This window comes from Cupriavidus sp. KK10, assembly GCF_018223725.1.
In the GTDB taxonomy this organism is placed as follows: domain Bacteria; phylum Pseudomonadota; class Gammaproteobacteria; order Burkholderiales; family Burkholderiaceae; genus Cupriavidus; species Cupriavidus necator.
Genome location: NZ_CP073678.1, coordinates 1,378,485 through 1,490,770 on the forward strand (window position 1 = coordinate 1,378,485; position 112,286 = coordinate 1,490,770).

General features: G+C 63.3%; 101 protein-coding genes and 13 pseudogenes (1 of these 114 only partly in view). 54 read left to right on the forward strand and 60 right to left on the reverse strand.

The annotated features are described in order from the left end of the window. The 7 genes from KB879_RS37800 to ppsA form a co-directional block, all read right to left on the reverse strand. Positions 1-1,279, reverse strand: partial view of an AMP-binding protein gene (locus KB879_RS37800; RefSeq protein WP_338084280.1) — the 5' portion only. 401 nt of this gene lie to the left of the window's left edge; the window shows 1,279 of its 1,680 coding nt (coding positions 1-1,279); the start codon lies at positions 1,277-1,279; its stop codon lies beyond the left edge, outside the window. Between the two features lie 180 nt (positions 1,280-1,459). Next, positions 1,460-1,708 (reverse strand): acyl carrier protein, encoded by a 249-nt coding sequence (locus tag KB879_RS37805; protein WP_153954483.1) that lies wholly within the window; start codon positions 1,706-1,708, stop codon positions 1,460-1,462. Further along, the gene (locus KB879_RS37810) at positions 1,705-2,820 is read right to left on the reverse strand and encodes a dihydrolipoamide acetyltransferase family protein (protein ID WP_211982981.1); all 1,116 of its coding nucleotides are present in this window, start codon (positions 2,818-2,820) and stop codon (positions 1,705-1,707) included. Before KB879_RS37810 ends, KB879_RS37805 begins: the two co-directional genes overlap by 4 nt. 61 nt (positions 2,821-2,881) lie before the next feature. Next, positions 2,882-3,856, reverse strand: a complete 975-nt coding sequence (locus KB879_RS37815) for an alpha-ketoacid dehydrogenase subunit beta (protein ID WP_211982983.1) — start codon at positions 3,854-3,856, stop codon at positions 2,882-2,884. After that, entirely contained in the window at positions 3,853-4,875 is a 1,023-nt protein-coding gene (pdhA, locus tag KB879_RS37820; RefSeq protein WP_153954485.1) for a pyruvate dehydrogenase (acetyl-transferring) E1 component subunit alpha, read from the reverse strand. The genes KB879_RS37815 and pdhA overlap by 4 nt, the downstream gene beginning before the upstream one ends. Next, positions 4,872-6,641: an acetate--CoA ligase gene (gene acsA, locus KB879_RS37825; RefSeq protein WP_211982986.1), complete on the reverse strand. Its 1,770-nt coding sequence runs from the start codon at positions 6,639-6,641 to the stop codon at positions 4,872-4,874. Before acsA ends, pdhA begins: the two co-directional genes overlap by 4 nt. 217 nt (positions 6,642-6,858) lie before the next feature. Then, positions 6,859-9,264: a phosphoenolpyruvate synthase gene (ppsA, locus tag KB879_RS37830; RefSeq protein WP_211982988.1), complete on the reverse strand. Its 2,406-nt coding sequence runs from the start codon at positions 9,262-9,264 to the stop codon at positions 6,859-6,861. 446 nt (positions 9,265-9,710) lie between these two features. Here ppsA and KB879_RS37835 point away from each other — a divergent pair, with 446 nt between their 5' ends. The 3 genes from KB879_RS37835 to KB879_RS37845 all read left to right on the forward strand — a co-directional run bounded on the left by KB879_RS37835 (position 9,711) and on the right by KB879_RS37845 (position 11,750). Then, the gene (locus tag KB879_RS37835; RefSeq protein WP_153954488.1) at positions 9,711-10,547 is read left to right on the forward strand and encodes a universal stress protein; all 837 of its coding nucleotides are present in this window, start codon (positions 9,711-9,713) and stop codon (positions 10,545-10,547) included. Between the two features lie 200 nt (positions 10,548-10,747). Next, entirely contained in the window at positions 10,748-11,212 is a 465-nt protein-coding gene (locus tag KB879_RS37840; protein WP_211982990.1) for a universal stress protein, read from the forward strand. 52 nt (positions 11,213-11,264) lie between these two features. Then, the gene (locus KB879_RS37845; RefSeq protein ID WP_153954490.1) at positions 11,265-11,750 is read left to right on the forward strand and encodes a carboxypeptidase-like regulatory domain-containing protein; all 486 of its coding nucleotides are present in this window, start codon (positions 11,265-11,267) and stop codon (positions 11,748-11,750) included. Positions 11,751-11,853: 103 nt separating this feature from the next. Here the strand turns inward: KB879_RS37845 and KB879_RS37850 are convergent, their stop codons facing one another. Beyond that, the gene (locus KB879_RS37850; protein ID WP_211982992.1) at positions 11,854-12,393 is read right to left on the reverse strand and encodes a flavodoxin family protein; all 540 of its coding nucleotides are present in this window, start codon (positions 12,391-12,393) and stop codon (positions 11,854-11,856) included. A 231-nt stretch (positions 12,394-12,624) separates the two neighbouring features. Between KB879_RS37850 and KB879_RS37855 the strand changes: the two genes are divergently transcribed. After that, complete coding sequence (locus tag KB879_RS37855) at positions 12,625-13,077, forward strand: universal stress protein (RefSeq protein ID WP_153954492.1); 453 nt, start codon at positions 12,625-12,627, stop codon at positions 13,075-13,077. Between the two features lie 40 nt (positions 13,078-13,117). Then, complete coding sequence (locus tag KB879_RS37860) at positions 13,118-13,396, forward strand: DUF1488 domain-containing protein (protein ID WP_153954493.1); 279 nt, start codon at positions 13,118-13,120, stop codon at positions 13,394-13,396. 280 nt (positions 13,397-13,676) lie between these two features. Here KB879_RS37860 and KB879_RS37865 read toward each other — a convergent pair whose 3' ends face one another. Next, the gene (locus KB879_RS37865) at positions 13,677-13,931 is read right to left on the reverse strand and encodes a hypothetical protein (RefSeq protein ID WP_211982994.1); all 255 of its coding nucleotides are present in this window, start codon (positions 13,929-13,931) and stop codon (positions 13,677-13,679) included. A 216-nt stretch (positions 13,932-14,147) separates the two neighbouring features. Between KB879_RS37865 and KB879_RS37870 the strand changes: the two genes are divergently transcribed. Further along, the gene (locus tag KB879_RS37870; RefSeq protein WP_153954495.1) at positions 14,148-14,987 is read left to right on the forward strand and encodes a universal stress protein; all 840 of its coding nucleotides are present in this window, start codon (positions 14,148-14,150) and stop codon (positions 14,985-14,987) included. A gap of 547 nt (positions 14,988-15,534) precedes the next feature. Here KB879_RS37870 and KB879_RS37875 read toward each other — a convergent pair. Genes KB879_RS37875 through KB879_RS37885 form a run of 3 tightly spaced genes read right to left on the reverse strand, consistent with a single transcriptional unit; the run spans position 15,535 to position 18,537 of the window. After that, positions 15,535-17,310 (reverse strand): alpha/beta hydrolase, encoded by a 1,776-nt coding sequence (locus KB879_RS37875; protein WP_211982996.1) that lies wholly within the window; start codon positions 17,308-17,310, stop codon positions 15,535-15,537. Continuing rightward, a complete protein-coding gene (gene phbB, locus KB879_RS37880) occupies positions 17,307-18,053 on the reverse strand; it encodes an acetoacetyl-CoA reductase (RefSeq protein ID WP_211982999.1) in 747 nt (248 codons plus the stop codon). Before phbB ends, KB879_RS37875 begins: the two co-directional genes overlap by 4 nt. Before the next feature lie 4 nt (positions 18,054-18,057). Next, on the reverse strand, positions 18,058-18,537 hold the full coding sequence (locus tag KB879_RS37885; protein ID WP_211983001.1) for a hypothetical protein: 480 nt from the start codon (positions 18,535-18,537) through the stop codon (positions 18,058-18,060). Positions 18,538-18,897: 360 nt separating this feature from the next. Here KB879_RS37885 and KB879_RS37890 point away from each other — a divergent pair, with 360 nt between their 5' ends. From KB879_RS37890 to KB879_RS37900, 3 genes are read left to right on the forward strand one after another with little or no spacing between them, the layout of a single operon-like run. Beyond that, positions 18,898-19,503 carry a nitroreductase family protein gene (locus KB879_RS37890; RefSeq protein ID WP_211983003.1) on the forward strand — a complete coding sequence of 202 codons (606 nt, stop codon included), beginning with the start codon at positions 18,898-18,900 and terminating at the stop codon, positions 19,501-19,503. A gap of 31 nt (positions 19,504-19,534) precedes the next feature. Next, complete coding sequence (locus tag KB879_RS37895; protein ID WP_211983005.1) at positions 19,535-20,161, forward strand: phosphoribosyltransferase; 627 nt, start codon at positions 19,535-19,537, stop codon at positions 20,159-20,161. Between the two features lie 26 nt (positions 20,162-20,187). Next, positions 20,188-20,844: a BON domain-containing protein gene (locus KB879_RS37900; RefSeq protein ID WP_153954501.1), complete on the forward strand. Its 657-nt coding sequence runs from the start codon at positions 20,188-20,190 to the stop codon at positions 20,842-20,844. Between the two features lie 23 nt (positions 20,845-20,867). Here the strand turns inward: KB879_RS37900 and KB879_RS37905 are convergent, their stop codons facing one another. The 4 genes and pseudogenes from KB879_RS37905 to ftsH all read right to left on the reverse strand — a co-directional run. After that, the gene (locus KB879_RS37905; protein WP_211983007.1) at positions 20,868-22,238 is read right to left on the reverse strand and encodes a nicotinate phosphoribosyltransferase; all 1,371 of its coding nucleotides are present in this window, start codon (positions 22,236-22,238) and stop codon (positions 20,868-20,870) included. 24 nt (positions 22,239-22,262) lie between these two features. Then, complete coding sequence (gene groL / locus KB879_RS37910) at positions 22,263-23,900, reverse strand: chaperonin GroEL (RefSeq protein ID WP_211983009.1); 1,638 nt, start codon at positions 23,898-23,900, stop codon at positions 22,263-22,265. Between the two features lie 113 nt (positions 23,901-24,013). Then, positions 24,014-25,327 (reverse strand): erythromycin esterase family protein, encoded by a 1,314-nt coding sequence (locus tag KB879_RS37915; protein ID WP_211983011.1) that lies wholly within the window; start codon positions 25,325-25,327, stop codon positions 24,014-24,016. 18 nt (positions 25,328-25,345) lie between these two features. After that, positions 25,346-26,799, reverse strand: a pseudogene (gene ftsH / locus KB879_RS37920) (ATP-dependent zinc metalloprotease FtsH); the annotation flags it as partial. Positions 26,800-26,815: 16 nt separating this feature from the next. Here ftsH and KB879_RS37925 point away from each other — a divergent pair. From KB879_RS37925 to KB879_RS37945, 5 genes are all read left to right on the forward strand, one after another. Then, on the forward strand, positions 26,816-28,105 hold the full coding sequence (locus KB879_RS37925) for a helix-hairpin-helix domain-containing protein (protein WP_249221421.1): 1,290 nt from the start codon (positions 26,816-26,818) through the stop codon (positions 28,103-28,105). Between the two features lie 207 nt (positions 28,106-28,312). Beyond that, on the forward strand, positions 28,313-29,386 hold the full coding sequence (locus KB879_RS40000; protein ID WP_249221422.1) for a hypothetical protein: 1,074 nt from the start codon (positions 28,313-28,315) through the stop codon (positions 29,384-29,386). Between the two features lie 75 nt (positions 29,387-29,461). After that, the gene (locus KB879_RS37935; protein ID WP_153954506.1) at positions 29,462-29,794 is read left to right on the forward strand and encodes a YqjD family protein; all 333 of its coding nucleotides are present in this window, start codon (positions 29,462-29,464) and stop codon (positions 29,792-29,794) included. Positions 29,795-29,838: 44 nt separating this feature from the next. Next, complete coding sequence (locus tag KB879_RS37940; RefSeq protein ID WP_211983013.1) at positions 29,839-30,750, forward strand: ribose-phosphate pyrophosphokinase; 912 nt, start codon at positions 29,839-29,841, stop codon at positions 30,748-30,750. Then, positions 30,747-31,109 carry a TraR/DksA C4-type zinc finger protein gene (locus KB879_RS37945; RefSeq protein WP_153954508.1) on the forward strand — a complete coding sequence of 121 codons (363 nt, stop codon included), beginning with the start codon at positions 30,747-30,749 and terminating at the stop codon, positions 31,107-31,109. The genes KB879_RS37940 and KB879_RS37945 overlap by 4 nt, the downstream gene beginning before the upstream one ends. A 113-nt stretch (positions 31,110-31,222) precedes the next feature. Here the strand turns inward: KB879_RS37945 and KB879_RS37950 are convergent, their stop codons facing one another. The 4 genes and pseudogenes from KB879_RS37950 to KB879_RS37965 form a co-directional block, all read right to left on the reverse strand. Continuing rightward, positions 31,223-31,465, reverse strand: a complete 243-nt coding sequence (locus tag KB879_RS37950) for a hypothetical protein (protein ID WP_153954509.1) — start codon at positions 31,463-31,465, stop codon at positions 31,223-31,225. Between the two features lie 40 nt (positions 31,466-31,505). Then, positions 31,506-32,152, reverse strand: a pseudogene (locus KB879_RS37955) (nitroreductase family protein). 187 nt (positions 32,153-32,339) lie between these two features. Continuing rightward, positions 32,340-33,869: a bifunctional aminoglycoside phosphotransferase/ATP-binding protein gene (locus KB879_RS37960; RefSeq protein ID WP_211983015.1), complete on the reverse strand. Its 1,530-nt coding sequence runs from the start codon at positions 33,867-33,869 to the stop codon at positions 32,340-32,342. 97 nt (positions 33,870-33,966) lie between these two features. After that, positions 33,967-34,452 carry a lecithin retinol acyltransferase family protein gene (locus KB879_RS37965; RefSeq protein WP_211983017.1) on the reverse strand — a complete coding sequence of 162 codons (486 nt, stop codon included), beginning with the start codon at positions 34,450-34,452 and terminating at the stop codon, positions 33,967-33,969. An 826-nt stretch (positions 34,453-35,278) separates the two neighbouring features. Here KB879_RS37965 and KB879_RS37970 point away from each other — a divergent pair. Further along, complete coding sequence (locus tag KB879_RS37970) at positions 35,279-35,620, forward strand: hypothetical protein (RefSeq protein WP_249221423.1); 342 nt, start codon at positions 35,279-35,281, stop codon at positions 35,618-35,620. A 197-nt stretch (positions 35,621-35,817) separates the two neighbouring features. On the opposite strand, the gene KB879_RS37975 is transcribed toward KB879_RS37970, so the two are convergent. Beyond that, positions 35,818-38,118 (reverse strand): heavy metal translocating P-type ATPase, encoded by a 2,301-nt coding sequence (locus KB879_RS37975; RefSeq protein ID WP_211983019.1) that lies wholly within the window; start codon positions 38,116-38,118, stop codon positions 35,818-35,820. Between the two features lie 256 nt (positions 38,119-38,374). On the opposite strand from KB879_RS37975, the gene KB879_RS37980 reads away from it, so the two are divergent. Continuing rightward, positions 38,375-38,533, forward strand: coding sequence for a hypothetical protein (locus tag KB879_RS37980; RefSeq protein WP_211984617.1), 159 nt, complete (start codon positions 38,375-38,377; stop codon positions 38,531-38,533). Positions 38,534-38,636: 103 nt separating this feature from the next. On the opposite strand, the pseudogene KB879_RS40005 reads toward KB879_RS37980, so the two are convergent. The 4 genes and pseudogenes from KB879_RS40005 to KB879_RS38000 all read right to left on the reverse strand — a co-directional run. Continuing rightward, a pseudogene (locus KB879_RS40005) lies at positions 38,637-39,044 on the reverse strand (exo-beta-N-acetylmuramidase NamZ domain-containing protein); the annotation flags it as partial. 261 nt (positions 39,045-39,305) lie between these two features. After that, positions 39,306-39,566, reverse strand: a complete 261-nt coding sequence (locus KB879_RS37990) for a transcriptional regulator (RefSeq protein ID WP_153954514.1) — start codon at positions 39,564-39,566, stop codon at positions 39,306-39,308. Positions 39,567-39,688: 122 nt separating this feature from the next. Beyond that, a complete protein-coding gene (locus KB879_RS37995; RefSeq protein WP_153954515.1) occupies positions 39,689-40,069 on the reverse strand; it encodes an Hsp20/alpha crystallin family protein in 381 nt (126 codons plus the stop codon). 17 nt (positions 40,070-40,086) lie between these two features. Next, positions 40,087-40,521: an Hsp20/alpha crystallin family protein gene (locus KB879_RS38000; protein ID WP_013958692.1), complete on the reverse strand. Its 435-nt coding sequence runs from the start codon at positions 40,519-40,521 to the stop codon at positions 40,087-40,089. 160 nt (positions 40,522-40,681) lie between these two features. On the opposite strand from KB879_RS38000, the gene KB879_RS38005 reads away from it, so the two are divergent. The 4 genes and pseudogenes from KB879_RS38005 to KB879_RS38020 all read left to right on the forward strand — a co-directional run. Next, positions 40,682-41,635, forward strand: coding sequence for a DnaJ C-terminal domain-containing protein (locus tag KB879_RS38005; protein WP_153954516.1), 954 nt, complete (start codon positions 40,682-40,684; stop codon positions 41,633-41,635). A 3-nt stretch (positions 41,636-41,638) separates the two neighbouring features. After that, the gene (locus tag KB879_RS38010; protein WP_035823653.1) at positions 41,639-41,947 is read left to right on the forward strand and encodes a chaperone modulator CbpM; all 309 of its coding nucleotides are present in this window, start codon (positions 41,639-41,641) and stop codon (positions 41,945-41,947) included. A 445-nt stretch (positions 41,948-42,392) separates the two neighbouring features. Next, positions 42,393-42,941, forward strand: a complete 549-nt coding sequence (locus tag KB879_RS38015; RefSeq protein ID WP_211983021.1) for a DUF1003 domain-containing protein — start codon at positions 42,393-42,395, stop codon at positions 42,939-42,941. Between the two features lie 164 nt (positions 42,942-43,105). Continuing rightward, positions 43,106-43,638: pseudogene (locus KB879_RS38020) on the forward strand (IS6 family transposase); the annotation flags it as partial. 45 nt (positions 43,639-43,683) lie between these two features. Here the strand turns inward: KB879_RS38020 and KB879_RS40675 are convergent. Next, the gene (locus KB879_RS40675) at positions 43,684-44,034 is read right to left on the reverse strand and encodes a hypothetical protein (RefSeq protein ID WP_371827440.1); all 351 of its coding nucleotides are present in this window, start codon (positions 44,032-44,034) and stop codon (positions 43,684-43,686) included. A gap of 109 nt (positions 44,035-44,143) precedes the next feature. Here KB879_RS40675 and KB879_RS38030 point away from each other — a divergent pair, with 109 nt between their 5' ends. The 3 genes from KB879_RS38030 to KB879_RS40680 all read left to right on the forward strand — a co-directional run bounded on the left by KB879_RS38030 (position 44,144) and on the right by KB879_RS40680 (position 45,163). After that, positions 44,144-44,515, forward strand: coding sequence for a helix-turn-helix domain-containing protein (locus KB879_RS38030; RefSeq protein WP_235205870.1), 372 nt, complete (start codon positions 44,144-44,146; stop codon positions 44,513-44,515). 143 nt (positions 44,516-44,658) lie between these two features. Beyond that, complete coding sequence (locus KB879_RS38035) at positions 44,659-44,901, forward strand: type II toxin-antitoxin system CcdA family antitoxin (RefSeq protein ID WP_211983025.1); 243 nt, start codon at positions 44,659-44,661, stop codon at positions 44,899-44,901. Further along, positions 44,867-45,163 carry a CcdB family protein gene (locus KB879_RS40680; protein ID WP_371827441.1) on the forward strand — a complete coding sequence of 99 codons (297 nt, stop codon included), beginning with the start codon at positions 44,867-44,869 and terminating at the stop codon, positions 45,161-45,163. Before KB879_RS38035 ends, KB879_RS40680 begins: the two co-directional genes overlap by 35 nt. Before the next feature lie 49 nt (positions 45,164-45,212). Here the strand turns inward: KB879_RS40680 and KB879_RS38045 are convergent. Then, positions 45,213-45,878: pseudogene (locus KB879_RS38045) on the reverse strand (IS630 family transposase); the annotation flags it as partial. 2 nt (positions 45,879-45,880) lie between these two features. On the opposite strand from KB879_RS38045, the pseudogene KB879_RS38050 reads away from it, so the two are divergent. The 11 genes and pseudogenes from KB879_RS38050 to KB879_RS40685 all read left to right on the forward strand — a co-directional run. Beyond that, positions 45,881-46,344, forward strand: a pseudogene (locus KB879_RS38050) (ISKra4 family transposase); the annotation flags it as partial. Next, positions 46,344-46,604, forward strand: a pseudogene (locus tag KB879_RS38055) (cupin domain-containing protein); the annotation flags it as partial. The pseudogenes KB879_RS38050 and KB879_RS38055, both read left to right, overlap by 1 nt. A 164-nt stretch (positions 46,605-46,768) precedes the next feature. Then, positions 46,769-47,833 carry a 3-keto-5-aminohexanoate cleavage protein gene (locus tag KB879_RS38060; RefSeq protein ID WP_211983034.1) on the forward strand — a complete coding sequence of 355 codons (1,065 nt, stop codon included), beginning with the start codon at positions 46,769-46,771 and terminating at the stop codon, positions 47,831-47,833. Beyond that, positions 47,830-48,420 carry an alpha/beta hydrolase gene (locus KB879_RS38065; RefSeq protein ID WP_211983036.1) on the forward strand — a complete coding sequence of 197 codons (591 nt, stop codon included), beginning with the start codon at positions 47,830-47,832 and terminating at the stop codon, positions 48,418-48,420. Before KB879_RS38060 ends, KB879_RS38065 begins: the two co-directional genes overlap by 4 nt. Next, complete coding sequence (locus KB879_RS38070) at positions 48,417-48,896, forward strand: carboxymuconolactone decarboxylase family protein (protein ID WP_211983039.1); 480 nt, start codon at positions 48,417-48,419, stop codon at positions 48,894-48,896. Before KB879_RS38065 ends, KB879_RS38070 begins: the two co-directional genes overlap by 4 nt. Positions 48,897-49,182: 286 nt before the next feature. After that, complete coding sequence (locus tag KB879_RS38075) at positions 49,183-50,193, forward strand: tripartite tricarboxylate transporter substrate binding protein (RefSeq protein ID WP_211983040.1); 1,011 nt, start codon at positions 49,183-49,185, stop codon at positions 50,191-50,193. A gap of 623 nt (positions 50,194-50,816) precedes the next feature. Next, positions 50,817-51,980 carry a porin gene (locus KB879_RS38080; protein WP_211984578.1) on the forward strand — a complete coding sequence of 388 codons (1,164 nt, stop codon included), beginning with the start codon at positions 50,817-50,819 and terminating at the stop codon, positions 51,978-51,980. A gap of 633 nt (positions 51,981-52,613) precedes the next feature. Then, on the forward strand, positions 52,614-53,594 hold the full coding sequence (locus KB879_RS38085) for a quinone oxidoreductase (protein ID WP_211983043.1): 981 nt from the start codon (positions 52,614-52,616) through the stop codon (positions 53,592-53,594). A gap of 77 nt (positions 53,595-53,671) precedes the next feature. Continuing rightward, positions 53,672-54,739: a 3-keto-5-aminohexanoate cleavage protein gene (locus KB879_RS38090; protein WP_211983045.1), complete on the forward strand. Its 1,068-nt coding sequence runs from the start codon at positions 53,672-53,674 to the stop codon at positions 54,737-54,739. Positions 54,740-54,962: 223 nt separating this feature from the next. Further along, complete coding sequence (locus KB879_RS38095) at positions 54,963-55,955, forward strand: tripartite tricarboxylate transporter substrate binding protein (RefSeq protein ID WP_211983047.1); 993 nt, start codon at positions 54,963-54,965, stop codon at positions 55,953-55,955. A 630-nt stretch (positions 55,956-56,585) separates the two neighbouring features. Continuing rightward, a pseudogene (locus KB879_RS40685) lies at positions 56,586-56,786 on the forward strand (NADPH:quinone reductase); the annotation flags it as partial. Between the two features lie 73 nt (positions 56,787-56,859). Here KB879_RS40685 and KB879_RS38105 read toward each other — a convergent pair. Continuing rightward, positions 56,860-57,390 carry a carboxymuconolactone decarboxylase family protein gene (locus tag KB879_RS38105; protein ID WP_211983051.1) on the reverse strand — a complete coding sequence of 177 codons (531 nt, stop codon included), beginning with the start codon at positions 57,388-57,390 and terminating at the stop codon, positions 56,860-56,862. Positions 57,391-57,457: 67 nt separating this feature from the next. Continuing rightward, entirely contained in the window at positions 57,458-58,510 is a 1,053-nt protein-coding gene (locus tag KB879_RS38110) for an AraC family transcriptional regulator (RefSeq protein WP_211983053.1), read from the reverse strand. A 141-nt stretch (positions 58,511-58,651) separates the two neighbouring features. On the opposite strand from KB879_RS38110, the gene KB879_RS38115 reads away from it, so the two are divergent. The 4 genes from KB879_RS38115 (at position 58,652) to KB879_RS38130 (ending at position 62,744) form a co-directional block, all read left to right on the forward strand. Next, on the forward strand, positions 58,652-59,713 hold the full coding sequence (locus KB879_RS38115; protein WP_211983055.1) for a 3-keto-5-aminohexanoate cleavage protein: 1,062 nt from the start codon (positions 58,652-58,654) through the stop codon (positions 59,711-59,713). Between the two features lie 184 nt (positions 59,714-59,897). Next, entirely contained in the window at positions 59,898-60,872 is a 975-nt protein-coding gene (locus tag KB879_RS38120) for a tripartite tricarboxylate transporter substrate binding protein (protein ID WP_211983057.1), read from the forward strand. Positions 60,873-60,906: 34 nt separating this feature from the next. After that, a complete protein-coding gene (locus tag KB879_RS38125) occupies positions 60,907-61,944 on the forward strand; it encodes a zinc-binding dehydrogenase (protein WP_211983060.1) in 1,038 nt (345 codons plus the stop codon). Beyond that, the gene (locus tag KB879_RS38130; RefSeq protein ID WP_211983062.1) at positions 61,941-62,744 is read left to right on the forward strand and encodes a TauD/TfdA family dioxygenase; all 804 of its coding nucleotides are present in this window, start codon (positions 61,941-61,943) and stop codon (positions 62,742-62,744) included. Before KB879_RS38125 ends, KB879_RS38130 begins: the two co-directional genes overlap by 4 nt. A 651-nt stretch (positions 62,745-63,395) precedes the next feature. On the opposite strand, the gene KB879_RS38135 is transcribed toward KB879_RS38130, so the two are convergent. After that, positions 63,396-64,352 (reverse strand): LysR family transcriptional regulator, encoded by a 957-nt coding sequence (locus KB879_RS38135; RefSeq protein WP_249221424.1) that lies wholly within the window; start codon positions 64,350-64,352, stop codon positions 63,396-63,398. Positions 64,353-64,403: 51 nt separating this feature from the next. Between KB879_RS38135 and glaH the strand changes: the two genes are divergently transcribed. Together glaH and KB879_RS38145 are read left to right on the forward strand one after the other, a co-directional pair. Beyond that, positions 64,404-65,333, forward strand: coding sequence for a glutarate dioxygenase GlaH (glaH, locus tag KB879_RS38140; protein WP_211983064.1), 930 nt, complete (start codon positions 64,404-64,406; stop codon positions 65,331-65,333). 63 nt (positions 65,334-65,396) lie between these two features. After that, positions 65,397-66,671, forward strand: coding sequence for an alpha-hydroxy acid oxidase (locus KB879_RS38145; protein ID WP_211983066.1), 1,275 nt, complete (start codon positions 65,397-65,399; stop codon positions 66,669-66,671). 349 nt (positions 66,672-67,020) lie between these two features. Here the strand turns inward: KB879_RS38145 and KB879_RS38150 are convergent. The 11 genes and pseudogenes from KB879_RS38150 to KB879_RS38200 form a co-directional block, all read right to left on the reverse strand. Beyond that, a pseudogene (locus KB879_RS38150) lies at positions 67,021-67,929 on the reverse strand (quinone oxidoreductase); the annotation flags it as partial. Positions 67,930-68,349: 420 nt separating this feature from the next. Continuing rightward, the gene (locus tag KB879_RS38155) at positions 68,350-69,150 is read right to left on the reverse strand and encodes an SDR family NAD(P)-dependent oxidoreductase (RefSeq protein ID WP_049800696.1); all 801 of its coding nucleotides are present in this window, start codon (positions 69,148-69,150) and stop codon (positions 68,350-68,352) included. Positions 69,151-69,197: 47 nt separating this feature from the next. Then, positions 69,198-69,527 (reverse strand): Rieske (2Fe-2S) protein, encoded by a 330-nt coding sequence (locus KB879_RS38160; protein WP_080569622.1) that lies wholly within the window; start codon positions 69,525-69,527, stop codon positions 69,198-69,200. Next, positions 69,520-70,221, reverse strand: a complete 702-nt coding sequence (locus tag KB879_RS38165; protein ID WP_249221425.1) for a DsbA family protein — start codon at positions 70,219-70,221, stop codon at positions 69,520-69,522. Before KB879_RS38165 ends, KB879_RS38160 begins: the two co-directional genes overlap by 8 nt. Positions 70,222-70,225: 4 nt before the next feature. Beyond that, the gene (locus tag KB879_RS40690; RefSeq protein WP_211983070.1) at positions 70,226-70,441 is read right to left on the reverse strand and encodes an alpha/beta hydrolase; all 216 of its coding nucleotides are present in this window, start codon (positions 70,439-70,441) and stop codon (positions 70,226-70,228) included. Next, the gene (locus KB879_RS38175; protein WP_211983073.1) at positions 70,434-70,640 is read right to left on the reverse strand and encodes a hypothetical protein; all 207 of its coding nucleotides are present in this window, start codon (positions 70,638-70,640) and stop codon (positions 70,434-70,436) included. Before KB879_RS38175 ends, KB879_RS40690 begins: the two co-directional genes overlap by 8 nt. 68 nt (positions 70,641-70,708) lie before the next feature. Continuing rightward, positions 70,709-71,719, reverse strand: a complete 1,011-nt coding sequence (locus KB879_RS38180; protein ID WP_211983075.1) for an NAD(P)-dependent alcohol dehydrogenase — start codon at positions 71,717-71,719, stop codon at positions 70,709-70,711. A 193-nt stretch (positions 71,720-71,912) separates the two neighbouring features. Then, positions 71,913-73,184 (reverse strand): MFS transporter, encoded by a 1,272-nt coding sequence (locus tag KB879_RS38185; protein ID WP_371827482.1) that lies wholly within the window; start codon positions 73,182-73,184, stop codon positions 71,913-71,915. Between the two features lie 875 nt (positions 73,185-74,059). Beyond that, the gene (locus KB879_RS38190; protein WP_211983079.1) at positions 74,060-74,620 is read right to left on the reverse strand and encodes an alpha/beta hydrolase; all 561 of its coding nucleotides are present in this window, start codon (positions 74,618-74,620) and stop codon (positions 74,060-74,062) included. 9 nt (positions 74,621-74,629) lie between these two features. Then, positions 74,630-75,541, reverse strand: a complete 912-nt coding sequence (locus tag KB879_RS38195) for a TauD/TfdA family dioxygenase (protein WP_211983081.1) — start codon at positions 75,539-75,541, stop codon at positions 74,630-74,632. Between the two features lie 393 nt (positions 75,542-75,934). Beyond that, positions 75,935-76,708, reverse strand: a complete 774-nt coding sequence (locus KB879_RS38200; protein WP_211983083.1) for an integrase/recombinase — start codon at positions 76,706-76,708, stop codon at positions 75,935-75,937. A gap of 53 nt (positions 76,709-76,761) precedes the next feature. On the opposite strand from KB879_RS38200, the gene KB879_RS38205 reads away from it, so the two are divergent. From KB879_RS38205 to KB879_RS38235, 8 genes and pseudogenes are all read left to right on the forward strand, one after another. Continuing rightward, positions 76,762-77,556, forward strand: coding sequence for a hypothetical protein (locus KB879_RS38205; protein ID WP_249221554.1), 795 nt, complete (start codon positions 76,762-76,764; stop codon positions 77,554-77,556). Further along, positions 77,540-77,790, forward strand: a pseudogene (locus KB879_RS40020) (H-NS histone family protein). The gene KB879_RS38205 and the pseudogene KB879_RS40020 overlap by 17 nt, the downstream one beginning before the upstream one ends. A gap of 264 nt (positions 77,791-78,054) precedes the next feature. Further along, positions 78,055-79,206 carry an ATP-binding protein gene (locus KB879_RS38210; RefSeq protein WP_211983085.1) on the forward strand — a complete coding sequence of 384 codons (1,152 nt, stop codon included), beginning with the start codon at positions 78,055-78,057 and terminating at the stop codon, positions 79,204-79,206. 200 nt (positions 79,207-79,406) lie between these two features. Further along, the gene (locus KB879_RS38215) at positions 79,407-79,625 is read left to right on the forward strand and encodes a helix-turn-helix transcriptional regulator (protein WP_051591465.1); all 219 of its coding nucleotides are present in this window, start codon (positions 79,407-79,409) and stop codon (positions 79,623-79,625) included. Between the two features lie 145 nt (positions 79,626-79,770). Continuing rightward, positions 79,771-80,796: a sigma-54-dependent Fis family transcriptional regulator gene (locus KB879_RS38220; protein WP_211983087.1), complete on the forward strand. Its 1,026-nt coding sequence runs from the start codon at positions 79,771-79,773 to the stop codon at positions 80,794-80,796. Between the two features lie 204 nt (positions 80,797-81,000). Then, positions 81,001-82,362 (forward strand): acyclic terpene utilization AtuA family protein, encoded by a 1,362-nt coding sequence (locus KB879_RS38225; RefSeq protein WP_211983089.1) that lies wholly within the window; start codon positions 81,001-81,003, stop codon positions 82,360-82,362. 28 nt (positions 82,363-82,390) lie between these two features. After that, entirely contained in the window at positions 82,391-82,744 is a 354-nt protein-coding gene (locus tag KB879_RS38230) for a DUF4387 domain-containing protein (protein WP_013958725.1), read from the forward strand. A gap of 137 nt (positions 82,745-82,881) precedes the next feature. Then, a complete protein-coding gene (locus tag KB879_RS38235) occupies positions 82,882-83,910 on the forward strand; it encodes a tripartite tricarboxylate transporter substrate-binding protein (protein ID WP_049800698.1) in 1,029 nt (342 codons plus the stop codon). A 674-nt stretch (positions 83,911-84,584) separates the two neighbouring features. Here the strand turns inward: KB879_RS38235 and KB879_RS38240 are convergent. Next, positions 84,585-86,561: an aconitase family protein gene (locus KB879_RS38240; protein ID WP_211983092.1), complete on the reverse strand. Its 1,977-nt coding sequence runs from the start codon at positions 86,559-86,561 to the stop codon at positions 84,585-84,587. Positions 86,562-86,711: 150 nt separating this feature from the next. On the opposite strand from KB879_RS38240, the gene KB879_RS38245 reads away from it, so the two are divergent. Next, positions 86,712-87,602 carry a LysR family transcriptional regulator gene (locus KB879_RS38245; protein ID WP_041228985.1) on the forward strand — a complete coding sequence of 297 codons (891 nt, stop codon included), beginning with the start codon at positions 86,712-86,714 and terminating at the stop codon, positions 87,600-87,602. Positions 87,603-87,730: 128 nt separating this feature from the next. Then, complete coding sequence (locus KB879_RS38250; RefSeq protein ID WP_153954524.1) at positions 87,731-88,711, forward strand: tripartite tricarboxylate transporter substrate binding protein; 981 nt, start codon at positions 87,731-87,733, stop codon at positions 88,709-88,711. Between the two features lie 260 nt (positions 88,712-88,971). Here KB879_RS38250 and KB879_RS38255 read toward each other — a convergent pair whose 3' ends face one another. The 6 genes and pseudogenes from KB879_RS38255 to KB879_RS38280 form a co-directional block, all read right to left on the reverse strand. Further along, positions 88,972-90,276 (reverse strand): lipase family protein, encoded by a 1,305-nt coding sequence (locus tag KB879_RS38255; RefSeq protein ID WP_153954525.1) that lies wholly within the window; start codon positions 90,274-90,276, stop codon positions 88,972-88,974. 10 nt (positions 90,277-90,286) lie between these two features. Next, the gene (locus KB879_RS40695; RefSeq protein ID WP_371827442.1) at positions 90,287-90,697 is read right to left on the reverse strand and encodes an NAD(P)-binding domain-containing protein; all 411 of its coding nucleotides are present in this window, start codon (positions 90,695-90,697) and stop codon (positions 90,287-90,289) included. Between the two features lie 47 nt (positions 90,698-90,744). Then, a pseudogene (locus KB879_RS38265) lies at positions 90,745-91,101 on the reverse strand (PaaI family thioesterase); the annotation flags it as partial. Then, positions 91,091-92,298: pseudogene (locus KB879_RS38270) on the reverse strand (MFS transporter); the annotation flags it as partial. The pseudogenes KB879_RS38265 and KB879_RS38270, both read right to left, overlap by 11 nt. A gap of 80 nt (positions 92,299-92,378) precedes the next feature. Continuing rightward, positions 92,379-93,185 carry an oxidoreductase gene (locus tag KB879_RS38275; RefSeq protein WP_211984583.1) on the reverse strand — a complete coding sequence of 269 codons (807 nt, stop codon included), beginning with the start codon at positions 93,183-93,185 and terminating at the stop codon, positions 92,379-92,381. Positions 93,186-93,295: 110 nt separating this feature from the next. After that, positions 93,296-94,774 carry an efflux transporter outer membrane subunit gene (locus KB879_RS38280; RefSeq protein ID WP_211984585.1) on the reverse strand — a complete coding sequence of 493 codons (1,479 nt, stop codon included), beginning with the start codon at positions 94,772-94,774 and terminating at the stop codon, positions 93,296-93,298. Positions 94,775-94,860: 86 nt separating this feature from the next. Between KB879_RS38280 and KB879_RS38285 the strand changes: the two genes are divergently transcribed. The 3 genes from KB879_RS38285 to KB879_RS38295 all read left to right on the forward strand — a co-directional run bounded on the left by KB879_RS38285 (position 94,861) and on the right by KB879_RS38295 (position 99,796). Continuing rightward, the gene (locus KB879_RS38285) at positions 94,861-95,475 is read left to right on the forward strand and encodes a TetR/AcrR family transcriptional regulator (protein WP_153954527.1); all 615 of its coding nucleotides are present in this window, start codon (positions 94,861-94,863) and stop codon (positions 95,473-95,475) included. A gap of 86 nt (positions 95,476-95,561) precedes the next feature. Further along, entirely contained in the window at positions 95,562-96,677 is a 1,116-nt protein-coding gene (locus KB879_RS38290; protein WP_211983096.1) for an efflux RND transporter periplasmic adaptor subunit, read from the forward strand. Beyond that, complete coding sequence (locus tag KB879_RS38295) at positions 96,674-99,796, forward strand: efflux RND transporter permease subunit (RefSeq protein WP_211983098.1); 3,123 nt, start codon at positions 96,674-96,676, stop codon at positions 99,794-99,796. The genes KB879_RS38290 and KB879_RS38295 overlap by 4 nt, the downstream gene beginning before the upstream one ends. A gap of 465 nt (positions 99,797-100,261) precedes the next feature. On the opposite strand, the pseudogene KB879_RS40030 reads toward KB879_RS38295, so the two are convergent. The 12 genes and pseudogenes from KB879_RS40030 to KB879_RS38350 form a co-directional block, all read right to left on the reverse strand. Further along, positions 100,262-100,493 (reverse strand): annotated as a pseudogene (locus KB879_RS40030) (AMP-binding protein); the annotation flags it as partial. Between the two features lie 10 nt (positions 100,494-100,503). Beyond that, on the reverse strand, positions 100,504-100,779 hold the full coding sequence (gene catC / locus KB879_RS38300) for a muconolactone Delta-isomerase (protein ID WP_013958751.1): 276 nt from the start codon (positions 100,777-100,779) through the stop codon (positions 100,504-100,506). An 88-nt stretch (positions 100,780-100,867) separates the two neighbouring features. Beyond that, positions 100,868-101,212, reverse strand: coding sequence for a 4-methylmuconolactone methylisomerase (locus KB879_RS38305; RefSeq protein WP_013958752.1), 345 nt, complete (start codon positions 101,210-101,212; stop codon positions 100,868-100,870). Between the two features lie 69 nt (positions 101,213-101,281). Continuing rightward, positions 101,282-102,568 (reverse strand): MFS transporter, encoded by a 1,287-nt coding sequence (locus KB879_RS38310; RefSeq protein WP_153957098.1) that lies wholly within the window; start codon positions 102,566-102,568, stop codon positions 101,282-101,284. Positions 102,569-102,654: 86 nt separating this feature from the next. Next, the gene (locus tag KB879_RS38315; RefSeq protein ID WP_013958754.1) at positions 102,655-103,317 is read right to left on the reverse strand and encodes a 3-oxoacid CoA-transferase subunit B; all 663 of its coding nucleotides are present in this window, start codon (positions 103,315-103,317) and stop codon (positions 102,655-102,657) included. A 5-nt stretch (positions 103,318-103,322) separates the two neighbouring features. Beyond that, positions 103,323-104,018 (reverse strand): 3-oxoacid CoA-transferase subunit A, encoded by a 696-nt coding sequence (locus KB879_RS38320; protein ID WP_013958755.1) that lies wholly within the window; start codon positions 104,016-104,018, stop codon positions 103,323-103,325. A gap of 227 nt (positions 104,019-104,245) precedes the next feature. Further along, positions 104,246-105,160 carry a LysR substrate-binding domain-containing protein gene (locus KB879_RS38325; RefSeq protein WP_013958756.1) on the reverse strand — a complete coding sequence of 305 codons (915 nt, stop codon included), beginning with the start codon at positions 105,158-105,160 and terminating at the stop codon, positions 104,246-104,248. A gap of 119 nt (positions 105,161-105,279) precedes the next feature. Further along, positions 105,280-106,170, reverse strand: a complete 891-nt coding sequence (locus tag KB879_RS38330) for an MBL fold metallo-hydrolase (RefSeq protein WP_211983101.1) — start codon at positions 106,168-106,170, stop codon at positions 105,280-105,282. 851 nt (positions 106,171-107,021) lie between these two features. Further along, positions 107,022-107,942, reverse strand: coding sequence for a LysR family transcriptional regulator (locus KB879_RS38335; RefSeq protein WP_211983103.1), 921 nt, complete (start codon positions 107,940-107,942; stop codon positions 107,022-107,024). Between the two features lie 33 nt (positions 107,943-107,975). After that, positions 107,976-109,160 (reverse strand): iron-containing alcohol dehydrogenase, encoded by a 1,185-nt coding sequence (locus KB879_RS38340; RefSeq protein ID WP_013958759.1) that lies wholly within the window; start codon positions 109,158-109,160, stop codon positions 107,976-107,978. A 249-nt stretch (positions 109,161-109,409) separates the two neighbouring features. Then, positions 109,410-109,616: a UTRA domain-containing protein gene (locus KB879_RS38345; RefSeq protein WP_249221427.1), complete on the reverse strand. Its 207-nt coding sequence runs from the start codon at positions 109,614-109,616 to the stop codon at positions 109,410-109,412. A gap of 447 nt (positions 109,617-110,063) precedes the next feature. Continuing rightward, positions 110,064-110,927, reverse strand: a complete 864-nt coding sequence (locus tag KB879_RS38350) for a LysR family transcriptional regulator (protein WP_013958761.1) — start codon at positions 110,925-110,927, stop codon at positions 110,064-110,066. A 194-nt stretch (positions 110,928-111,121) separates the two neighbouring features. Here KB879_RS38350 and KB879_RS38355 point away from each other — a divergent pair, with 194 nt between their 5' ends. Continuing rightward, a complete protein-coding gene (locus KB879_RS38355; RefSeq protein ID WP_211983105.1) occupies positions 111,122-112,042 on the forward strand; it encodes a DMT family transporter in 921 nt (306 codons plus the stop codon). Positions 112,043-112,286: the final 244 nt, after the last annotated feature.

Below are 112,286 nucleotides of genomic sequence, written 5' to 3' on the forward strand. Positions count from 1 at the left end.
CGAGAACGCGTGCCGTTTCCTCCGGCATATTCCAGTAGCCCCGCATGACCTGCGGGCCTTGCACACAAATCTCGCCCGCCTGGCCCGGAGGGAGGTCCTGACCCGTCTCGTCCCGGATGGCTACCCGTGTGGAGGGCAGCGGCATGCCGACAGCCCCGCTGAACGCCACGCCACCCACAGGATTGATACAGACAACCGGTGCCGCTTCGGTCAGGCCATACCCCTCGATCAACGGAACTCCGGTGGCCTGCTGCCAGTGCAGCGCTACCTCGCGCTGCACTGCCATGCCGCCGGCAACTGCCACCTTGAGGCTGCCGGCGTTTGCCCGGCAGATCTCCGCAAAACCCGGTGCGTCGAGCAATAGCCTGAACAAGGTATTCACCCCGCTGATCGCGCTGAAGCGCGTGGTCCGCAGCGTACGCAGCAGCGTGCGGAGATCGCGCGGGTCGGTGATGAGCACGTTGTTGCCGCCCCATCGCACGAACGTCAACAGGTTCGCCGTCAGCGCAAAGATGTGATGCAGGGGCAGCGGCGTTACCACAACCTCCTTGCCAGCCTGAAGCGTCGCGCCAAGCCAGGCGGAAATCTGCTCGACATTGGCCACCAGGTTGCCGTGCGTGAGGATGGCACCCTTTGGTATCCCGGTCGTGCCACCCGTGTATTGCAGCAGGGCAATATCCTCCGGCGTAAGCGGAGGTTCGTCTGGCGGCTGACGACGGCCACGTCGCAGCGCGGCATGGAAGCTGACCGAACCCGGCAGACGCCAGGGCGGCACGCGACGCTGGATCCACTTGACGAGAAGGTTGACCAGGCGTGCCCGCAACGGAGGGAGAAGATCGCCCACCTTCGTGGTCACGACCTGACGAACGGCAGTGGAGCCGAGAACCGCCTGCAAGGTGTGGGCAAAGTTCTCCAACACGACGATCGCGGTCGCGCCTGAATCTGCAAGCTGATGCCGCAACTCGGGCGCCGTGTAGAGGGGGTTGACGTTGACCACCACCATGCCGGCACGAAGGATCCCGAAGAGCACCACGGGGTATTGCAGCAGGTTTGGCAGCATGATCGCCACGCGAGCACCCCGGCTTAGCCCCTGCTGCTGGAGATACGAGGCAAAGTCGCGCGTCAGGCAATCGAGTTCCGCGTACGTGAGAACAGCTTTCATGCTGGTGAAGGCCTCACGCGTGGCGTATCGCCGGCAACTGTGCGCGAGCATGTCGGCAAGCGAAGCAAAGCGATGGACGTCGACCTCCGCAGGCACGCCTGGGGGATAGTGTTCCACCCAGGTGGGTCTCGGTTCGGGAGACGGGGTTTTCACGTACTCTGGCATATTGCCCCCGATGCTTTTGGCTTGCCCGCCGGCGACACGGACCACCACTGTTCGGCGAAGGGCTTCCATCCGGTGCCATGTGTGCCGGGTGTGCAGGACACGACGTTCTCTAGCCTTCGGGCCGAAGCAAGCTCAACGTGTTGCTGCGGCTTCCAGGTAGGACACGACATCGTCAAGCGTGACGAGCCGGCCGTAGTCTGACTCCGGAATCTCCACCTTCAATTTCTCATGCAGGGCAAGCAGGAAGCGGAGCCAGTCCATGGAATCAAGGTCGACCTCCCTGCGCAGCGGACGATCTGGGCGCAGGGCCTGCGGCTCGATCTCAGGGGCGATCTCGCGTAACGTGGACACGACGATGGCGCGGATACTGGCGTTGTTCATCGATCAAGCTCCTCAGGATGTTGCAGCAGTTCCCGTAGTTCGGTGAGAAAGAGCGCGCCACGATGACCGTCGGAGACACGATGGTCGGCCGAGAGGCTGGCTGTCATGGCTGGCATCACTGTCACTGCACCGTCTTCCGCCCATGGCTGCTCGATGATGCGACCGAAACCCACCAGCGCCACCTGGGGAGGGTAGATGACCCCGAACACCTGTTCCGCGCCCTGATCCCCGAGATTGGTAATGGTGACGGTAGGCTCGGACAACTCGGCACGCCTGAGGGAACCAGCGCGACAGCGTTTGACCAGGTCGGCCAGTTCTTGCATCAGTTGTGCAACTGGCTTGCTGTCGGCATGCAGCAGCGCTGGCGCCACCAGGCCGCCCTGGCGGAGGGATATCGCGACCCCGACGTGCACGGCCGTTGCGGCGCTGAACGCACCGTTGCGGAAGAATCCATTTAACTCGGGGAAGCGCTTGAGAGCGACTGCGACGGCTTTGATCAGCAAGACTGCCAGGAGGGCGCGCTCGGTCATGGGCCGGCCAGCATTTTCCCGTGCGAGCCAGGCGAGCGCAGTGCGCAACGGAATCGTCTCTGCGACGTAGTAATGGGGAATCTCGCGCTTGGCTCGCGCCATCGCCGCGCCAATTGTCTTCCGGATTTCGGCCGATCGGTCGCCTGGCGTGGCGGCGGGCTTGCGCGCTGCTTGCTCGACATCGGCCAGTGTCACCGCGCCACCCGGCCCGGTGCCGGTCAGGGCTTCGACGTCGATCCCCTGTTCCCGAGCGAGCTTGCGCGCTGCCGGGGACACCATGCGTCGACCCTGAGTGCCGCCCGCCGGCTCTGGTCTAGGCGCGTGCCGTATGGCGACCGGTGTTTCGCCAGGCTCAAGGAAGGTCGCCATCAGCGTGCCGACGGGAATCTTGTCTCCCCGCGAAACCAGGAGTTCAGCGACGACACCGTCGTGCCACGTCTCCACCTCGATCGCAGCCTTGCTGGTGTCGACCACGGCGATGATCTGCCCCTTCTTCACGGTGTCGCCGGGCTTCACGGCCCATTCGAGCAGCGTACCCTCATCCATGTCTGCGCCCAGCGAGGGCAGGCGGAATTCGATCACGTTGTCCTCGCCGGAACGATGCGTCGATTGCGGGCACGGGAGGTGAGGGGTGCCGGCTTGCTCATGCGATCAGCTGGCTGGCGGCGGCTGCAATCTTGTCGGCCTGGGGCAGGGCGGCCTCTTCCATATGCCTGGCATAGGGAATCGGTACCTCCGCAGAACAGACTCGTGCGACCGGTGCGTCGAGTTCATAGAAGACCTGTTCGACGATGCGCGCCATCACCTCCGCGGCGAGGCTGACGCTGCGCCAGCCCTCGTCGACGATCACCGCACGACGGCATTTCGCGACGGATGCCATGATGGTCGCATCGTCCAGCGGGCGCAGGACGCGCAAATCGACCACTTCTGCATCGATTCCCTGGGCCGAAAGCAAATCGGCGGCTTGCATCGCCTTGGGCAGGCCGCCACCATACGCGATCAGGGCCACGTCCTTGCCTGTCCGCCTGACCAGTGCCGAATGGATATCCACGACGGACGCTTCCGGGATTTCGCTTTCCACGTTGTACAGGCCTGCATGCTCGAAGATCAGCACTGGGTCGGGGTCGGCTAATGCCGGCGCCAGCATGCGGCGTGCATCCTCGACGGTGGCGGGCGCCAGGACCCTGAGGCCCGGTATACTGGCATACCAGCCCTCGAAGCTGTGGGAATGCTGGGCCGCGACCTGGCGGCCCGCCCCGGTGGCCATCCGGATCACCAGCGGTACGGAGAACTGCCCACCAGACATATGGCGGTACAGGGCTGCGGTATTGACGATCTGGTCGAGTGCGAGCAGGCTGAAATTGACGGTCATCAATTCGACGATGGGGCGCATGCCGCCCAGGGCCGCGCCGATGCCGGCGCCGGTGAAGCCGAGTTCCGAAAGGGGGGTATCGCGGATGCGTTCCGGGCCGAACTCGGCTAGCAGTCCCTTGGAGACCGCATAACTGCCACCGTAGCGGCCAACGTCCTCGCCCATCAGGAAGACGCGACGGTCCTTGGCAAGCGCCTCGCGCAGGGCTTCGCGCACGGCCTCGCGGTAGCTGAGGCGCACGCTCATGGGGTGCCTCCCGCCGGTGAGCACACATCCTTCAGCAGATCCTCGACAGGCTCCAGGGTACCCGCCTCGGCAAAGGCCTCGGCCCTCGCAACCTCCACCCCAACGTCGGCGTCCAGCGAGAGAAATTCGTCTTCCGTCAGCTTGCCTTCCGCCTTCAGCCGCGCGGTGAACGTATGAATGGGACCGCGTGCCTTCCACGCCTCGACTTCGGCCGCCTGGCGATACAGATCCGGGTCGTACATGGAGTGAGCGCGGAAACGATAGGTGCGCAGCTCAAGGAACACCGGCCCCGTGCCGCCCCTGACGCTGGCCACGGCATTCCTGGCAGCTTCGCAGACGGCGACCACGTCCATTCCATCTGCCGCAAAAGCCGGCATCTTGTAGGATGCTGCCTTGACGCAAAGGTCTGTCTGTGACTCATGGCGCTCCAGAGCCGTCCCCATCGCGTAGAGATTGTTTTCGCAGCAGAACAAAAGCGGCAGCTTCCACAATGCGGCCAGGTTCATCGATTCATGGAACGCGCCTTCGGCGACCGCCCCGTCGCCGAAGAAGCAGGCGGTAACGCGCTGGCGGCCCTGCATTTTCTCGGCGAGCGCAAGGCCCACCGCCAGCGGCAGGCCTGCGCCCACGATGGCGTTGCCCCCAAAGAGGCGGGTAGCGCGGCTAAACAGGTGCATGGAGCCGCCGCGGCCTCGCGCACAGCCTTCCTGCTTGCCGTACATTTCGGCCATCAGCACGCCCATGTCCATGCCGCGAACCAGCGCATGCCCGTGTTCGCGATAGGTGGCGACCACATTGTCGTCAGGGGCGAGCGCGTGGAGGACACCAACGCATACGGCTTCCTCGCCGATGTACAGGTGCAGGAAGCCGCGTATCTTGCCCTCGCCGTAGCGCTGCGCGCATGCCTCCTCAAGACGGCGAATACGCACCATGTCGCGCAGCAGCAAAAGCGAGAAAGCCTTGTCATAGGGAACCGGTCCGGCAGGTGGCGGGGGGGCGGGATGCTCGATGTCCATCATGATCCGGTCTCAAGCGTGGAGGTGTCGCCCTCCGGCAGGCCAAGTTCCCGGGCCTTCAGCAATCGGCGCATGATCTTGCCACTGCGTGTTCGTGGCAATTCCGCGAGGAAGGCGATGTCCTTGGGGGCCACCGCCGCGCCGAGGCGGCTCCTGCCATGGCCAAGAAGCTCCAGGCGCAGCGCTTCAGAAGGTTCAAAGCCTTTGTTGAGCGATACGAATGCCTTCACCACTTCCCCTGCCACCGGATCCGGCTTGCCGATGACGCCGGCTTCGGCGACGGCCGGGTGTTCCATCAGCGCACTCTCGACCTCGAAGGGGCCGATCAGGTGTCCCGAAGACTTGATGACGTCATCAGTGCGGCCGACGAACCAGTAGTAGCCGTCGGCATCGCGCCGTGCGAGGTCGCCGGTCAGGTACCATTCGCCGGCGAAGCACTTGCGGTAGCGCGCTTCGTCGTTCAGATAGGCGCGGAACATCGACGGCCAGCCGCTTCTGAGTGCAAGCTCTCCCTCGGTTCCGGGGGTATCGATCAGCTCGGCGCGTCCGTCTTCCTTGCGCAGCACGATGGCCGCGTCCACCCCGGGAAGCGGCCTGCCCATCGACCCAGGCTTGATATCAAAGGCTGGCGTGTTGGCGATCATGATGCCGCCTGTTTCCGTCTGCCACCAGTTGTCGTGAATCGGCAGGCCCAGCACGTTCTTGCCCCACCAGACAGCCTCGGGGTTCAGGGGCTCGCCGACACTGGCGATAAACCGCAGTTTCGGGAAAGCATGCGCTCTGGCCGCATCGGCCCCCGCCTTCATTAGCATGCGGATCGCGGTCGGCGCCGTATACCAGACCGTAACGCCTTCGTCGCGAAGGATTCCATACCAGCGCGCCGCGTCGAATTCTTCGGGGTCCACAATAGACGTTATGCCATGCAGCAATGGGGCGATGGCACCGTAGGATGTGCCGGTCACCCAGCCCGGATCGGCCGTGCACCAAAAGATGTCTTCCGGATGAAGATCGAGCGCATACCTGCCGGTTGCCCAATGGGTGAGCGCCGCGCCATGGACGTGCACCGCCCCCTTTGGCGTGCCGGTCGTGCCACTGGTGAAATGCAACAGCGCCATGTCTTCGGATGTGGTGGGCGTGATCTCGCACGCGTCCGTCGCGCTGCGCATCATTGCAGCCAGGTCAAGCGTGCCCGGTATTGCGGTGGGGCCGCCGTCTTCGGCGACCAGCAGAACGTGCTTGAGGCTAGGTATGCGGTCGCGCCATGCGGCGACCTTGCGCATGAAGAGTTCATCGGTGGTGACCAGCACCGAGCCCTTGCCAAGGTTCAGTCGCGTGGCGATCGGCTCGGGGCCGAATGCCGAGAACAGCGGCGAGACCACGCAGCCGTTCTTCAGGGCGCCGAGCAGGGCCGTATATAGCTCCGGGATGCGCCCAGCGAGAATGAAGAGCCGGTCTCCCTTGCCCACGCCGAGTTCGCGCAGGACGTTACAGAAGCGATTAGTGAGACCGGCCAGCTCTGCGTAGGTAACGGCGTGCGCTGCCGGTCCGCCGCGGGAAAGAAAGCGGAATGCGACCTTGTCACCCGCACCACTTTCCACATGGCGGTCCACCGCCTGCCAGGCGATATTGAGTCCGCCATCGGGCTGGATGCCGAGGGTCCCGCGGGTGGGGTCCCAGGAAAAGCCACGACGCTCCGCCTCATAGTCGGCAAAATTTGGCGCAACACGCAGGTCCGCTGCCGTCTTGTGGATGATTGTTGACAGATCCATTCTGGCGCTTGGTCTCCTTGGGACCACTATAGGAGCCGGGGCAGGCAGCGAAAAGCGGTGCGGCCAGCGCTGCCCGGCCGTCCTCTACCCACGCGGGCAAGGGCGCGCCCGGACCGCTTTAGGGAAGGCATCGGGGCTAACGGTCAGGGTCAGGCTGCCGTAGGGAGCGTTCTCGGTACTTCCGGCATGTCTCTTCCATCTTTCGCCTGTCTGATGCTCATACAGACGAGATCCTTGTCCTTGCTTGCTCGGCGGCAGCAACATGATGCTTGACCGCGATAAAGCTATCGGGACTCACCGACATCGAATCGATGCCGCTTTCGACGAGGTACCCAGCGAACTCCGGGTGATCGCTAGGCGCCTGGCCGCACAAGCCGACATCGGCCCCGGCCTTGTGCGCCTCTGCGATGACGCTGTGGATCATCCATTTGACAGCGTCGTCCTGCTCGTCGAACAACTCCGCGAGTTCTGCCGAATCGCGGTCTACGCCAAGCGTGAGCTGAGTCAGGTCATTGCTGCCGATTGAAAACCCATCGAAGCGCCTGGCGAACTCGCCTGCCAGGATCACGTTCGACGGAATCTCGCACATGACATATACGTTCAGGCCGGCTTCGCCGCGCACGAGGCCGTTCTCCGCCATGACCTCAAGTACGCGGTCCGCCTCTTTTGCGGAGCGGCAGAATGGGATCATGACGATCACATTGGTGAATCCCATCTCCCTGCGCAGGCGGCAAATCGCCTGGCATTCCAGCGCGAAGCCCTCCCGATAGCGGGGAGAGTAGTATCGCGACGCCCCGCGGAATCCAAGCATCGGGTTCTCCTCCCGGGGCTCGAATTCCGCGCCGCCGATCAGATGGGCGTACTCGTTGGTCTTGAAGTCGCTCATGCGGACCACTACCGGATGTGGATACTGGACAGCGGCAATTCTCCCCAGTCCGCGCGCGAGCCGGTCGACAAAGTACTCCGTCTTGCTTTCGTATCCAGCGGTCAAGCCGGCAATTGTCTGCTTCGCCTCATCGTCCTTTAGCGTGTCGTAGCGGACCAGCGCCATTGGATGGATCTTGATGTGATTGTTGATCACGAACTCCATCCGCGCCAGCCCGACGCCATCGGCCGGGATCCGCCACCAGCGGAACGCTGCTGCGGGGTTGGCAAGGTTCAGCATGACCTTGGTATGGGTTGCCGGGATACTGCCAAAGTCGATTTCCTCGACTTCATAGTCGGCGGTGCCTTCGTAGACAAAGCCCTCGCGACCTTCCGCGCAGGAAACGGTGACCTCTTGCTCGTCGTGCAGCAGATGGGTCGCATTGCCCGTGCCGACGATCGCCGGAAGCCCAAGCTCACGGCTTACGATGGCTGCGTGCGAGGTGCGGCCGCCGTGGTCGGTGACGATGGCAGCTGCACGCCGCATGACGGGCACCCAGTCGGGGTCCGTGGATTGGGTCACGAGGATAGCACCGTCGACGAAGCGTCCCATCTCGCGTGGGCTCTCGATCACGCAAACCACGCCCGCCGCGACGGCATCCCCGATGCTCACGCCCGATGCCAGCTTGCGGCCGGCCTTCTTGATGCGGTAGGTCTTCACCGCGCTCGCCTCGCGTCGCGACTGGACGGTTTCCGGTCTGGCCTGGACGATAAACATCTCTGCGCTCTCGCCGTCCTTCGCCCATTCGATGTCCATGGGCTGGCCATAGTGGTCTTCGATCGTGCGGGCCCAGCGCGACAAGGTAAGAATCTCCTCATCTCCCAACACGAAGGACGCGCGTTCTGCCTTCGATGTCGGGACATACTTGGTCGGACCGCGGCTATCGCTCGTGTAGATCATCTTGCGGCTCTTGTCGCCGAGCTTCTTCCCGATGATCGGCGTGAGTGACGGGTCGGACAGAAGCGGCTTGAACACCTCGTATTCGTCCGGTTCGACGGTGCCCTGCACGACGCTCTCGCCCAGACCCCAGGCGGCGTTGATCAGGGCCACCTTGTCGAAGCCAGTTTCGGTGTCTATCGAGAACATCACACCGGCGCCGCTCAGGTCGGATCGCACCATGCGTTGGACGCCGACCGACAACGCAACCTTCAGATGGTCGAAGCCCTTCGCCTGCCTGTAGCTGATCGCGCGGTCGGTGAAAAGCGAGGCGTAGCAGCGCCGGCAAGCGTCAAGGAGTGCACGATCACCCCGGATATTGAGGAAGGTTTCCTGTTGTCCGGCGAAGCTGGCATCCGGCAAGTCCTCGGCGGTCGCGCTCGAGCGCACGGCGACGTCCATGTTGACCCGTCCGGTCCGGCGGTTCAGCTCTTCATAAGCCAGACGGATCGCCTCAGCCGTTTCTCTGGGCCATTCGCCGCGGAGGATGAGCTGACGAATGGCGGCCCCGGCCTCGGAGAGGGAAACCTTGCCGTCAGCAAGTTCGCTGAGAACCCTGGACACGGTTTCCTGCAGGCCATTCGTGTCGATGAAGCGCCAGTATGCATCCGCCGTCACTGCGAACCCCGGGGGAATCTTGACGCCTGCGGGCGCGAGGTTGGCCACCATCTCCCCCAGCGACGCGTTCTTGCCACCGACGCGAGGAACATCGGCCCGTCTTAGATCTTCGAACCAGACAACCTGCGTATGTTCGTTGGACATGTGCTGCTCCTTCTCGGTGGACTTATACAGACGCCTAAGCAAATCCAGGATTCCCTTTCAACGCCTAACGTCTGGGAAGCTGCCAAGGGGGGTGAACAGCGCTAGCGAGCGACTGACTGATTCACACTAGTGGTGAAATGGCATTGTGGCTTGATACAACGCAAGCCCCCACAAGGCACCCACAAGGCAAGCTTCACCGGCGGCAACTCTGTGCACTGAAGGCGGCACTGGTGCGAAACACGGCGGGATAAGTCGACGCAACGCGATGCAGAGTACGCCGTGTAGGCGCGGGGCGATCATCTCGATGTTGACGTGCATCATGCTTGGCCGCCAGGCGAGCTCCGATAATGAGAAATGGAGACTCAGGCGACAACATTCGCTTTTCGAGCTACGGCACACCAACCCGGTCGCCCGGCGCTTTCGAAGTCCCTGCACAGGAGAGCATCATGGTCTTCAAAACCGTATTGGTCGAACTCGGGCGTGACACAGGCTGCGCCGCTCGTGTAGGCGTTGCAGCGGACCTCGCCAAGCGCTCCGGCGGTCATGTGGTGGGATTGACCGCGACCGGCGTGCCGTTCGAGCGGATTCCGGACGCCGGCAGCGATGCAGAGCGGTACGTGGATGTGGCCAGGGTCGGCCTGGCGGCGCAGGCGGAAGAGATGGGCGTCGCGTTCCGGCGCCTGATGGAGCAGGCAGCGCCTGGGGTGGCACATACCCACCGCGTGGTCGAGGAAGACCCGGGATGGGCGTTGGCGCAGGAAGGCCGAGTATCAGACATCGTCGTGCTGGCACCACCGCCCGACCCGTATTCGGTAGGCAGCCTTGCAGCCGAGACCGCCGAATATGTACTGCTAAATGCCGGCAGGCCCGTGTTGCTGGTGCCGGATACTTACCAGCAGGCGGAGATGGAACATATCGTGATCGCTTGGGATGGCTGGCGAGAGGCCGCTCGCGCCGTGGCGGACGCGATGCCGCTATTGCTGTGCGCAGAGCGGGTCACTATCGTGGCAGTATGGAACCGGGACGACCGGCCTACTCCAAAGTCGGAACCAGTCGCGGGCCTGCGTCAATACCTCGAGCGGCATGGCATCGTCGCGGGGGTGTACAACGAACCGACGAGCGAGGCGGTTGGCCGGGTGCTGCTTGAGGCTTCACGGAGCCTGAACGCGGACCTACTGGTGGCCGGTGGCTACGGACATTCCCGCATGCGCGAGGTGATGCTGGGCGGCACCACGCGGACGCTGATGCACCATGCCGGGATGCCACTGCTGCTGTCGCACTGAATGGCGGCGAAGCGCTGTGTGCCACATGCTCACCGCGATTGCGCGGCACGAAGACCGGTGGGCCTGCGCATGTCGCTGATCAGGTCGCGAATTCGCAACCGGTCGGTCAGGGGGACTTTAGGGCTTCGTTGACTGGCATCAACCCGCATGCCCTTGCGACCGCTACTTTGGAAATAACCATAGCCGAAGCCGAGGTCGCCATGTTCCGCCGAATTCTCCTAGCCATCGATGGCAGCCGTTCATCCTTAAGTGCCCTGGAGCAGGCAGTGTCCATGGCGCTGGCCACCCACGCCGAGGTCAGGGCCATGTTCGTCGTCGACGACAGCGACCTGTTCTTCGAGATCAGCGCGCGTGACCGGCCTGGGCTAATGGCCGACATCATTGCTTATGGCAAGCAGGTGCTGGCTCGCGCCGGCGAGCGCCTGAGTGCCTCCGGCGTGCGCTGGAGCAGCAGGTTGGCCGAGACGCCCGGCACCCCTGCGAGGATTGCCGAGGCGATCGTCGCGGAAGCGGACCACTGGAGCGCGGACCTGATCGTCATGGGCACACACGGCCATCGCGGCGTGCGGCACATGGTGCTGGGCTCGGTCTCGGAGCACGTGGTCAGCAAGACGGTTCGCCCCATACTGCTCGTTCGGCAGCAGTCACGCAGCGATAGCCCCTGACCGTTCCGTCCCGGTCCGCGGATACCCCAATAATCGTCTCGGAGTGACGCAAATGCAGGTTTCAAGAAGGCTTGGCCTCGGGCTGTCGTCGCTGGCGATTGCCGTTGCGGCGGCCGGTTGCGCCACTCGCGCCGCGCCGGCTGGCGCTGGCGTGCAGATTATGGAGCAGCACGGCGTCTCCTACGTATCGGGTGGGGACGATGAGGCGGGCCTGCAAAGCATGTTGACCGTCGCCGCGCGTTTCAATGTACGGCTGACGATGGTGGATGCCGGGCGCGGCAAACCGCTGGGCGGTGCCACGGTGGTCGTGGCCAGCCAGGCTGGCCGCCCCGTGCTGCACACTACCGCCAGCGGACCTCTGTTCTACATGCGACTCAAGCCGGGTGCCTATCGGCTCGCGGTGGGCTACCAGGGACGGGACCAGATGCGCGACATCGTCGTCGCTGGCGAGCCGCTCGACATGACGTTCCGGCTGCCGGTCAATACGCTCGAGGACGACTGGCTGCTCTGCGGCACGACACCCTGTCCGCGTCGCTGAACCCGACGCCTGGACCGGGTCGCCGCGGGCAGGACACCGCGCGGGTTCGCGGCGGGTCAGAGCGGACCGGACCGCGAAAGGGCGACGGAGCCGGAAGAAGCGCTCAGGTCTCGTTCGGGGACAACCAGGCGGGCCGCCCGGCGTGGGCAGGCCTGGAATCCGCCAAGCGCAACGCCTGCACGAAGTCATCGATCTCGGCGGCGGCATCGCCGCTCAGCACGTCACGCTCGAGCAGCACGAGTGCCGGCGCGGGTGTTTTGCCCGTGAGCTTGGCTATCTCCGCCTCTGCCTGGAAGCCCCCGCGCGCTGCCATGACACAGATTGCAGACACGCGCGCGGCCAGCGGCGGCTTGGCGACACTGGCGGCGAGGAGGCTGCGCATCGGGGCCGCCAGCCTGCCCATCCATACCGGTGCCAGGACCACGACGTGCTCGCAGCGATCGAGGGCCGGGCCGGCGTAGCGGTACTCGACTTGGCGGTGAAAGAGGATATCGATAACGCACCGGAGGTCGCCAAGGATCCCGGCGCGGCTTTTGACGTCGGCGACCTCGGCCAGTGGCCATCCCGACCGCGCGGCAACGGCCTCGGCGACCTGGCGTACGGTGCCGGTCCGGGAGTAATAAACAATCACGGCTTGGGTCATCACGGGCTCCGGTCAGATGGCAGCGGACGTCGCTGTTTCTGCAGCGTAGGCCTTGCGTGGCGGCCGCCATTGATGCGCATCAACTGGGACATACGGCCTCGCGCCACGGCGGTTGGAGCGCCGTGCCGCGGCTTTGACACATATCAACAGCAGTTGCGCCGGTTGCCCTACGCTGGATTAAGCTAGTCCAGACCCGAGCCACCACAGGCTCCCATCGCCGGAGAATCCGCTATGTACCAGCGCATCCTTGTCGCCATGGACGGCGGCGCCGCTTCGGAACTTGCCCTGGAACAGGCCATGATCATTGCGCTCGCCGCCAGCGCGGAAGTGGAGGTGGTCCATGTGGTCGATGACCGCAGCCCATTCCTGGATGTCAGCAATCTGGATCCGGTGAGATTGATAGAGGACCTCACGACGGCGGGCGAAAGCGTCCTCGCCGCCGCCGCCAGCAGGCTTGCCGCGGCGGGCATTCGCCACGTAACGCGGCTGCTCGGCAAGCCGATGGCGGAGGACGACGTTGCTACCACGATCGCGGCCGAAGCCAATGGCTGGGGCGCCGATCTGGTTGTGATGGGTACGCACGGCCGACGGGGAGTGCGGCGACTCGTCATGGGCAGCGTCGCGCGGAGCGTGATTACCCTAGCCGTCGCGCCCGTCCTGCTGGTCCGCGCCGAGGAGGCGTAGGCAGGCGAACAGACTTTGGAGGGCGTTACGCCAGACAGCTATGCATAAGATCGACTTTGCCGGCGAGATGCCGGATTACTGCCCGACAGGTCCCAGCCTGCAGTGCACCGCGAAGGTGGACGGGTCGCCCGCGACCTATGAAATCACTGCCGAGGCGCTTGAGGATCATTTCGGCGCACGCTCGTACCGCAGTGAAGATTTGCTGCCGGCATTCATCAGCAACCGCCAGGACATTGAACGCGTCGCGGGAGCCCTGTTCGAGATGACGGGTGCGCGGCACATCGTGCTGCACAGCGGCCATTTTCGCTTCGCGGTGTGAAGCGCACGTCGTGGCCGGCGGCAGCCGCCCTGGGGCGGTGCGCGCCCCACAGGGAGCTACCCATGAAGAATCGCTTGCAGTCATGCACCCCGACAATACCGCCAGGATGGCGCAGGCTTGCCGCCTGCGCGTTGGTGCCGCTATGCGCAGCGTGTACCGCCGTACCGGACCCGCTGCGGCCGCCGAAGCCACGCACGATCGCGCTGGCGTCAGGCGACCTGGGGCAACCCGTACCTGGTGTTCCGGGCAATGGCCTCTCATGCTCGGTTGGCCGCGCCGCTCAGTCGTAGCGCAAGTCAATGCCGAAGCCGCCGACCAGTTCGCAATCGACGACTCCCGCTGCGTAGGCGAAGAACCACTCTTCAGCCTGTTGCACGCTACCCCGCAGGGCGCGCCAATCTGGCGTAAAGCGAACGCCGATGCTTCTGTCCGGGGCTGTGAAAAGGACGCCGCCGCTGGGCTTGCCTGGCGCGGTGGCGTCGGGGACGAACAGCACGATATGGAATCCCTTGTACGACCGCTTCGTTTCATGCATGTGAGTCTCCTGCGAGGTTTGCCACCGGGGCGCATTCCAAACGCACCGGCGCTCGCTCTATGGGAATCATAGTGGCGCGAACCAGAGCGGTAGTGGTGCCACCGGTACCGACTGTGGCGCGGACAGGAAGGCGGCTTGATGCACGACAAATCCTGGGCCAAGTGGCGACATAGGCTTAAGCAAGCCCCGTTCGGGGCTGCCTGATGGAGACAATCCATGGAATACGCAACGATCCTGGTTCATCTCGATTCCAGCCGCCGTGTGTACGACCGGCTGAACCTCGCCACCCAGTTGGCGCTGGAGTTCCAATCCACGCTGGTCGGCCTGCTTGCAGTCGGCAAGCCCGATCCCACCGCCGTGCGCTACCTGGTGGACGGTGACCGCTATCTCGCCTCTTACGACGAATGGCAGCATCAGGTCGGCGAGCGGGCCCGCCATGCCCTGATGGGCGCGACGGACGAGGTCGCCGTCACTACGGAATGGCGTGCGCCGGACTGGGCCACGGCGGCGACGGTCCAGGCAGAGGCACATCGGGCGGATCTTGTCATCCTTGGACAGCACGATCCCACTGATGATGCCGCCTACGCCGAGCGTGGCTTTGTTGAATCCATCGTGCTGCAATGCGGGCGGCCGGTGCTGGTGGTGCCGTATGCAGGCCGGTTCCCGCACGTTGGAAAGAACATCATGGTGGCGTGGAACGGCAGCCGCGAGTCGGCGCGGGCCATCCGCGATGCGCTCCCGCTTCTGCAGCGCGCAGACACCGTGGAAGTGGTCTCGTGGACGCCCTCAGGCGTTCTGAAAGGGCCATGGGTGTCGCCGCCTCAGTATGCGGTGGACTGGCTGGCTCGGCATGGCGTGGCAGTGCAGCTGTGCACTTTTGCGGCGGGGGGCGGCGATGACACCGGCCAGATGTTGCTCTCACACGCCGCGGACCGAAATGCTGACCTGATCGTCATGGGGGCCTACGGCCACAGTCGGGTGCACGAGCTGGTCCTTGGCGGTGTTACCCGCACGCTGCTCGAGTCGATGACAGTGCCGGTACTGATGTCGCACTGATTTTGCCATAGTGCCTCGGCGATGCGATGAAAGGAGGTGCGGTGCGGCGGCTGCGACAGAGCGGGATGCCGAGGGAGGTCGGCCGATTACCTATCAACACTGATAGCGGGGTCGCTTGATGAGATACGATGAATAATGGCAGCCGAACACTCCGCCAGCTTGCGCAGGGTTTCTGGAACGAGTTCCTTAGGCGTCGACCGGTATTTCCCGTGTCAGACGGCATGTTTCCGTTCGAGCCGGCTATCCGTAAGCGGTACATCGAGGTCCAAGGTAGAACTTATGCTGTCTGGCAGGCTCGCGCGATTAGGGCTGGCTTTTCTGCCGAGGATTTTTTCCACGCGAGCATTTGCGTACGGGCGGCGATGCACTGATTGCCGCCCGCGCTGGTGGGTGCGCAGTTCTCGTGCCCTAGGCGTTCAGGTTCCGTCTTCCCGACATACCTTTCGGCCCATTGAGAGTTGACTAGAATCTGTCCGCCGGCATGTCTTTCACCGGTAGTTTGCCTTTTCCCAATGTGTAAGGCACAGCGCTGCGAACAAGCCCCTTTCTAGGGTTCCAGAACGTAGGCACCAGGAGCGTCCGCGAGCCCCTGGGCCGGCGCCTGTCGCGTGCAGGATCCGGTCGAGTGGGCCACTAGCCAGTCATGCCACGCCGGCCACCAGGAACCGTCGCGGTACACAGCCACGCTGAGGAACTGCTCCGGGCTCAGGTAGGGCGCGGCGCGCATTCGCGTATGCACATGGTAGCGCCGGCCCGGGTGGCCCGGCTCCGACACGATACCTGCGTTGTGGCCGCCCGAAGTCAGCAAGAAGGTCAGTTCGGCCCGGGTCAGCAAGTGGAGCTTGTACACGGATCGCCAGGGCGAGACGTGGTCGTGTTCGGTGCCTACCACGAAGAGCGGGAGGTCGAGGTCCGACAGGGCGACAGGCTGTCCGCCAACGCATAGCTTGCCGGTGGCCAGCTCGTTGCCCAGGAACAGCTTGTGCAGGCATTCCGAATGCAGGCGGTAAGGCAGTCGCGTGGTGTCGCGGTTCCAAGAGACCAGATCGTTGGCGCGCAAACGTTGGCCGAGCAGGTACTCGCTCATTACGCGCGACCAGATCAGGTCCTGGGCGTTCAGCATCTGAAAGGCAGACTTCATCTGCGGCCCGTTCAGATATCCCTGACTCCACATGAGGGCGTCGAGCGTGGCGAGCGAGCTCTTGTCGATGAACAGGCCCAGTTCGCCCGGATCATGGAAATCGGTTTCGGCCGCAAAGAGCGTCATGCTGGCCAGTGGCCCGCCGGCCGCGTCGCGGGCCAGCATGGCGGCACCCGTGGCAAGCAGGGTGCCGCCCAGGCAATACCCGGCGGCGTGGATGTGCGCGCCGTCGCAGCGCGCGTGCACGGTGTCGAGCGCAGTCAGAAGCCCGGCCTCCAGGTAGGTGTCAAGCCCGAAGTCGCGGGCCGAGGCGTCCGGGTCCTTCCATGAGATCATGAACACGGTATGGCCGCTCTCGACCAGGTAGCGCACCAGCGAATTCTCGGGCTTCAGGTCGAGGATGTAATACCGCATGATCCAGGACGGCACGATCAGGACCGGCTCGCGCCAAACCGTATCGGTGCCGGGTGCGGGCGCATACTCGATCAGTTCGATCAACGCGTTGCGGAACACCACCTTGCCAGGCGTGCACGCCACGTCGCGCCCGGGTAGAAATTCCAGCGCGGGGCGCCCCGCAGGCAGTCCAGGCACCTTTGACAGCAGCTCACTGGCGTCCTGCAGCCAGTGATGGGCGCCTTGCAGGAAGTTGGCGCCGAAGGTGCTCGAGGCGGTCCTGGCAATCGTCGGACTCATCCACCAAACATTACCGGGTGCGAGCAGGTCAAGCCATTGCCGGGCACAGAAGGCGACGATGTGCTGGTGATGGCGCGACAGGCCGTCGATATCCTGCGTCAGCGACTCCCAGAAGGCCTCGTTGCGCATGAACGCATCGCGCCAGCAACGATAAGGCCAGTCCTGCCAGCCGGCATCGGCAAAGCGCTGATCGCTGACGTCAACGGACGGGGGCTCGGCCGCGGTCGGCGACAGCCGTGGCGAATCTTCGATGCTGTGTTGCAGCCACACTTGCCAGGCCTGCACGATCTTTGCCGGGGAGATGCCGAGCTGCAGCGCCCAGTCGAGCCCGGCCAGGCTTGCCGAGATCACCGACAGGCCCCCGGTGGCGCGGGCCAGGCCGGCGCGGATCTGCTTGTCCAACCAGACTTGCGCCGGTATGGCGGGCTGCGGCGCGCATTCCGGCATGGCCGACAGGCTGGGCGGTGACGTCCTGTCGTCGATCCTCATTGCAGGTGTTGCCCGCCGTTGATGGCAAAATTCGCGCCAGTGACGAAGGCCCCGTCGTCGCTGCACAGGTAAGAGATCAGCGCCGCGACCTCGGCCGGCTTGCCTAGCCGGCCGACCGGGATGGTCGGCAACACGTCCCGCTCGAGGATCTCGGCGGGCATGTCCGTCACCATGTGCGTATCCAGGTAGCCCGGCGAAACGGTGTTGACGGTGATGCCTTTGCGCGCGAGTTCCAGCGCCAGCGCCTTGGTGAAGCCATGTACCCCCGCCTTGGCGGCGGCATAGTTGGTCTGGCCAAAGGCGCCCCGCGAGGCATTGACCGACGAGATATTGACGATGCGGCCCCAACCACGCGCCACCATCGGCTCAACCAGCGGCCGCGTCATATGAAAGAGCGAGTCGAGGTCCGTGCGCAGCACGAAGTCCCAGTCAGCCTTATCCATCTTGCGCAGGGTCCGGTCGCGCGTGACCCCGGCATTGTTGATCAGAATATCGACGTCGCCGAGCTCGCTGCGCACTTGCGACACGCAGTGCTGGCAGGACGCGAAGTCCGTCACGTCGACCGGGAACGCCGTGAATTCGCGGCCGGCGGAGCGTTGTGCGCCAAGCCACTGGGTCACGTGGTCATTGTGTACGGAGTGCGTCACCACGACGCGCACGCCGTCAGCCAGCAGCCGCACGGCAATTGCTTCGCCGAGGCCGCCCATGCCTCCCGTTACCAGGGCAATGCGTTGTCCGGCCATCTCGTCAGCTCCGTGACGCGCCGGCGGGGCGCGCCGGGGCCTTCGCGCCTGGGGTAGGGACGGCCATCAGGCGGCCGACGTTGTCGAACATCTCGCGCGCCGATTCCGCAAAGGGCGAGTAGCCGCCTCCCTCCACCATGACCTTCTGCTGATAGTCGTGCCAGGCTTCGGTCGACTCGCGCAGGTGCTCCATGAAGGCCGAGGCCATTTCTATGTAAAGGCTGCCAAAGTCGCGTGCATGTGCGGCGTTGCGCTCGACCTGCGCGGCCAGAATCTGAGCGGGCAGGCCATTGAAGGCGTTCCAGTCGGGCGCATCGTTGACGCGGGCGAGCGCCTGCCGGGTGCCTTTGATGTCCTCGTCCAGGGCCTTGAGGCGGAGCCTGAGCAGCATCTGGCGCGATTCTTCCCAGCGCAGCCATATGCGCAGGGCGGACTGCTCGGCGCAGCGCGCGAGTTCGAAGGCGGGATCGGTCTGGTCTGGCATGGAGGAACTCCTATAGTCAAGCGGCTGGCCTGCCCCGGGGCGCGCAGGTCTGGATAAGTCTAGGAGGGCAACCTTGGAGGGGCTTGACGTATCGCAAGGAGTGCGCAATGCGTCGGGCGGCGCGGCATGGCCAAGCCGCGCCTGCGTTCGTCAGAGCGCAGGGGTCGCATGGCCGGCGGCCTGCGCATTGTGGCCGGACACCCGGAGAGGCAAGGCTGATCAGGAGCCGGGACCGAGCTGTTCTGCTACACGCCGCGAGCAAACGGGCTTTCCTTTGATCCATCCCAAATGGCAGGGCCGGCTTGCCGCCTACGGTAATCCCAGGGGGGCGTTGCCGACCCCATCGATCTGGAGCACGACGTGACACATCCCATCGTTTTATCCGAAGCCGGCGTGGAATACCTGAAGCTGCCGCCACCGCAGACCGAAGGTGGCATGCCGCTGCTGACGGCGCTGCTGCAGCGCCGCTCGACCCGACACTTTGCCCCGCGGAACCTGGATGACACGCTGCTGTCGTCCCTGCTGTGGGCGGCTTTCGGCGTCAACCGCCCGAGCACCGGCCTGCGCACCGCGCCCTCGACCCGCAACTGGCAGGAAATCGACCTGTACGCGGCGCTGCGCGACGGACTGTACGTGCTTGAACCGGCGGACTGGCGCCTTCGGCTGGTCATCGGCGAAGACCTGCGCGCGGCGACCGGCCTGCAGGACTATGTTGCCGAGGCGCCATTGAACCTCGTCTACGTGAGCCGGCTCTCCAGGCTCGACGAGACCGACAAGCCGCTGCGCCAGTTCTATACCGCGCTGGATACGGGATATATCAGCCAGAACGTCTACCTCTTCTGCGCCGCGTCCGGCCTGGCCACGGTGGCGCGTGGCCTGCTGGACCGCCGCGCGCTGGCCGCCGCCATGCGGCTGGAGCCCGACCAGCGCGTGATCCTGGCCCAGAGCGTGGGCTATCCGGCGTAAGCCGCCACCCAGGCAGCCAAAGGAGGGGACCATGCCATTCATTGACAGGGCCGATGCGGCCGCACAACTGGCGCGTGCGCTTTCCGGCCACGCAGGAAAACGGCCGCTGGTGCTGGCCGTTCCCCGCGGTGCAGTGCCGATGGGCGCCATCATTGCCGATGCGCTCGGCGCGGACCTTGACGTCGTGCTCGTGCGCAAACTCGGCGCACCGGGCAACCCGGAGTTCGCCATCGGCGCCGTAGACGAGAGCGGCTGGACCTATCTCACACCCTATGCCGCCGCGGCAGGCGCCGACAGCGAATACATCGACCGCGAGCGCGCGGCCCAGCTTGCGACGCTGCGGCGGCGCCGCGCCGCCTACACGCCGGGCCGGGAACCGGTCCGCGCCACCGGTCGACAGGTCATCATTGTGGACGACGGCCTGGCGACCGGGGCCTCGATGATCGCCGCGCTGCACGCCATCCGCGAGCAGAAGCCCGCGCGGCTCGTCTGCGCGGTGCCGGTGGCGCCGCCGCGGACGCTGGAACTGTTGCAGCCCTATGCCGACGAGGTGGTGTGCCTGGAGACGCCGGCCGGCTTCCGGGCAGTGGGGGAGTTCTACCGCGACTTCTCGCAGGTCGAGGATGCGGAGGTCGTGGCTTGCCTGAAAGGGCGGTAAAGACACGCACACGCGAGGAGGCACCCATGAAGGGCGACAGGCAGCTGCAGCAAGACGTGACCGAGGCGCTGATCTGGGATCCGGCGGTCCATGGCAACGAGATCGGGGTCCAGGTCCAGGACGGCGTCGTCACGCTGACGGGGCACCTTGGAACCTTTGCCGAGAAGTACTCGGCAGAAGCGGCGGTCAGGCGCATTCCCGGGGTGCGGGCGCTGGCCGTGGAACTGGACGTCCACCTGCCCGACGATGCGCGCCGCACCGATGCCGACATTGCCCGGGCCGCGGCCAACGTGCTGTCCTGGAATTCGATGGTGCCGGCCGACCGTATCCGGATCCTGGTCGAACACGGCGTGGTGACCCTTAGCGGCGATGTCGACTGGTACTACCAGCGCACCGGCGCCGAGCACGCCGTGGCCGGACTGTTCGGCGTGGTCGGGGTCACCAATGCGCTCGCCATCCGGCCTCGTGCCGACAAGCAGGACGTGGCGGCACGGATCCAGGCGGCCATCGCGCGCCAGGCTGCCAGCGACGCCGACCAGGTAACCGTGACGGTGAGGGATAGCGCGGTGACGCTGACCGGCACTCTGCGCACGCTGGCCGAGCGCGAGGCGGCATTCGAAGCGGCCTGGTCTGCACCGGGTGTCAGCGCGGTCGTCAACCAGATCGAAGTCAGGCCCGGCTAGCTCAGGCATTCGCCCTTGCCGCACTACCGGGGCGCCGCTGTCGGGCTGGCCTGCGCGGTCAGCGCATCGGCAGCGCGCGCCAGGTCCTGCAGGGTAGTGCTGACGGTGACCGGATAGGGTGCCGACGGCTCCAGCGCTTGCAGGGCGGCGGGCAGCGCGGCGAGTTGCTGTGCGGCATAGGCCCGGCTGGTGAGCAGCGGCACCTCTGGCGCCACACGCCGGCCACGCGCCATGCTAGGCTGCATCAGCGGCAGCCCGTCACAGGCATCACCCTCGATTGTCAGCGTATCGTCGAGCATGGTGCCGTCGGCGCCGTAACGACGGTAGGACTGCTTGCGGCCAGGCCAGGTGGCCTTGCCTTCCGAGCGCTTGCGCCGCGGCAGGCCTGCATACTCGGTCAGCTTGTACGCGCAGTCTAGATACGGGGCGTCGGCCGAGGTGTTCATGCGCGTGCCGACCCCGAAACCGTCGATGGGCGCGCCCGCTGCGACCAGGTCGCGGACGCGATACTCATCCAGGTTGCCGCTGGCAAAGATGCCGATCGACTGCAGGCCGGCGCCGTCGAGGATGGCGCGCACCCGGCGCGCATGCTCGCCGAGGTCGCCGCTGTCGATGCGCACCGCTTTGACGGCGATCCCACTGGCGCGCAGCATCGCGGCCAGTACTGCCACCTTCTGCGCGGCGGTCTCGGTGTCGTAGGTGTCGATCAGCAGCGTGGCATTTTCCGGCTGTGAGCGCGCGAACGACGCGAAGGCCTCGCCCTCGTCCAAGTGCGCCTGCACATAGGAATGCGCCATGGTGCCGTAGGACGGGATGGCGAAGCGCACGCCGGCCAGCAGTGTCGCGGTGCCAGTGAACCCCGCCAGATAGCTGGCGCGGGCCGACAGCAAGCCGGCTTCGGCGCCGTGCGCGCGGCGCAGGCCAAAGTCGACCAGCATGCGCCCCGCCCCCGCCAGCACCACGCGCGCCGCCTTGCTGGCCACGATGGTCTCGTAGTGCAGCAGGTTCATGACCCGGCTTTCGACCAGCTGGGCCTGCTGGATTGGCGCGGTGATGCGCAGGATGGGCTCGTCTGGGAAGAACACCGTGCCCTCCGGCATGGCCTGGACATCCCCGCTGAAGCGGAAGGGCATGAGCGATTGCAGGAATGCCGGGCTGAAATGCCCGGTCGACGCCAGCTGGTCAACGTCGTCCTCGCTGAAGCGCAGCCGTTCCAGGTAGGCGAGCACCTGTTCCAGCCCTGCCGCCAGCAGGAAGTTCCTGCCCGGCGGCAGTTTTCGGACGAAGAACTCGAAGCTGGCGATAGCGTTCATGCCGCTGTCGAAGTACGCCTGCATCATGGTGAACTCGTACAGGTCGGTCAGCAGCGGGCTTTCGCAATCGAGGGTAGTCATGGCGGGTCACGCAGGCAGCGTTGCTCAGTAGTCTTCGCCGAACATCGACGACCCCGGGCGCGTGCCGGCATCGCCCTGGCCGGCGGGGCTGCGCTGAATCGCGATCATGCAGTCCGTCGTCAGCAGCAGGGAGGCGATCGACACGGCATTTTGCAGGGCGGTGCGCACCACCTTGACGGGGTCGATCACGCCGAGTTCGATCATGTCGCCATAGCGCTCGGTGCCGGCGTCGTAGCCGAGCGTGCCCGAACCGGCGCTCACTTGGTGCACCACCGCGTCGGCATCTGCACCGGCGTTGGCGGCGATCTGCCGCATCGGCGCAGCCAGTGCCGCGTGGACGATGTGGCCGCCGGCGGCCTGCTCGGCGTTCGGCGCCTGCCAGGCTTCGAGGGCGGCGCGGGCGCGCAGCAGCGCCACGCCGCCGCCGGCGACGATGCCTTCGTCCACCGCGGCACGGGTGGCGTGCAAAGCATCCTGGAAGCGGTTCTTGCGCTCGTGCAGCGCGCTCTCCGTGGCCGCACCCACCTTGATCACGGCCACGCCGCCGGCCAGCCGGGCCAGGCGCCGCTGCAGCGCCTCACGCTCATAGTCCGAGCGCACCTCGTCCAGGCGCAGGCGCAGGGCGGCAATGCGCTCGGCCACACGCGGGCGTTCGTCACCGGAGCCGATCAGGGTGGTGGTGTCCTTGTTGACCTCCACGCGGCGGGCTTCGCCAAGCTGTTCCAGCGTCACGTGCTCGAGCGAGATGCCTGCCTGCGGTGAGACCACGGTGGCGCCGGTCAGCGCGGCCAGGTCGCCCAGCTGCTCGGTACGCGAGTCGCCGAAACCCGGCGACTTGACCGCGCAGCTCTTCAGCGCGCCGCGCAGGTTGTTCACCACGAGCGTGGCCAGCGCCTCGCCCTCCACATCGTTGGCGATGACCAGCAAGGGCCGGCCAGCGTGGCTCACGGCCTCCAGGACCGGCAGCAGCTGCGCGATGGCGGCAATGTTCGCGTCGCACAGCAGCACCAGAGGCGATTCCAGCACGACGGCACGGCTCTCGTTGGTCGCGAACAAGGGCGAGAGGTAGCCGCGATCGATCAGCGCGCCGTCGGCGATGTCGAGTGCGTCGTCCAGCTTGGAGCCATCCTCCACGCTGATCGCGCCATCCTTGCCGACCCGCTCGACAGCCTGAGCCACCAGCGTGCCGACGGACTGGTCGCCGCTGGCCGAGATCGTGGCGATCTGGCGCATCTCGTCGGTACTATCGCAGGGCCGGGCGCATTCCAGCAAGGCGCTAGCGACCAGCTTGCCGGCGGCCTCGATGCCGCGCTTGAGTTGCATGGGGTCGTGGCCGGCTTCGACGTATTTCACGCCTTCAGCCACGATCGCGTGGGCCAGCGTAGTCGCGGTCGTGGTGCCGTCGCCGGCGATCTCGCTGGTGCGCACCGCGGCCTCGCAGAGCAGGCGGGCGCCCATGTCGGCGAAGGGATTGGCCAGCGTCACCGACTTCGCCACGACCACGCCGGAATTGGCGACCAGCGGCACCATGTCGGGCCGCTCCACGATCACGTTGCGGCCGCCCGGGCCCAGCGTCACCTTGACCGCGTGGGCCAGTTGTTCCACGCCGCTCAGCATCATGCGGCGCGCGCCCTGGTGGAAGATAAGTGTTCTGGCAGGCATGATGATCTCCGCATTAGTGGGGCTCGCACGCTTTACGGTAGTTGCCATCCCGGCCTGCGCGTTGACGCAACGCAAGCCCCGCGGTGGTGCCCGGCGCCTGTGGCAGGCGCGCTTCAGTCCGGCCGGCCGCTGCCCAGCGCGGGCACGGGATGCCCGGGCTGCAGCGGCTCCAGCGCGGTGGTTTCGTCCAGGTGAAAGAGGGCGTCGAACTGGCCGGCGATCGAGGCATCGAAATAGTGGCTGGCACGCTCCATGCGGGGCAGGTAGAGCACGCCGATGGCGCGTTCCAGCATGACCTCGAAGAGCGGGTGGCTGGCCTGCGGTCCAAGCGGCAGGAAGAAGCGGTCGAGCCCGGTGCTGTGGAACAGTGCCTCCCAGCTGTCGTGCAGTGCCGGCACCACAGCTTTATGTTCGGGGTCGCCGTCCCATTCGGAGGCCGCGCAGACATGGCCGGTGTAGGTGGTAAAGCCGACCAGCAGCGCCTGCGCGCCGGCCTGCTGGCGCACCAGCTGCCCCAGGTTCCACTCGCCGCGCAGCTGTGATTCCGTGGCACGCGCATCGCCCAGGTGGGAGTTGTGGGCCCAGACCACGATGCGCCCGCTGCCGCCGCGACGCAACCGGTAGGTGGCCAGCGAAGACAGCGTTTGCGCCATGTGCGCGTCGCGTAGATTCCAGGTGCTGACGCGGCGGCCGAACATCTCACGATAGTAGGCTTCCGCATTGACGACCACCGTCGCGTTGCGCTCGGCAAAGTAGTGCGAATCCATGGCCGCCAGGCCGTTGCGGGAAATATAGGCGGCCTCGTCGTTGCGCAGCTGCAGCAGCTGGCGGATGGCGCCGTCGCGCGCCGGCGCACGCAGCCCGGTGGCGGCCTGGTAGCCGTAGGCAGCCGGGTCACGCACATGGTCGAGCGCGGCATAGTGCTGCCGGGCAGTCTCGGCCTGCACCGGGTCGGCGCGCTGAAGGTAGCGGATCACGGCCTCGGCCGAGCGGTACAGGCTGTAGAGGTCGAGCCCATAGACACCGACCCGCCGTTCCGGCGGCAGGCCGGCATTGTGGCCGCGCAGCCATTCGATGAACGTCAGGAATTCCCGGTTGCGCCACATCCAGGACGGGAAGCGTTCGAAATCGCTTAGGGCCTGCTCGGCGCTGTCGTCGCCCTCGCCTTGCACGTAGCGGTTGACACGCCAGGCGTCGGGCCAGTCCCCTTCGATGGCGACGGCATCGAAGCCCTGGCCACGGACCAGCGCCTGCGTGATCTGCGCCCGCATCCGGTAGAACTCGGCCGTGCCGTGCGTGGCTTCGCCAAGCAAAACAAAGTCCTTGCCGTGGGCCATGTCGAGCAGCGGATCGTAGTCGGAGGCATTGCCTTGCAGGCGCTGTGCAGCCTCTCGGACTGCCAGGAAGGGGGTAAGCGGAGATGCCATGGGGTACTCCTCGGGTGGCTACTGCATGACGGGTTCGTCTTGCGGCGCTGTCGCGCCCGCCTGCATCAGGGCGTCGAGCGCGGCCCGGTCGACCACTTCTTTCTCAAGCAGCAGTTGCGCCAGCCGGTAGAGGCGGGCGCGCTGCCCGAGCAAGGTCTGGCGTGCCCGCTCGGCGGCCTGGTCCAGCGTGAGCCGGATCTCCTCGTCGATGGCCTGCGCGGTGCGCTCGCTGTACTCGCGTTCCGGCCGCGACAGGGCGGCCGCGGAGGGCAGCAGGGTGCTGCGTGCGCGCTCGTAGCACGGCACGAGCGATTCGCTCATGCCGAACTGGGTGATCATCTGTCGCGCCATGTCGGTGGCACGTTCCAGGTCGTTTTGCGCGCCGGTGGAGACGTCGCCGAAGACAATCTGTCCCGCCGCGCGCCCGCCCAGTAGCACATCCAGCCGGTCCAGCAGCTCGCTGCGGCGTAGCAGGTAGCGGTCTTCGGTCGGGGTCTGCTGCGTAAAGCCGAGCGCCGCAACGCCGCGCGGAATGATGGAGATGCGCGAGTCCCGGTCCGCGAGCCGACAGCATTTGGCGACCAGCGAATGTCCGGCTTCGTGGTGGGCAATTGTCTGCTTTTCCAGCGGGATCATGATCCGGTTGCGTTTTTCCAGCCCGCCAACGATGCGGTCGAGGGCCAGGTTGAAGTCTGCGTTGTCGACCGCCGGCTTGTTGTGGCGGGCGGCCAGCACGGCGGCCTCGTTGACCAGGTTGGCGAGGTCGGCGCCGGCAAAGCCCGGCGTGCGCGCGGCCAGTTCTCGGAGATTGACTTCCGGGGCCAGCTTGACATGACGCACGTGCACACCAAGGATCTGCTCGCGCCCTTTCAGGTCGGGGCGGTCCAGCACGATATGGCGGTCAAAGCGGCCGGGCCGCAGCAGCGCGGCGTCGAGGATTTCCGGGCGGTTGGTGGCGGCCATGATGATCACGCCCTTGTTGGTGTCGAAGCCGCCCATCTGCACCAGCAACTGGTTGAGCGTCTGTTCGCGCTCATCCTGGCCGCCGGCCATGTTGAGGGTACGGGTCTTGCCCAGCGCGTCCAGTTCGTCGATGAAGATGATGCACGCGCCTTCTGTTCGGCCTGCGCGAACAGGTCGCGCACGCGCGCCGCGCCCACGCCGACGAACATTTCCACGAACTCGGCACCGCTCATGCTGAAGAACGGCACCCCGGCCTCGCCGGTGACGGCGCGTGCCAGCAGCGTCTTGCCGGTGCCCGGGGCGCCCAGCAGCAGCACCCCCTTGGGAATCTTGCCGCCCAAGCGCCGGTAGCGCTCCGGGTTCTTGAGAAAGTCCACCACCACCTCCATCAACTCCACCTTGGCTTCGTCGATGCCGGCGACGTCGGCGAAGGTCACCCCAGTCTCCCGCTGAAGATAGCCCCGGGCCTTACTCTTGCCGATCTCCATCAGCCCCCCCGCGGCATTCCCAGCTTCGTAGACACCGGTGTCCCATGCCATCGTTTGGATCCTTGTGAGGGTTGTGCTCGGTTCCACGATAGTGGCGGGTCGGGGCTGGCCTTTGATCGGTATCAACGGACACCGTCACAACGCGATGTCGGCCTTGCAGAAGCCTGCCGTCGGCGGCGAACGGCGCCTTGATGTGCCGCAACCCTCTCGCCGCACGGTCGTCCAGAATTCAGGGGATGCCAACCCGCGCAGGAGGAACGACGTGACGGCCCTATCTCAACACATCGCCGTGGCGGCCGGAAAGGGTGCCCGCCGGCATGGCCGCGCTACGCCAGGGCCGGCCGGCAAGACTACGGGTACCAACGACGCCATCGTCGCGATCTTCAATGAAATCGCTGATCTGCTGGATATCTCGGGCGCCAATCCATTCCGGATTCGCGCCTACCGCAATGTGGTCCGCACTGTCAGCGGATTGTCCGAAGACGCAGGCGCCATGCTGGCGCGGGGCGTCGACCTGACCGCGCTGCCGGGCATTGGCGACGACTTGGCCGGGAAGATTCGCGAGATCGTGGAAAGCGGCAATTGCACCGTGCTGACACAACTGCGCGAGGCCGTGCCCGGCCAGGCGGCGGCCTTGCTGAGGCTGCCCGGCTTGGGGCCGCGCCGCGTGCAGGTGCTGCAGCGTGAGCTGCATGTTGCCACGCTGGACGACTTGGCCAGAGCTGCGCGCGAGCACCGGATCAGCGTGCTGTCGGGATTCGGGGCGCGCAGCGAGCAGCGCTTGCTGGAGGCGATCCAGGCACACCTGGATCGGAACCGCCGCTTTAATCTGGAAGTGGCGACGCATGCGGCCGAGCAGCTCCTGGCTTACCTGCGCCGCGAGACCACGACTCAGTCGCTGGACGTTGCGGGCAGTTATCGGCGCGGCAAAGACACCGTGGGCGACCTGGACATCGTGGCGGCTTCGGCCTCACCGAAAGATGTGATCCGCACCTTCGTCGCGTATCCAATGACGCAGCGGGTGATCTCGGCCGGCACGACCCGTGCCAGCACCGTGTTGGCGAACGGTATACAGGTGGACCTCAGGGTGGTGCCGGCGGTGAGCTTCGGTGCCGCGCTGGTCTACCTGACGGGCTCGAAAGCGCACAATGTCGCGAAGGCCAGCGGAGTGCTGGTGAGCATCAACTCGGATGCCCATCGCGCGCGCGACTTCCAGACCCTGTCCTTCGGCCTGGCCCGGGCGCGGCGCGGATGGCTGCAGGCCGCCGACGTGCTCAACGCCCGCCCGTTGCCGGTATTGCGCAGCCTGCTGCGGCGGACCATGTAGCCGGCAACCTCCGCAGATGTCTGGCCGTTGTTTGATCCAGCCCAAGTCGATTGCCGCCCAGGCGCATAGCGTTAACGGTGTGGGCTACCTCGGGCTCTACCGGTCTCAGGGCGCTGAATGGTGTAGGGACGCCGCTGCAACCGACCGTCAACCGGCGTGCATGTCAATGACTAAAGAGGCATCAAGATGAAAGTCCGCGCACAGTCAATGAAGGTCCGGCCGGTCCGCTGGAACCCGTTCCCCGTCGAGCACGTGCCCGACCGCTACAAGCAGCCGGCGGCTGCCCCGGCGCTGGCGAGTTGCCCGAATCCTTCGAGGCGGCGCATCGGGCCGAGATTCTGGCCGGTACGGCACCGCGAAGTCCAGTTGCGGGCACAGCATCCGATGGAGCGCGTGATGGCGATTGAGTCGGGAGAACAGGGCACGGTGATCACCGCGACCGGGCTGCACCTGGCACGAGACATCGGCAACGCCATCCACCATGCATACCGGGGAACGCTCACGATCGATTACGGCAACGCCGAGACCGAACTGCACGTGCATTGGCACGGGGCGGTAGCGAGGTCACCGGGACGGACGGGAAGGGGAGGCCTCATGGAACACATTACCACCGAACAGGTGCGAATCCATATTGGCGATATCGAACTGCCGGGAGACCTTGCCCTGCCGGAAGCGGCATCCGGCCTGGTCCTGTTTGCACATGGCAGCGGCAGTTCGCGCCACAGTGTGCGCAACCGCGAGGTCGCCTCGACGCTGAACCGGATGGGCCTGGGCACGCTGCTGTTTGACCTGCTGACGACCGACGAGGACGTCGGGATGGCGAAGCGGTTCGACATCGCCCTGCTAAGTGAGCGGCTCAAGGCTGCCACGGTATCTGTGGCGCACCTGGCGCTCGAGCGCCACCTGCGGTTCGGCTACTTCGGCGCGAGCATGGGAGCTGCCGCAGCCATCCGCGCCGCTGCGGAGTCGCCCCCGCACATGCGGATCGACGCGGTGGTATCGCGCGGCGGCCGCGTCGACCTGGCCGGCCATGAGGCGCTGTGCCGATTGCAGGCGCCGACGCTGATGATCGTGGGGGAAGCGGATCCAGAGCTGCTGAAACTCAACGCGCGCGCCATGGCTTGGATGTCATGCGAGAAGCGGCTGGGGGTGATTCCTGGCGCCACGCACCTGTTCAAGGAGCCAGACGCGCTGGACCAGGTCGGCGAGCTCGCCGGCGAGTGGTTCTGCCAGCATTTTGCAGCGATGGCGCAACACGCGCCGCCTGGGCGAGTCGTCTAGCCAGTCGTTTGCGACGACAGGATTTCCATGGTGCCGTGCGACGCACGGCGAAGACGCGTTGAAAAGGAGAATGACATGAACGATATCCGCACCGAACTCTCGATGCACAAGGAGGCGCTGACCCGTGATGCCAACACGCTGCTGGCAGACGTGCAGGCATTGTTGCGGGATGTTGCCGACGAAGCCGGCGTTGAGTCAACCCAGGCGCGCACGGAGCTGGCTGCGCGCCTGCGCGTACTGCAAGGACGCCTTGACGCGCAGCGCCAAGCGGCGCGGGCACGGGTCTCGCAATGGGCCGATACCACGGACCGCTACGTGCACGCGCACCCGTGGGAAAGCATGGGCTCGGTCGCCGCGGTTGCGGCCGTGGCCGGCGCCCTGGTCGCACTGGCCGTTGCCCGCCGCTAGCGGGTGCGCGGCATGTCTGGATGCCAGCCAGCAAGGACTCCCGCATGCTCCCGATCTTGATTGCCATGCCCGGCAATGAACAGCAGGCGGGGGCCATCGCTGCCTGCCTGCCGGGGCTGCCAGGCGAGGCCGAGGTTCGCCGCTTTCCCGACGGCGAGTCCTACGTCAGGCTGCTGCAGCCGGCGGCCGGCCGCGAGGTCGTGATCGTGTGCACGCTGGACCGTCCGGATGCCAAGCTGGTGCCACTGCTGTGGCTCGCCGCCGCCGCCAGGGAAGGCGGTGCCGTGCGGGTCGGACTGGTGGCACCATACCTGGCGTACATGCGCCAGGACAAGATCTTCCGCACAGGCGAGATCGTGTCGGCACGCCATTTTGCGGCGCTGCTCGGCGATAGCTTCGACTGGCTCGTTACCGTGGACCCGCACCTCCATCGAATCGGCTGCCTGGGTGAGATCTTCGCCAGGCCGGCGATTGCCGTGCATGCCGCTCCGGCCATTGCGTCATGGATCGGCCAGGCGGTGCGCGCGCCGCTGCTGGTCGGCCCGGACGAGGAGAGCCAGCAGTGGGTGGACGACATCGCGAGCCGTTGCGGTGCGGACAGCATTGTCCTGGCCAAGCAGCGCTTCGGCGACCACGAGGTCAGTATCGACGCATGCGGCCTGCCTGCGCCCGCGGGCCGTACGCCGGTACTGGTCGACGACATGGTCTCCACCGCGCGCACCATGCTGGCGTCGGCGCGGCTGCTGCGCGAACACGGCTACCCGGCGCCGGTCTGCGTCGGCGTCCACGCGCTGTTCGCGGAGGCAGCCTACGCCGACCTGCAAGCGGTCGCGGCCGACATTGTCACGTGCGACACCGTTGCGCACCCATCCAACCGCATTCCCGTGGCAGAGCGCCTGGCAGCTGGCATCCGGCAGGCACTGCAGGCGCCAGCGGGTTCAGGAGACCCATTATGAGCAAGCTCACAGCGCAGGAAACCGTCTCGCTGGCGGCGCAGCTTGACGCGGACGAGGCGCGCATCCATGCCGCCGTTGGTTCCGCCGACACGCCAATGACACCATTGGCGCAGCGTGAGGCGCAGGACGAGGGCGACCTTGCCGACGAAGAAATCATGCGGCGGCAGGACGATGCGATGCTGGACCACTATCGCATGCAACTGGCCGACATCGCCGCCGCGCGGACGCGGATGCAGCACGGTCAGTACGGTATCTGCATCGATTGTCAGCAGCCGATCCCGTTCTCGCGCCTGCAAGCATATCCGACCGCGAAGCGCTGTACCGCATGTCAGCGCCGGCACGAGCAGCTTTATGCGTGACCGTTGGAGGATAACGGGCAGGCCGCTGAGGGCGGCTGAGCGCCTGGCGGGCTGCCACCGCGGAAACGACGGTCGCCCCCCGGCAGCGCGGCCGGGAGGCTGGCGCAGACGGGCTAGCGCAGGTCGTACTCGCGCATCATCTCGGTCGTGACTGCCTTGACCGTGGCCAGGCATGCGGGCGGGACTGCGGGGAAGGCGTCGATGGTCCAGTTGCAGCCGCCGTTGGCAGCTGCGTCGACACGCTGCGGCAACGGGATGTCGCAGTCGCGGCAGGTGTCGCCGAGGTCGGCGTTTTCCTGCAGGCGCCGCAGAATTTCATTGCGGATCTGTTCCGCAGTGCCGAGGTTCTTGATCATGTCGGTGTCTCCTGTTCTGGTAGTGGCGATCCGGCCATCTCTAGACCGGCGCGCTGCCGCGCGGGGCCGGGTGCCCGATGGTCTGGGACAGGATCGGTTCCTCGTCCTCATTTAGCGACATATGCTCGGCTAGCAGGCGCCGGTTGAGCCAGCCGCGCACTACCGCGCCCAGCGGTAGACGTTCTGGACCATGGCGCCTGCTGCGGCGGCAGCGAAGGTCTCACGCAGCTTCGGGGGCACGTCCTGCATCCGGCCATGGTTGGCGACGTAGACCAGGTCCAGGGGCGCCATGCCGACGAAGTCCTGATAACCGGTCATGCTGCGCACGTCTGCCGCGCGCTTCAGCGCGAGGCAATGGTGGATCGGGTCGTAGCGGTAGAGGCCGGCGGGCAACGCCGCGTAGACGTCGATCACCGCCTCGCCGTGCGGCGAAGGGGCTGTGCGGCCGCCGCCCTGGGAGCGGTTGACGCCCGCCGCGGCCCACAGGAGCTCGCTCAGCTGCTGCAGCGGCAGCGGCTGCTCATCGAACTCGCGGGTGCTCATGCGCTGCCACAGCGCGCCCATCAGCGGCAGGCCATTGGTGCGGTCCGGCTGTGGCAGGGCGATGACCCGCTCGCTCGTGCCGGTGGCGGGGCGTGGCAGCAGGTCCTTGATGGGCTGGTAGGGGATGCGCTTCAGTTCGTCCATGGGATGCTCACATTTGTTGCAAAGAGCGGCGCCAGCGCTCTGCGCATGGAACCAGTATGGACGAATGTAGGCGCTGCCCCCGGCCATGGGTTGCGCTCCGTCAAGCAGCGTCGATGAGGCGTTCCTGGGTGTGAAAGCAAGCGATGCTGGCGCTGCTTTAGATTTAGATGGCGGCCGGGCTCTGGGGTCAGCCGCAGCCGGGCGTAGCGCGGCCCATGAAGCTGCCTGGCGAGGCGACGCAGGCACGCTCGGCTGCGGTCAATGGCTCCTGGATGCATATCTGCCACGCCAGCACGCCGTCGTCGGCATCCGACAGATCCCGGCCCGCTCGGGCACGAGCGGCGATGCGGGCGCGCAGCGTCTCAGGGCTGGCTTCGCAGGTGACGATGGCGAAGGGCACGCCAAGGCGGAGGGCCTGGGCCGCAAAGCGCTCGCGCTCGGCGCGGGCCAGGAAGGTGGCGTCGGCAATCATCGGGAACCCGGCGCGGCAGCCGAGCCGGCAGACGGCGAGCAGGCGTCGGTAGGTCCGCGCCGTTTCGCTGGCGGCATACCAGCCCCCCGCCGGTGCCATGCCGCCGTGCAGGCGCTTGCGTACCGCGTCCGAGCGCACACGTACCATTGCCCCGGCCTCGCTCATCTGCGCTGCCGCCGTGGACTTGCCGCTGCCGGACAGCCCATGCATCACCACCATCGGCCCGCGACGGCGGGTGAGGCACCGCCATGCCAGCGCCAGCAGCCTGCCTGCCTCGGCCTGCGCCGGCGCCATGGACGCGCCCGCGGCGTGCTGCTGGCAGGCGTGCTCCAGCAGCACGCGCGCGCGCACCAGGGCCCGCATTGCGAGATAGAAGGGCAACACGGCCAGCGCGCCGTAGTCTCCCGATTGCTCCAGGTAGCCGTTGAGCAGCCGGTAGGCCAGCGCCGGTCGGCCATGGTGCAGCAGGTCCATGACGGGGAAGGCTAGGTCGCTGATGGTGTCGGTCCAGCGCAGCGCGGCGTCGAACTCCAGGCAGTCGAATGGCGTCGGCACGCCGTTCAGCAGCACGATGTTGCCCAGATGCAAGTCTCCATGGCACTCGCGCACATGGCCATTGCGCAGGCGCGCCCAGAACGCCCCCGTTAGCCGGGTGGCCTCGCTGCGCGCCCGCAGGGCTACGCGGCTGGCCAGGTGCGAGGCCTGTGTCAGCCGCCCGATGCCACCCAGGCACTCTGCAAGGGTCACATCGATGCGGGCCGGCGTGCCAAAGCCATCGGCCGGCGCTGCGGGCGGCTGCGCCTGGTGAAAGGCCGCAATGCTGCGCGCCAGCGCATCGATATGGCCCGGCTCCAGCCGGCCCGAAGCGGTCCGTGCGCTGAGCAGGTCTTGCTGGTCGAAGCGCTGCATGCGCACCGCATGCTCGATCGGCATGCCGCTGCCGCCGATGCGCACCGAGCCGGGCGTGGGGCCCGCCATGACCGGCACCACATCCAGGTACAGGGCGGGCGCGAACCGGCGGTTCAGGCGCAACTCGGTCTCACAGTCGTCGCGGCGTGCCTGCGCCGTGGAGAAGTCGACAAAGTCGAACCGCACCGGCTTGCGCAGCTTGTAGGCAAAGTCCCCGGCCAGGAAGACACGGGAGATATGCGTCTCGATGACCTGTACTGCCGGCGCCGGGTGGGGGTAGGCGTCCGGTTGTTGCAAGGCGGCCGTCAATGCCGCGTCGTCCCATTGACTCTCCATGTCCCTTGCCGACGGCTCCCTTCCGCTGTTGTGACTGTCAACCTCAACTGCTGCCTCGGCACGCAGACTCTGCCTGCCAACTCGCCCCCGCGGCGCCCTATGCCGTCACGCGTGCGGCCAGATCCTGGCCCAGGATGCCCGCCGCACTACAAAGTACGCCCACGATAGCCAGCAGCGCGCGCCACGGGTGGCTCAGCAGCGCCTCCACTTGCTCGCTGCGGCTCTCGCCAGACAGGCACCACGTGCAGAAATGTTCGCAGTTGTTGGTAAGCAGGCGGTAATCGTCCTCTCCAAGCCGCGCAGTCGCGCGCCGTACGATCTCCGCCTCGACGTACCTCGCTTGCGTCGCCGGCTCGACGCGAAAGCCGTAGCCGCCGGAAAAGCCGGCGAGTGTGGTCTTTTCGACCGGGCCGCAACGCAGGAAGCCTTTGAATCCGACATAATGCACCACCTCGCCGTTGCCGGCATAAATGCCATGGTGGACATAGCCACGACGGTCCGTCGTCAGATGCGCGCCAAGGGGAATGTCCGCGGCGATTGCCGCAAGGCGCTGTGCGTGTCCGATTTGGTGATCGCCGCTCATCGCTTTCCCCTTGTTGCCTTTGTTGCGCTGGTCGCTCCTGCCTCGGTGGGCCGGGTTTCTTGCTCTCGCCGGCAGCCTGGCGTGCTGCATGCCTTGCTGCCGATGCCGATAACCGTGTGCCCCCGTGTATGCCTGCAGTATTGTTCCCGGCCGGCGATGCCGAAATCAGCCGGGTCCGAAAAACGTGTCGGCTTGGTGCCATGCGGCTTGTACGCCCATCGCGACGGCGCTTGTCCGTCGTGCGCACCGGGCTGTCAGCGGAATCTGACAAGGGCGCGGCGGTATAACCCGATATTTACCAGCCATTGCGGCGAGGCAGAGCATGCCCCCTACACCCCCACTTGGTCTCGCGCACCGTTGCTTGAGCCAGCGTATTGCGGCGCTCGAAACGCAATGTGAGGTGCCGCCGCTGCTGCGCCATGCTCGCGATGCCTCACTAACAACGAGAGCAGGCGCTGGCACAAGCGTGCCGCCTTGATCCTTGCAAAAAGGGGGGCGATATGCGCCCCGCTGAGGCGGCGTTCTGCCGACTGGTGGTGACTTTCGGGGTGGTGACTTCGGCAATCGTTGACAGGTATCAACCTCTATGTCCGACCGAACGCTACTTTTTAGTAACCGATGACCATCGCTACAACTGGCATCTCAATGCGCTGTTGGAGGGACGAACATGGAGATGACGTGGAGCTTTATTAGCGAGCTCTGGTCCCTGGTCATTGCCGTAGCTGCTACGGGTTGTGCGTCCCGCTACGGGCAAGTCGAACCAAACTTGCAGTCAATGGCCCACTATGGCGTGTCATACGTGTCGGGCGGGGACAGCGAAGCAGGCATGGACGCGATGCTCGCCATCGCGAACCGCTTCAACGTACGTCTGACCATGGTGGCCGCCTCGGGACGGGGACCCGCTACCGGATGCTGCCATCCTCGTGGCCAGCCAGGATGGGCGCTCGATATTGCATGCGACCGCAACCGGGCCGATGCTCTATCTCCAGCTTCCCACGGGGTTTATCGGCTGGCAGTCGGTTATCAGGGCTGGGTCCAGACCCGCGATATCGCCGTGGACGACCAGGCACTCGACATGACGTTTCGCCTCCCCGTGACGACGCTGGGGGACGACTGGCTGCTCTGCAGCAAGGATCGCGGCCACGTCGCGGTTACAGCCGCCTTGTGACGCTTTCTCGGCTTCGAAATCAAACACCAGCGTCCTTGTCAGTGAGTGTCTCGTGGCCAACGGCTCGCCGCTAGACATCATGGCGTCATCCTGCACCTATACGGCAGATCGGCGGCTGCCCGAGCGCCCTGGCAGTGCTGATGCCGGCGTCGAATCAGCCGATGCGCAGATGGCGCACGCCGCACGTCGTCGGGCGGTCACTCCGTCGGCGCATCTTCGCGCAGCGCATGGAAGAGCTCGTCTTCTTGTGCGCAGTGCAGCCGCAACACGGCGTCGAGCCCGTAGAGCAGCCGCTGGTACTCCCTGATGCGGCATGCGTCCGGCCCGTCCGGCGGCGAATCGTCTACCATGTGCTGCAGGAGCAGGATGACGCGAAAGAGTTCGCGGTGCATCGCGCTCATCGCCGCCAGCGGATCATCGCCGCCGACCAGCCGGGCGAGTTGCGGATAGAGCAGCGCGTCATCGTGCTGTTCGTGGGGCAAAAGCGTCCCGCTGAGGGAAGCGCACAAGCGGCGCAGTTCCATGCCAGCGGCGTGACCAGGCATGGCTGGCAACCTGTCCGCGAGGCTGCGGATCTGCTCCATCAGCGGCGCCAGCGCCGCGTGCTCCTGGTTCAGGCGCTCAGCGTCGGCCGTGGACAGGCGCTCTGCAGGCACCGACGGGTCGGCACGCAGGGCGCGCAGCGCATTGGCGATGACCAGCACATCGATCACCTCCTGCAGCAAGGCGCCGGCCAGTGGCGGCAGGTAGCCGAACGCGGCGACCGCCATCGCCACGAACGACAGGCCCATGCCGGCCATGGCGCTTTGCACGGCCAGCCGGCGCGACCGGCGGGCAATGCGCACCGCGTCCACTAGCCGGTCAAGCCGGTCCACCAGCAGCACGATATCCGCGGCTTCCGACGATGCCGCGGCGCCGCGTGCGCCCATGGCCACGCCGACGTCCGCGGCGGCCAGCGCCGGTGCATCGTTCACGCCGTCGCCCACCATTAGGACGGTGCCGTCGTGGCGCGCCGCCTCGATCGCGGCAAGCTTCTGCGAGGGGGTGAAGTTGGCATGGACCTCGTTCACGCCAAGCATCGCGCCTATCGTCTCGGCGACATCGGGCCGGTCTCCCGTAAGCATGGCCAGCCGCCGTATGCCCGCCTTGCGCAGCAAGCGCAACGCGCGCGGGGTGTCCATGCGAATCAGGTCCACGAACTGCAGTGCCCCGACCAGCACGCCATCGACCGTGACCAGCGAGACCGAAGCGCCTTCGTAGGCCGCGCGTTGCAGCATGGCCTGGCACCAGGGCGGCCCGGCATCTCTGCCGCCGGCAAAGGCGGGCGATCCCACCGCCACCGCGTGCTCGCCGACCCGCCCGGCAACACCAGCACCGGCGGTCTCGGTCATGCCCGACGGCAGGTCCAGGACCAAGCCTCGCTCGCGCGCCGCGGTCGTGATGGCCTCGGCGACGACATGGCCGGAGGCCTGCGCCAGTGAGGCGGCGACGCGCAGCACGTCGGGCGCTGGCCATCCGGGCGCGCTTTCGATGGCGGCGAGGCGGGCCCTGCCACCCGTCAGCGTCCCGGTCTTGTCGAAGAAGAGGATGCTCGCCTGCGACAGCCTCTCAAGCGCGCCGCCGCCCTTGACTAGCACGCCGCGCCCGGCGCAACGCGACACCCCGGACACGATCGCCACCGGCACAGCCAGGATCAGCGGACAGGGAGTGGCGACCACCAGCACCGCCAGCGCCCGTGCGAGCTCACCGCTGGCAAGCCAGGCAAGCCCGGCGACTAGCAGGGTGACTGGCACCAGCCACAGTGCATATCGGTCGGCCAGCCGCGCCGCGGGCGGGCGCTCCGCGCGGGCGGTGCGCACCAGCCTGGCGATGCCGGCGAAGGTGCTGTCCGCCGCGGTGGTCGCTGCCACTATCTCGAATGGGGCGCCCGCGTTCAGCACACTGCTGCGCACGGTCTCGCCGGCGAGGCGCGGCCGTGGCAGCGACTCGCCAGTGAGGGCAGATTCGTCCAGCGTCGCCTGGCCCAGCAGTGCGCCGTCCACGGGCACCACTTCGCCATGTCGGACCAACAGTCGGTCCCCCGGATTGACAACATCGAGAGAAACCGCGCGCCATTCGCCGTCCTCGAAGCGGTTGGCGGAGTGCGGGGCGCGGCTGAGCAGGGCGGACATTTCCCGCTCGGAGCGGGCCTGCGCATAGTTCTCAATCGCCCGGCCACTCTCGATCATCAGGGCCAACACGGCAGCCGCGAGGAGTTCACCAAGCGCCAGCGCCAGTCCGATCGCCAGCAGCGCCAGGACATCGACGCCCGCTTCCTTTCGGCGCAGCGACTGCACGATGGCGACGATCAGCGCGCCGGTGACGACCAGCGCACCAGCCGCCCAGGCGAGCCTCGCGGCCACCGCTGCACCGAAGGCAAAGAGCAGCAAGCCAGTTCCCAGCGTGCCGGCCGCAACTGGCAGCAAGCCGAGGTCGAAATTGCGAAACCCGATGTGCATGGCGACCCGATTCCCCGCGTAACTGCGCGCCCTCTGCGAGCCGACTCTTGCTGATGCCCTCAGATGACAGCAGATTCTGCCGCGCCGGCGGCGGCGCAGTCCAGGCTGCGCGCCGAATCAGGCACTGTGCCTGTAATAGTAGTCCAACAGACACAGGGCCGTCAGCGCCCCGGGGTGGACCGCCGTCCACTATGTTCCTATGGATAAAGCCCCCCGCACGCCTATGAGAACGTCTTTCACCCAGGTCACGGCCCTGTTGCTGGCGCTGTTGTGCGCGAGGCAGGCCGCGGCGCAGCCTGCCGGGCGCAGCGTACCGGTCCTCGTCTACCATCGGTTCGCCGCACAGGCCGTGGATGCGATGACGGTGCGCACCGAAACCTTACGTGCGCATCTGCGCGTCTTCGAGAAGACCTGATACCAGATCGTGCCACTGGCCCAGGCTCTCGCCTGGCAGGCGGGCGCCCCGGATACGTTGCAGCCGCGCGCCGCCGTACTAACCGTGGATGACCGATATCGCTCCGCTGGATCGATACGCCGGCGCACAGCGTGCCGCGATGCTGCCCCTCGGCTGGCACGAAGCGCGTCGGCCGGAAGATGGCGCCGGTGTCCAACGCGTTCAGCTCGCGCGCAAGCGCCTGAGCGTCAATCCAGGGCGCACCGACCACGCGGAACGGCATGGCCGTGCCGCGGCCGACACTGACCTCGGCCCCTTCCACCAGCCCCACGTCCGCATACAGCGACAGGGCCTCAGCGTCCCGCAGGTTGGGCGATATTGGCACCCAGCCGAGCCCGGTGTCGCCATACCGCATCGCCCGTCGATATTGCGCCATCGGCACCACGACCAAGTCAGCGCCGATACCTAGCCGATCGTTGAACAGCCGCGCCAGCTCGCCCACCGTCATGCCGTGCACGAGCGGAAGCGGATATGAAACAATGGTTCGTCCGCCGCTTTGCAGCAGAGTGACGCAGAAGGGTGGATTCTTATCCCGGCTACGCCGTCCTTCACCGCAACAAAGAAGCCATCTGAATGGCACTACCGGCAGCAACCGTTTGAACCCGACCACAGGGATCTCGCAGGAGAATCTGTTCCTCCAGATACATGCGCATCGTCCGGACATGCCTGTTTCCAGGCGTCCAATCGGGCAGGTAGTCATCTTTCACCCGCCGCCCCAATAGCACGCAGGATCTCATCCCGACTTATCGAAGATGCCGGCTTCGAGATCTTTCCTGAAATGCTGAACCCAATCGGTTTCATCGCCGATTGGGTATTCCCTTGTAACTTGTGTCGATAGTCTGGTTACCGTGACGTAGCCCTGTAAACCGATGTTCTCGTCGCCTTTTGGGTCAGTCGTATCCGTCTCCACGAGTTCGAAATCATCTGCTGCCAGATCATTACGCTGCAAGGTCGCAAGAAAGTCCTGTTGTTCATCCGGTTCGATCAGTCGCATCGTTGGCCCCTCGCTGTTCAAAGGGGCGAATACCGGAACTCTCTTTCAACGATTCCAGTTTCATTTCAGCCCTCCTACGTGTGGGCAGTATTGGGTGATGCCCACTGCCCGCTCGGCTTACATCACGCCACCTTGACCTCAATGCGGCTCGGTTGTGTGTGTTCGGCTTTCGGGATGCGTAGCTTGAGCACGCCGTGGTTGAACTCGGCGACAACCTTTTCGGCATCTAGTTCCTTGGATAGCGTGAACACGCGCCGGTAACGGGGCAGGGAAACCTCCGTGTAACTGGCTTCCATGCCCTCCGGCAGATCGAGGACGACTTCGCCCTTGATGGTCAGGATACCGCCTTGCACCTGCACGGCCAGCTTGTCCTTGGGCACACCCGGCAGATCGGCGTATAGGGTAATGCCTGCGGCGTCCTCGTACACATTCACCGGCGGCATCAGGGCTGCTTCAGGGCTGGCAGTTTCGGCTTGCTTGGTGACAGCAGTATTTTCGCTCATGGCCAGATCCTCCTCGCTCACTGGATGCTGATTTGGCGCGGCTGCGCGGCCTCGAGGCGCTGGATGCTGATGTGCAGCACGCCGTCGCGGTACCTGGCCTCCACCGCCTTGGGATTCACGTCGCTTGGTAGGCTCACCACACGGCGGAAGCGGCCGGCGAAGCGTTCATCGATATGCACGGAGGTTTGCTCGTCCTTGTCGGGAAGATCGGGCTTGCGTTCGCCGACAATGGTCAGCACGCTCTGCACCAGCTGCACGTCGATGCTGGCCGGATCGACGCCAGGGGCAAAGGCGTAGATTTCCACCGAGTGGGGTGTGCCGCCTACATTCATGGCCGGAAAACTGACCCGACCGCGAATGCTGGGAGACAGCTCGAATGGCTGCTGCCACTCGCGCTGTAGGCGTTCCAGCTCTGAGAATATGTCACGGGGAAACAACGATCGATACATCATGTTTGCCTCCATTCGCTTTCGCGTGGGCGCCATATTCGGACGCCCCCGGTTGCAATGGTACGGCTTCGCCTGCGGATTTCAAGGTCTTGATTTGACTGGTATTCGACATCATTCTTCCGAGTAGAAGGGCAGCCCTCGAGACCGGAAAAGGGGAACACGCATGGAGTTCCATGACTACTACAAGACGTTGAGGGTGGCACGCGATGCCACGGCAGAGGACATCAAGAAGGCGTTCCGCAAGCTCGCGCGCAAGTTCCATCCGGACGTTTCCAAGGAGTCCGATGCCGAACTGCGCATGAGGCAGCTCAACGAGGCCTACGCCGTGCTCTCCGACCCGGACAAGCGCGCCGCGTACGATCAATTGGGGCGAGGCTATCAGCCCGGCCAGGAGTTCCGTCCGCCGCCGGACTGGGACACCGGCTTCGAATTTTCCAGTCGGGGTTTCTCGCCCCAGGAAGAGGCCGATTTCAGCGACTTCTTCGCCGAGCTGTTTGGCCATGTGGGGGGCAGACACCGCGGCTCCCATGCACACGGTGGCAGCTTCCAGTCACGCGGTGTGGATCACCACGCCAAGGTGCTGCTGGACCTGGAAGACGCCTTTACCGGCGCCACCCGCCAACTTTCGCTGCGCTTGCCAAGCATGGACGCCCAAGGCGTGGTGCAGTTGAGGAGCCGGACCCTCAGTGTGAAAATTCCCAAAGGCGTGCGCGAAGGTCAGCTCATCCGTCTGGCCGGGCAGGGGGCGCCGGGGATGGGCGGCGCGCCGGCGGGGGATCTTTTTCTGGAGGTGCATTTCAATCCACACGACCGACTGAAAGTGAAGGGGCGCAATCTACACCTCACCCTGCCGGTGGCGCCATGGGAGGCGGCGCTGGGGGCGGTGGTGCCGATCAATTTACCTGGGGGCGAACTGAAGGTGCGCATTCCCTCTGGCGCCCAGAGCGGCAGCGAGCTACGTGTGCGCGGCAAGGGCATTCCCGCTAATCCACCGGGCGATCTGCTGCTGGACATCCAGGTGGTGTTGCCGCCGGCAAACACCCCCAAAGCGCGGGAGTTCTATGAAACCATGGCGCGGGAAATGATTTTTAATCCGCGCCCGGATAGGAGAGCCTGACCCATGTCTGATGATGACGTTCTGATCGGCTGCCTGTTGGATGAAGCTTGGCTGACTCTGGAGCAAGTGGCGGCAGCCTGCAAGGTAGAGTCAGAGTGGCTCATGCAGCATGTAAATGAGGGCCTATTTCCCAATGCGGTAAGCGTCGCTGGCGTCTGGCGGTTTTCCAGTGCCAGCCTTCGACGGGCGCGGCGCATGCGTCAGTTGGAGCGTGACTTTGACGCCATACCGGAACTGGCTGCTCTGGTGGCCGACCTGCTGGAAGAAATGGATGATCTGCAAGCGCGGCTGCGCTGTACCAGTCGGGGCTGAGCGCTACATGGATGCGCAAGCCTGGGCCGTTGAGCCTGGGCGAACCGTCTGCTGCCAACTCGTGCCCCCCTGGCCCCTGATGGGCGTAAACGCTACAAGGGGCGGCGCTGCTCGCGCGCCCGCAGAGTCCGCCGCCAGAGCCACTCTCTTGCGTACTTCAACGCGGCGATTTTTACTACCTCGTTGCAGCCAGCCTTCAAGTTGGGGTGCCCGTTTGGGGTACGTGAATGACCGCTGACCGCTGTGGATTCAACTGGTGGATGCAACGGATTGGTGAAATCGTCTGGGGGTGTTTCGTACACTCTGTTCGTTCCCACGCCGCGTTGCCTCGGTGAGGAATGGGCTGACGATAGGCTTCCGTTGTTCATTGAGTGTCTCTTCCTCGGTATAGTGCCGCAGACGCCGCTGCGGACTAGTCTCGAACGATTACTTACTTGGGGAATGTATGAAAACACCGAACTCCGGCTTCCATGCCGCTCCGTTCGACGTTCCGAACGTTGATCACTTTCGCTTCCACCGGCCTCACGCGCATCTTGCCCCGGCGTTCGGCAACGACAGGTTCGCGCTCAAGGCCGAAGCCTTCGCACGTTTTTTTGGGACGCCCGTTTTTTTAGGGGCACAGACGGTAATCGTCGCCATCTGGATTGGGGTGAACGCCCTCGGTTTCACCAGGTTCGACGTTTACCCATTCATTCTCCTTAATCTGGCATTCAGTCTCCAAGCGGCCTATGCCGCGCCGCTCATCTTGCTTGCTCAGACGCGACAGGCAGCGCGAGACAACGCCCACGCCGAGGCTGACGCGCAACACAGGGAGGCCCTTGCTGTCGCTAACGAGCAGCGGCAGGCAATTGCCGCGCAGAACGCGGCACAACTGCTGGAGTTGCTGCAGCGGAATACGGAACTGACCGAACTTACCCAAAAATTAACTGTGCGTGTCGAAACGCTGACCGTCGAGTTGCACGAGAAGCTCTTGCAAAAAGACTCAAAACCATAAAGCCGACACCCTGCCCATCAAGGCTGAAGTGGACGTTCGTGTTGGTGAGGTACTGGGAGTGAGCCAAAAGCGGGGGGCAAATCCGTCAGGAAAGGGGTCTATTGTGTACTGAGACCGATTAATGGCGTTGTCAAGTTGGCGAAGCGCTCGGGTAAGATGAGGCGATGAAGAAGAAATCGCTCTTCATGGCCACCGGTTTCCGGCGGCGATCATCAGCTGCGCGGTGCGCTGGTATTTTCGCTTCAACCTGAGTCTGCGCGACATCGAGGAGTTGCTGTTCGAGGGCGGTGTCGTCGTGACCTACGAAACCATTCGCCGTTGGTGCGAAAAGTTCGGCGCCGGCTTCGCGCATCGCGCCAAGGTCGCACGGCGCAAGCCAGGCAGCACTTGGCATCTGGACGAGATGTTCGTGAAGCTGCGCGGTGAGCCCTACGCCCTATGGCGAGCGGTCGACGAACATGGCGCCGAACTCGACATCCTGCTGCAGAAGCGGCGCGACAAGGCTGCCGCTAAACGTTTCTTCCTGCGCGTGCTGTGCTCTTGCCCGGCGCCGCGCAAGATTGTCACCGATCAGCTGCGCAGCTACCCGGCGGCGAAAGCCGACATCCCGGAGTTGGCCTGCGTCAAGCACGTGTTCGTGAAGGCGACCGCCCGCGTGAACAATCGGGCTGAGAACAGCCACCAGCCCACCCGTGATTGCCTTGTCTGGCTGTCGGCAAGTTGACAGAGCCCTTGCCTACCTTCAGCTCGCGCTGACTACCGGCATGGCTGCCACAGTGGCCCTCGGCAGTCGGCCGGCCCGCGCACCCGCAGGCCTGGAACAGCGTGCTCGACTTCCGCAAGCGTGGATCAGGAACTCGCGCAGCGCGTCGGCCGGCTTGTCGAGCTTGGGGCCCGCCTGCCACAGCATGCCGACCTCCATGTCCGGCACCGCCGCGGCGATGGTCCTGGCCTCGATCTGCTTGCCCTCCAGCGACCACGGCCGGTACACCATATCGGTCAGCACGCCGAAGCCGGCCGCGGCGAAGTAGCGAAACTGCCGCAGGGTGATCTCCTTGGCGATCCTTTTCGGTGCCCCGCGTGACTTGGCCATGGCCATCCCTCCGCTACGGGCCTCTGCGAAGTGCTTATTAGCAGGCGCGGATCTTTGCCGGCATCCCGGCCGCCATTGTGAGAGTATAATTTCACGTTTATGAAACAACATGGAAAACCGCCTCCTCGCTGGCTTTCCTTCTGCACAAACGCCCCCCATGCCACGGTCACTACCTGATCCGACTCCACCGTCGCGCGCGACGATTCGCACCATTCACCAACTGGGCGACCGGATTCGAGCAAGCCGGGCAGGGAAAGGAATGCCTATTGACCAGGCGGCCAGGCATTCCGGTGTCTCCATCGGCATGCTGTCCAAGCTCGAGAACGGCAAGGGGGTCAATCTCGAGCATGCCCTGCGTGTATTGGACGGACTGGGTTTGACGATGCTGGTCGTTCCCAAGGCGCATGCGCCTTGGCTCGAACAGGCAGCGGCCCATGCGGCCAAGATTGGCGAGGATGTGGCGTGGGACCAGAATGCTTAGCTAGTTGCGTCGCCTGGCGCCGTGGCGTGGAAGCGGTCATACTGTTTCCGCACCTCCCGCCATCCGATATCCCATGGCCCGGTAGCCTCGTTGGCGCTTGTCCCAGCGCTATTATGCGCATAATAGCCAGCAGGGAGGCGATTATGGGCCGAACAACAGAAGCTAGGCCGCGCAAAGCGGCGAACGTGACTTTGCCCGCTGACCTAAATGAAGAAGGCAAAGCCCTCGAATTGAACTTCTCGCGTGTGTTCGAGATGGCAATGCGCGAAGCGATCCGCGTCGAGCGAGGTAACCTTTGGGCAGCGGAGAACGCAGATTTCATCGCGTCGCAAAATGAGTTCGTCGAGCAGCATGGGCTGCCACTTGCTAAGCATCGGATGTTCTGATGGCGCGATTCGACGTCTATGCGAACAAGGACGACACAGCCCCGCGCCTTTCCTCGTTGACGTTCAGAGCGAATTTCTCGCCGGCTTGAGCACAACTGTCGTTGTGCCTTTGATCAGGGCCAATTCGCATCCCGGGGCCTCGGCTACCACCCCTGATCCCGCCTTTCGAGTTCCAGGGGATTCGTTGCGTGTTCTATCCGCCTTTCATAGCAGCAGTTCCCAAGCAAGCGATGGGCGAGCGAGTCGGATCGTTGCGTGTTGAAAGCGGCGTCCTCGTGACGGCGATCGACCGCTTGATGGGTGCCTTCTACTCAGCGGTCCGAAATATAGGCGACAGATGGGGCGTCGAAGAATGAGCGCACAAGCCGGCGGTTCTTCTTCACGTCGTGCAGATGCTGCTCAACGCGGATTTCCAGTTTCTCGCCCGCTCGCAACGGATTGCGCGCCACACCAGTTCGCTTGAGATGACTCCACACGAACTCGTCGGGATTCGGGTCGGGCGCGTAACCCGGCAGCACATGCATCGTGAGCTTTCCCTTGGTCGATTCGATGTACTCGCACACATTGGCCTTCTTGTGTGCTGGCAGTCCGTCAACGATCAGATGCACTGGGCGGTTGCGGCCCTTCATCATCTTCTTGAGCAATTCGATGAATAGCTCCGCGCTCAAGGCCCCTTTGTAGGTCGCAAACCAGAAGGCACCGTTGGCGTTCACCGCGGACGCGGCGGAAATCGATTGGCGCTGCCCGGGGCGCTCAATCACCGGTGTCTCGCCTTTGACCGCCCAGGTCTTGTCATGCACCGCGTCGGCTCGAAATCCTGATTCGTCCCAGAAGTAGATGTCCGCACCGCTTTGCTTGGCCGCAGCCGCAATGCCCGGAAACGATTCACGCTGCCAGCGCTCGACGGCCTGCGGATTCACACCAAATTTCTCATCGATGAGCGTGGCCACAATCTGTCGTGTCCACAGCCCGAAGTCCATGGTGCTTCTTGGCACGCTAACATCCAGAAGACTGAGAGTCGACTGCGGGAAATCTTGCTGATTTTCCGTATCGTTTTGCCGGAGGCGCCAAAGTTCTCCGAAAGTCTTTCGCAGCTAGATTTCCGGACGCGCGAGCTCTTTGCCTATGTTGAAGCCAACGGCGGCTCGACGATCTTCTATGGAAAGCGGCATCGCGACGGCCGACCGATCTCAACAGCTATGGCTGAGTCGGCGGTCAATCAGATTCTTAACCAACGCATGTGCATACGGCAACAGATGCGATGGTCGCCGCGGGGAGCCCACCTACTGGCGCAGGTTCGATGTGTCGTCATCAACTGTGACTTAAAGGAACGACTCACAGCCTTCAGGCTGCGTATGAAGGAGCTACCCGCTGAAGTGGCTGAGTTTCCTGAGCGGCTGGGGCGAATTGCTGAAGCCGAACCCCAAGGTTTCTAACGCTCCCAGTCGCTCGTTGCCGTGGAAGTCGTCTATCCGCCAGGAGCCGCTTCATTGCCGCATAGCCACGCCAAGTCGGCGTTCATTTACGCATATGTTGTCGCTGGCAACATCGCCAGCAAGGTGAACGACGAGCCGGAACGCATCTACAAAGTCGGGGAGGCGTTCTTCGAGGAACCTGGCTCACGCCATCCTGTGAGCCGCAATGCGAGCAAGAGCGAGCCCGCGAAGCTCCTGGCCGTGTTCGTGGCTGGCGCTTCGGATGAGGTGGGGCCTCTGGTCGGTGGGCATTTTCGAAAGTTTTGGCCTGTTACTACTTATCAATTCTACGCGACAACGGATCAATTCTGCCGAGGCGGCGAGCCGCATCATATCTGCAAGCGCGGACACGATCTGCCTTCGCAGACTCCGCACCTACAAAGGAGAACACCATGCATTTCCTCGACGGGGCCCTGCTGCCCGAAAACCAGGAAAAACTTGTCATCACCGCTGCTCCGTACGGCCCGCAATGGGAGCCGGGCGACTTTCCGTCTGACATCCCGGTCACGATCGAGGAGCAGGTGCAAAAGGCGGTGGACTGCTACAACGCCGGCGCCACCGTGCTCCATTTCCATGCCCGCGAGGACGATGGTTCGGGCTGCAAGAACCTTGACCGCTTCAACGAGCTGCTATCGCGCCTGAAGCAGGCGGTGCCCGACATGATCATCCAGGTCGGCGGCTCGATCTCGTTCGCACCAGTCGAGGAAGGCGCGCCCGCCGAGTGGCTGAGCGACGAGACGCGTCACATGCTGGCGCGCCTGAAGCCGACGCCCGAGCAGGTCACCGTGGCGGTCAACACCGGCCAGATGAACACGGTGGAGATCATGACCCCAGAGGACTGCGCAGGAACCTCTTTCGAGCGCAAGGCGGTCTACGACGCCTACGAGGAGATGATCGTTCCGGCCGGGCCCGCCTGGTTGCGCGAACACCTCGCCCAGCTGGCGGCCAACGGCATCCAGCCGCACTTCCAGATCACCATGAAGTCGGGGCTCGTCACCCTCGAGCGCCTGATCCGGCGTGGCATCTACAAGGGGCCGCTCAATGTGAACTGGGTCGCGCTCAGCGGCGGCTTCGACAACCCGGACCCCTACAGCATGATGGAGTTCATTCGCCTTCTCCCCGATGGGTCGACGCTCACGCTGGAATCGCTGATGCGCGCCACCCTGCCGATCAACACCATGGCGATCGCCATGGGCCTGCACGTGCGCTGCGGCATCGAGGACACGATCTGGGGCCCCACCGGCGAGCCGACGATGTCCAGCGTGAAGCAGATCGAACAACTGGTGCGCATCTCGCACGAACTGGGACGGGGCGTCGCGTCGGCTCAGGAGGCGCGCGCGATCTTCAAGATCGGCACGCAGTACCAGACGACCGAGCAGACGCTCGCCGAGTTGCGTTATCCCACCGCACGTCGTCCGACCAGGCCGGCACTGGCGGAACGCAAGGTGGCGGCATGAAAGACCTTCATGAAGTGACCGTTGTCACGGTGCCGGGGCTGCGCGAGGAAACACCGGCGCACTGGCAGGCGCTGCTGGCCGGCGAACTGCCCAACGTGCGCTCGCTCCCTGCGCTGGGGCACACCAACATCGACCTGAATGCGCGGGTCGCGGCGATCGACGCCGCCGTACTGGCTGCGCCGGCGCCGGTCATCATCGTGGCGCACAGTGGCGGATGCATTGCGACAGCGCACTGGGCGCGCCGCACCGGCCGGAAGATCCTCGGCGCCCTGCTGGCGACGCCGCCGGACCTGGAGCAGCCTCTGCCGCCCGAATTCCCTGCGCTGTCGGCTTTCGCCGAAGCAGGCTGGGCACCTATGCCGAAGGGTCCGCTACCTTTCCACTGCATCGTGGCGGCGAGCCGCGACGATCCGCTGGGAGAGTTTGCAAGGGTGGCGGACATGGCGTACGGCTGGGGCGCGGAGCTGGTCGACTTGGGCGAGGTCGGGCATCTGAACCCAGCGTCGGGCTATGGGCCATGGCCCGCAGCATACGCGCTGATTCGCAGGCTGGCCCAAAGCCGAGATGAGTCGGGAGTCCTCGCATGAGCCCAAGCCAAACGCCCACTTGTGATGCCTTGCGCGCGCAAGGCCACTGGAATCCCGATTGGGACGCCATGGCGTCTCTGGCGCCGGACTGGACCGAGCAGTTCATGCGCATGGTCAGCTTTCCGCTGAACTCCCCCGCGCTCGACTCGCGGACCTTCGAGCTGGTCTGCATCGCGATCGACGCGTCTGTGACCCACATGTTCGCGCCCGGCACGCGACGCCACATTCGCCGAGCGCTCGATCTCGGCGTGAGTGCCGACGAAATCGTGGCCGTGCTGCAGCTCACCTCCACGCTGGGGTTGCACACCATGAGCCTGGCGGCGCCCCTGCTGCAGCAGGAGCTGCGCGAGCGCCAGGCCACGGCCAACGAGCGGCATGAACCTCGTTCTACCCTCTCAGGAGACTGCCTTGAAAACCACCAGCAACACGTGCATCGACCAGCAGGGGAGCCGCATGACCTCGGTTCAGCAGGTTGAACAACTCGCGCGCATCGCCAACGAGTTGGGCCAGCGGCAAGGAAGCGCGGGAGATCTAAAAGGTTGGCGTGCAGTACAAGACGATTGATGAAACGCGGGCCATTTTGGCATGGCACCCAAACGCAAGCCCGGGAAGCGGCGAGGTCCCCGTCGCGGGTAGCTGGCCTGTGCCATTGGCATCCTCTCTCGAAGAGGATTGCCGCTGGAACCTGGATCGCTGAATTCCAAGCGTCGGGGCTCGTGGATCGGTTACTGAATTACCTCACTGGATATTTGAAAGGACACGATGACTCTTCCTGACAAAAAGACACTGAATACTGTTCGCCGTAGTCTTGTGCGCGCCGCGATGGCCGGATTGTTTGCGGCTTCGACGTCGATCGCTGTGGGCCAGCCTCTGGCAGATCGCCCCATTCGCATCATCGCCGTTGGCACGCCGGGAGCGACGGCGGATATTCTGGCGCGAATAGTGGCCGACTCCTTGACCAAGAGTTTGGGGCAACCCGTCGTCGTGGAACCCAAGCCAGGGGCGGGTGGTGCCGTGGCCATGGAAACTTTTTTGAGAGCGCCTGCAGACGGACACACCTACCTGCTGTCCATCAGTAGTCTGGTTTCCGAGCTGCCCTACACGTTCAAGCCTAAGTACGATCCGTTCACAGCGATTCGGCCGCTGGTCGAACTGGGAAGCATGGGCGCGATGCTAGTGGGCAACTTCAACCTGCCACCCAAAAACTTTCAGGAGTTAGTTACCTATGTGAAGGCCAACAAGGGGAGGATCAATATTGGGTCGTTCTCGCCGGGAACGATATCGCACATACTCGGACTTCAATTGAACCAACTGGCGGGGCTCGATATGAATATCATCCAATACAATGGGTCCACTCCCGGATTGGTGGATGTTATGGCGGGGAACGTCCAGTTTCAGATGGATGTGCCATTGACTTCCGTGCCATTGATCAAAGCGGGAAAACTCAGGCTATTCGCCGTCAGCTCGCCCAAGCGCTCCGAATTGATGCCAGATGTCCCGACTTTCGCCGAATTGGGGTATGACGCGATGACACGGACCTCCTGGATGGGACTGTGGACGCTCCCTGGTGTTCCGGATGCGATCCAGCAACGTATCCGGAGCGAAGTTTTGAAAGCGTTAAATACGCCAGAGATCGGCGAACGGCTCTCCTCGCTAGGTCTGAGTGTGACTTCCAAAAATCCGCGCACTCCCGAGGAATTGTCCATGAGCTTGAAAAAGGACTACAAAACAACGGGCGAAGTGCTGCAAGCGGTGGGCTATAAGCCTCAGTAAGCGTTTTGGCGGACCTTTCTGGCATTCGTGAGGCGTCGATCTTTGAGAGAAGGACGCCGTGAATCAGGGCGCCGGAAAGCCCTTCGCCAGGCCGTCATGATCGCTGACAAGGTTCTAAGGGTGTACTCGGCGAGTGGGGCGCCGACAATGTCGCCAGCCACCTGCCGCTGCGACGACTTGGCTACGACGAGGACCTCAAAGGGACGGCATTGCTTTTTGCATCTGCGGCGGGCAGGCACATCAAAGCGCTGGCGGTGGCGGTGGCGGCGGCGGTGCCAGCAGTGTCATCGTTGGGTGACGCGCACCGACGCGTGTCAAAAAGCGCAAGAGTGGAGATTCGACGATCGGGCGATCAAAGGAGAGCTTTTGGGACCGCCCGGCATCATGGCCCGGAGAGCAGGCTGCCCCTCCGGCTGCCGATCGAAGAGGCACCTTCCTGACATGGCAGTGCTGGTTGCTTATATCACCGGCGGATGACTGGAAGTCCATGTGAGCGCATCGTCCGATGCTCACCAATACAAAGACCGAGGAGAACAAAGTTGGGCAATAGCAACAGCAATGCCATAGGGTTTGATCGAACGTCTCAGCCAGTTCGGCTAGGCAGCAACGACCTCGCCGCGAAGATGAAGAAGACGGGACTGGTCCTGGTCATGCTCGGCGCAGGATGCGGTACGGCGCTGGCTCAGACCAGCGTCACCCTGTACGGCGTTGCCGACGCCGACCTGGAGTTTGCCAACCACGTGGGCGTGGCGCCCGCACCGGCCAATGGCTACAATCCCGGCATAGGCAATAAGGTCTACCGGATGAACTCGGGCGGCTTGTCCGGCTCGCGTTGGGGCTTGCGAGGTACGGAAGACCTCGGTAGTGGGTTGTCGTCGCTATTCGTGCTGGAAGGCGGCTACAATCAGGACGCTGGCACCTCGCAGCAGGGCGGCCGGCTGTTCGGTCGCTCGGCGTACGTCGGCCTTGCGAGTAAGAACTATGGACAGGTGGCCTTTGGCCGGCAGTACACGTCGCTGTTCGACACGATGTCGAACTTCGTGCCGGCGCTCTACGCCACTTCTTATGAGCCGAGCGCTTCGCTGCTGGGACCTAACTATCGTGAAGACAACACGGTCAAATACAAGGGTGCATTCGGTCCGCTGACCGCATCGTTGCACTGGTCATTCGGCGTCGGTCTGGCTTTGCCACAGACGAGCCCGTTGCTGGTTGCCGGTGGCGGTAACGGTGAGGTGCCTGGTCAGTTCCGTCGGGACACTGGTTATGGCGCGGGCCTGTCCTTTATCGCCGGTGGCATCGGCATCTCGGCAGGCTACGACCAGTTCAACCCGACATTTGGCAGCGACACCGGTACCTTCAAGAACGCGGCAATTGCAGGGAGCTATGCCTTTGGCAATGCCAAAATCATGGGCGGTTATCGCTGGGGTCAGAACCGGGGAGCGAACGGCAGCATGGTCAAGCGCGACGACTACTACTGGATCGGCGGGCAATATCAGTTCACGTCGGCCCTGGGCTTGATCGCGGAGTTTGCCTACGACAATATCAAAAACCTGTTCGGCAACCAATCGATACCCAATCCCTGGCAGATCAACCTGATCGGCACCTACTCGTTCTCGAAGCGCACCGATGTCTACCTGACGGCGGCCTATTCGAAAAATGCAGGGCTGGGACTGGATTCGCTGGCCAACGGCTTCGCCAACAGCCTTGCGCTGGGCAACAGCTATACCCTCGGCCGGGGCGAGTCCAACATGCTGGGGGTCGCGCTGGGCGTGCGCCACAAGTTCTGAGTGCGCCGCCGGGAGACAGGCAAGGAGTAGGTGGTTCGAGTCCACTACGATGAAGGAAGCGAACCACATCGGCCCCGAGCCGTGCGCTGGCCACCGTGAGGTGGTCGGCGAAGCGTCGGTAGGGGAACGTATGGTCCAGCCGCCTGCGTGCGGGTACCGACGGGGGACGCGTGTCGCGCTCGGGCATGGCAGTAATGACCTAGGGATAACCCCTGGAATGGGCGGACTCGTCTGGGAAATGTGTAAGAGCCGCCGCCCCGCGCTCCGTGCGTGCCGCAATCAGCCCCTTGCGGACCGTCCGACACAGCAACGGCCGCCCGCGCCGCTGTGCCGCAAGACCCTCACCCCTCGGTTCTTCCCGCGACGCTAAATCTCCGAGTCCGCCGATATCCATCATCCGTCCGAAAACGGCATGAGCCGTTAGTTCGCGCTTACCGTTTGCACGCTGCCGGCGCCAACGTGAGAGTGTCCCGGCTAACCTGTCCCTGTCATTAAAGGGAAAGTGCAAGACATACATGGTAAAGCGGCAAGTCGGACCAGGCCTGATGATTCGCCGCACAGGTTGTTCCTCCGGCGCGCTCGATGTGCAAGCCGCGGGCGCACTTTCATGTTGGATAGAAGACAGGAGGCGACATGGCGAAAGTCGTTAGGATTTACGAGACGGGCGGGCCCGAGGTCCTTCGTTTCGAGGACGCCGCTGTTGGCGAGCCGGGCCCGGGAGAGGTCCGCGTCCGTCACGTGGCCGTAGGACTGAACTTTGCTGACACATACTTCCGCAGCGGTACTTATCCGGTCCCGCTGCCCAGCGGCATCGGTAACGAAGCCGCAGGCCTGATCGAGGCCGTCGGGGCCGGCGTTACCCACCTGGCGGTCGGCGACCGCGTAACCTATACGGGCTTCACCAACACGCTCGGCGCCTATAGCACCGAACGCCTAATCTCCGCCGCGCCGCTGATCAAGCTGCCGCCGGCAATCAGTTGCGAAGTTGCCGCGGCGATGACCATGCGGGGCTTGTCAGCCTCCTACCTGATGCGCCGGATCTACCCGTTCAAGGCGGGCGACACGATTCTGCTGCATGCGGCAGCTGGCGGCGTCGGCCTGATCGTCTCGCAGTGGGCGAAGCTGCTGGGCCTGACGGTGATCGGCACGGTCTCGAGCGAGGCAAAGGCGGAAGTGGCGCGCGCCCATGGCTGCGATCACACGATCAACTACAGCCATGAGGACGTGGCCAAGCGCGTGCGGGAACTGACGGATGGCGTGGGCGTGTCCGTGGTCTTCGATAGCGTGGGCAAGGACACCTTCATGGCCTCGCTCGACTCCCTCAAGCGACGCGGCCTGCTGGTTTGCGTGGGGTTCGCCTCCGGTCCGGTCACGGGTTTCGATCCGGCAATTCTGGCCCGCAAAGGCTCGCTATTCCTGACGCGCCCGGGCTTGGCCGACTATATCGCCGATCCTGCCGAGAAGGCGGAACTGGTCGGCGAGCTGTTCGGCCACGTGGCGGCTGGCCGCATCCACATCGAGATCAATCAGCGCTATGCGCTGGAGGATGCCGTACAGGCACACCGTGACCTCGAGGCTCGCAAGACCACCGGATCATCCATTTTTGTGATTTGACAGTTTCCCGGCCGGGAAACCCTCTCATCCGGTTCGACTTTCTCAATATTCAACATTCATCCTGGAGACCCATCACCATGAACTTCCTTGACGGCCACCTGTACCCCGAGAACCAGCAACCGCTGATCATCACCGCCGCTCCGTATGCGCCGGGCTGGATTCCCTCGGACTTCCCGGAAGATATCCCTGTCACCATGGAGGAGCAGATCCAGAAGGCGGTGGATTGCTATGAAGCGGGCGCCAGAGTGCTGCATTTGCATGTGCGCGAAGCCGATGGCAAGGGAAGCAAGCGTTTGTCCATGTTCAACGAGCTGATCGCCGGAGTGCGCAGAGCAGTGCCCGACATGGTGATCCAGGTGGGCGGCTCCATCAGCTTCGCGCCCGAAGAGGGGCAGGCCGCGAAATGGCTGAGCGACGACACGCGGCATATGCTGGCCGAGCTCGATCCGAAACCCGACCAGGTGACGGTGACGGTCAACACGACGCAGATGAACGTGACGGAGCACGCTGGCCTGGACGACTTCAAGGGTGTGTCGCGCGGCTTCCCGCATCTCTACGACACGTACAAGGACATGATCGTACCCTCGAATCCCAGCTGGGCCGAGGAACATATCCGGCGCCTGACGGCCGCCGGCATCCAGAGCGAGTTCCAGGTTTACAACATCAACAGCTTCGAAACGATCGAGCGGATGATTCGCCGCGGCGTCTACAAGGGCCCGCTGGTGATGAACTGGGTGGCGATCAGCGGCGGCATGGATCAGGCGAACATCTTCAACCTGGCAAACCTGCTGCGTGCTGTGCCTGACGGCGCAGTGGTCACGGTGGAAAGTTCGGTACTCAATGTGCTGCCCATCAACATGATCGGCATGGCCATGGGTCTGCATGTCCGTTGCGGCATCGAGGATGTGCTCTGGAACCAGACCCGCACGGGCAAGATGAGCTCGGTCGAGCAGATCAAGCAGCTGGTGCGCATCGCCGGCGAATTCGGTCGCCCGATTGCGACAGCGCAGCAGACGCGCGAGATCCTGAAGCTTGGCGTCTTCTACGACACTGTCGAAGACACGCTTCAGGCCAATGGTTTCTCGCCCAACCGAAATGGCGGCCACCAGGGCTTCCTGCGCAAGTTCGAGAATACGCGCAGCTGAAGTTAGCCAACGAATTCTGGCGCGAGCAGGAGCCGGGGGCTCGCCCCGCCCTCGACTCATGCAGTTCTTCCAACGGTTCACGCAGCCCCTATTTCGCTGAGCGTTGCACTACCGCATCGGGCTGTGTGGCCTCGTCATTGGCGTTGCTGTGCTGCCAGGGCGATGCACGAGGAAGGAGCGCAGGTTAAACGATCGGTAACAGAACATCATATGGAGGGTGACAATGGCACATCGAATACAAAAGCTGTTTGCAGGTACGGTGGGTGCGGCATCGCTTCTGGCGTTGTGCGCTTCAGCGTCGGTGCGGGCGGAGGATGCTTGGCCCACGCGCCCGATTCAGATGGTCGTAGCATCGTCGGCAGGATCGGGAACCGATGCCCTGGCACGCCTGATGGCACAACGCCTATCGGTAGCGTTGAAGCAACCGGTCGTTATTGACAACCGGCCGGGCGGCAGTGGAGTCGTGGGGACAAACGTTGTCGTCAAGGCACCCGCCGACGGGTACACGTTGCTTTACACTACGGCATCGAACATGGTCATCGCCCCTGCCGTACTGAAGACAATCCCCTACGATCCGAAGAAGAGCCTAGTGCCGATCGCCGAGACGGCCGAGGGTGGGGTGGTGCTGCTCGTGAGCAACGATCTGCCGGTTCACAACTTGCCGGAGCTCATCCAGTTCGTGAAGGCGAATCCGGACAAGTACGGCTACGCCACCTGGTCTACGGGGTCTTCCGGGCAGCTGATGATGGAATGGCTCAAGAAGCAGACCGGCATGAAGACCGATCATGTCCCATATCGGACTTCGAATCAGTTGTTGACTGACCTCGCTTCAGGTGTCGTGAAAATCGGCTGGACCGATCCCGGCGCGCCAGTCCCCTTCCTGCGTTCCGGGAAGGTTCGCGCCATTGCCATTGCGGGTAATGTGCGGGCACCGCAGATTCCCGATGTCAAAACCATGGGTGAACAGGGTTACAAGTTCGACGCGGTGGGCTGGTTCGGCGTTTTCGCACCGGCGGGAACCAACCCGGCAATCTTGAAGAGGCTGGCCGATGAGATCAACAAGGTCCAGAAATCTCCTGATCTTGCAGCCACGATGAAATCCATGAACTTCGGGCCGCCACCTGCGAAGACCTCGGAGCAGTTCCGCGACATGGTCAGCCGCGATCTGCAGCTCTGGTCGAAGATCGCAACCGATGCAGGGATCCAGATCGACTAGCGAACTATGCTGCGCAACACGGTGCTGCCGGCTTGCTGGTAGCGACGTGTATGAGACCAGACGCGATTTGACAGTTGATCTGACAGTGGTCGGGCTGCGCAGTGGGAGCAACCGACCCTGTCGGGGCATCTTGAAGCGGTCCGGTCATCCGATCTGCTTTCCCTGCAGGCTTGTAGCAAATTAAAACTTCGGGAACGGTCGACGCGCAATCGCCCCGCAAGGGCGAGAGCCCGCGCTCGTCGTCCAAATGCGCGGCTGTTCTGTGCAAAGGGACAGTCGAATCTCCATTGGTCCCCTGGCATCACTTTGACCTCGTGGCAACCGAGCTTCACAAGGTTGGAGATTACAACAATGAACAGCCATGCTACGAAACGACAAGTCGCCCGGCGCGTCGAACTTATCAACCAGAAAGTCGCACACTGATTATGTATCTGGCGTTCCACGCTGCCATGCATAGTTGGCCAGGACATGGACTTACCAATTTGCGATACTACGGGCGTAGCTGCGGCAAGCGACGCCAATGTGAGCGCGCGGGCATCGCGGGTGATATCCCCTATTGATTCGAAGCCGGGCCGGCAGAACGGCTTGTTACTCTCTATGCGGAATCGGATAAGGTCACCAATGAAGGCGATGTGGTATGAGAAACAACGGCGTGCGGAGGAGGTATTGGCATTCGGCGATCTGCCAACGCCGCAACCGGCGCTCGGCGAACTCCGCGTGCGGCTCCCTGCGTCGGCGGTTAATCCGGCGGATGCAAACCGACGCGCCGGACGCATGAATGGTGGCATGGAATTCCCGCGCATCATTCCGAATAGCGATGGTGCGGGTGTGATCGCCGCGATCGGGCACGGCGTCGATCACAAAGTTCTCGGGTCGTGCGTCTGCGCCCGCGCCGGCGAGCAACTCAGCAGGCTTCAGGTTCGAGTTCGCAATCCAGCGAGTTTACGATGCGCGCCACCGCACAATAGAACGCGCCGGTCGCGAGCAGCTCCATCAGGTGCTTCTCTCCGAAGCGCTCCAGCAAGGCGTTCATGGTCGCCGCGCTCGCGCCGCTGGCATGCGTCAGGTCGTCCGCGAGCTGTAGCACCAGGGCTTCGTCAGCGTCGAACAGCGCGCCATCTCGCCCGTTCGGCAATGCGGCCAGCTGCGCCGGCGTGACGCCTTCGGCCCGCGCCATGTGCACGTGGTGTCCGTATTCGTACCTAGATTCGTGCCGCAAGGCGATCTGCACGATCAGCAGCTCGCGCAACTTGCGCGAGACAGACAGGTCGTTGCGAAGGCCGCGCGAGCAAGGCGCCCAGGCCTTGGCGAGCGCCGGGGACCAGGCCATCATCCGCCAGACGTTCAGCACAGTGCCTTGCTGCCTCATCTTCTCGAAGACGTCCTTCAGTTCCGGGTCCACGGTGTCCGTATCGACCATCCTCATGCGTGCCATGCTTTTGCCTCCTTCAGTTTGCAGTTTCCCGCGACAATCGAAATTATGACGATCGGCCGGTCGACAGCTATTGATCAGCGGTCACATGGACTTGTTCTTTTGTCTCACGCTGGCGTGCCCGCCTGGATTGGATGAAGCTGGTGCCGAAGCTGGCCTGGAACCAGTGCGCAAAGGCGCTGGCTGAGGAGAAGCCGAGCATCGACGCCGCGTCTTCCAGCGGATGGTCGCTGTCGTCACGCAGCTTTAGCGCCCGCTCGCGGCGGACGGAATCCAGCACCGACTTGAACTGCTCGCCCTCCAGGCTCAGTTGCCGGTGCAGGGTCTGCCGACTGACACCCAGGTGCTGCGCCACCTTGTCGACCGTGCAACGGCCGCTGCCCAATAAGGCCGCGATCAGGTGGCGCACGGTTTCCCTGCACCCCAGTTTGCGTTGGTTGAGCGCGGAGTCCATGAAGCGGCGCGCGAAACTACCGAGCCCGGCCTGCGTCGAGGTCAGCTCACGGGCCATGTCGCTTGCTGCGCAGACGATTCCGTTGAAGGCGCTGTTGAACTCGATGCGCTTGCCGAGGAAGGAACGATGAAAGCTCAGATCCCGTGGCGGCCGATGGGCGAAGCAAACCTGACGAGGTTCCCATCTGGGGCCCAGAAGGTCGCGCAGCACCTGGAACATCACGCCGACCGTCAGCTCCATCGCCTGGCGCGTCGGGACCGACTTGCCCAGTATCAATTCCTCGCGGATGACGACAACGTCGTCCTCTTCATCCACCCGCGCCACCAGGGCGTCACTGAGCAAACGGTTGTAGCCCAGCAGCGTCTTGAGCGCTCCCAGCGCCGTGCTCTCCTGCTTGATCACGAGGCTGACAGGGCCGAGTTCCCAGATATGGCGGCGGCTGGCGAGCCTGAGGCCGAACGCCTCCATGTCCGAGGCTTGCGCGCAGTGGTTCAGCAAGCGGCACACCGCCTCCATGCCGATCAGGGTCTCGCTGTCGTCGAGACACCGGCGCGGCAGGCCCGCCTTGCGCATCATCGCCAAGGGGTCGAGTCCAGCCGACTGCGCCAGGTCGGCGAAGCCCGTCAGGCTGGCACTTCGGATGAGGTGGGGCATCTGGGCAGTGGACATTTTCGAAAGTTTTGGCGTGTTACTACTTATCAATTCTACGCGACAACGGATCAATTCTGCCGAGGCGGCGAGCCGCATCATATCTGCAAGCGCGGACACGGTCTGCCTTCGCAGACTCCGCAGCCTACAAAGGAGAACACCATGCATTTCCTCGACGGGGCCCTGCTGCCCGAAAACCAGGAAAAACTTGTCATCACCGCTGCTCCGTACGGCCCGCAATGGGAGCCGGGCGACTTTCCGTCTGACATCCCGGTCACGATCGAGGAGCAGGTGCAAAAGGCGGTGGACTGCTACAACGCCGGCGCCACCGTGCTCCATTTCCATGCCCGCGAGGACGATGGTTCGGGCTGCAAGAACCTCGACCGCTTCAACGAGCTGCTATCGCGCCTGAAGCAGGCGGTGCCCGACATGATCATCCAGGTCGGCGGCTCGATCTCGTTCGCACCGGTCGAGGAAGGCGCGCCCGCCGAGTGGCTGAGCGACGAGACGCGTCACATGCTGGCGCGCCTGAAGCCGACGCCCGAGCAGGTCACCGTGGCCGTCAACACCGGCCAGATGAACACGGTGGAGATCATGACCCCAGAGGACTGCGCAGGAACCTCGTTCGAGCGTAAGGCGGTCTACGACGCCTACGAGGAGATGATCGTTCCGGCCGGGCCCGCCTGGTTGCGCGAACACCTCGCCCAGCTGGCGGCCAACGGCATCCAGCCGCACTTCCAGATCACCATGAAGTCGGGCCTCGTCACCCTCGAGCGTCTGATCCGGCGTGGCATCTACAAGGGGCCGCTCAATGTGAACTGGGTCGCGCTCAGCGGCGGCTTCGACAACCCGGACCCCTACAGCATGATGGAGTTCATTCGCCTTCTCCCCGATGGGTCGACGCTCACGCTGGAATCGCTGATGCGCGCCACCCTGCCGATCAACACCATGGCGATCGCCATGGGCCTGCACGTGCGCTGCGGCATCGAGGACACGATCTGGGGCCCCACCGGCGAGCCGATGTCCAGCGTGAAGCAGATCGAACAACTGGTGCGCATCTCGCACGAACTGGGACGGGGCGTCGCGTCGGCTCAGGAGGCGCGCGCAATCTTCAAGATCGGCACGCAGTACCAGACGACCGAGCAGACGCTCGCCGAGTTGCGTTATCCCACCACACGTCGTCCGATCAGGCCGGCACTGGCGGAACGCAAGGTGGCGCGATGAGCGACGCATGAAAGTCCGAAGCACACTGCTGCTGGTTCCCGGTCTGCGTGACGAGGCACCGGGCCACTGGTCAGCCTACAGCGAACGAACTGGTCCGCGAACTGGCGCAGGACGCGTCGATGCCTGGAATTAAATCGTCCGCAGAACACCCCGTCGTGTGAAAAAGAGAACCGAGGAGATATCCATGAAAGCTGCTAGCCTTGCGTCTTGTCGTTTCGCGCTCGGCGCGTTGTTGCTGGCCTGCTCATCGCTGGCCCAGGCCTGGCCCGATCGGGCCATCAAGATCATCGTCCCCGCGCCTGCCGGCGGGAACATGGACGCGCCGGCTCGCATCTTTGCCAGCTATTTGTCCAAGGAAGTTGGCCAACCTGTCATCGTTGAAAACAAGGCGGGCGCGGGGGGCTCCATCGGAGTGCAGGCCATGCTAAACGCGCCTGCCGACGGCCACGTCATCCTGTACACCAGCTCGAACGTGCTCACCGAAATACCGCACGTCATGAAGCCCCCCTACGACCCGATGAAGGACGTGCGGCCGGTGGCGGGGCTCACCCAGTACCGTTACGTGCTGGTCGTTGCGCAGGACTACCCCGCGAATGACCTGGCCGGCATGGTGCGGCACCTCAAGGCTGCGCCGGACAAGAGCAGCTTTGCGTCCCCGAGCCCCGGAACGATCGCGCAGCGCGGTGGTGAGATGCTCAATCTCAAACTCGGCGTGAACATGCAGCACGTGCCATATTCGGGTACTCCTCCCGCGCTGCTCGCGGTGATGTCCAATCAGGTCACGCTGTATCTGGACAGCGTCGTGACCTCGGGACCCCATCTGCAGAGCGGCAAGATCAAAGCGCTGGCCATCGCCGGCACCACCCGCTACCCCGGCATGCCGCAGGTTCCGACCTTCGCTGAACAGGGTTTTCCGGAGTTCAATGATTTCAGTAGCTGGCAGGGCATCGTGGTATCTCCCAAGGTACCGGCCGCCGTTGTCGAGAAGCTCTACGCCGTCACGCGCCGCATCGCCGGTCTGGCGCCGTTCCGTGACCATGTCGCCAAGCTGAGATTCGAGCCGATCATGCCCGATTCGCAGCAGCAATTCGCGCAGCGCCTGCAGTCCGACTACGACCACTTCGATGCGCTGAACCGCAAGTTGACCCTGAAGCAGTAAGACCTCACAAAACCTTGATGGAAATGATTCAGCTATGAAAGCAGCCATGATTATTTCGGGCCCGCAAGGCGGCCACCTGGAAATCCGGGAGATTCCCCGTCCGACGGCCGGTCCCGGCCAAGTGGTAGTGCAGGTGATGGCCTCGGGCCTGAACCGGGGCGAATTGGTCCGGGTGGGTGAAGCGAAAAGCGGCGGCCCGATACTGGCCGGCATCGAGTTCGCCGGCATTGTCAGCCAGGTCGGACCCGATGTGCGCGGCGTGCGTGAAGGCGACCGCGTCGCCGGCCACGGCTGGGGCGGCCAGTCCGAGTATGTGCTAGCCGAGGCGCGCGCGCTGATCCCGATCCCGGCCACGCTGTCCTGGGTCGAGGCGGCCGCATTCCCCAATGTGTTCATCAGCGCGCACGACGCGCTGGTCACCAATGGCGAGTTCCGTGCCGGACAATCCGTGCTGGTGAATGCCGCCACCGGTGGCATGGGACTGGCCGCCGTCCAGCTGGCCGCCCAACTCGGCGCCAGCCAGGTCATCGCCATCTCGCGTTCGGCGGCCAAGCTGGCGCGGCTGCGTGAATACGGCGCGACCCACACCATCGATGTCTCGCAGCCGGATACCGTGCAGGCCGTGAAGGACGCCACCGACGGCCGCGGCGTGGACGTGATCATCGACTCGCTGGGCGGCGCGGTGTTTGACACCAACCTGAAATGCCTGGCCGTGCGCGGCCGGCTAGTTATCATCGCGCGGATGAGCGGCGTCGATACCGCCCAGGTCGACATCAAGCACATGTGGGTCAATCGCCTGAAGGTGGTCGGGACCACCTTCCGCACCCGTACCGAGGAAGAGCGGCTCGCCTTGATCGAAGCGTGCGCGCGCGATGTGCTGCCGCTGCTGCGCGAGGGTCGCCTCAAGATGCCGGTCGACCGCCTGTTCGCACTCGACGACATCGCGGAGGCCCACGCCTACATGGCAACCAACCAGCACTTCGGAAAGATCGTCCTGGCCGTCCACAAGAGCGTGATGGCGGCCGTCGCGCCAATCACCATGTCGCAGACTGCGACGAAGGAGCTTGCATGAACATAGACATCACACCACTCACCGGCTCGATCGGTGCCTCGATCGAAGGCATCTCGCTCTCGGAGCCCTTGACCGGCGAACTGTTCGAGCAACTGAGCAAGGCATTCCTGCAGCACTGCGTACTAGTGTTCCGCGACCAGTCGCTCAAGCCCGCGGCTCAGCTGGATTTCATCCGTCACTGGGGCGAGCCGGTCGTTCCGGCCTTGCTGTCCAAGCTGCGGCTCGATGAGTATCCTGAAGTGGTCCAGATCCGAACGGTGCCGAAGGAGCTCATTTCGACCGAGGCCTGGCACTACGATGCGCCGCACACGCCCGTGCCGCCCAAGATCACCATGCTCAGCGCGCAGGTGGTGCCGGTGGGTGGCGACACGATGTGGTGCAACCAATACCTCGCCTACGAGAGGCTGACTCCCGTAATGCGACGCATGCTGCAAGGCCTGCGCGTCCAATTCCGCGCCGTGCGGCTGGCCCGCTCCCAAGGCGTGTGCGAGTCCGATGCGCCCTGCGCCGTGCATCCGATGGTGCGCACGCATCCGGAGACCGGCCGCAAGGCGCTCTACATCGGGCATCCGGACAACGTGATAGGCATCGAGGGCATGACGGAGGCCGAAGCCAGGCCCTTGCTGAACTTCCTGTATGAGCACAGCACGCAGCCGGACAACATCTACCGCCACATGTGGCGCGTCGGCGATGCGCTGATGTGGGACAACCGGTGCACCATGCACTATGCGGTCCACGACTACGGCAACCAGGAGCGCCTTTTGAACCGAGTCACCCTGGAGGGCGAAGTGCCCGCTTGAAAAGGGTCTTTGCCTGGCGGCGCGGCTGCTTTGGGTCAGCAAAACCCCAGGCAGCCGGTTTCGCCTTTTGGTTAAGGCGCTCGAGGCCGAGTCGACCGCGTGGATGGCATCCGGGACGTCAAGCATCCAGCGTGACAATTCCTCCTGCGCTATCCAGCGTATCTCGTAGGGCAACCCCGGCAGATAGAGTCCTTGCAGGCAGAGGTTCTTGCGAATCAGCGTGCAGCCGCTTGGGAACCTTGGCAATGCCTGCCGGCAGGTTCGTGCGCGGTGTCCTCGCTGGCTTGGCCCCACGCCCAACCGCGGTGTTCAGGCTTAGGCAGCCCAATCCGACGCTGCTGCTGGCAGGCCGACGGTAAGTGGCGCTCGCGCCTCCCGGCCGATCTTGGTCAGCGTGTTGGGACAGACCAGGGCGAGGGCGTCGGAAGCGGAATCCGGCACGTCCAGCGCGGCCTCCACGGCCTCGGAATTCACGACAATGCTAACGGTCGCTTGGGGCGAGTCTACGCGCCCGGGCTAGCGCGGCGACGGTGGGCGCATGTAGAACGATGCGCAGGTCGTCGCTGTTGTCTTCCATTTTCTCTCCTTGTGGTGGCCAGGTATCCGGCAGGGTTCGTCCTCCTTATTCAGGCGCTGGTGCAAATGGCGAGGCTAGGACGCCCGGCCATTGAACATCTGAGTTCCGAGTTGCACAAATGCGCGTACTGCTGGGGATATTTCCCGACGCCTGTGAGCCAGCACCAGTTGCACTGAGAATTTAAAGTCAGAGATCTGTGCGTAGAAGATTCCTGGCTGGGAGAAGTTCTGCATTGACTCAGGCACGACGGCCACTCCGTATCCCGCAGACGCAAGGCAAATTGCCGAGATGAAATCCTGGACCCGATATTCTAGATGCGGCGTGAACCCTCCGACTTCGCCCAGGGCGGATAACGCGGACCCGAATCCTTCCTCGTCTGCAAACTGAGGGACGATGAACGATTGATCTGCCAGCGCGCGCGCTGGAATTGTCGTTCGCCTTGCAAGGGGATGGCTTTCTGTCATGGCAGCCAGCAGACGTTCGGTCTGTACGACTTTGGTGACCACGCCAGCCGGATAGAGCCGCCTGGGCCTGACAATTCCCACATCAATCTGGCCATCGCTGAGCGCTTCAAGCTGCCTTGGCGTTTCCATTGGCACGACTTCGATCCGGACCATTTCGTGTGATTTCCGAAACTCGCTCAGCATCATGGACAACAGGCCGCTGCTTGCGCCAGATGCCACATAGCCGACACGGATGACGCCGGCCAGTCCTCGGGCAGCCAGGCGTCCCACCTGGTCGGCGCGCTCAATGTGTCGCAATGCAGCGACAGCCTCGGCCTGGAACAGGTGCCCCGCGTCGGTAAGTGACACCGGCTTCCTTTTGTTTCGGTTCAGCAGCGTGACTCCCAAATCCTGCTCAAGGCGCTGGATCTGGGTGCTGAGCCCTGACTGTGCGACACCCAGGCGATCTGCCGCCTTCGCAAAGTGAAGTTCTTCCGCCACGGCGAGAAAGCACTGCAGCTGGCGAACGTCGATCATCGTTTTAATCTCGATTTCGGAACAAATATTACACACTTCTATCTGGATCATATCAAAGAATCCAGATGAAATAGCGCCGTACCACATCCCTGAGAGCTATCGATGAATGCCCCGCTTCCCGCTGCAGTGCTTGCCAGCCAAGATGAGTGTCGCTTCCAGTTGTCTGCCCACCCTGATCACCATCGCATCCTGCATGTGACCGTTGAGCGCGATGCTCTTCTTGGGTTCCTGCATGACGTACGCAAGGTCGATGTCCAGAACCTGGAGTATGTCCCCTTCATGCGCTATGAACTCGCGGACGTGCTCGCGAAGCATGTCGGGGAGGACTTCGCTACAACCATCAACAAGATTGTGAAGGACCGGCAGCACGGTGGCTTTACGGTAGGCCTCCAGGGAATGACGACGGACGCCGACGATTTCGTTCGCTTCGGCACTGCCATCGGGCACCTGCTGGGCCCCAGCAACCACGATTCGATGTCGGGCACTTACTATGCGCGCTTCGTGGTCAAGCATATGGACAATAGCGACTCCTATTTGCGCCAGGCCTATCGGCTCTTCACGATGCACACCGACGGCACCTTCGTTACCGAAGCGACGGACTGGCTGTTGATGATGAAGTTTGCAGAACAGAATGCAGTTGGCGGCGAGTCCCGGTTCCTGCATCTGGACGATTGGGAAGGGCGTGACCGCTTTGTCAGTCACCGTCTCGGGACGCAGCCTTTCCTCTACAAGGCGCCGGGGTCCAAGAATGTCAGCGACAAGGTCGAGCGCCCGCTCTTCTTCCAGAACGAGTTTGGGTTGTCGATGTCCTTCATCGATCAGTTTGTACAGCCTCGCAATCGCGAGGAGGCTGCATTCCTGAACGACCTGTCGGCCTCCATGGAGGCTTCGCCGGGAACCAGGGAAGTGTCGCTGCCCGTCGGCGACCTGGTTGTCCTGAACAACTACTTCTACCTCCACGGGCGTGCGCCGTTCGAGCAGAGTGAGGCCCTCTTCCGTGAACTGATGCGCCAGCGAGGCACGTTCGCCTAATTATCAATGTGATCCGGCGTGGCTGACAGTGACAGCGGTTGGGCCTGATAGAAGCTTCAAATCATGATGACATCTCAAACCGAAGTTGCAAGAAGCCAGGCCGTTCCGGGCGCCGGAACACCTGCCAAGCCTGCCTATGGCGTCAACCGTCAGCTTCCTCGACGACTGCGGCCGATCCTCTCGCTTGCCGATTTTGAGGTCGCGGCAAAGCGGGTGCTTCCGCGCCCCATCTTTGGCTATATTGCCGGCGCTGCGGAGGATGAAAAGTCGCTTGCCGCGAACAGGACCGCTTTCGACGAGGTCAGGTTTCGTCCAAAAGTCCTTGTCGACGTATCGGGAAGGTCGCAAGCGACCGAGATCTTCGGGCAAAGTTACGCTGCTCCCTTTGGCGTGGCGCCCGTCGGAATCAGTGCGATTGCCGCTTACCGCGGCGATGTGGTCCTCGCCCAAACGGCACGGGAAGAGCAGATACCCGCAATCATGAGCGGTACGTCCCTGATTCCGATGGAAACCGTTCACGCGGCCGCGCCGGGCACGTGGTTCCAGGCGTACCTGCCAGGTGAGGCCACACGCAGGGACGCGCTGATTGACCGGATTGAAGCGGCCGGGTTCAAAACGCTTGTCCTGACGGTTGATATTCCCGTTTGGGCCAACCGGGAGAATAACGTCCGTACTGGCTTCTCCTTGCCTCTGCGACCATCTGTGCGTCTGGCATTCGATGGCGTGTCCCGGCCGCGTTGGCTGGCCGGGACGTTCGCCAGGACGCTTATTTCGAGTGGGATGCCGCATTTTGAGAATTCTTTTGCATCTCGCGGCGCACCGATCTTGTCGGCCTCCGCAATTCGCGATACGACGGGGCGGGATCACCTGAACTGGACGGATATCGAGCGAATCCGGAAAAGATGGCGCGGCAACCTCGTCATCAAGGGCATTTTGCATACGTCCGATGCCGAACGCGCTGTCGCCCTGGGCGCCGACGGCATCATTGTCTCGAATCACGGTGGGCGCCAGTTGGACGGCGCCGTGGAACCGCTTGCTGTCCTGCCGGAGATCTGTGAGGCAGTCGCGCATAAGATAACCGTGATGATGGACAGCGGTATCCGGCGAGGCAGTGATGTTCTGAAGGCGTTGGCACTGGGAGCCCGCTTTGTCTTCCTAGGGCGGCCCTTTGTTTACGCTGCGGCCATTGGGGGAGCCGAAGGCATTCGCCACGCCATCACGCTGTTGCGCGATGAGGTCGATCGCAACATGGCCATGCTTGGCGCGACGACGATCGCAGGCGTGAACGATACCGTCATCGTCCAGGGCCACGGAACCGGCCGAGTTACGTCGGGGTAAGCCAACCCGGTCCAATGCGCGGGTGTGCGCGACATTCTGACCGGCCTTGCTGCCTATCGGAATCGCGGAAGCTTAAAAAACAAGGTTGTCGGCGATCAATGACTGCCGACACCCTTTGATCTCCTGATCTGTGCCGTAATGCAGCGCGCCACCAACCGGAAGCGTGCGCAAGGGCGCAGCCATGTCAGCACATTGCGCGATGGCGTGGAATATGCGGATCCCCGCGCCGCGTACAACGCAGAGCGCTACCGACAGCGGGTCCCGAACAACCTGGCCCGACTGCCAAATCACCGGGAGCCGTCTTGCCGGCCAGGCCTGACGGCTCCGGTTCCCCCAGGAGGGGGAGCGCTCAAATCACAAAAATGGATGATCCGGTGGTCTTGCGAGCCTCGAGGTCACGGTGTGCCTGTACGGCATCCTCCAGCGCATAGCGCTGATTGATCTCGATGTGGATGCGGCCAGCCGCCACGTGGCCGAACAGCTCGCCGACCAGTTCCGCCTTCTCGGCAGGATCGGCGATATAGTCGGCCAAGCCCGGGCGCGTCAGGAATAGCGAGCCTTTGCGGGCCAGAATTGCCGGATCGAAACCCGTGACCGGACCGGAGGCGAACCCCACGCAAACCAGCAGGCCGCGTCGCTTGAGGGAGTCGAGCGAGGCCATGAAGGTGTCCTTGCCCACGCTATCGAAGACCACGGACACGCCCACGCCATCCGTCAGTTCCCGCACGCGCTTGGCCACGTCCTCATGGCTGTAGTTGATCGTGTGATCGCAGCCATGGGCGCGCGCCACTTCCGCCTTTGCCTCGCTCGAGACCGTGCCGATCACCGTCAGGCCCAGCAGCTTCGCCCACTGCGAGACGATCAGGCCGACGCCGCCAGCTGCCGCATGCAGCAGAATCGTGTCGCCCGCCTTGAACGGGTAGATCCGGCGCATCAGGTAGGAGGCTGACAAGCCCCGCATGGTCATCGCCGCGGCAACTTCGCAACTGATTGCCGGCGGCAGCTTGATCAGCGGCGCGGCGGAGATTAGGCGTTCGGTGCTATAGGCGCCGAGCGTGTTGGTGAAGCCCGTATAGGTTACGCGGTCGCCGACCGCCAGGTGGGTAACGCCGGCCCCGACGGCCTCGATCAGGCCTGCGGCTTCGTTACCGATGCCGCTGGGCAGCGGGACCGGATAAGTACCGCTGCGGAAGTATGTGTCAGCAAAGTTCAGTCCTACGGCCACGTGACGGACGCGGACCTCTCCCGGGCCCGGTTTGTTGTCTCCTGTTCGGTATCAACTATCACAATACGCCCGCGGCTCGCCAAGGGACAAATCCATGTCGCGTCAAGCTGGTCAGGCGATAGAAAAATTGCCACATGCGGCTTGCTCAAGCCGCCTGTGGCCTCTCCCGGGTAGCAGGGATGCTTGAGCGGGAACGGCTGTCCTTTGCGACGATTGAATCATCTGGCCTGGCGCCACTTCCCACTTTACCTTGCACGCATTGAGCTTTCCCTTTTATGACAGTCATCGGCTGGCGCAGGAGCACTGGACCATCGACTACCAAAGCAGGCGCATTGATGACGAAGTGAGAGTGGGTCGGGCACGCCACGGCGGTTCGCCTCTCTCAGCACCTTCTCCAGATGGCTCAGCGACCGCTTCGATTGCAGCGTCACGAAATGGCCGGAGAGACCGGACTTAGCAGATGCTGAAGCCTTGCCCATCATCGACGACGAGCGTCGAGCCAGTCATGAATGCGCTGGCCGGCGAAGCGAGCGTCAGCAGCGCGCCATCGAGCGCCTCGGGCGTGCCGAGGCGCCGGCGAGGCAGGCCCTCGACGATCTTCCTGCCCGCGGGGCTCTGGAACATGGCGCGGTTGATGTCAGTCTCGATGTAGCCGGGACTGATGGCGTTGACGTTGATGCCGTGGCACGCCCATTCATGGGCCATCGTGCGGGTCAAGTGCTCCAGCGCTGCCTTGCTGGAGCCGTAGATGCCCAGGTGCGGCGAGTGCGTCTGCGCGGCCAGGGAGCATATGTTGATGATGCGTCCCGGCAACTGCCTGTCGATGAGCCGGCGTGCGAAGGCGGTAGACATCAGCAACGCGGCCTTCGTGTTCACGTCGAATACCCGGTCGAACATCTTCTCGTCCACGTCGAACAGCGCCGCGCGCCCGCCGACGCCCGCATTGTTCACAAGCGCCCATAGCGGCGGCATGCTTTGCTGGATGTCATCCAAGGCAAGCCGCACGGCTTCCTGGTCGGCAACATCGACGGGAACGGCCCGCGCTGTACCGCCGGCTTGTGCGATCAGTTTTGCAGTTTCCTGCAGCGGCTCCGGCCGCCTGCCCAGCAGGGCGATATGCGCGCCGGTGGCGGCCAGCGTCCTTGCCGCCTGCCGCCCGAGTCCCGAGCCAGCGCCGGTAACGATTGCCGTCAGTCCGCGCAGGCCGAAGCGCTCGGCGAAAAACTCCGTGTCAAAGCCATTGCTCATCTTCATTCCTTCTCATGTCACTGCGGAAGCAGTCGCCCTGTTTCAGGGAACTCTCAGCAATTGAGCCCTGGCGGGCGTAGCCAAAGTTGCTTGTCCTCCATCACGACTTCATAGGTGCGGATACGCAAGCTCGGAGATGCGGTGCACTGGCCGTTGCGAATGTCAAATCGCAAGCCGTGTGCAGGGCAGCTGATCATGTGCTCCACACACGAACCTCCTGCCAGGGAGGCTCCGGCATGGGGGCAACTGTTTTCCATGGCAAAGAATTGGCCGCCAAGGTTGAGCACGATTGCCGATTGACCGTCTGGCAAGAAGACCAGTTTGCGGGCGCCTGGAGCCAGTGACTCCGGAGGCCCGAGCAGAATCCATCCGGGATCAGGCATTGGATTTGCACTCGCTGTGCAAACGCCCGGTCACCACGGCTTGCTGCATGACGCGAACCAACTCGCTGGCCGGTACGGCGCCAGTGACCGGCCACTGCCCATTGAAGACGAGATGAGGAACCCCTTCTGCAGGGTAGGCGCCCATTGAGGACTGGAGCGCAGAGGACGCCCTGGCGTCCCAACTGAACCCAGACGCTTGAGCCAGGGCCTGCAGTGTCTGCGCTGAACCGATGTCTTGCCCTTGAGAGAAGAAAGCGCAGTAGATGGACTCTACCAACTGGTACATGGCCTCCGGCATCAGCCTGGACTGGGCCGCATTGACCAAGGCACATGCCAGCGACGAATTCGGAAAGGTCGCGATGCTTTCGAAGTTCAACGACAGGTCAACCGATTCTGCCACGGCGCGAATCTGTGCGCGGCGCATCGCCACTGCCCGTTGGCCACCAAGCCGTGCCTCATAAAATGCCTGGTAGGGAATGCCTTGGGCAGGAATCTGCGGCAGCAGTGCATTGGCATGACATACCGTCTCCAGCGCCAATCCGGGGTGCTGCTGCCGCAGGCTTGCCCATGCCGAACGCAGATTTCGCAACCCAATCCAGCACCAGGGGCAAATCAGGTCAAGGTAAAAATCAACGCGCAGAGTTTGCGACGGTGCAGGGGCAGGGACCGCACCCGAAAGTTCAGAGCAATTCACGCAATCATTCCTTAGTGGTCGGCCAGGGGCCGTATTCGGATGCAAGGTCGAAGTGACCGACATGCCCAAGGCCGACAAGCGGAGCACCCCGGTCCCCCGCCAATTGAATGCGCCGTCCGAACCTGGCCAGGGCTCCGTGACGGCTGGCTGCTATCAGGCTGAGAAATGGCGGCTTTGTCCCAGGCAGGCCGCGATGCCGCGCGCGACACATCTTATTCATCGATCCTGATCCCCGCGTCGTTGGCGATCTTCGTCCAGACTTGCAGATCGTTCTGGACGCCGCCTCGTGCTATCGTGAGCCCGATCATAGCAGTCGCATTTTTGGTGTCGACATCAATATATTGACGTCGTCGTGACGTTGCAGGAATCGACCAGCCACCGTAGACGGCGTTGTCACGTTGGCGGTTGAGGGCCGTCATCGCAGCGATACGCGCGACCGTCGAGTGTGGCGGCGGCCGGGGCCTTGGCCTGTCCGCTCGCCCAGGCATCAGATGCTCAGCACAATCTTGCCGAAGTGCCTCTGCGCCGCCTGGTAGCGGAAAGCGTCGGCGATCTCGTCCAGCGGAAAGTGCCGGTCAATAATGGGACGGATGCCGGTGGCATCCAGCGCCCGCACCATGTCGAGCTGGTGGCGCCGGCTGCCCACCAGCAGGCCGGTAATGCGTAGCTGCTTGCGCAGGATCTGCCTGACATTGAACGGCGAATCCGCGCCCGACAAGACGCCGATGATCGCCACGTGCCCTCCCGTGCGCGCGGCGGTAACGGACTGCTCCAGCGTTGCCGCGCCACCGACTTCAATAACGTGATCCGCGCCGGCGCCGCCGGTCAGCGTGAGTACCGTATGGCCCCACCGTGGGTCGTCGCGATAGTTGATCACATGGTCCGCGCCCAGACTGCGCAGGCGCGCAAGCTTGTCGCCCGAGCCTGACGTCGCGATCACGGTGGCACCTGCCGCCTTGGCAAACTGGAGGGCGAACACCGAGACACCGCCCGTTCCCAGGATCAGCACGGTCTCTCCGGGCTTCAGCGCGCCATCGACAAACAGTGCCCGCCAGGCAGTCAGCCCCGCGGTCGTCAGCGTCGCCGCTTCCGCATGGCTGTAGGCAGCCGGCGCATGCGTGAAAGCCGTCACGGGCAGTGTCACGGTTTCGCGCGCAAAGCCGTCGATACCGTCGCCGGGAACCGTGGCGAAGTCGGACAGGCTCGGCTCACCGTCCAGCCACGTCGGGAAGAACGTGCTGACCACATAGTCGCCGGCCGAGAACTCCTTCACCCCCGCACCCACTTCGGTGACGACCCCCGCACCATCTGACATCGGGATGCGCCGCACAGGCCCCACCCCGCGGCTGACGACACCGAAGTCGTGATAGTTCAGCGAGCTTGCATGGATGCGCACCGTGATCTCAGCGGGGCCGGGCGGGCGGGTTTCTACCGTCCCCGGGACCAGGCGGTCGAGCCCTCCGGGTGGCTCCAGATAGATGGCTTTCGATACGGTCAAGGGCGTTCCCTCCTGAGGGCATTGTCACGTTGGCGAGAATGATCGGCCGGCTGCCTGCACTATTGCGTCATGGTGCAGCCAAAAGCAGCACGGAACCAATGGCCGAAACTGTTCTGGCTTGAAGGTCCCATCAGGCGCGCGACCTCGCCGATCGTCAGGTCGCTCTCCTGCAGGTGACACGCGGGCAGTGCGCTCAGCCGCGTCGCGTTTCCGCGAGGTAACACCATCTGCCAATGAGGAACACGGTGAAGGGAAGAACTGCCGCGAGCGGTAGCCATCGCAAGGCGACCTGAAGACCTACCGCGTCCGCTGCCATGCCGGTGATAAATGGGCCTGCTGCGAGGCCCAGTATGTTGTTGAACAACGTCAGGGTGGCAAATGCCGAGCCATGAATGGCTGGCGGTGTGGCACCGGCAATGATCGCGCTACAAGTGCCGAACGAGCTGGCTAGGAAGAACACCCCGGGTGCAAGGAGCGCGAGTTGCAGATTGCCCTGTGGCATGCGTAACGCGATCGCCAGCAGCGTGCCTAGCACGAGGCAATAGCCAATGGCCATGTTCCACCTCTTGAGCAACGAATCCCCGCTGATCCGATCGGTCATCACACCGCACAGGAGTTGGCCCAGGCCGCTGACAAGGACAAGGCCGGCAGCCAGTACGGCCGCCTCGCTGACCGGCATGCCCCAGTAGCGGTTCAGGTAGCTGGGCAGCCACACGAAAAGAGTGCCCTGGACGAAGATCTGCAGGGCGCAGCCGAGGTACGCACAAAAGACAGAAGGGGACGGAAACAGGCCAGAGAAGAACGCACGCGGTGTCAGTTTCACATGCCCGTATGCCGGAGTTCTGTTCCCATTGTCCGGTCGGACACTTGCGAGTTTTTTTTCCGTAACCACGGAGCAGTAAATGATCACCAGCACAAAGCCAATGATCGCCATCAGAGCCATCGACCAGCGCCAGCCCAAGTGCGTCGCAATGAGGCCGGAAAGCGAGACACCGAGCACGGACCCAAAAGCAGCGGCAGATGTAAAGCCGCCGGCAATGGTGGACCGCATATGCTTTGGAAAGATGCTCACAAGCATAGCGAATCCGACACTGCCGTAGGCAGCCTCGCCGACGCCAACGAACAAGCGCGCGACGAACATCTCGTGGTAGTTAGCGGCGATAGCGCACCCGAGCGTGGCAACACTCCACACCGAAACCATTAGGGCAATGCTTTTGACGCGTCCCCAGCGGTCGGCGAGTATGGAGAACGGGAGGGTCAGTACGCCGACCATCAACGGCACCACGCTGCTAATCGAGCCGAGCTGTGTATCGGAAATCTGCCACTGCACCTTCAAGAGCGGAAACAAGGCATTGATCGCCTGCCGCGACATGTAGTCAGACAGTAACAGGCAGAACATCAATGAAAATACCACCCACGCGTAGGGGCGGGCGCCAGTGGTAGCCGCAGCCGGCTCAGCCGGCATCGCGTTACTTGTATACGTGCTCAATTCTGTCTCCTCTAATGATTCTTGAAACTCATGACTAGTAGTGCCGCCAGTTGTCGTGTGACCCGTGTGAGGCAAGGCCTTCAGACAGGGCTGGCAGTGGTCATGAGAGGCCGTGGTCGCTGATGCCAGCTGCCGCGCCATGGCTTATCGTCTCGATTTCGCCATGCATCGGCGCACAGTTGCGGAACAAGCATCACAGGTCTGCTTGCGCAGAAAAAGGCGGGCAACCTCCAGGCAGGTGCGTGAACAGATCGCGGCCGACGAGTAAGGTTGCATCACGTTCGGCGACACGATCCCTGATATGGGACTCTTGCATCGGATCATCTAGCCTGGCGCGACATCCCGCTTTACCTTGCACGCCATGAACTTGGCCTTTTATGACAGTCATCCGCTGGCGCAGGGAGCACTGGATCACCTAGTGCCAAATTCAACACACCTCGAGGAACCGGTTCTTACCCGTAATGTTGCAGCGCGGCTTGTTGCCGGATAACGCGGATAGGGGAATTGCAAGATAGAGCAGGCGTCCGCAACGCGCACGCTGCGGCGGCTCGGTGAGCAAGCGGTGCAGGTACGCATATGGCTCGACGTGACGGGCGCTGCGTGTGAGCATCACCCCTACAAGGAGCCATGCCTGGTGACTATGGAAGCCCTTCCATAAGAGAAAGAGCTGGTTGGATACCAGTCCCGGTTTTCCGGGCTGACATCGCGATATTGTTTCAGCGTGTGCGCCAGTCGCCGGCGCTACGGTAGTCACCCGACCGGGTGTCTACCGTTACGGCACGTCCGTCAGGCAGTCATGCGGATCGTGCTCGTTGCGTCTTCCCGGCCGATGGCAATCGGCCGTGGTGCGGTCAGGAGAGTTCGCGAATGAAGGCTTCGGCCCGGGGCCATTCGCCATAGCCTGAAGCGGGATTCAGATGCCCGACTTCGCCGAGTTCGACGAAGCGACTGCCCCACGCCTGCGCCAGGTCGCGGGCGCGATCGAGACGCGTCAGCGGATCGTTGCTGCTTGCCGCAACGATGCTCGGAAACGGCAATGGCCCGCGCGGGATCGGCAGCCAGCCGTGGTCGCTCAGTGTGTCGGTTGTGGGGTAGCCTAGCGGCATGGGCGTCTCGAGGTCCGCCGGTGCTGCAAGCAGTGCGCCGAGGATCTCGCGGGTGGCGCCCCGGGCCGTCCAATGGGCGACCATCATCGCGCCAGCGCTGTGCGCCACGATGATCACTGGCCCCTCGATGGTGGCCAGGGCGCGGTCGATCGCGTCGACGCGGGCCGCGCAACTCAGCTTGTCTTGCTCAAGCGGGGCGACGCTAACGACGCGAGGCAGCTTCGCCGCCAGCAGGGTCTGCCAGTGTTCCGGCACATGGTCACGCAGGCCAGGGACGATGAGAACGGTCGGTGCCGTAGCGGTCATATCGGTCTTTCAATAAGGTGCGTCACCGATGATGGCGGTGCGCTCCATCTTTCGGTGGCACGGGGGGTAATCCATCACTGCGTAGTGCTGGGTCGAACGGTTGTCCCAGAACGCAACACTGTTTTTCTTCCAGCGAAAACGCACCTGGTATTCGGGGATGGTGGCCTGGCTGACCAGGTAGCTAAGCAAATTGGCGGCACCCGGCGCCTTGTCGATGCCGAAGCGCACGTTGGCCGGCACGTTGTAATTGGTGAAGTGCGTCGTAAAACTTCCATTGACGAACAGCACTTTCTCTCCGGTTTCGGGATGGGTGCGCACAACGGGATGCTCGGCGTCCGGGAACTGAGCCTTCAGTGCAAGACGCTTTTCGATCGGCATGGCGGCACCGAAGCTCGCCTCGATGCCGTGGCGCGCGCGTAATGCGGCGATCTTCGTCTTGATCTCCTCGGGCAACTGGTTATAGGCCTCGACCATGTTGACCCACATCGTGTCGCCGCCCACGGGCGGGCACTCGATACAGCGCAGCACGCAGCCTAGCGGTGGCTTTTCGCGCCAGGTGGCATCGGTATGCCAGGAATTCTCGTTACGATCGGGAGGACTGTCCGGGGTTTTGTAGATCTGAACCAGTCCCGGGTAATCGGGATGGCTGCCCACCACCGGATGGTCCTCCAGCTCGCCAAAGCGGCGTGCAAAGGCCACGTGCTGCGCGCGCGTGATGTCCTGGTCGCGGAAGAACAGCACGCGATGCTTCAGGAGCAGGGCACGGATTTCCGCCATCTGTTGGTCGTCTTCGGCAGCCGCACCGAGGTTGACGTTGCTGAGCTCCGCACCGATCGTGCAAGTGACTTGCTCGACCTGGATCGAATTGCCCAGAGAGGTTGCGCGGACCACCGCGGGTGCCGCTTTGAGGCGCTGAATCATGAACCCTGTCTCCTATTGTCGATTAGGCCGATCGATCATTGAGAGTTTGGGCGTCGCGAGTTTCTCCCGCTTGTCAATACGTGACAGGCATTTATCATTCTATGTCAGTTGCCCGATGTGACTGGCACCCTCGCGGATCGCGACGCGGTGCAGACCTCCCTGCCGGCTCTGCCGTTCCGAACTGACACGCCGAGCAGAATGCTCGGGGGGGGGCGGCTGCTCAGACAGAGGGCGCGCTGCCGCCGGTCCAGTCCTGGATCTTGTACCCAAACTCGTGCCTGAACCAGCGCGAGAATGAGCTGGGGCCGCTGAAACCAAGGAGCAACGCAATTTCCGCATGCTTGCGCGACACCTCACTCACGTATCGCACCACCAGATCCTTGCGTACCTCGTTCAGAAGCTCGTTGTACGACGTGCCCCGAGCCGGCGCCGGATGGTCCGTACATCCACGCCGAGCAGGCCAGCAATACGGGCGAGGGAACATTCCCCCGAGGGCATCAACGCGACAATCATTTGACGCACTTTCTCGTCCGCCGTCTGCCCGCTGCGCGCGCTGACCGACTCGACATACTGCCGTGCATACTGATCCAGGCTGGAATAGGTGGAGAGGGGCGTTTGCAGGTGACTCTGGAAAAATACGATGCCATTGAATGCTGCGCCAAGTTCCACCCGGTGCGAAAAGAGGCTCTGTCGCAGTAAGTGGGTCGAGAAGTGAAGAACCCCTGAGGTGCGGGTCCAGAACGTCCCCATGGGGGTGCCCGTCACCTCGGCGGCCCGCAACCCGCCCGGGTAGAGCACCGTCAGCACCCAGCGGCAGCGCGCCGGGTACAGGCGTTCACGCTCGGTCGCGACCGGCATCGCCGCGACGGTCTCTTTGACCGCGTCCCACAAGTCGTGACTGAGGTAGCGCGTGATGCGCGGCCGGTTCGGCGCGCGCCGGCGGCGCGCCAGCGCGAGCGGATTGCCGGCCAGATTGCCGGCTTCGGTCAGCCAGGCGAAGAGGGCATTCAGAATAACCAGCGCGTGCCGCACGCTGGCCGGCGACAGGGGCCCGGCAAAGGGGCGCCAGTCGCGGTGGCCGCGGCCGAGCTTCTTGCTGCCGGCGGCGCCGGAGAGCGCCGGCGGCAGCTGCAGGCGTTCGAGCGGGCTGGGCAGCGGGGCCGCCAAGCTTTCCAGGGGGGTGATCGGGAGCTCTGACCGGCGCCGCGCTGCAGGCCGACCTGGCCGAACTGCGCGGGCGCTTCTCCGAGACCCGCGCGCTGTATCGCGAGGTCTGCGGCCTGCTGTTCTTCCGCTATGGCGTCACGCCTACCGCCAACAAGCTCTACAGCCTGGTGCGCAAGGGCAGCAAGCGGCAGGCGCACGCCGCCACCCAGGCCCGGCTGGAAGCGGGGCGGGCAGAAAAGGCGGCGGGCCGCCAGCTGACGGAGCTGCGTACCCAATTCTCGACCGAGCTGGAACGCGCCCGCGAGCAGGTGACCATTGCCCAGGAACGGGCCGAGGCCAGCGAGCGGCGGGCACTACGCGGACTGGATGCGGAGCGCACCGCGCGCAAGAAGAGCGAGCGCGCCACCGAAGAGTTGCGCGGCGAACTGGCAGCGGCACGGCAGGAGGCCCGCGACTCCGCAGTCGCGCAGGCCGAGGTCCGGGCCCGACTCGAAGCCCAGGCGGCGGCGCTCGCGGAGCGGCTCAACGAGCGGCTCGCGGCCGCCGAGGCGGCGCAGCGCCAGGCCGCCGGCGAGCGGGACGCGGCGCAGACGGAACTGGCGGCAGCACAGCGCCGGGCCGAGCGCGCCGAGGCGGAAGCCGTGCTGGCGCGCCAGCTGCTGGCAGAACTGCGCCTGCCGCGCGAGGGGGAACGGCGGCACAAATCCGGCGGCCCGGCATCGACCGATAGCGAAGCACCAGACGAAAAGCCGGCCGACGAGCACGGGGCGCCGACCGGCTCGAACCCGGAAGATGGCAGCGACAGCAGCGACCGCAACGACAACCAAAACGATGACAGTAAAAATTGAGCGGGCGGCGGCGATCCGCTGGATCCAGGGCCAGATGGCCGACTACGACCTGACCATGGAGGAACTGCGGGAGGCAGGGTGCTTTGATCCGCCGCCCCCACCCCCGCCAGCGCCGCCGCCGGTGGTCTGTTACCGCAACGCCGCGGGCCGAGCTGGGACGGGGCCGGCGAGATGCCGGACTGGCTGCGGCGGGCGGCCAATGCGGGGCGGAGCGCGGAGTTTTACCGGGTATAAGAGAGAGGAGAGCGCGCTGGCCACGCGGGGGCGTCGAAGGCCAGCGTGCGGTACAGCAGCGGACTCCAGTTGCTCGCTGCCAGAGATTTTGCCCGAAGTACCGTGAAGCCCGATAGGAAGGAGGCTGCGCCACCACAACACCGCCAAAGATGTGCATCAAACCTATCTTGGTGATGTATTGTAGCGGCGAGGAAGATTCATCAGATAGCAGCTCTATAATTGTCTATAATTTCCTATAGTTGATAATAGAGCAGAGAAAGCAACATGGAATTCTTCCGGCGCGAGGAGCTTGCAGCCAACCTCGCCACGAAGGTTTTGGAAGTGTCGCCGACATCCGCTTCAAGTTCGGGGCTGTTTTTGGCGGCTCCGCGGCGCACGGGCAAGTCAACGTTCCTGCGAGAGGATCTGCGGCCGGCGCTCGAAAAGGAAGGCGCGCTGGTTCTTTACGTTGATCTGTGGGAAGACCGGAGCGCAGATCCTGGCGAAACCATCGTGCACATGGTGCGCGCAGAACTGGCGAAGCACGAGGGCGTCATTACCCGACTCGCGCGATCTGTTGGCATGGAGAAGGTCGCCGTGGGGGGACTTTCGTTTTCGCAGGATCGCATCGGTCTTGGCGATGGCATTTCATTGTCGACCGCGCTGGCCGAATTGTCTGACGAGGTGAAGCGCCCGATCGCATTGGTCATCGATGAAGCACAGCAAGCTATCGCGAGCGAAAAGGGCAACGATGCGTTGTTTGCGCTTAAAGCTGCGAGGGACGAGCTCAATAGCAGCCGCCATTTCGGCCTTCGTGTCGTGGCCACAGGCTCTAACCGCGACAAGTTGGCGATGCTGCGTGCCGGTCGCGATCAGGCTTTCATGGGCGCGCCGCTCATTAATTTTCCCACCCTCGGCATGGATTACGTGCAGTGGTTCTGCCATCGGCTGAACCTCGGCGCCCCCCTTGACCCTGCCCGAGTCTACGAACTCTTTAAGCGCGCTTCCTTCCGTCCTGAGCTACTCGGGGCCGCAGCGGATGCGGTACGCTTTGAGTTTGGGTTGCCGCCGGATCAGGTAAGCACGCGCTTCGCCGAGGCCATCGACGAGCAGATCGCAGAGAGCGAGCGCGAGCAATTGCGAGTGGTGCATAATTTGACGCTACCGCAATCGACGGTTCTTCGCGTCATGGCGGTCCGCGGTGAGAAATTTGCGCCATTCGAAGCCGCGACCATTGAGTCGTACAACGCTGTGTTGCAAGCGACATCACCCAATGTCGACGCTAAGATCGACGTATCTGGCGCTCAGCAAGCGCTTGCGGCGCTGCAGGAGAAGGCGCTTGTATGGCGCGCAGCCCGTGGGGTCTATGCGCTCGAGGAGACCGGCCTGGCAACGCTCATGGCCAGCGCCGGGATGCTCGACGATGTTCCTAGATAGCCCTATCGCTTGAGCCCGCGCCCAATCATTCAACGTACGACCGCAGGCGTCGAGTCCATACATGCAGCAAAAGGGCGATTACCCCGAGGACGACAGCTTGCTTCAGATGGGGGTGAGCGTGCTTTGAGCGCAGCATGATGATTTGCTGAGATCCGGACTTTCCAATGCCATCAACCAGAGCCACCCGCGCAGGGGAAGGGATGCCCATTGACCAGGCGGCGAGGCATTGCGGTGTCTCCATTGGCATGCTGTCCAAGCTGGAGAACGGCAAGGGCGTCAATCTCGAGCACGCCCTGCGTGTGATGGACGGACTAGGTTTGACGATGCTGGTCGTTCCCAAGACTCATGCGCCTTGGCTCGAACAGGCAGCGGCTCATGCGCTCGAGACCGGCGAGTTGGCTGCATGGGAACAGCCATGACAACAAGATGCGCCGCCCGCGAGCCATCTTGGCTAACCGTTTTTGGCCTCTCACACACGGCACTCGCAAATCCGGTAAATCAACAATTCATGGGCTACGATATGTCGGACTATTTTGGTGCGGTCGGCTACTTGGGTGCGTCGCGATGAATGCACCCTTGCAACTTGTCGGAGACCATCCGTCGATCGCCGCTCTGCGCGACCTGATCGCACGCGTGGCAGCGAGCCAAGCGCGCATAGTGTTGTTGTATGGAGAAACCGGTACTGGCAAGAGCTTGGTGGCTCGCATGCTGCACCAGCAATCGAGCCGCGCCAGGGCAGAATTCATCGATATCAATTGCGCGGCGATTCCGGCGCAATTGCTTGAATCGGAACTGTTTGGCCACGAACGCGGCGCCTTCACCGGCGCGGTCGGGAAGAAAGAGGGGTTAATCGAGGCCGGAAATGGCGGCACCGTCTTTCTCGACGAGGTGCGCGAGCTGGATCTGGTGATGCAGTCCAAGCTGCTGACACTGCTAGATACCCGGCGCTTCCGTCGCGTTGGCGCGGTCAAGCCCATCAGCGTGGATGTTCGCTTCATCGCCGCCACCAACAAGATCCTGCTTAGCGAGGTCAATGCCGGCAAGTTCCGCGAAGACCTGTACTACCGGCTACAGGTAATCGCGATCAATATTCCGCCCCTGCGAGAGCGCGGCGACGACATCCTGCTGCTCGCGCATAGCGCGCTGCATCGCTACAACCTCCAGTACGGCAGTCGGATGGAGCAGTTGGACCCGGAGGTCGAGCGGATATTCCGCGCGTACCCTTGGCCGGGCAATGTGCGCGAGCTTGAGAATCTGCTCGAGCGGATCTGCCTGCTGGAGCAGGGCGATTGCGTGCTTCCTGTGCATCTGCCCGCACGCATCCTCCGGGCAGTGGGAGTAATGGCGGCGGCGGCGGCAGACCCGGCTGACGCAGCGGCAACCGTTGTCGAAGTCAACGCGTCGCTAGCAACTGCAGCGACGGATGACGGCTTGGATTACTACTCTGCCACGGCCCGCTTTCAGGCAGAACTCATCGAGCAGACCCTGGCCGCCTGCAACGGCAATGTCGCGCGGGCTGCGCAGCGCCTCGGCCTAAGCCGCCACGCTCTGCGGCACCAGATGATCAAGTTGGGACTAGCCTCGAACTGATTCGCGTGAAAATCACGCGCCGTAGTGTGCATCTCACGCGGGCCGCCGCATATACGCGTGCTAGTCACGCGATTCCCAGAGGTGTCGATTGTTGGTCATTGATTTAAAAGGGAAAAAATCAACCCGTTCTCCTGGCACAGCTTCTGCTCAGTATGTGTCGTGTGACCCGCTTTAAGGAAGCGTCACCTAACTGGAGAACGTTGAATGCAGTCGCTGAAGATCATTTGCCCCAATGGCCATCTCGGCTTTGCTCCCTTGCGCACGGGCAGCTTTGAGATCGGTGTGGCCGCCGGGCCGGACTATATCGCGGCCGATTCGGGCAGCGATGACGTGGGCCCGGTGCCGCTGGGCTCGGATACGTCGACCAGCCCCGAGGCGTGGCAGCGCCACGACCTTGAGCACATGCTGCTGGCATCTCGGCGGCTGGGCGTGCCGATGATCATCGGCTCGGCCGGCGATACCGGTACCAACAGCCGGGTCGACCTCTACGTGAACATCATCCGTGAGCTTGCGCAGAAGCACGGGCTGAAGCGCTTTCGCATCGGCTACTTCTACTCCGAGGTGCCCAAGTCGCTGTTGCGTGAAAAGCTCGGCGCGGGCGAGACAATCCGCGGGCTGGACGGCTTTGCCGACCTGACGCTGTCGGAGTTGGACGGCACCGACCGCATCGTGGCAATGGCTGGCGTGCATCCCTATCTCGAATTGCTGGCCCAAGGTGCGGACGTGATCATCGGCGGGCGCAGCTCCGACGCAGCGGTGTTCGCAGCGCCGGCTCTGCACCACGGGTTCGCCGCCGATCATGCCTACTATCTGGGCAAGGTGCTCGAATGCGCCTCGTTCTGCGCCGAGCCCTACGGTGGCAAGGAGACGGTGCTGGGCGAGATCTCACGCGACGCCGTGCGCGTCACCGCGATGCATCCGGAGCAGCGCTGCACCGTCGCGTCGGTGGCCGGGCACGCGATGTATGAACGCTCGAACCCGGTCGAGGAATTCGTCGCGGGCGGCAGGCTCGACATGAGCCAATGCCACTACGAACAGGTGGATCCGCGCACCACCCGCATCACCGGCTCCCGCTTTGAGCCCGACGAGGTCATCCGCGTCAAGCTGGAGGGGTCGGGCAAAGTCGGCGAGCGTTATGTGGGGCTGTGCGGCATCCGTGATCCGTACACGATCGCCAACGTGGACCGCGTGATCGCCTGGGCCAAAGATCAGGTGCGCGCGCGCTTCGGCGAGACCGGCTATGAGCTCCACTACAACGTCTATGGGCGCGATGGCGTGATGGGCGAACTGGAGCCGCTGCGCGACCGCCCCGGCCATGAGCTGTGCGTCATGGTGCAGGGGGTGGCGCCCACCCGCGAGATGGCAGAAGAGGTGGCGATGATTGGCCTTCGCCAGATGTTCTATGCGCGCTTGCCGGACGTCAAAGGCACCGCCGGCTCGGTGTCGTTTCCGCTCGACGAGGTACTGCACGCCAGCTCGGCCTATCGTTGGACGCTAAATCACACTGTGGAGGTGCACGATCCGCTAGCGCTGTTTCCCACGCATCTCGTAGAGGCCGGCGTCTGACGCGCCACCGTTCCTTAGGAAGCCCATCATGACCACTGCCAATCCATCCGCACCCAGCCTGGCGCCGACCCAGAAGCTGCACGAGCTGGCCAAGACCATCCGCAGCAAGAACGCCGGGGTCAACAAGATCACCTTCGACGTTATTTTCCGCGAGGCAGCGCAATATGAACGCGTCAAGCGGTCCCGCGTGCTGAGCCGAGAAAGCATGGCCGCGCTGTTCCATGTTCCGGTGGAGCGCATCTCCGACTTCGTCGAATACGATCCGGCCTTCGCGATCAAGTTCACGATGTACCGCAAGCGTCCGAGCGGCAGCGCGGGCGATGGCGACATCTTCGGCGCGCAGCAGTACGCGCCGTTGCTGGAACTCGAGATCCCAGCCTGATACGAGTGCACCTTACCGCGGCCCGCCCCCAAGGGCCGGCCGCGGCCAGATGCCCGGAAGTGCGCACCGTTTCGCATTGCGGCTTCCGCAGTTGCGTCCCGCAGTTTTCCTGCATTACGATGAATTCGGATCCACATATGGACAAGACCTTTCTCAAGCGCATTTGGACCCTGCTGGCACGTAGCCTGCCTGGGACGGTCATCTTGGCGACGCTTGCCGTTGCGCCCTGGCCGGCGGGCGCGGCGCGTGCGCAGAGCGCAACCGCCGTGCCGCCGCTGATGCGGATTGTGGTGCCGTTCTCCGCAGGGGCCAGCAATGATGTGATCGCCCGCGCGATCGCGCCGGCGCTGGCCAAGCGCCTTGGCAACACGGTGATCGTGGAAAACCGTCCCGGCGTGGCCGGCGTGCTCGGTGCGGACTACGTCGCCAAAGCGCCGCGAGACGGCTCAGTGCTGCTGCTGACGTCGTCAACCTTCCTGACCGCGGCTGCGACGCAGGCGCGCTCGCCATATGATCCGCTGTCCGCGTTTGCTCCGGTGGCGCTAGTGGCTGACGGGCCGCTATTGCTGGCGGTGTCGTCTACGATTGCATCGTCGAAATCGATCCACACGCCGGTAGATCTGATTGCAGCCGCACGCGCGAAGCCAGGGACCATCACCTATGGCTCGGCGGGCGTGGGCTCGCTTGGACAGCTCGCGACCGAGTTGATGTGCGACACAGCGAAGGTGCAGATGATGCATGTGCCGTACAAAGGCGCGGCCAATGCGCTGATCGACCTTGCCGCTGGGCAGATTGACGTGATGATGTCGAACTACAGTTCAATCGCCACGCAGATCAAGGCCGGCAAAGTCAAGCCGCTGGCCGTTACCTCTGTCACGCCGAACCCCGCGTTCCCTGGCCTGCCGCCACTGGCGGCTTCGGTGCCGGGCTATGGCATCGAGATTTGGGTAGGTGTGCTGGCCCCGGCCGGCACGCCGGCTGCGCTGGTACAGCGGCTCAATCGCGAGATCGCCGAGATCGCCGCATCGCATGACGTGCGCGTGGTGCTGGAGCCGGATGGCTCGCATCCGCTGGCAGCGTCGCCTGCCGAATTCGGCGTCCGGATCAGGCAGGATCTTGCGCAGTGGAAACGGATCGCGGCGGACCGCAAGATCGTCGCGGAGTGAGCGGGGGCTACGCGTCCACGCGATAGTTGGTGAAAGGCGTCTAAACGCTTACCGCACCGAACCGCTATTCGACGCTGACTACGAGCGCTTGATGGCATTTTCCGAGTTAACTTGGAAAGGCAAGCGATGAACTGCTGGGGGCGTTGTAACCTGTATCGGTTCGAAAATGCGGGTTGCTTGCAACGCGGACACGCCTTACGTCTTGCTGGGGGAGTGGCAAAAAAGCGGGGGGCAAATCCGTCAGGAACGGCAGCAGCTGCCGGCGGCCAAGCAAGTCTCCGGCCGGTCGAGGTGCGAGTGTCGCTACGCTGTGGTCGCTAGCACGGCGGCCGCGTATCACGATTAGAACTTGTGGCGCAGCCCAAGCATTACGCCAGTTTGATTGCTTCCCGGCGTAATGTTTGTATCAAATCCATTCAACCCGCGCCTCGAACCTTCCTTGTTGCGGGCATACCCAACATTCAGGAACGCGTCCGTGCGCTCCGACAGAACATGGTTGGCAGAGCCCACGAGACTCCACGGATCATGACCAGTACGCTCGTCGTTAAAGTAGTGGTCCGCTGCAGTGAGAATCAGCGCAGGAAGATCGGGGCACAACATACGTTCGGGCCTAATACTTTACCGTTACGAGATGGGCGACAGACTCCAGCACTTCGAGATCGTACTGTACGTGTTCAGTGAGATGAGGCGGGTTGGTTCAGCTGCAGCTCTTTGAACGAAACGAGCTTGCCTGCGATGGCGCTGGCAGCCACAGTAGGAGGGCTCGCCAGCCAGACTTGGCCAGGGCCCGAACGTCCAGGGAAGTTTCGGTTGATTGAGCTCACGGTTACCTGCTCAGGGCTCGTGGATGATCCCGGGCCGCAGTTTGCACATGCGCCGCATGAGGGCTGCAGAATGCGTGCACCTACCGCTTCAAAGGCCTTAAGGTAGCCTTTGTTCTGGCAATAGTCCCGCACGTCGGTCGTGCCGAACTGGAGATAGAGGGTCACGTGTTCGGGGATTCTCAGGCCACGTTCGGCGGCCCATTGGAATACCGCGTGATACTGGTCGAAGTCCTCGCGCTTACCTGCAGTGCAAGAGCCTCCATAGGCGATGTCGACTTTCACAGTCTCATCGAGTGTAGCGAGCGGCAAGCCGTTGCCAGGGTCGCCAGGACGTGCAACCATCGGAGACAGAACGCTGCAATCGACCTCAAGATTTGCGGCGTACTTCGCTCCTTCGTCACTGTGCATCCAGGGCTCGAGTTGGAACTCGACGCCACGCCGTTCCAGGAGGAAGCGAACAGTCTCGGCATCTGGCGCGACGATGCCAGTGAACCCACCCAATTCGGCGCACATGTTGGTAAGCGTTGCCCGTTCGTCCACGCTCATGGCGGAAACTACCGGGCCGGCGAATTCGAAGACCTTCCCAACGCCGGCACCCGCCTTGATTGCGGGCTGGGCCAGCAGTTGGAGAACAACGTCTTTGGCGGTGACGCCTGCCTGCAGCTTGCCACCGAGATGCACGCGGATCGACTCTGGCAGCGTCATGCGCACAGCACCGGTAACGAAGGCGTTGGCCATGTCGGTGGTGCCAACGCCGAAGGCTACGCAACCCAGGGCGCCGCTGTGAGGCGTATGAGAATCCGTGCCAACAACCACTTGACCGGGCAGGGCATACTGCTCGGCCATCATGGCGTGGGAAATGCCGGCGACGTTGTTTCCATCGTCCTTCGATAGCTCTTCATCCGTAAGGGTACGGTGAAACGTGAGCCCATAGGTCTTCACGAAGTCGCGCTGCGCGAATCGCATCTGCACGACGTTCTCGACGAGGTCATTGCGAACGTGAGCGGGGCTTTCTGTCACGTACGAAGTGTGGTCTTCGAAGACGACAATATGGTCAGCATGTTTCAACTTCACTGGCTTGCCGAATGTCGCGTGCAGCATATGAGCGCACATGCCGGTGTAATACTCGTGAATGAATCGCCAGTGGGCCTGAACAAAGATACCGTCGCCAGGCTTGGGGTCGGAAGACGTAACTGGCGTCGCCAGCAAGTTGCGTCGAACAATCTTTTCGAAAAGTGTTTGGGGACGCTGTGCGTCGACCTTCGCGGCCGGCGTGACGTTGGTAAGGTACTGCTGGCCAAACTTGAGCAGGCCGCCATGCTTCAAAATGGAAGCTGCCAGCGCGTCTCGACCTCCCACGAGTTCGTCAAGTGGAATTGCTTCCCCAGCTTCAAGGCGCGGAACCAGGCTGAAGTCCGTGGACGTGTAAAGGCCAATGTTGTCCGCGTTCTGGCGATAGATCCGTTCGAAGCTTTTCGCGATGATTAGCCGGATGCCGGCGAGTTTTTCGGCCGCCGGGCTGTGTTCACGGGAGGAGCCTTTGCCGTAGCGATTGCCGGCGACGGTGATGTAGAACTTACCTTGCCGAACGGAATCGGGCTTAAACGGCAGCGTCGCACCGACCTTATATCCAGTGTACGGATACCGTCCTAGTGCGTCGTCGTAGTGGGTGAGAATGGGCACCGGCGTAATTTCGTCGGTGGAAACATCATTTCGAAGCGGCTCACGGTCGGCGGGAGTCAGTCTCTCCCCTTGCCGTTGCTTTTCCATTGCCGCCGTCGAGTGGACCAGATACAAGACGCGGCCATTCGGCTCGAGGACGTTCATGGGGATCTCCTGTGGGATTTCATTGGACTTTAAGTCGGTCTGTTCCCTAAGACCAAGCGCTGATGTAGCATTCCCGGTATCGCCGCAGAATATATCGGGAAAACCCTAGCCGTGCACGGCTGTCCGACACTGCACTTGCGCTCACAAACAATGCACCGCATAGACCCTGTCAGTATTCAACTTTTCCTTTCCGTCGCGCGAGAAGGTTCCATCAAGCGTGCGGCGGAGCTCGAGCACATCGCCCAGTCGGCCCTGAGCCGGCGAATTGCGGAACTGGAGCGCAACTTGGGGGTCGGGCTGTTTATCCGTTCCACCACCGGCGTGGCGCTTACAGACGCAGGGGAGCGTGCGCTGGAGTTGGGTAGGAAGCTCAATGCGGACATCGTTGCCTTCACTCGTGAGGTGCAGGATCTTGGGGACAAGGTCGCAGGCGTCGTAAGACTGTCTGCAAGTCCTTCGGCTATTATCGGTTTTCTTCCTGAGCGCTTGCATGGGTTCAAGCAGGCGCATCCGCTCGTCGAAATTGCGCTGTTTGAGCGATCGACGTCCGAGTCGATTCGCGCCTGTTTGGACGATGTCGTAGATGTGGGCATTGGCGTCGCAGCTAACGCTCCGCCTGGTTTAGAGTCGTGGCCTTTCGCCATTGATCCGCTCAACGTTGTAGTGCCGGTGAATCACTCGCTGGCAAAACGCAAGCGACTTCGGTATGCGGAGATTCTCGACCATCCTTTGGTAGTCGTGCAGCCTGGAGGTGCATTGGCGCAGGAACTCCGTGAACAGGCAACAAATCTTCGGGTGCCGTTTAACCAAAGCGTTGCTGTTTCCAGCTTTGAAGCCGGCTGTCGAATGGTGGAGGCCGGATTGGGCATAGCCGTGCTGCCAAATAGCGCCAGTGCGGCATATGCCGGCTCGGACAGATTCGTCAGAATACCGCTGCAAGAAACGTGGAGTAACCGCCGCTTACTTATCTACGCCCCCTATAAGAATCCGCGGCTCCGCGCGGTGTCAGCGTTGGTTGAGGCACTGAAACAGCAGGGTTAACAGTGGATATGCTCGGGTGCGATAGCGGGTCTACCGCATTAGCACTCTGCTACGGCAGACTACCGCACTAAACTCCGTCCAATAGGTCATCGCGGACACGCGGTGCCACACAGTAGACGGAGACATAAATGCCCATCTCGCTTCTGAAGCAAGTGCGCAATGCATTTGTTGTGGTGACATCGTGTGCGCTCGTTACAGGGATCTTTTCTCCTGTAATTGCGCAAACACCCATTCGCTTGATTGTTCCTACACAGGCTGGTTCACAAGCAGATGCTGTTGCCCGCGCTATGAGCCAGTCACTGTCCAAAAATTTGGGTCACTCCGTTGTGATCGAGAATTTGCCTGGAGCTGGAGGCGTGCCGGGGACGCAGCAACTTGTTCGTGCGCCGAAAGACGGCTCGACGCTAGGATTGATCTCCTCGAACCACGTCATCAATCCGTTCATATACAAGAACGTGCCGTATGACGCGTTGAAGGACATAACTCCTATCACCGTCATCGGCACGTTGCCGCTGGTCCTTGTTGTGAATCCGTCGGTACGCGCGAACAACACAAAGGAACTCATTGCAGTGCTGAAGTCCAACCCGGGCGAATACAACTATGGCTCGTCGGGTAACGGGACGGTTCTGCACCTTGCTGGGCAACTGTTCGCGAGCGAGGCAAAGGTCAATGTCAGCCACGTCCCGTACAAGGGGGCGGGCAACTATACGACTGATTTGGTCGGTGGTCAGGTTCAGTTCGGCTTCTTGACTCTTCAGACCGTCCTGCCTCTAGTTAAGAGCGGCAAGCTGAAGGCCATTGCAGTGTCGACGGCGCGGCGCGTGCCTGGCTTGCCCGACGTGCCGACGCTCGCAGAATCTGGACTGCCTCAGTACAACTTTGACGCCTGGCTTGCGATTGTGGGCCCGGCCGGCATGCAACCCCAAAACGTTACACAGCTGCAGTCGAAGATCAAGACGACTCTGCAAGAAAAGGACGTCCAGGAACAACTTGCGCAGCAGGGCGTGATCATCTCGACGTCGAGCGCTGAGGGTGCTCCCTCGTTCTTCAAGGCGGAATTGGATAAGCACGCCAAAATCGTGAAGCAGGCAGGTGCGACCCTTAACTGATTGACTATTCATTGGCGGGCGACGTCCGGATGTTGCTGAGTTCACACATGATTCCCTCCACCAGCGACTTGGCGAATAACAACCTGAGTCTTGTGCAGGGATTTTGCTCGCCGTTCATGAGCTATGGCGGACGTCGAGGCTGAGGCCGAATTGCGCGAGGCGATCAAGACCTGGTGCCGCGAGGACACCCAATGCGTGTCTGAATGCCGTGGGCGCGCTGGGCACGTACCCACACAGGCTTGGCGCCGGCCCCGAGCCGCTCAGGGCAGCGTCACATCGAAGCAACCGTGCGCTGCAGCGACGCCGGCCAGTCGTTGCGCTAGCCAGTCGATCCCGTCCGGCGGTCCTGCAAAGTTGCCGGTTCCGTGCTCAAGCCCGATGAGCCCTTTGAACGTCACGTCGGCGCCGCGCGAGCACCAGCTGCTAAACAGCAATTGTCCCAGCGCGAACGGAACGACCTGGTCCGCGGTGCCGTGAAAGATGAAGGCGGGTGCTCCCGGAACCTTGGTGCCGAGCAAAGAGGCATTGAATCGCTGCTGCCATTGGGAGTCGGCGAGGACATTTGGTTGCGTCACGTCGGCCGCCGATGTGGTTCCATACGCTGTGAGGTATTTGTCGAAGCACGACGTGCGGACGTCTTGCATGACCTGGCGACCGACGTCAGTGAGACGCCCATCGAGGTTCAATTCGGGGAACGCATGGTCGAGACCGGAGAGGGCGGCAAGGCCGAATCCGGCTCCTGCGGTGGGGTTGCCGTTCAAGTGGTTGACCTCCACCAGCATGTCGGTCGGCACGCCGCCGACCAGCGCGCCCCGGAAGTCCAGTTCTGGCGCATAGGTTGGTTGCAGTTCTGCGACCCAGCCGGCCGCCTGCCCGCCTTGCGAGTAGCCGACGACACCGACGGGCGCGCCCGCGGGCACGCCCGCGCCGGGTAGTCGTTGCGCAGCCCGCAAGGCGTCGAGGCCGTTGTATCCCTCGGACCGGCCGACCAGGTACGACGGCAGACCCGGTGTGCCCTGGCCCTCGTAGTCCGTCAGGACGACCGAGATGCCGCGAGCCAGCAATTGCTGGGTTGTTCCGGATTCGTAATCGAGCCCATCGGGCGAAGCGCTCGTGACGCCGAACTGCTTGGACGGTGCACATTGATCACCAGTCCCGCGTGTACCGGGCGTCATGACCACGAGGGGCTGACCGGCCGCGCGGAGTAGCGGCGTGGCGACAACGCCGGTCACGGCAACCGGCTTGCCCGAGGCGGTCGACGAAAGATACATGATCTGCTGTATGAGCGCATTCGGGAAAAGCGGCGCGGTGATCGTGCGGGTTCGAATCACGTCACCGGGCTTGCCGGGCGGCAGGGGATTCGGCGGCACGTAGAAGTAGTCCTGCGGAATGATCTGGGCCGATGACGCCGTGACGACGCCAATGGAAAGCGCGACCATCAGGAAGGCAGCCCTGCAACCGCGCCACCCTTTGCGGTGCCCGGAAGACGCCGCCCTTGCTAGGTCCGCCGTCCCGGATGCCGCTCCGACGTTGAAGTCGTCGCACTTCGCTTTGCATACTTTCATGTCTGTCTCCTTACGCCGGCCATGACCGGCAAGACGCTGTGAATGAAGCGTCAAAAGTTGAAGCCGTTAAGCAAGATGGCGCGCGCCAAACTGTCCGCAGTGCAGTTTGGCAACGAGTTTGACGCCGGATTGTCCTTGCAACGACAATCCTGGGGTTTTGCCTTGTGGGGGGCTTACCCGAATCTGTGCAATGAACGCCGAGTTCGCCGCCGTCGTTCCCCATCCCGCTGCGGGCGTCATGTTGGCGCGGTCCCGCGCGGCGCATCGGAACGAGCTCAATTCCATCCCGTGGCTTCTGCTCCGATTTCTCGAGCAAGCACGCGGACGCCTTCAACGCCGCACGCGTTTGATGTCCAACAGCACTGAGCTTGCGGGCAAGCGTGCCGCCGATGTTGCCAGTTCCAATGATCCCGATTTTCATTACATGACCCTCCGCTTTTTCAAAAGCGGCTTTGCTGCGCCTTGCTGTCAAGCCGCTGGCAAATCGAAGACAAAGCAGGTGGTGGTCGCATGAGCATAGAGCTTGCCTTTCGCATCTTCGACACGCGCCTCCGCAGTCGCTATCTGACGACCCGCGTGGACAACCGTGGCGGCCGCGCGCAACGGACCGGTCTTGTGAGAAGCCGCCCGCACCATATTGATGCTAAGTTCGGCCGTCGTGTAGGAACGCCGGGCCGGCAGCATAGTTTGCACTGAGCAGCCAAGCGCTGAGTCCAGAAGCGTGGCAAACCAGCCCCCGTGCACCATTCCCAGTGGGTTGTAATGCTGCCGCAGCGGAATGCCTTGAAACACGGCGCGGCCGTTTTCCACTTCCAGCAACGTCATGGCCCGCCAGCGACGGCAACACCATGCCCACACCGACCCCACTGAGCAGCATGCCCGGCAGCCACTGCGAGAGATAAGCGGGTTCAATTCCTGGCACCAGCAAGAACCACAGTGCACTGGTCGCGTAGAGCAGGCTGCCCGCCACTAACAGCGGGCGGTGGCCGTGCCGACTCGCGATTCGACCTGACATGGCGGCGACCGGGATCACCAGCAGCGGCCCCGGCGTTATGGCAAGACCCGCCAGTGGCAGCGAGTAGTGCCAGATTGAATTCATGTAGAAAAAGAAGGCGAAAAACATCATCGAAAACGCGATGCCGACAACGTTGCGAGATTGGCGTAACGGTAAGCTCGGTTGCGAAATAAGGCCAAGTCCACCAGCGGTGAAGTGGCGACCCGAGCCCAAGCCACAAATCCGACTATGCTCATTAACCCGACGCCCGCAACACCCAGCAGTTCATGGCGTGACCAGGCAGGCGACTCCGATTGCACAATGGATAGTGCCAAGGCGCCAGTACCAACAATCAATAGGCCCATACCGAACAGATCCAGTGGGCGAGTGCTGGCTTGCTGCTTTGTCTCGGTGAGCAGTGTTGCGCCGCGCCACATTGCAACAATGCCCAATGGCAAGTTCAGGTAGAAAGCCCATTGCCAGCCGACCGATGCGATCACGAATGCCCCGAGGCTGGGGCCCACCGCTGCAGCCAGGGCACCGACCGCTCCCCATAGACTGATAGCCACAGCACGCTTGCTTGTCGGAAACGCCGCCAGCACGAGCGAGAGAGATGCGGGTGTCAACAATGCGGCGCCTATGGCCTGCAGTACTCTTGCCGCAACGAGCCACCCAACGCTAACTGCTAAACCACATGCAACGGACGCCGCCAGAAATAGCCCAACACCGCCCAGGAATATCTTCTTGCGCCCATGCTTATCAGCCAATCCGCCAGACGGGATGAGTGTTGCAGCATAGGCGACGGTGTAGGCATTGAGAACCCAGGAGAGGTCTGCCGCAGTTGCGTGAGGAAAACCCGCGCGTAAGGCGCTGAAGGCCGCGAACAGCATCGTGCCGTCCATTGAGACAAGAAACACCGCAACGCTGGCCACCCAGAACACCGGCCACGGTGATGCGGGGTGCGCATTTTGTAGAGCCAGAGCAACACTGGCAGAGGGCGCGGTTGCGGGGCGGTCAGGATTGGTCATGGGGCTCTTCCGAATATCGGTGTGCACGGATCCCTCTGGACAAAGCTTTTTCGCTCGTGAGGTGAGAGCAGAGATCGATTTCAGGAGAGTCCAAATGTCTTCCTCAGACTTGCGTCGATCGGGCCTGCAGGCATGAAACGGCGCAGTTTGCTCAGCAGAGAGGCTTGGCCTTTCGGAGGACGTCGCATTCCCCATGCACCCACGGCGGCATCGACAATCGTGGTTGCGACACCATCGGGGTCCGGTGCGTCCTTGACGTTTTTCTGAATGGCTTGGAGAACGATGTTGCGCTCATCGTCATAAGCTGAGATCTTGGAAGCCGCATGGGGCGCGTTGGTATCCAGGCCGGTCTTGATGAAGGAAGGTTCGACCAGCACCACGCGGATCCCGAATTTGCGCACTTCATGGTCCAAGGTCTCGGACATCCCTTCAACGGCATGCTTGGATGCCGAATAGAGCCCCATGTACGGAGCCGGAAGAAAGCCGAGCACCGAACTGATGTTCACAATTCTTCCCGAACGTTGCGCGCGCATGTGCGGCAGAACGGCTTGGGATGTGCGCAGGATGCCAAAAACGTTGGTGTCGAACAGCGACTGGGCTTCGGCAATCGACGTTTCTTCGGTCGAGCCGAGCAGGGTCACGCCTGCACTGTTGACCAGCACGTCGATGCGTTTGGCGTGAGCGATGATGGCCTGGATTCCATGTTGAACCGACGCTTCATCACGGATGTCCATCTCGACCAGTTCAACACCCGATATCGGCTGCGCTTTTGCGGAGTTGCGCACAGTGCCGAATACCCGGTAGCCTTGCTGGGCAAACTTCGCGGCGGTGGCGCGGCCGATGCCCGATGACACGCCGGTAATCACGACAACTTTGGAATTCGACACGGCAGTTCCTTTCTGTATGCGGGAATTGAGATGGCGGCAGTTCAGCTTTACCGATGAGGCCTGCTTGATGAGCGATCTCATTCATTCAGGTCCATGAGAGGCACAGGGCGTTATTGGGCGAACTCTGGCGGCTTGGTTGCCACGACGGCGGATTCATCGGGTTGCCAACCACCACCGAGCGCCTTGAATGCCGAGACCGCAGCGCGTGCCGATTCCGTTTGTGCCTGTGCTCGCGCGTCCGATGCGCGCAGCAGGCTTTCGTCGGCTTGCAGGACTTCGATCAGGCTGACGACGCCTTTCTGGTAGGCGGCAAACGAAGCATTTCGCGCGCGATTGAGCGAATCCACGCCTTGCGCGAGCACGGCCGCTTGCTCCTCGCGCTTGACCAGGGCAGAGAAAGCGTCTTCCACGTCCTCTGTTGCGCGCAGCACGGCGAGCCGGTACGCGGCGAGCATCTCAGCCTCTTGACCCTTGGCCTGATCGATTTGCGCGTTGATGCGGCCGAAGTCGAACAGGCGCCAGCGCAGACCGAGCACGCCGGCAAATTGACTTGCGCCGCTGCCGAACAGACTTCCGGCGCCCACCGACGTTGCGCTGCCAAGGAGCCCGCTGAGCGAGAACTTCGGGTAGTACTCCGCAATGGCGACGCCGATTCGTGCGTTGGAGGCCGCAAGGCGCCGCTCGGCGACGATGAGGTCGGGACGGCGCCTCAGCAATTCGCCAGGCGATCCGCTGATCGCAATCTGCGGAGCGGCCGGGACATCACCGCCTTGCGCAAGCTCGGCTCGGTGCGTGCCAGGCAGCGAGCCCAGCATCACGTCTAGCGCGTTCATTGCCGCATCCAGGCCGGCTTCAAGCTGAGGGATCGACGCACGAACCTGAGCGAGCGCGCCTTCGGCCTGCCTGACTTGAAGTTCAGCGGCCAGGCCCTTGCCGTACAGCAGTTTGATGGTGGAGAGCAATTCCTCTTGCGTCTGTACCTGGTGGCGGGCCACCTTCAGGCGCGTCTGCAAGCCGCGGATGGTGATGTAGATATCGGCAGTCTGTGCGGCCACGGCCAGCCGTGTGGCGACTGCGCCCGCCTGGGAGGCTTGGTAATCGGCAAGTGCCGCCTCGCGGCCACGGCGCAGGCCGCCGAATACGTCCAACTCCCAGCTTGCGTTGACATCGGCCTCAAAAGCGCTGCCGTAGCGATCGAAGCCGGGCCTCGAATTCAAGACGCGGCCCAAAGGGGTTTCGACGGACTGATACACACGCGCGGCCTGGCCAGTGATATTTCCGGAGGGCAGCAACGCGGCATTGGCAGCGCCCAAGCCCGCACGGGCTTGCGTGACGCGGGCGAAGGCCTGTGCAAGGTCCAGGTTCTGTTCCAGTGCGATCTGCACGAACCGCGTGAGTTGCGGATCGCCAAAGCCAGCCCACCATGCGGACAGATCGGCTTCGGCATTGGCAATGCGCTGCTCAACGGCGGCCTGGCCCTGGAATCGTTCGGAAACCGGCATATCGGGCTTCACATAGTCTGGGCCGACGGCACAACCGGTTGCCAGGCTGGCAACGAAGAGGGCCGCAAGGGAGCGCTTTGGCAACATGGGTTCTTCCATCTGAATTTCAAGTGACTATAGTACAAAATGGTCACAGGTTGTTCAACTATCGCGACTCGCGTAAGCTGGAGCCCATGAAGACCACCCCTTACCCCGTTCCCGCCCGCGGCCCGGCGGACCATGACGTGCGAGACCAGATCGTCGCTGCCGCCACCGAGCACTTCAGCCGCTACGGCTACGAGAAGACCGCCGTTTCCGATCTGGCCAAGGCCATTGGTTATTCCAAGGCTTACATCTACAAGTTCTTCGAGTCCAAGCAGGCCATTGGCGAGATGATTTGCGCCAACTGCCTGCGCGAGATCGAGGCCGACGTGAGTGCCGCCCTGGCCGAGGCCGACTCCCCGCCGGAGAAGCTCCGGCGCATGTTCAAAGCCTTGACGGAGGCCAGCCTCCGGTTGTTTTCCCACGACCGCAAGCTGTACGAGATCGCCGCCTCGGCAGCGACTGAGCGCTGGCAAGCGGTGATCGCCTACGAAGAGCGCATCCAGAAGGCGCTGCGCGATGTGCTGCAGGAAGGTCGGGAGACGGGAGACTTCGAGCGCAAGACGCCGTTGGACGAGGCCACGACGGCCATCTACCTAGTCATGCGCCCGTACCTGAATCCGTTGCTTTTGCAGCACAGCTTTGACTACACGGAAAGTGCGCCCGGGCTGCTCTCCAGCCTCGTGCTTCGGAGTCTTTCCCCCTGACGCGCGGATTTTTCTTTGTGACCATTGACTAAAATGGTCACACGAACCAGAATGAAAGCCCAGATTATCCTGTCGATGGGGCTTTCATGCTTTCGCGTCGCTTTGTTACCTCTACCGTTATTTGTGCGTTGCCGCTCGCATTGAGCGCTTGCGGCGAAAAGGCCCCTGCCGATCCGCGCACCGAGGCGCCCTTGGTGCGGGCCGCGTTCGTCCAGCCAGTCGCTTCCGCATCGCGTTCATTCACTGGGGTCGTCGCTGCCAGGGTGCAGAGCGACCTCGGCTTCCGCGTGCCCGGCAAGGTGCTGGAGCGGCTTGTGGACGCGGGCCAAAGCGTCAAGCGCGGCCAGCCGCTCATGCGCATCGACCCTGTCGATCTGAAGCTCGCCGCGCATGCGCAGCAAGAAGCCGTGACCGCTGCACGGGCACGCGCGCAACAGACGGCGGAAGACGAAGCCCGCTACCGTGATCTGCGCGGAACGGGCGCGATTTCTGCCTCGGCCTATGACCAGGCCAAGGCCGCGGCGGACGCGGCCAAAGCCCAGTTGAGCGCGGCAGAAGCGCAGGCCGATGTTGCGCGTAACGCCAGCCGTTACGCCGAGCTTGTTGCCGATGGCGAAGGCGTGGTCATGGAAACGCTGGCCGAGCCCGGTCAGGTCGTCAACGCGGGGCAGGCGGTTGTGCGCCTGGCCCACGCTGGCCGCCGTGAGGCGGTGGTCCAGTTGCCGGAAACGTTGCGGCCAACGATCGGCTCTCTCGCACAGGCCACGCTTTTCGGTGGGGAAAGCGCGGGCGTACCTGCCAAGCTGCGGCAGCTGTCAGATGCCGCCGATCGGCTTACCCGCACCTTCGAAGCACGCTATGTGCTAGATGGGGAACTGGCCAATGCGCCGCTGGGCGCCACCGTGACGATCCAGATTCCGGATCGGCTTGCCATCGCGCAAGGCGATCTGCAGGTGCCGCTGGGCGCCGTGTTCGATGCGGGCAAGGGCCCCGGCGTGTGGGTCATCCAGGGGGATCCGGCCAAGGTGTCGTGGCGATCCGTCACCATCGTGCGCCTCGGCGACGAAGGGGCACGGGTTGCCGGCCAAGTCAAGCAAGGGGACCGGATTGTCGCGCTTGGCGCACAACTGCTGCGTGAAGGCCAACAAGTCCGTGTGGCAGGCCAGGGCGCCAGCACTGCCATCGCGGGGGTGCGCCCGTGAGCCAAGTTCGTTTTAACCTATCGGCACTCGCCGTGCGCGAGCGCGCCGTTACTCTGTTCCTCATCTGCCTGATCTCTCTGGCGGGACTCATTTCCTTCTTCAAGCTGGGCCGCGCGGAAGACCCGGCGTTTACGGTCAAGGTGATGACCATCATCACCGCGTGGCCTGGCGCCACCGCGCAGGAAATGCAGGACCAGGTGGCCGAGAAGATCGAAAAGCGCATGCAGGAGCTGCGCTGGTATGACCGCACGGAGACCTATACCCGGCCTGGCCTGGCCTTCACAACGTTGACCTTGCTCGACAGCACGCCGCCGTCGGAAGTCCAGGAGGAGTTCTATCAAGCGCGCAAGAAAGTCAGCGATGAGGTGGCCAACCTTCCGCCCGGCGTGATCGGGCCGATGGTCAATGACGAATATGCAGACGTGACCTTTGCGCTGTTTGCGCTCAAGGCACAGGGCGAGCCGCAACGCGTGCTCGTGCGCGACGCGGAGACACTGCGCCAGCGGTTGCTGCACGTGCCCGGCGTCAAGAAGGTCAACATCATCGGCGAGCAGTCGGAGCGCATCTATGTCGAGTTTTCGCATGAGCGCCTCGCAACCCTTGGTTTGAGTCCGCAAGAGGTGTTTGCCGCGCTCAACAGCCAGAATGCCCTGACGGCGGCCGGCTCGGTAGAAACGAAAGGTCCGCAGGTCTTCATCCGTCTGGACGGTGCGTTCGACGAGCTACAGAAGATTCGTGATACGCCGGTTGTGTCGCAGGGCCGCACGTTGAAGCTGTCGGACATTGCCACGGTCAAACGCGGCTATGAAGACCCGGCCACGCTCATGGTGCGCAATGGTGGGCAGCCTGCCTTGCTGCTGGGCATCGTCATGCGCGAAGGCTGGAACGGTCTGGATCTGGGCAAGGCGCTCGACAAGGAGGTCGGCGCCGTCAATGCCGACATGCCGCTCGGCATGAGCCTGACCAAGGTGACGGACCAGGCAGTCAACATCAGTTCTGCCGTCGACGAGTTCATGCTCAAGTTCTTCGCCGCGCTCCTGGTTGTCATGCTGGTGAGCTTCGTCAGCATGGGCTGGCGCGCCGGCTTGGTGGTAGCCGCAGCCGTTCCGCTGACACTGGCGGTGGTCTTCGTGGTGATGGCCGCAATGGGCAAGAACTTCGACCGCATCACGCTGGGGTCCTTGATTCTGGCGCTGGGCCTGCTGGTGGACGACGCCATCATCGCCATCGAAATGATGGTGGTGAAGATGGAAGAGGGCTACAGCCGCGTGGCCGCTTCGGCCTATGCGTGGAGCCACACCGCCGCGCCCATGCTGTCGGGCACGCTGGTGACCGCCGTCGGCTTCATGCCCAACGGCTTTGCCCGCTCCACCGCGGGTGAATACACCAGCAACATGTTTTGGATTGTCGGCATTGCGCTGATCGCGTCGTGGGTTGTCGCGGTGGTGTTCACGCCTTACCTGGGCGTGAAGATGCTGCCCGACTTCAAGAAGGTCGAAGGCGGCCACGATGCGATTTACGACACCCCGCGCTACAACCGCTTCCGTGCGCTGCTCGGGCGCGTGATTGCGCGCAAATGGCTGGTCGCTGGCTCGGTGGTGGGGCTCTTCGCCTTGGCTATTCTCGGCATGGCGGTGGTCAAGAAACAGTTCTTCCCGATTTCGGATCGACCCGAAGTGCTGGTCGAAGTGCAGATGCCCTATGGCGCGTCGATCAACCAGACCAGCGCCGCCACGGCCAAGCTGGAAGCGTGGCTGGCCAAACAGAAGGAAGCCAGAATCGTGACGGCTTACGTTGGCCAGGGCGCGCCGCGCTTCTATCTGGCGATGGGGCCGGAACTGCCCGATCCGTCGTTCGCCAAGATCGTGATCCGTACGGATAGCCAGGAAGAGCGCGACGCGGTGAAGCAGCGCCTGCGCCAGGCCATTGCCGACGGTCTTGCCCCCGAGGCGCGCGTGCGGGTCACGCAACTCGTGTTCGGTCCATATTCGCCGTTCCCGGTTGCTTACCGCGTGAGCGGACCGGATGCGCAGACGTTGCGCCGCATCGCGGCCGATGTCCAGCAGGTGATGGACGCAAGCCCGATGATGCGCACCGTCAATACCGACTGGGGCATGCGTGTACCCACGCTGCACTTCACCTTGCAGCAGGATCGTTTGCAGGCCGTGGGGTTGGGCTCCAGCGCCGTCGCGCAACAACTGCAATTCCTGCTCAACGGCATTCCGGTGACGGCCGTGCGCGAGGACATCCGTACCGTGCAGGTGACGGCCCGCTCGGCTGGCGACGTTCGACTCGACCCCGCCAAGATTGGCGACTTCACGCTGGCAGGCGCCAACGGGCAACGCATTCCGCTCTCACAGGTGGGAAAGATCGATGTGCGCATGGAAGAGCCCATCATGCGCAGGCGCGACCGCATGCCGACCATCACGGTGCGCGGCGATATTGCCGATGGGCTGCAGCCGCCCGACGTGTCGACGGCGATCAGCAAGCAGCTTCAGCCCATCATCGAGAAACTGCCGAGCGGATATCGTATTGAGCAAGCGGGCTCCATTGAAGAGTCGGGCAAGGCGACGAAAGCCATGCTACCGCTGTTCCCGATCATGCTGGCGGTGACCCTGCTGATCCTCATCTTTCAGGTGCGGTCCATCCCGGCGATGGTGATGGTTTTCCTGACCAGCCCACTCGGCTTGATTGGCGTGGTGCCGACCTTGATTCTGTTTGGGCAGCCATTCGGCATCAACGCGTTGGTCGGCTTGATCGCCCTGTCGGGCATCTTGATGCGCAACACGTTGATCCTGATCGGGCAGATTCAGCACAACAAGGAGGAAGGGTTGGATCCGTTCAGGGCCGTCGTGGAAGCCACCGTCCAGCGTGCGCGTCCTGTGATTCTCACCGCATTGGCCGCCATCCTGGCTTTCATCCCGCTGACCCATTCGGTGTTCTGGGGGGCACTCGCTTACACGCTCATCGGCGGGACGTTTGCGGGGACGATCTTGACCCTGGTGTTCCTGCCGGCCATGTACTCCATCTGGTTCAGGATCCGGCCCGGCAACGCGGCCGATGCGCAGCGCGATCGGCACGAGACCGCGCAGCCCGCCGCAGAACTGGTGCCCGAGTAATGGTGATCTGCAAGGGTATGTGCCCGCCACATTGCCCCTGGTTTCAATTCATTTGCATCGCGCCCACGCCGTAGCCGGATAGGAGCAGCAGCTTTTTTTTTCACCCCCGCCTGCCCATTTCTACCTCCGTGTCTCCATACCTTAGGGCAGGCGGGTTTTTTTCTCTGTGCCGGAATGTCTGTTCATGACAGAGCGGTACTGTGCAAGATATACATCTACGGTTATCTCAACCGCGTGTAGCCGCGCCCACGCCAGGAGCGTAGGCGACGCGCCGTTCTCTACCTGCAGATCGCTAGATGTATACGCCGGCGTTATCCTGCCAATGCTCAATGGTTGACGCGGCCTTTGGTCAGGCGGTCCCATTTTCGGTGAGACTGAGTTCCCTCGACATCGCTTCGCGCATGACGAACTTCTGCACCTTCCCGTGATGGTCATCGGCATCTCGGCGACGAAGCAGATGTAGCGCGGGATTTTGTAATGCGCCATGACGCAGATTCGCAGGCAAGAGAAATCAACTTCCGGGTGATCGACCTGGGGCGATGAACATCGTCGGCACGTCTTGCAGGGCCGTGCTGCGTTCCTCGCGCACCGCCGACATGGTTGCAACGACGTCGAACGCCTCGCCCGGGAAGACCATATACGCACCTGTGGACGCGCGCGCCATTACGGCCACTACCATTCTGAAACAGTGGTAGAAAGCGCGGCGTTCAGATGGCAGACGGATGCTTCGCCAGCGGCGTTACCTGGATCGTCATATAGGGAAACAGCGGAAGCGATGAGAGCAATTCGTGCAATTCGTCGTTGCTCTCGACATCAAAAACGCTGACGTTGGAATAGCGCCCAACGACGCGCCAGAGGTGCGGCCACTTGCCCGCTTTCTGGATCTCGATGGCACGGGCTTTCTCTGCTGCCTTGAGGGTGTCGACCCGGTCTGCCGGGAGGGATTCAGGAATCTTTACGTCCATTTGAACACAGTAAAGCATGGTGTCTCCTTGTCTGTCGACTGTTGTGGCGAGGCCAGTCCGGTCCCGAACAGGCCTGCTGTGGTGGCGCTTTCCGTCGGATGGGCGCTCAGCCAGCGACGTTGTCGTCGCCGGAAACCGGCGCGGTACGGAAGGGTTTGAGCTGGCCGATGAAGGTCTTCCCATGCTCGAACCATTCCTTGCGGATGTCGGACGCAAGATAGCTTTCGTAAGCCGCTTCGTTCTCGAACCAGCATTCGCCAATGGCATCGACGTGCCCGATGTCGAAGAAGGGTACATGGGTGTCGGTTGGCTGCTCGGCGACAAGACGGACTTCATACTTGTGCAGGCCCGGCACTCCGCGCGACATTTCATCGTGGCGCAGGCATTCCGCGCGGAAGGTATCGTCGGACATGCCCTCTGGCTTGACTAGCAGGTACAGCATGCGAATCATGTTGGCTCCCCTGTCTCTGAATAGGTTGGTATCTTGGTTCTGCGTTTTCTACTGCGATAGCGCCGTACTTCAGGTTTGCGCCCGCACCGAGTGTGCCAGCGCTCCGGCCTCATAGTGATTGTCTTCTTCCCCGATGTTCTCGATGGCAATGCCGCGCGTCTCCGGCAGTAGCAGGATGCCGAACACCGCGAAAGTATAGGCAACCAGGCAGAATGCGCCCATGGCATTGGCCAAGCCGATGTGGGTAGACAGCACGCCGACACCGACGACGGATCCTGCGCCTACCGACTTGCCCACGTTGTAGGCAAAGCCCATACACGTGGTGCGCACATGGGTGGGAAACAGTTCGCTGAGGAAGGGCCCCAGGGCAGCGAACATGCCAATCGCCGAGAAGCCGACCAGGAAGCCCAGGATGGCGGTGAGGGTGGAGTTCAGCGGCAGCAGCATATAGCTGACCGTAACGATCCATGCGCAGACCGATAGCAGAATCAGCGTGGGCCGCCGACCGATTCGATCGCAAAGATCGGCCGCCACTGCGAAACCGCAGAACGAGCCGAAGGCCATGATGAAGACTGTGACGATTTTCGATGCGGCAGCGACCTCCCGCTGGCTGAGCAAGGAAGGCAGCCAGATCAGGATGGCGTAGCAGCCTGCCTGCAGCCCGATCACCAGCACGCTTGACAGGATCAGTGAACGTGCGTACTTGCGGTTGAACACCGAGGCCAGCGAAGCGCGCGGTGCGCAGCTCCGCCGGGCGCGCTCGAACATCGGCGCGTCCTTGATATGGCGCCGGATGAACAGCACGATCGAGGCCGGAATGATGCCGCTCCAAAACGCTACGCGCCACGCCATTTCCGAGGGCAGCCACGCCAGCAGTAGGGTGGCCACGACGACTGATAGCGCCCAGCCCAGGGCAAAGCCCGATTGCACATAGCCCATAGCCTTGCCGCGATGCTTGGCATCGATCACCTCGGCCATCAGCGCCGCGCCCACCGCCCATTCACCGCCAAAGCCGAGGCCTTGCAGTGTGCGAGCGATCAGCAGCTGGTTATACGTCTGGGCGAAGCCCGCAAGCACGCCGAACAACGTGAACCAGATGATGGCCAGCACCAGGATGCGGGCGCGGCCGTATCGGTCGCTGAGGATGCCGGCGCCCCAGCCACCGATGGCCGTGACGATCAATGCCACGGTGCCGAGCACGCCAACTTCCGGCTTGGTCAGCCCCCACGCAATCGTCAGGGCGGGCAGCAGGAAACTGAACATCTGCATGTCGAACGAGTCCAGCGCCCAGCCCGAATAGCAGGCCCAGAACGTCTTTTTCTGCTGGGGTGTCCCATTCTTGTACCAATCAAGCATACCTGTCTCCTTTGTCTGTCGAATATTGTGTGTGCTTTGCCAACGCTCGCTGGATCTGCGCCAGGACGGCAGTGGGATGTGAGAGGCTAGGCGTATTCGCCGATCACCATGGAGGTGAACTCGAGCTTCACGTCAGTGAGGGACTGAAGCGATTGCGGCGACATGTCGCCGACAATCTCGATGACCGAAACGCCGTGTGGGCCGATGGCGAAGGTGCCGAGTTCGGTGTACACGCGGCTCACGCAGGCGAGACCTGTCAACGGATAGCTGCACTCGCGGCGCAGCTTGCTCGTCCCGTCCTTGGTCAGATGGTCCATCATGACGAACACGCGCTTGGCCCCGATGGCTAGGTCCATCGCGCCGCCCACGGCGGGAATGGCATCCGGCGCGCCGGTGTGCCAGTTGGCCAGGTCGCCGCGCTCCGATACCTGAAATGCGCCAAGCACGCAGATGTCGAGATGGCCGCCGCGCATCATCCCGAACGCGTCGGCATGGTGGAAGAATGCGGCGCCCTTTTCGAGGCGAATCGCCTCCTTTCCCGCGTTGATCAGGTCCCAGTCCTCCTGCCCGGGTTCGGCAGCCGACCATTGGCCGAGCACACCGTTCTCGCTGTGCAGGATGACTTCCCGGTATCGGGGCAGGTGGTTGGCCACCAGGGTGGGCAAACCAATACCGAGGTTCACATAGGACCCGTTCGGGATGTCGCGCGCCACGCGCGCGGCCAGCAGGCTTCTTGCCACGTGATCCATTACGCTCACCCTGCCAGCATGGCTTCAGCTTGTGCTACGGCGCCGCGCAGCACCACGCGGTTGACGAAGATTCCAGGCGTCACGACGTCCTCGGGGTCAAGCTCGCCCAGTTCGCAGACGCGAGCCACGGCGGCGATCGTCTGGCTTGCCGCCATCGCCATGACGGGCGCGAAGTTGCGCGCGGTCTTGTTATAGATGAGATTGCCCCAGCGGTCGGCGGCCGCAGCGTTGATTAGCGCGACATCGACATGGAGGGGGTGTTCGAGAACGTAGCCGCGACCGTCGATTTGGCGAGTCTCCTTGCCCTGCGCCAGCAGCGTGCCGTAGCCGGTGGGGGTGTAGAAGGCGCCGATGCCGCTGCCCGCGGCACGCAGGCGCTCCGCCAGGGTGCCTTGCGGCACGACTTCCAGTTCGATCTGGCCGGCGCGGTACAGTTCTTCAAATACGTACGCATCGCGTTGGCGCGGGAAGGAGCACAGCAGCTTGCGCACCCGGCGGGTCTTGAGCAGCGCCGCCAGCCCGGTGTCGCCATTGCCGGCGTTGTTGCTGATCACTGTCAGTTCCTTGGCGCCCTGTTCGATCAGGGCGTCAATCAGTTCGTCAGGCATGCCGGCGCCACCGAAGCCCCCGATCGCGATCGTGGCACCGTCTTGGACGTCGTCCATGGCATCGCGCGCCGTTGTGTAAAGCTTGTCGATCATGTTTCGCTCGATTGTTGTCTGGCGAAGCTAGATTGCCACGCAGCCTGTGGGCGCTCAATTTTGCCTTTTGCAAGCGCCCTTAGCGCTGGGTTAATTCGGGGGTGACCGCGGTCTCATTGAGTGATGAGACCAGCGCTCGTCGCTCTCTCATTGAGAGCGACAACATTGCTCATTCGATGCAGCAAGGTGAATCGGAGAAAGGGTAAGAGGGCAGAACGTGCACGGCTCTACGAGCCATCACCACCGGGGGCGTAGCGGCCGATCAGCCGGTTCGCAAACTCCCTTGCGAAGCTGGACAAGCCTTCAATGTCGCGCGCGCAGACCTGGAAGGTGCGAACGGCCCAGTCATCGCGCAGATTGCAGGCTCCGATGGGCTGGTTGCCTTTGAGGCGGGCGAACGCGGCCTTAGGCATGATGGCAATGCCTGCGTTGGCGGCCACCATGCGGCAGATGGCATCGTAGCTGGCCACATGGACGCGGATGGTCATGGGCTTGTGCAAGGCGCCTGCAGCGCGCGTCATGAATACCTGGAACGCGCTGCCTTCGAGCAGGGCGACAAAGGCATATTCCAGCGCTTGCTCGAACCAGACCTCTTCCTCTGCCAGCAAGGGATGCCCCAGCGGAGCGACCAGGATCAGCCCGCTCTTGACGAAGGGCACAGCCTGCAGCCCGGCGGTGGGCACATTGCCGGAGATGATGCCCAGGTCGGCACCGCCTTCGCGCACGAGGCGGACAATGTCGTCGCTGAGCCGCTCGCGCACGTCGATGCGTACGTCGGGGTGGGTCGCGAGATAGTCGCCGATAACTGGCGGCAGGTACTCAGTGATAGCCGTGGTATTGGCCACCAGCTTGAGCTGTCCGCTCAGGCCCGCCGTGAAAGGCTGGAGATTGCCGGTGAGCCGTTCCAGTTCTGCAAGCACCACGCGCGCATGCTGGAGATAGACGTCGCCGGCGGCCGTCAACGTTACGCCCTGGGGCGAGCGCTCCAGCAGGCGGACCCCCAGCGTATCCTCTAGGTTCTTGATGCGGTTGCTGACCGCCGGGACCGAGAGAAACGAACGCTCGGCGCCCCGGGTCAGGCTGTGCGTTTCCGCGACATTGACGAAAAGGCGGAAATCGGTGATGTCGAAGGGGACGGCCATGCTGCGGATCTCGCGGCGAGATGTTAGAGCCGCCATGGCAGGGCGCAACAGCGGCGGGGAAGCGGTCGGCCGAGACGGGCAGCGTCAAGCCGTGCCGCGGCACGGCCGCCCGCGGGCCGTTACCAGGTGGCGGGCTCAAAGAGGAAACCCTGGCCCTCTCGCCTGATGTAGCCGCAGTGGGGCTGGCCGAAATGCACCGGCAAGACCAGCGCTTCGCTGTCGGCGGCCTGATTGAGCAAGGCCAGCCGGGTGGTGCGCGCCAGGTCGGGACGGATGCAGTAGCCGGAGTTTACATCCGGGCGCACGATCTGCAACGGACTGTGCAGGATGTCGCCGCAGAACACCGCCTCCTCGCCCCGCGAGCGCACGCGGAAGGCTACCTGTCCCGGGCTGTGTCCCGCAGCCGGTTCTACCTGCAGGCACCCGGCGATTTCTTGCCCTGGCACGATCATCTCCGCCAGGCCTTCCTTGACGACCGGCATCACGCTGTCGAAAAACGCCTCGCCAAACACGTCCACCACGCCGGGCTCCTTGTTGCGCCCCGCGTCGCAGAAAACAAAGTCGTCCTTGGGGATGTAGTAGCGCGCATTGGGGAAGGTCGGCGCCCAGCGGCCGTCCTGCCAGGTGGTATTCCAGCCGACGTGGTCGGCATGCAGATGCGTCATCACCACATGGGTGACCTGCTCCGGTGCGGCGCCGGCCGCAATCATCCATTCACGCACCAGCGTGTTGAGCATGTGCATGCGCGCAATACCGGCGCGGGGCTTGAAGTTGCCCACGCCGGTATCGACGACGACGACGTTGTCGCCCGCATGCACGATCCAGAACTGGATCGTCACAATCAGCTTGTTCATGTGCGGGATCCAGTGGTGTGGCGCCATCAGGTCCACATTCGCATCGAGCACGGACCGGTCGAGGTCCGGAAAGAGAAAGGCCGGATCATGCGTCGGCCCAGCGTACTCGAGAATTCGGGTGATTTTTATGTCACCAAGGGTGCGTGATTGCATCATGTGCCTTGTCTCCCAGATATGGATGGCGAGCCCCGTTCGTGGCTCATACGGCATAGCCATCCCGGCGCCAGGCGCAAAGGATCGGCGATATCCGGCTTTGCGCCAATTTTGCGTTCTGAAAGAGGGCTTTCAAGCAGGTTTATAGAGCGGACCCGCTGCCATAATGCGCCTACCGGCGCGGCATCCGAAAGCCCGGACCCTGCTGGATCTGTCGTGAGCCGTTCCTGCCCGTTCGCTGCAGGCATACTTGGCCTCGGAGTATGTGCAGGCGATCCTTCTCGTGTCCAAGACCGATTAGGTCTTCTTCCATACCTACAAGGTATTCTTGACGGCGGGGACGGCCAGGGCGCATTCCCGCCTGGTTCGCGCGGACTCTATCCGCAAAGGCCGGCCGCGAACGGCGGTACGGCTTCGCGCAAGTTGAAGTCGGCCTCGCGCAGTCCCTGGCGGGTCAATGGCACCCAATGAAGCGAAGCCGAAGAGCGCACCAGGCCTACGCAACGACATCCGAACGTGAATTCGAAGCGTATCGCGGAACTGGAGTCACGGCTAGGCGTGCGCATCGCCTGGTACCCTTGTTGGCGCTTGTCCCACATCCGCAGCAATGCGATTGCAGCCGGGAATTTGAGCGACAAGATGAATAGCAGACCGGATGTTTAGAAAATGCAATTAATCGCCAACAGCAGCCTACATCCATGATGCTGGGTTATCGCCACCTCGAGAAGGCGCGCGCTTTGAAACCAGCTGGTGGAAGCGAGCAAGGCGTAGATGATCGGCCCACAGAACCTGCATGGCTGGTCGGAATTGTGAGGCTCTGCTGCGCGCCGACCTTCCGGGTCTTTCTACCGACTTCACTCACTACCCGCCGCACCGACAATGGCTCGCGCTGACGGGCACAGGTGATCGACGAGTTGCCGTGCCGCGACGGGCAAGCCCTCATAGGACCGTATGCAAAGGTTCAACTTGCGGTGCGCCCAGGGCGCATCGAATGCGATTACGCGAATGGCCAGTGTCTTGGCATAGCGCCGGGCCAGGCTGATGGGCAAGATGCCGATTCCCATATCAGCTTCCACCATCAGGCAGACGGCATCGTAGCTGTTGACCTGCATGCGGAATTTCACTGGGACGCCGTTCTCGCTGGCAAAGCGCAGCAATTGCATATTGATGTAGCTGCCGGTTTGCAGTCCGATCAGGTAGTGATCGAGTACCTCTGTTGTGGTCAGCTTCTTGCGCGAGGCTAGCGCATGACGCCGCGACACTACCACGACGAGGTCGTCCTCGCGATACGGCAGCGTGATCACGCCTTTCGGCGACGTGCCGAGGTCCGCGAAGCAGCCGATGTCTGCCGCGTTCTCTGCGACGCCCCTCAGGATCGCGGTGCTGATGCGCTCCTCGAGCTGCAGTTGTACGTCAGGGTACTTCTCAATGAAGCCATGCAGATCCGCGGGCAGGAACTGGGCGATCGAGGAGACGTTGGCATAGATGCGAACCAGGCCGCGGGTGCCGGTGGCGTAGTCCTGCATCATCGTGGCGATATTCTCGAGGTCGTTGACGATGCCGCGCGACAGGTTCTGCAGGGCGATGCCGGCCGGCGTCGGCACGATGCCCTTGTTGCTGCGTTCGAGCAATTGTGTGCGCAAGGTATCCTCTAGATCGCTGATGCGCTTGCTGACTGCTGAGGCGGCGATATGCTCCCGTTCCGCGGCGGCCGCGATCGTACCGAGTTCGGAAACTGCAAGGAATAGCCGCAGCGAAACGGGGTCTATCTTCATGACGTCAGCGGACCGGGCGACAGATAGCTGGCATTATGCGCGCCACGCAAGTTCCAGGATAGCGCGCAGGTCGGCTTCGGTCGTGATTGGCCTGACGTTGTTGCGCGTCACCATCGGATGCTCGAGCGCAGGCCCGATCATGGCATCGACTTGTGCCCGCGTCAGGCCCAGATCGTCCAGCGTGGTTGGCATGCCCAGGCGAACCAGCAAGTTGTGAAGGATGGCATGAAACGGCATGCCTGGCTGGCCGATGGCGGCGGCCAGGCGCTCGTGCTGCGGCTTGATCCAACCCTCGAGCCATTTGGACTGGGCGAGCATCAGCACACATGCCGCATCGCTGTGCGCAATGCCACCATAGGGACCGATGATATGGACCATCCAGTGGCTGAAGCCGTGCGGCACGGACATCTGGCCCATGCCGGTGTACCAGGTGGCCAACTGGCACTGCGTGAAGGCTTCGGTCGCGCTCGCGTCGCCGAGCTTTGGCAGGTTTTGCACGTACAGCGCGATGGCTCGCTCGGCCAGCAGGCTCGTAAAGGGATGCGGCGACGACGAGCAGGCCGTGTTGATGGCGTGGTCCAGGCCGCGAATACCGGTAGACCACAACAGCCGCACCGGTGTCTGGTGCAACAGGTCCGGGTCATAGAGGACGGCCACGGGCGATCCGTCGGGCACCACGAAACGGGCTTTCAGCCGGGTTTCGTCGTCGATCGGCGTGCTGACCGGGGTCCATTCCGACGTAGCCAGTGTCGTCGGGATCGCGATCTGGCGGATGGCAGCAGGCGCCTGCGATGTCGTCAGCATCTCAGTGCCGTCCGCTGACACGACGAACTGCAGCTTGAGCAGGCTATCGCGGTCGTAGGCATTCTCCGAGATGCACAACTGCATCGCCTTACACATGTCCATGACCGAGCCGCCACCGACGGAGACAATGACATCCGCACGGGCGTCGCGCGCTTGCCTGGCAGCCCGCAGGACGTTGGACAGCGGAGAATGCTCGCCCACTTCGTCGGTCAGCCCGACGATCATCTCCCCAAGCCGCGCCTGCAACCGGTCGATAAATGCGGTCTTTGTCCGGATTGAGCGGGAACACACAACAAAGACGCGATGGTATCCGAACAGCGTCAAGACGTCAGGCAAGGCCTCGATGGCCGAAACATTGTGGATGACCCGCTCATGTCCGGTAAAGCGGTAGCGCTTGGGCTCGGTGTTTTCCATCTGGCATCCTCGTGAAGGGTAGGGAAGGTAGCCAGATGATGGCGCCGGAACCGCCGCCAGGAAATCAGTGAATCGAGAGCCTGCCATCGCCGATGGCGATGGCACGGCGCGTGGCATTCGACCGACATGTCCGCCGACGATCAGGCTGTTGCGTCTTCGGGTCTCGAGGACACGATGTCGGGTTCGCATCCCATGGGCAAATGCACGCACCGGCAGCGGACGCTTCCATGATTGAGTCGAGCGCAGCCATCAAACTATGTTTCGCTTGAGTTGGAACGCCACGGATACGCGATCCGCCGGATAAATAGTGCCCGAAATCTCGAGAATCTTGCCGGCCCGTTTATAGTGACGAACCAGGTGCAGACCGGCTGAGCTAGCTGCTACGCCAAGCCTATCGGCCAAAGGCTCTGAGATCACCACGGCAGTGACGATCTGTCGGATTTCATCGATTGCCATGCCGCGCTAGCTCTCGATGATTGCACTGACCAATGTGGTGGACTGACTGAGGATGATGGTGAGGGTGGGTCTGCATGCCCATCCGACTCGCTACTGGGACCTATTGCATTGCGGTGCGCGAAGTCAGCTACTGGCTGCGGAGGCCCATGGCCAGTCATGTGGGTGATCACGAGTTCGAAAACTCCTCCTGGGGGACTGGCGAGTGGCAGTTCGTCGATCGTGTGCGAATGCAAAATCAGGATCGTGCGGGCCTGGGCGGATTCGTGGCGACGGTAAGCCCAGCGAAGTCGCATGCGTCGCTTACGAAAGCGCGCGCGGGGGCGCTCCTATCTAACGACATTACGCGCAATGCCAAGGAAGTCTCCACTGGGAACGCAGACACGCCGATAGCCGGGCTGTCCACGCCCTCTTGGGCGCCATGTTGATTGAACATCTTGGCGGCCGTCGCTACGCCAGGCTGGCGTTCTCCGTGAAGCATGATCCCAGGAACTGCATGACAGCCTGGATCCGCGGCGCACGTCGGATGTCAGCGTGCACGGCGAGCCAGATCTCGCGTTCGAAGCGCTTGCCCTTGCTCCTCACGCGCTGGAGACCATCGTCCCGGTCGCCCAGGAAGTACGGCAGCGCGGCGATGCCGACACCCGCGCGTGCCGCCGCGGCCTGGATTTCCAGTTCGTTGCTGACCATCACGATCGGCCGGGTTCCCGCCTGCTGCTTCAGCCAATTCTGCTGGGGCGAGCCCTCCATGCTGTCGTCGTAGGCGATAAAGCCATAGTCGGATGGCGTGGTGGCACTCAGGTAGCTGGCGGAGCTATAGAGTGAAAACACGACGACACCAAGCTTGCGCACCACCAGATCGCCTTCGCTGGGTCGAGTCAGCCGTACGGCCAGATCGGCCTCGCGCCGCGACAGCGAGGCCATGTGCGTGGTCCCCGTCAGGCAGATGCGCAGAGCCGGATGCTGTTCGCGCAAGCGGCCTAGCTGGGGCGCGATCACCGCCGCGGCCATCGAAGGCGGCGCACTGATCGTGACATCGCCGCTGACGCCGGTCTGCCCGGCCGCCGCCGTACGCTCCACCGCGAACGATTCCTGCTCCATGCGGGCGCCCAGCGCGGCTACGCGTTCGCCTTCGCCGGTCAGCAGATAGGCACGCGGACGCCGGTCAACCAGCTTGAGGCAAAGCGCTGCCTCCAGCGCCGAGATGCGCCGGGCCACCGTGGCGTGGTCCACCTTAAGCCGCCGCGCCGCGCCGGACAGTGAGCCTTCCTGCGCAAAGACGCTGAAATGGCGAAGATCCTCCCAGTCGAACATGGTTAATTTTTCACAGATGATGTGAATAAATAGGGAATTCTACACAAGTTAGAAAACTCGCAAAATGGCACCCATGCCGTCGCGGGGCGGGAATTGCCAAGCGGTTCCTCCGCCTTGCCGCCGGCCATCGTCCACCATGCTTGCCCAGACCGGCCCGAGGCCTGCATGGCGCACGCAAAGACAAGGAGTCAGCCATGCGCAAGCCAGACAGCCTCGCCTACGTCGGCATCATTGTTTCGACCTTCTTCTGGGGTACCAACTTCAACGCCGGCGCATTGATCATCCGGCATATGACGCCAATCAGCGCATCGATCGAGCGCTTCCTGATCTCGACGACCCTGCTGTTGTTGATCTTCGGGCTGCAAGGCAAGCTTCGGCTCAGCGTGCTGCGCGAAAACTTGTGGGCATACGTGGGCCTCGGGCTGCTTGGCTTTACCGCCTTCAATCTCGCCACCTTCTTTGGCCTGCAAACGACCACGCCGATCAATGGAGCGCTGATTCTCGCCACTACGCCGCTGTGGACCATGCTTCTTGCCGTGGTCTTCGAGCGCGAGCGCATCGATACCGGGCGCGCCATCGGCTTGTTCTTCGGGCTACTCGGCGTGGGGTTGGTCATCACGCGCGGCGATGTACAGATGCTGCTCGCGCTCAAGGTGGCGCGGGGCGATGCGATCATCCTCGCCGGCAGTCTCGCGTGGGCCGCCAACATGGTGGGCACCCGGCGCTTCGTCAAGCAGGCCACGCCACTGGAAAACACCACGTTCTCGATGCTGTTCGGCACCATCGGCCTGATCGTCCTCGGCTTCATGTTCGAGCGTCCGCTGGCGAGCATTGCCGCAACACCCGGCAACATCCATGCCGCCGTGCTGTACCTCGCCGTTGGTGGATCGTTGCTGGCCTACCTGCTGTGGTTCCGCGGCATCCACCAGATCGGCGCGGCACGGACCTCGATCTTCTTCAATCTCGCCCCGGTCTTCACGATGCTGGTCTCGACCGTGCTGGGTGTACCTCCCAACGCATGGCAACTGGTCGGAGCGGTGGCGGTCATCCTGGGTGTGGTCTTCGCCTCGGGACTCGTGGGCATTCCGACCAGAGCCAGGGCCGCTCAAACGTGAGGCGGGAAGACACGGAAGCAGTCTTGGTCTCATCGCTCCCGGCACCAGAAGGCAGTTCAAAGCCAATTTCGATGCCGCGAAGAGTTGCTCTGGTGGCGCGGTATGGGGATAGGACGCTGCCGAGCGCGCCGAGCCGGCTCCATGCAACTTCATGCCGCCTGCTGCGGGCATGACCTACGTCTGGGCCGGCGAAGGCTAGCTGTACTGGCCGTCGTGCCCGATGTGTTCAATCGCGAATTCAGTA

What these genes read in the sequence shown, in the direction of transcription:
- KB879_RS37805 (WP_153954483.1), bottom strand. Translation starts at nt 1,708, where the DNA reads ATGAACAACGCCAGTATCCGCGCCATCGTCGTGTCCACGTTACGCGAG.
- KB879_RS37815 (WP_211982983.1), bottom strand. Translation starts at nt 3,856, where the DNA reads ATGAGCGTGCGCCTCAGCTACCGCGAGGCCGTGCGCGAAGCCCTGCGC.
- pdhA (WP_153954485.1), bottom strand. Translation starts at nt 4,875, where the DNA reads ATGATGGACATCGAGCATCCCGCCCCCCCGCCACCTGCCGGACCGGTT.
- acsA (WP_211982986.1), bottom strand. Translation starts at nt 6,641, where the DNA reads ATGGATCTGTCAACAATCATCCACAAGACGGCAGCGGACCTGCGTGTT.
- ppsA (WP_211982988.1), bottom strand. Translation starts at nt 9,264, where the DNA reads ATGTCCAACGAACATACGCAGGTTGTCTGGTTCGAAGATCTAAGACGG.
- KB879_RS37835 (WP_153954488.1), top strand. Translation starts at nt 9,711, where the DNA reads ATGGTCTTCAAAACCGTATTGGTCGAACTCGGGCGTGACACAGGCTGC.
- KB879_RS37840 (WP_211982990.1), top strand. Translation starts at nt 10,748, where the DNA reads ATGTTCCGCCGAATTCTCCTAGCCATCGATGGCAGCCGTTCATCCTTA.
- KB879_RS37845 (WP_153954490.1), top strand. Translation starts at nt 11,265, where the DNA reads ATGCAGGTTTCAAGAAGGCTTGGCCTCGGGCTGTCGTCGCTGGCGATT.
- KB879_RS37850 (WP_211982992.1), bottom strand. Translation starts at nt 12,393, where the DNA reads ATGACCCAAGCCGTGATTGTTTATTACTCCCGGACCGGCACCGTACGC.
- KB879_RS37855 (WP_153954492.1), top strand. Translation starts at nt 12,625, where the DNA reads ATGTACCAGCGCATCCTTGTCGCCATGGACGGCGGCGCCGCTTCGGAA.
- KB879_RS37860 (WP_153954493.1), top strand. Translation starts at nt 13,118, where the DNA reads ATGCATAAGATCGACTTTGCCGGCGAGATGCCGGATTACTGCCCGACA.
- KB879_RS37865 (WP_211982994.1), bottom strand. Translation starts at nt 13,931, where the DNA reads ATGCATGAAACGAAGCGGTCGTACAAGGGATTCCATATCGTGCTGTTC.
- KB879_RS37870 (WP_153954495.1), top strand. Translation starts at nt 14,148, where the DNA reads ATGGAATACGCAACGATCCTGGTTCATCTCGATTCCAGCCGCCGTGTG.
- KB879_RS37875 (WP_211982996.1), bottom strand. Translation starts at nt 17,310, where the DNA reads ATGAGGATCGACGACAGGACGTCACCGCCCAGCCTGTCGGCCATGCCG.
- phbB (WP_211982999.1), bottom strand. Translation starts at nt 18,053, where the DNA reads ATGGCCGGACAACGCATTGCCCTGGTAACGGGAGGCATGGGCGGCCTC.
- KB879_RS37885 (WP_211983001.1), bottom strand. Translation starts at nt 18,537, where the DNA reads ATGCCAGACCAGACCGATCCCGCCTTCGAACTCGCGCGCTGCGCCGAG.
- KB879_RS37895 (WP_211983005.1), top strand. Translation starts at nt 19,535, where the DNA reads ATGCCATTCATTGACAGGGCCGATGCGGCCGCACAACTGGCGCGTGCG.
- KB879_RS37900 (WP_153954501.1), top strand. Translation starts at nt 20,188, where the DNA reads ATGAAGGGCGACAGGCAGCTGCAGCAAGACGTGACCGAGGCGCTGATC.
- KB879_RS37905 (WP_211983007.1), bottom strand. Translation starts at nt 22,238, where the DNA reads ATGACTACCCTCGATTGCGAAAGCCCGCTGCTGACCGACCTGTACGAG.
- groL (WP_211983009.1), bottom strand. Translation starts at nt 23,900, where the DNA reads ATGCCTGCCAGAACACTTATCTTCCACCAGGGCGCGCGCCGCATGATG.
- KB879_RS37915 (WP_211983011.1), bottom strand. Translation starts at nt 25,327, where the DNA reads ATGGCATCTCCGCTTACCCCCTTCCTGGCAGTCCGAGAGGCTGCACAG.
- KB879_RS40000 (WP_249221422.1), top strand. Translation starts at nt 28,313, where the DNA reads ATGAAGGTCCGGCCGGTCCGCTGGAACCCGTTCCCCGTCGAGCACGTG.
- KB879_RS37935 (WP_153954506.1), top strand. Translation starts at nt 29,462, where the DNA reads ATGAACGATATCCGCACCGAACTCTCGATGCACAAGGAGGCGCTGACC.
- KB879_RS37940 (WP_211983013.1), top strand. Translation starts at nt 29,839, where the DNA reads ATGCTCCCGATCTTGATTGCCATGCCCGGCAATGAACAGCAGGCGGGG.
- KB879_RS37945 (WP_153954508.1), top strand. Translation starts at nt 30,747, where the DNA reads ATGAGCAAGCTCACAGCGCAGGAAACCGTCTCGCTGGCGGCGCAGCTT.
- KB879_RS37950 (WP_153954509.1), bottom strand. Translation starts at nt 31,465, where the DNA reads ATGATCAAGAACCTCGGCACTGCGGAACAGATCCGCAATGAAATTCTG.
- KB879_RS37960 (WP_211983015.1), bottom strand. Translation starts at nt 33,869, where the DNA reads ATGGAGAGTCAATGGGACGACGCGGCATTGACGGCCGCCTTGCAACAA.
- KB879_RS37965 (WP_211983017.1), bottom strand. Translation starts at nt 34,452, where the DNA reads ATGAGCGGCGATCACCAAATCGGACACGCACAGCGCCTTGCGGCAATC.
- KB879_RS37970 (WP_249221423.1), top strand. Translation starts at nt 35,279, where the DNA reads ATGGACGCGATGCTCGCCATCGCGAACCGCTTCAACGTACGTCTGACC.
- KB879_RS37975 (WP_211983019.1), bottom strand. Translation starts at nt 38,118, where the DNA reads ATGCACATCGGGTTTCGCAATTTCGACCTCGGCTTGCTGCCAGTTGCG.
- KB879_RS37990 (WP_153954514.1), bottom strand. Translation starts at nt 39,566, where the DNA reads ATGCGACTGATCGAACCGGATGAACAACAGGACTTTCTTGCGACCTTG.
- KB879_RS37995 (WP_153954515.1), bottom strand. Translation starts at nt 40,069, where the DNA reads ATGAGCGAAAATACTGCTGTCACCAAGCAAGCCGAAACTGCCAGCCCT.
- KB879_RS38000 (WP_013958692.1), bottom strand. Translation starts at nt 40,521, where the DNA reads ATGATGTATCGATCGTTGTTTCCCCGTGACATATTCTCAGAGCTGGAA.
- KB879_RS38005 (WP_153954516.1), top strand. Translation starts at nt 40,682, where the DNA reads ATGGAGTTCCATGACTACTACAAGACGTTGAGGGTGGCACGCGATGCC.
- KB879_RS38010 (WP_035823653.1), top strand. Translation starts at nt 41,639, where the DNA reads ATGTCTGATGATGACGTTCTGATCGGCTGCCTGTTGGATGAAGCTTGG.
- KB879_RS38015 (WP_211983021.1), top strand. Translation starts at nt 42,393, where the DNA reads ATGAAAACACCGAACTCCGGCTTCCATGCCGCTCCGTTCGACGTTCCG.
- KB879_RS40675 (WP_371827440.1), bottom strand. Translation starts at nt 44,034, where the DNA reads ATGGCCAAGTCACGCGGGGCACCGAAAAGGATCGCCAAGGAGATCACC.
- KB879_RS38030 (WP_235205870.1), top strand. Translation starts at nt 44,144, where the DNA reads ATGGAAAACCGCCTCCTCGCTGGCTTTCCTTCTGCACAAACGCCCCCC.
- KB879_RS38035 (WP_211983025.1), top strand. Translation starts at nt 44,659, where the DNA reads ATGGGCCGAACAACAGAAGCTAGGCCGCGCAAAGCGGCGAACGTGACT.
- KB879_RS40680 (WP_371827441.1), top strand. Translation starts at nt 44,867, where the DNA reads ATGGGCTGCCACTTGCTAAGCATCGGATGTTCTGATGGCGCGATTCGA.
- KB879_RS38060 (WP_211983034.1), top strand. Translation starts at nt 46,769, where the DNA reads ATGCATTTCCTCGACGGGGCCCTGCTGCCCGAAAACCAGGAAAAACTT.
- KB879_RS38065 (WP_211983036.1), top strand. Translation starts at nt 47,830, where the DNA reads ATGAAAGACCTTCATGAAGTGACCGTTGTCACGGTGCCGGGGCTGCGC.
- KB879_RS38070 (WP_211983039.1), top strand. Translation starts at nt 48,417, where the DNA reads ATGAGCCCAAGCCAAACGCCCACTTGTGATGCCTTGCGCGCGCAAGGC.
- KB879_RS38075 (WP_211983040.1), top strand. Translation starts at nt 49,183, where the DNA reads ATGACTCTTCCTGACAAAAAGACACTGAATACTGTTCGCCGTAGTCTT.
- KB879_RS38080 (WP_211984578.1), top strand. Translation starts at nt 50,817, where the DNA reads ATGAAGAAGACGGGACTGGTCCTGGTCATGCTCGGCGCAGGATGCGGT.
- KB879_RS38085 (WP_211983043.1), top strand. Translation starts at nt 52,614, where the DNA reads ATGGCGAAAGTCGTTAGGATTTACGAGACGGGCGGGCCCGAGGTCCTT.
- KB879_RS38090 (WP_211983045.1), top strand. Translation starts at nt 53,672, where the DNA reads ATGAACTTCCTTGACGGCCACCTGTACCCCGAGAACCAGCAACCGCTG.
- KB879_RS38095 (WP_211983047.1), top strand. Translation starts at nt 54,963, where the DNA reads ATGGCACATCGAATACAAAAGCTGTTTGCAGGTACGGTGGGTGCGGCA.
- KB879_RS38105 (WP_211983051.1), bottom strand. Translation starts at nt 57,390, where the DNA reads ATGGCACGCATGAGGATGGTCGATACGGACACCGTGGACCCGGAACTG.
- KB879_RS38110 (WP_211983053.1), bottom strand. Translation starts at nt 58,510, where the DNA reads ATGTCCACTGCCCAGATGCCCCACCTCATCCGAAGTGCCAGCCTGACG.
- KB879_RS38115 (WP_211983055.1), top strand. Translation starts at nt 58,652, where the DNA reads ATGCATTTCCTCGACGGGGCCCTGCTGCCCGAAAACCAGGAAAAACTT.
- KB879_RS38120 (WP_211983057.1), top strand. Translation starts at nt 59,898, where the DNA reads ATGAAAGCTGCTAGCCTTGCGTCTTGTCGTTTCGCGCTCGGCGCGTTG.
- KB879_RS38125 (WP_211983060.1), top strand. Translation starts at nt 60,907, where the DNA reads ATGAAAGCAGCCATGATTATTTCGGGCCCGCAAGGCGGCCACCTGGAA.
- KB879_RS38130 (WP_211983062.1), top strand. Translation starts at nt 61,941, where the DNA reads ATGAACATAGACATCACACCACTCACCGGCTCGATCGGTGCCTCGATC.
- KB879_RS38135 (WP_249221424.1), bottom strand. Translation starts at nt 64,352, where the DNA reads ATGATCCAGATAGAAGTGTGTAATATTTGTTCCGAAATCGAGATTAAA.
- glaH (WP_211983064.1), top strand. Translation starts at nt 64,404, where the DNA reads ATGAATGCCCCGCTTCCCGCTGCAGTGCTTGCCAGCCAAGATGAGTGT.
- KB879_RS38145 (WP_211983066.1), top strand. Translation starts at nt 65,397, where the DNA reads ATGATGACATCTCAAACCGAAGTTGCAAGAAGCCAGGCCGTTCCGGGC.
- KB879_RS38155 (WP_049800696.1), bottom strand. Translation starts at nt 69,150, where the DNA reads ATGAAGATGAGCAATGGCTTTGACACGGAGTTTTTCGCCGAGCGCTTC.
- KB879_RS38160 (WP_080569622.1), bottom strand. Translation starts at nt 69,527, where the DNA reads ATGCCTGATCCCGGATGGATTCTGCTCGGGCCTCCGGAGTCACTGGCT.
- KB879_RS40690 (WP_211983070.1), bottom strand. Translation starts at nt 70,441, where the DNA reads ATGAATAAGATGTGTCGCGCGCGGCATCGCGGCCTGCCTGGGACAAAG.
- KB879_RS38175 (WP_211983073.1), bottom strand. Translation starts at nt 70,640, where the DNA reads ATGACGGCCCTCAACCGCCAACGTGACAACGCCGTCTACGGTGGCTGG.
- KB879_RS38185 (WP_371827482.1), bottom strand. Translation starts at nt 73,184, where the DNA reads ATGCCGGCTGAGCCGGCTGCGGCTACCACTGGCGCCCGCCCCTACGCG.
- KB879_RS38190 (WP_211983079.1), bottom strand. Translation starts at nt 74,620, where the DNA reads ATGACCGCTACGGCACCGACCGTTCTCATCGTCCCTGGCCTGCGTGAC.
- KB879_RS38195 (WP_211983081.1), bottom strand. Translation starts at nt 75,541, where the DNA reads ATGATTCAGCGCCTCAAAGCGGCACCCGCGGTGGTCCGCGCAACCTCT.
- KB879_RS38210 (WP_211983085.1), top strand. Translation starts at nt 78,055, where the DNA reads ATGGAATTCTTCCGGCGCGAGGAGCTTGCAGCCAACCTCGCCACGAAG.
- KB879_RS38215 (WP_051591465.1), top strand. Translation starts at nt 79,407, where the DNA reads ATGCCCATTGACCAGGCGGCGAGGCATTGCGGTGTCTCCATTGGCATG.
- KB879_RS38220 (WP_211983087.1), top strand. Translation starts at nt 79,771, where the DNA reads ATGAATGCACCCTTGCAACTTGTCGGAGACCATCCGTCGATCGCCGCT.
- KB879_RS38225 (WP_211983089.1), top strand. Translation starts at nt 81,001, where the DNA reads ATGCAGTCGCTGAAGATCATTTGCCCCAATGGCCATCTCGGCTTTGCT.
- KB879_RS38230 (WP_013958725.1), top strand. Translation starts at nt 82,391, where the DNA reads ATGACCACTGCCAATCCATCCGCACCCAGCCTGGCGCCGACCCAGAAG.
- KB879_RS38235 (WP_049800698.1), top strand. Translation starts at nt 82,882, where the DNA reads ATGGACAAGACCTTTCTCAAGCGCATTTGGACCCTGCTGGCACGTAGC.
- KB879_RS38240 (WP_211983092.1), bottom strand. Translation starts at nt 86,561, where the DNA reads ATGAACGTCCTCGAGCCGAATGGCCGCGTCTTGTATCTGGTCCACTCG.
- KB879_RS38245 (WP_041228985.1), top strand. Translation starts at nt 86,712, where the DNA reads ATGCACCGCATAGACCCTGTCAGTATTCAACTTTTCCTTTCCGTCGCG.
- KB879_RS38250 (WP_153954524.1), top strand. Translation starts at nt 87,731, where the DNA reads ATGCCCATCTCGCTTCTGAAGCAAGTGCGCAATGCATTTGTTGTGGTG.
- KB879_RS38255 (WP_153954525.1), bottom strand. Translation starts at nt 90,276, where the DNA reads ATGAAAGTATGCAAAGCGAAGTGCGACGACTTCAACGTCGGAGCGGCA.
- KB879_RS40695 (WP_371827442.1), bottom strand. Translation starts at nt 90,697, where the DNA reads ATGAAAATCGGGATCATTGGAACTGGCAACATCGGCGGCACGCTTGCC.
- KB879_RS38280 (WP_211984585.1), bottom strand. Translation starts at nt 94,774, where the DNA reads ATGTTGCCAAAGCGCTCCCTTGCGGCCCTCTTCGTTGCCAGCCTGGCA.
- KB879_RS38285 (WP_153954527.1), top strand. Translation starts at nt 94,861, where the DNA reads ATGAAGACCACCCCTTACCCCGTTCCCGCCCGCGGCCCGGCGGACCAT.
- KB879_RS38290 (WP_211983096.1), top strand. Translation starts at nt 95,562, where the DNA reads ATGCTTTCGCGTCGCTTTGTTACCTCTACCGTTATTTGTGCGTTGCCG.
- catC (WP_013958751.1), bottom strand. Translation starts at nt 100,779, where the DNA reads ATGCTTTACTGTGTTCAAATGGACGTAAAGATTCCTGAATCCCTCCCG.
- KB879_RS38305 (WP_013958752.1), bottom strand. Translation starts at nt 101,212, where the DNA reads ATGATTCGCATGCTGTACCTGCTAGTCAAGCCAGAGGGCATGTCCGAC.
- KB879_RS38310 (WP_153957098.1), bottom strand. Translation starts at nt 102,568, where the DNA reads ATGCTTGATTGGTACAAGAATGGGACACCCCAGCAGAAAAAGACGTTC.
- KB879_RS38315 (WP_013958754.1), bottom strand. Translation starts at nt 103,317, where the DNA reads ATGGATCACGTGGCAAGAAGCCTGCTGGCCGCGCGCGTGGCGCGCGAC.
- KB879_RS38320 (WP_013958755.1), bottom strand. Translation starts at nt 104,018, where the DNA reads ATGATCGACAAGCTTTACACAACGGCGCGCGATGCCATGGACGACGTC.
- KB879_RS38325 (WP_013958756.1), bottom strand. Translation starts at nt 105,160, where the DNA reads ATGGCCGTCCCCTTCGACATCACCGATTTCCGCCTTTTCGTCAATGTC.
- KB879_RS38330 (WP_211983101.1), bottom strand. Translation starts at nt 106,170, where the DNA reads ATGATGCAATCACGCACCCTTGGTGACATAAAAATCACCCGAATTCTC.
- KB879_RS38335 (WP_211983103.1), bottom strand. Translation starts at nt 107,942, where the DNA reads ATGAAGATAGACCCCGTTTCGCTGCGGCTATTCCTTGCAGTTTCCGAA.
- KB879_RS38340 (WP_013958759.1), bottom strand. Translation starts at nt 109,160, where the DNA reads ATGGAAAACACCGAGCCCAAGCGCTACCGCTTTACCGGACATGAGCGG.
- KB879_RS38345 (WP_249221427.1), bottom strand. Translation starts at nt 109,616, where the DNA reads ATGGCAATCGATGAAATCCGACAGATCGTCACTGCCGTGGTGATCTCA.
- KB879_RS38350 (WP_013958761.1), bottom strand. Translation starts at nt 110,927, where the DNA reads ATGTTCGACTGGGAGGATCTTCGCCATTTCAGCGTCTTTGCGCAGGAA.
- KB879_RS38355 (WP_211983105.1), top strand. Translation starts at nt 111,122, where the DNA reads ATGCGCAAGCCAGACAGCCTCGCCTACGTCGGCATCATTGTTTCGACC.